Source organism: Rhodoferax sp. (genome assembly GCF_025354435.1).
Classification (GTDB): Bacteria; Pseudomonadota; Gammaproteobacteria; order Burkholderiales; family Burkholderiaceae_C; genus Rhodoferax_B.
Map to the genome: position 1 here is coordinate 1 of NZ_JANXMU010000019.1, position 112,414 is coordinate 112,414.

A 112,414-nucleotide genomic window follows, 5' to 3' on the forward strand; every position below is an offset into this window, starting at 1 on the left:
GGCGCAAAGTGGGCCCAAAGGCCCGCGAACCTAGCCCCAAGGGGTTAGAAAACGACTCGTTTTGGCCGGATTCGGCGCATTCTTGTTATCAGTACCCCGGAAGAGCCATTTTGAATGGCCTTGTTCAGCATTGCCTTAACCGCCGTTTACACAAAATTCGGGACACCCTCGAACGAGGTGTCGTCCAAGGCTTTGCGCAGCCCGTCGATCCAGCCCCACGTGATGGCGGCCACCACGCAGTCGTCCAACGTCACGCTGGGCTGGCCGGTGGCCTTTTTGAAGATGCGCACCCACAGCTCAGTCTCGCTGGCGTGGTTTACCCGCAGCCACGCGTGGAGCTGCTCAGGCGCCTCGAACGTGTGGTGTGCTGGTTGGCCCATGAATTGATGGCGGGTAGTGAACATTCCACGGGGGCTTCGGGCCCCAATCAGCCCAGGTGCTTGCCAAAGAACCGCAGCGCCCGGTCCCAAGCCTGCTGCGCCCACACGGGGTCGTATTGCGTGGCTGCAATGCGGCCGGGGCCGACGGCTTCTTCATTGGCGAAGGCGTGGTGGGCCAGGTAGCGGTGGAACTCGAAGCCCACGCCCGCGGCCTTCAGCTTTTCTTCCAGCGCGGCCACGGTGTCGATCTTGAAGAACTCGTCCTGCGTGGCCCAGTGGCCTTGCAGGGGGATCTTGATTTGGCTGGTGTCGATGTATTCCAGCGGCGGGCAGCCGTACCAGACGACGGCGGCATCCAGCTCAGGCGCCTGGGCGGCCAGCAGGGTGAGTGCGCCGCCCATGCAGAAGCCGGTGAGGCCCACCTTGGGTGCGCGGGCCTTCAGGAACTGCAGCGCACCGCGGATGTCCTGGCTGGCAGCATCGCCAAAGTCCAGGCCGGTCATGAGGTGGTGGGCTTCTTCCTGCGCTACGGTGGCTTTGCCGCGGTACAGGTCGGGCACCAGGGCCTGGAAACCGGCACTGGCCAGGCGGTCTGCCACGCCCTTGATCTGGTCGTTCAGGCCCCACCATTCCTGGATGACCACGATGGCCGGGGCATTGCTTGCGGCTGGCTCGGCCAGATAGCCCTGCACGCTTTTGCCATCGGGCCGTGCGAAATTCACCATGGTTCCCATCGTTGCTCCTTGTTGGTTAGGGGATGCGCAGTATTGTGGTCAGAACGCATGGCCGAGGGTGGTGTGGGGGATTGGGTGTGGGCTCGGTGGTAGGGCTTGCGCTCGCCGGGCGGCTGCCATGGCGGCGCATCGCACGGGTTTGCAAAGTGAGTTGCTATTTTTTTAATAGCTGCTAGCGTAAATATTGTCTGCGCTAGAGCCCGATTTTCTTTAAAACTGGTAGGCGGGTTGCTGAGCCGCCAATTTACAAATACGGCTCAAATTCTGAGCCGTATGGCCTGAGCACTAGGGCCGTGCACCCGCGCTCATCCAGTTAGCTTGGCCCATTCACCGCAGAGACAATACCGCCATGCCCCACGCCACGCCCCTTGCCCCACGCCACGCCCCTTGCCCCACCCCACGCGGTCGCCCGCCTGCGCACCGCCCGGCTCGCGCGCAGTGCCAAGCCTTTTTTGGCCCGGGGCGGCTCAAAGCTGGCGCGCTGCGCGGGTTGCCGCCTGGTGCCCAGTCACTGCATGTGCGCGCTGCGCCCGGTGCTGCCCCGGCATCCGGGCCAGGCCGGGGTGTGCCTGCTGATGGCCGATATCGAGCCGCTCAAACCCAGCAACACCGGTTGGCTGATTGCCGACGTGGTGGCCGATACCTGGGCCTTTGGCTGGGCCCGCACCGCGGTGGACCTGGGTTTGCTGGCCCTGCTGGCCGACCCGCAGTGGCAACCGTATGTGGTGTTCCCCGGTGAGTTTGTCGCCCCCGAGCGGGTGGTGACGGAGCTGCTGCCCGCCGATGCCGAAGCCAAGCGCCCGCTGTTTGTGCTGCTGGACGCCACCTGGCCCGAGGCGCGCAAGATGTTCCGCAAAAGCCCGTACCTTGACCGGCTGCCGGTGCTGAGCCTGCAGCCCGACCGCATCTCGCACTACAAGCTGCGCCGGTCGCGGCGCGACGACCACTTTTGCACCTCCGAGGTGGCCGCCCTGTGCCTGGAGCTGGCCAACGAGCCGCAGGCCGCGCAGGCGCTGGAGGCGTATCTGGATGTCTTCACCCACCGCTACCTGCAGGCCAAACAGCAGTTGTCTGCCGATGCGGACAACGCGGCGCACCAGCGCTTGCGCGGCCTGCGGCACGTGTGTGCCGACTAATTGCTTCGAAAATAATAGCGGATGACGTAGGTTCTGCCTATGCTAGAGGCTGTTTTTGTTTATATCGGGGGCATAGTGCCTGCAGGCATGGCTTGCAACTTGCGTAGGCGTTGTCCGGCACGATAGCGGTTACTCTCTGATACGGCTACGGGCCCCCGGCCGCTACTTTGGGGTAGCGCATCCCGGCACAGTGGGTGGTATGGCTTTGAATTTTTTGAGGCCGCAATCCATCTTCCCTCTGACTTCTGACCGGGCTCCCCATGTTCATCAAAATCGGTTTCGACATCGAGCTCGCCATCGCTTCCCCGATGGCGCTTATCCACCTGCTGCACGTGCACCCCTCGCGGCGCGGCGATCTGCTGGCACCGCAGTGTGTGGAGGTGCTGCCGGGCCTGGCGGTGGAAGAATACTTTGATGCTTTTGGCAACCTGTGCAGCCGGGTGAACGCGCCCGCAGGCGTGACGCAGGTGGGGTTCCGCAGCGAAGCCATCGTGCGCGACTCCGGCCTGCCCGATGAGGTGAACTGGGGTGCCTGGCAGCACGACCCCACGGTGCTGCCGTCGTCCACACTGATGTACCTGCTGCCCAGCCGCTACTGCGAGGTAGACAGCGAGCTGCTGCAATTCGCCTGGAACCAGTTTGGCACCACGCCGCTGGGCTGGGCGCGGGTGCAGGCGATTTGCGACTTTGTGCACAACCACATCCGCTTCGACTACATGGCCGCCCGCGCCACCCGCACCGCCGTGGAGGGCTGGCGCGAGGGCACGGGCGTGTGCCGCGACTACACCCACCTGGCCGTCACGCTGTGCCGCTGCATGAATATTCCGGCCCGCTACTGCACCGGCTACCTGGGCGACATTGGCATTCCGCCGGTGCGCTACCCGATGGATTTCAGCGCCTGGTTCGAGGTGTTTCTGGGCGACCGCTGGTACACCTTTGACGCGCGCCACAACACGCCGCGCATCGGCCGCGTGGTGATGGCCCGGGGCCGCGACGCGGGCGACGTGCCGATCACCATGGCTTTTGGGCAAAACACGCTGCAAAAGTTCAACGTGACAACCTACGAGGTGGATGCCTACGGCAATGCCATCTTCACGGTTTAAACCAAGCGCACAATGCGGCCCTCAACCGGGGGTAACGATGCAGCGCAGACTTTTTTTGAGTGCTACGGGCCGCTGGCTGCTTCTCGGCACATCCATGTTGGCACTAGCTGCCCAGGCCCAGCCCGGCTACACCATCTCTGCCGCGCAGTTGCAGCAGGCCGCGGCCCAGCGCTTCCCCTTGCGCTACCCGGTGCAGGGCTTGATGGACCTGGACGTGCAGGCTCCGCGCCTGCGCCTGCTGCCCGCACAAAACCGACTGGCCGCCGAGATGGCCGTCAAAGCCGCAGGCCCAGCCCTGCGGCGCAGCCACAGCGGCAATGTCACGGTGGACTTTGCCCTGCGTTACGAACCCAGCGACCGCACGGTGCGCGCTGTCCAGTTGCACTTCCAAAACCTGCAATTCCCCAGCCTGCAGCCCGCCGTGGTGGAGTTGCTGAATACCTACGGCCCGGCCCTGGCCGAACAGGCTTTGCAAGAAGTGGTGCTGCACCAACTCAGCCCCCAAGACCTGGCTCTGCCCGATACCATGGGCCTGCAGCCGGGTAGCATCACCGTGACGGACAAGGGGCTGGTGGTCGGGTTTGTGAATAAGCCGCTGTAAGCGGGCTACCCGTCCAAACCCCTAGGCCCTGCGCCCGAAGTCGCTGTTATCCAGCCGACCAAGGTGTTTGTTGGTTGAATTTAATGAATAGGGTGTGGTAATGATGGGTCTCAATAGATTTCAAAAGCTGTATATTTTTTTATTTGTAGTTTTAAGCAAGGCGCGGCACTTTATCTATCGGGTGTTCGATGCCGCTATTTTTTGGGTTTTGGCCCGTTATTTTCTTTTGGTATATAGCAACCAGATAAAGTTTTTCAGCTTTCGGTGGCTACGCTCGGACCAATCGGAACGTTGGAGTAAAAATAAAACGGCGGACCACCGACTGACGATTGTGGTCGTCACCTACAAATAGTCCAAACCCTTAGAGTGTTTGCTGGGCAGTTTGCGCTGCCAGACATTGCAGAATTTTGATGTCATCGTCATACACGACGGGGCGGACGAGGACACCCAGCGTGTCGTGGACAGATACAGTGCCGAGGAACCCGGAAAATACCGGTATATCGAAACCGAGACACGGTATAACGACTACGGTCATACCCTGCGCGATATGGGTATTGGGCAGGCTAAGGGGGAGTTTGTTCTTATCACCAATGGCGATAATTACTATGCCCCCCGGTGTGTTGAGTTTGTTTTTGAGGCTATTGACGCCCAAAAACTGGATTTGGTGATGTGGGACATCGTGCACAGCCATACGTGTCCAGGCGACGTGCGGCAGCCGTCTTATTGCAGTTTTCCTATTTACCCCCTACGGCAGTACATTGATATCGGGGCATTCTTGGTGAAAACCGCTATCGCCCAGCAGGTGGGATTTCGTGGCACCGAACTTGACGCAGATGCCCTGTATATGGAACACATCATTGCGCGGCCCGGTGCGGCATTGCGGATGGGCAAGATTTACAAAATATTGATGGTGCACAACTAGCAGTGGTGTATCTGCCGTGATGCGGCCACCACCAGCAGACTTGGTTAGGGTCTCTGGCCAAGATTGATGACGTGCATGCATCCAGTGCGCGCAGAGGCGCTCCAAGCGGTGGATAGCGGTTACTTCTTCATGGCATCGGCGGCCATGTCGTCCTTTTTCATCATCGCGTCGTCTTTCTTCATCATGGTGTCCTTCTTGACCATGGCGTGCTTTTTCATGGTGTGTTTTTTGACCATGGTGTCTTTAGCCATGCCGCTTTTTTTCATCATTTCGTCTTTCTTCATCATGCCGTCTTCGGCCATGGCACCGGCAGTGGCAGCCAGCATGCAGACGGTGATCAGGGTTGCGGTGAACTTATGCATGGTGTTTCCTAGAGGTTGTGGGTTGTATTCCAAGCGCTGCCACAGTGTGGCCACTGCTTGTAAGCTTTGGTCGGCTAGGCCGTAAAAACCTTACATGCGGGGCGATTTATTTTTGCAGCGCTCAGGTGCGCAGAACACTGCTGTAAGGTTTGGGGCCGTGGGCCGACCAATCTACCTCAGCCCACCCAAGGACACACACCATGACACGCACCCCTAGCTCTTCCACTCCCCGCTTCTCCATGAACAAAATGAACCTGCTGCTGATGGCGGGTGCCGTGGTGGTCGCGGCGCTGTACTGGAGCCCGAACGCGGTGGCCGAAAAGGCGGTGCCTATTCCGGCCCCGTCGGCACAGGCCCTGGCGGGTGTCGTGCCTGGCACGCAGGCCAGCGAGACCGTGGTGTTTGCCGGGGGCTGCTTCTGGGGCATCCAGGCCGTGTTCCAGCACACCAACGGTGTGCTGGAGGCGGTGTCGGGCTACGCCGGGGGCAAAAAGGGCGATGCCGATTACGAAACCGTCAGCGGTGGCGGCACCGGCCATGCCGAGGCAGTGCAGGTGCGCTTTGACCCGAAGGTCGTGAGCTACGCGCAACTGCTGCAAATCTACTTCTCGGTGGCCCACGACCCGACCCAGCTGAACCGCCAGTACCCCGACGTGGGCACGCAGTACCGGTCGGCCGTGTTCACCACCACGCCGGGCCAAAAGCAGGTAACTGAGCGCTACATCGCCGAGCTGAACGCGGCCAAGGTATTCCCGGCCAAGATCGTCACCCAGCTCGGTGCCCTCACGGCCTTTTACCCCGCCGAGAAGTACCACCAAAACTACGCCACCCTGCACCCTGACGCGCAGTACATAGCCCAGTTTGACCTGCCCAAGATCGCCAACCTCAAGGCCATGATGCCCAAGGTGTACCGCGAGCAGCCGGTGTTGGTGGCGAACTAAGTACGCCGACGGTCAGCCGGTTGTACGCCGGGCTTTGGCCGGTGCCAGCTCGTGCGGCTGCAACACAAACTGCGGATTGCCCACCAGCCGCTCCACCGCCAGATCAATAAACGCGCGCACCCGCGCCGGTTGGGCGCTGTGGCTGCCGTAGTACACGTGCAGACCCTGATGGTCGGCCACATGGGCGGTGAGCAAGGGCACCAGCCGCCCGGTGCGCACCAGCGGTGCGGCCGTGACGCCGACCAGCTGGCCAATCGCCTGGCCGGCCAGCACCGCGCGGGCTTCCAGCTCCACATCGTTGGTGAGTAGCGCCGACGCGATGTGGCGGGCCACGATCTCTTCCCCCACCTTGAACTCCCAGGGCATGGCTTTGCCAGTGCTGGCGTGTCTAAAGCCGCTGCAGCGGTGCTGGGCCAGCGCGTCTATCGTGGTCGGAGCGCCATGCTCGGCGATGTAGGCGGGCGCCGCGCAGACCACCAGCTGCAAGGGCATGAGCCGGCGCGAAATGATGCCGCCTTCGGGCGGCGGGCCGGCGCGGAAGCCCACATCGACCCGGTCTTCCACCCAGTTGCTGATGCGGTCGTCCATCTGCACATTGGGCTCGATCTGCGGATAGCGGCGGCAGTATTCCTCCAGCACCGGCCACAGCACCTCCAGCATGATGGAGCGCGGCGCCACGATGCGCAGCGGCCCGGCGATCTCTTCGCGGCCATGGCGTGCACCGTGCAGTGCGCGCTGCAGGGTCGACAGGCCGGGCTGGGCAGCCTGCAGAAATTGTGCGCCCTCTTCGGTCAGGCTGAGGCTGCGGGTGGTGCGGTGGAACAGGCGTATGCCCAGGTGCTGCTCCAGCTGCACCAGCGCCTGGCTGGCGGCCTGCGGGCTGATGCCTTGCGCCGTGGCGGCCTGGCGCAGGCTGCCCAGCTCGGCAGCTTTGACGAAGGTGGCAATAGCGCGCAATTCGTTGATGGCCATGGGTTTTATGGGGGCGGATTGTCAAGAATTTCGTGATTATGAAGCCAGTGATTGCTGGCTATTCGGATGCGGGTGCAAAAACTACATTGCCCTACCGCAACATTTTCAGGACTTCAACATGACCTCCACCTCTTCCTTCCCCCGCATCTGGATGATCACCGGCGCATCGCGCGGCCTTGGTGCGCGGATTGCCGAAGCCGCCCTGGCCCAGGGCGACGCTGTGGTCGCCACGGCCCGCGATGCCGCTGCCGTGCAGCAGCGCTTTGGCCACAGCGAAGCCCTGCTGGCCTTGGGCATGGATGTGACCGACGAGGCCCAGACCGCACGCGCCGTAGAGGCCGCGCTGGCCCGCTTTGGCCGTATCGACGTGCTGGTCAACAATGCCGGCTACGGCCTGCTCGGCGCGGTAGAGGAAGCCACGGCCGACGAGGTACGCCGCCTGTTTGAGACCAATGTGTTCGGCCTGCTGAACGTGGCACGTGCCGTGCTGCCGGTTATGCGCGAGCGCCGTGCCGGCCATGTGATCAACATCTCGTCGCTGGGCGGCTACCAGTCGGGCCCGGGCTTTGGCGTCTACTGCGCAAGCAAGTTCGCAGTGGAAGGTCTGACCGAAGCCCTGCATGGCGAGCTGGCGCCACTGGGCATCCACGCCACGGTGGTCGAGCCCGGCTACTTCCGCACCGAGTTCCTGGAAAGCGCTTCGCTGTCGGTCTCGCCGCGCATCCTGGACGACTACGCCACCACTGCCGGCGCAGTGCGCCAGGCCGCCAAGCAGATCAGCCTGAACCAGCCGGGCGACCCCGTGCGGCTGGCCCAGGCCGTGATGCAACTGGTGGCCAGCCCCACACCGCCGCTGCGCCTGCCGCTGGGCAGCGACACGCTGCAGGTGATTGCCGACAAACATGCGTTCGTCGAGCGCGAAACCATGCAGTGGCAGGCCTTGGCGGCCTCCACCGATTTCCCCTGGTAAAGCCAAGCAGCCGCCGGTTTGCTCTTAAATTAAGAGCATTTGGCGTATGCTCTGTATGCGCAAGAAGCCTTTTTGTGTGTGAAATGCAGGCAAGCCGGCTTGCGGTCAAAATGCCCCACGCACTCCGTCCACTCCCCAAGGAATCTCCATGACCGGTATCGCCAGCCACCCCATCGCCCAGAAATGGCCCGCCCAGCACCCCGAGCGCCTGCAGCTCTACTCCCTGCCCACGCCCAACGGCGTGAAGGTGTCCATCCTGCTGGAAGAAATTGGCCTGCCGTATGAGCCGCACCTGGTCAGCTTTGAGACCAACGACCAGCTATCGCCCGCGTTCCTGGCACTGAACCCCAACAACAAGATCCCGGCCATCCTGGACCCGAACGGCCCCGGCGGCCAGCCACTGGCGCTGTTTGAGTCCGGCGCGATCCTGCTCTATCTGGCGGAAAAAACCGGCCAGTGCATTCCGCAAGACGCGGCGGGTCGCTACGAGTGCATCCAGTGGGTAATGTTCCAGATGGGCGGCATCGGCCCGATGTTTGGGCAACTGGGCTTCTTCCATAAGTTTGCGGGCAAGGACATCGAAGACAAACGCCCGCGTGACCGCTATGTGGCCGAGTCCAAGCGCCTGCTGGGTGTGCTGAACCAGCGTCTGCAGGGGCGGGCTTGGGTGATGGGTGATGCCTACAGCATTGCCGACATCGCTATCTTCCCGTGGGTGCGCAACCTGATCGGCTTTTACGGCGCGGGGGATCTGGTGGGTTTTGCGGACTTCCCCGAGGTGGCGCGGGTGCTGGCGGCCTTTGTGGAGCGGCCTGCGGTAGTCAAGGGGCTGGCGATTCCGGCCCGCGGCTAATTTAAAACGCTCAGGGCCAGGCATAGGTCCGCCCAGGCTTTAGCTTTCTCCGGGCGGTTGCGCAGCAGGGTGGCGGGGTGGTAGCTGACCACCACTGGCACGCCGTGGTAGCGGTGCACGCGGCCGCGCATCTGGCCCAGCGGAGTGCTGTCTTGCAACAGCAATTGGGCCGCAAACGGGCCCAGCGCCAAGATCACCTTGGGCTGTAGCAGGGCCACGGCACGGCGCAGGTGCGGTGCGCTGTCGGCAATCGGATCGGCGCTGTCAGTCAAACGCAGTTTTTGCACGCTGGTGATGCAGGCAGAGGGTGCGCCGTCTTTGTGCGCCGGGGTGATGCCCACCGCGTGCAGCATATTGCCCAGCAACTGGGCTTCGGGCACGCCAAAGGGGCGGGCCGGGTCGTCGGCAATGCCCAGTGTCTCGCCTAGCACCAGCCAGTCGACCGGGCCACCGGCGGCGGCGTTCAGCCACACGCTGGCCTGGGCAGCGGGCCAGTCTAGCGTGGCGGTGTTTTCAGTATTTTTTAAGGCTCTGGCGCTTGGTGTGTCTGCACTAGTAGCTATCAATTCGGGAGTTTTTGCCAACACCTGGGCAATGCTTTGCGGGGCGGATTTTTGCGGCGCGGGCGCAGCCACGACCACCGCTTCAGGCTGCGCTTGAGGCCACCACACGGGGCTGTGCATTTCGGCCAGCATGGCGCGCTGGCGGGTATCCAGGTCCAGGCTCATAGGGGCATGCTCATAACGATGGCGTGTTCGCGCTGGCCGGGGCCGTTGGGGTAGTAGTCTTTGCGCATGCCGACGCGGTTGAAGCCGTAGCGGGTGTACACGTGCAGCGCCCGGGTGTTGCCCACGCGGGCTTCTAGCCACAGCCACTGGGCTTTTTGGCCGCGCGACCACAGGGCCAGCGCGTCCAGCATCAGGTGCGACCAGCCCTGGCCCTGGTAGGCGGGGTCGACGGTGATGTTGAGCAGGTGCACCTCGTCCACGCCCTGCATGGCCACAAAGTAGCCCAGCACGGTGTCGTCGGCCAGCAGAATCTGCGCCTGGTAGCCCGCGGCCAGTGCGTCAAGGAAGTTGGTGCGCGACCAGGGGTGGGCGTAGGCCGCCAGCTCGACCGGCATCATCGCATCCAGCCAGTCCGGGGTGAGCGTCTCGAAGCGCACCTCGGACGCATCGGGCGGGGCCAGCAGGGCGCTCATGGCCGCAGTGCGGCGGCCAGTGCCGCTTTTTCAGCCATGCGCTCGTCGGTGGTTTTGGCTACTTTGTCGCGGATGTAGCGCGGCAGGGCCTGGTCGGCGGGCACGGCCCCACCGGCGGCCAGCAAGGCCGGGGCCAGGCGCAGCATGGCTGTGGCGGTGGGCAGGGCGATGACGCGGATGCCGTCAGAGGCCGGAATGCGGTCCAAGTACACGGTGAATGGATTGCCCGCCTGCGCCCAGCCCGCCTTGTGTTGCAGATGCTCGGGCCGCAGCAGCTGGAAATCGTCGCGCTGCGCCCACTGGCCATTGTGGTAGCTATAAAAGCCGGTGTAGACCTCGTCCATGCGCGCGTCCAGCAGGGCTTGCACGCTTTGCACGCCGTGTTGGTGGCGGGCCTCTTCAGCCACGGCCATCAAGGTGTCGATGGGCAGCACCGGCAGGTTTGCCCCGAACGCCAGACCTTGCGCCACCGAACACGCGGTACGCAGCCCGGTGAAAGAGCCGGGGCCGCTGCCAAAGGCGATGGCTTCCAGCTGGTCCAGCCGCAGTCCGGCCTGCGCCAGCAGCGCCAGGATCGCCGGAATCAGCGTGCTGGATGCCTGCGCCCCGCCCGGCCCGGCGTGCTGCCACACCTGCGCGCCATCGGTGGCGGCGATGGACAGGGTGTCGGTGCTGGTGTCGAAGGCAAGAAGATTCATAGGGGCAATTTACACAAGAAAAGAGCAGTTAGCGCATGATTATCTTGCGCAATCAGCTATTATTTCTATAGCTGACAACCTATGACACATTCCACACACTCCCCCCGATTTTGGCGCAGCCTGGGCGCTGTTGCTTTGTGGGCCCTGTCCACCGTAGCCACCGTGGCCTTGGCCCAGCGCCTGCCGCCCGACATTGCCAACGCCCTGGCCCGGGCCAAGGTGCCACAAGATGCTGTGAGCCTGTATGTGGCGCGGGCCGACGGCCTGGGCCTGCCGCGCCTGAGCCACCGGGCCAGCGCGCTGGTAAACCCGGCCTCGGTCATGAAGCTGGTCACCACCTTTGCCGCGTTGGACACGCTGGGGGCCGACTACACCTGGAAAACCCGCTTCTACGCCGATGGCCCGCTCAAGGATGGCGTGCTGCTGGGTAACTTGTACATCCAGGGCGGCGGCGACCCCAAGCTGGTGCTGGAGCGCATTGCCGCCACCTTTGCCGCGCTGCAAACCCGGGGCGTGCAAAAAGTGCGTGGCGACATCGTGCTGGACCACCATATTTTTGACCCCGTAACCCGCGACCCGGCCGAATTCGACGGCCAGGCGCTCAGCCCCTACAACAGCGCACCCGACGGCCTGCTGGTCAACTTCAAGTCGCTGATCTTCACCTTCACCCCTGAACCCGACAGCGGCATCGTCCGCATCCGCAGTGAGCCACCGATTGCCGATGTGCAGATCGACGCGCAGGTGCCACTCAGCACCAAAAGCTGCAACGACTGGCGCGGCGAGCTACAGGCCGACTTTGCCGACCCGAACCGGGTGCAGTTTGGCGGCAGTTACCCGGTCAAATGCGGCGAACGCGTCTGGCCCGTGGCCTACACCGACCCCGCCAGTTACGCCCGCCGCGTGCTGCAGGCCATGTACCTGGGCCTGGGCGGCACGCTGACCGGCGTGATGCGCGACGGCCGCACGCCCAGCGATGCCACCTGGCTGATGGACGCACCCTCGCAGCCGCTGGGCGAGCTGATTGCCGATGTCAATAAGTTCAGCAACAACATGATGGCGCAGCAGATGTTTTTGACGCTGGGCCTGCAAGCCAGCCGCCCTGGCACATTTGCCGCCTCCCGCGCCGCCGTGGCCGCTTGGTGGCCCCAGGCCATTGGCCGCGACGTGCCCGTGCCCACGCTGGAAAACGGCTCTGGCCTGAGCCGCGACGAGCGTACCAGTGCCCGCGCCCTGGGCCAGTTGCTGCGCAGCGCCGCCGCCCACCCCCAAGCCGCAGTGTTTGCCAACTCGTTGTCCATCGCCGGGGTGGACGGCACCGGCCAGCGTATGCGCGAACGTGGCCTGGCGCCCGAATCCATGGGCAATGCCCAGCTCAAAACCGGCACGCTGCGCGATGTGGCCTCGGTGGCGGGCTATGCCACCGGGCGCAGCGGCCAGCGTTACGTGGTGGTGGGCATCGTCAACCACCCACTGGCACCGGCCGCCCGCCCGGCGCTGGATGCGCTGGTGGAATGGGCGGTAAAGGAGCAGTAAACCTAACTTTTAGCGGAGCCACCTAGTAGTTACCCTTTGTGAATTTTGGATGCTCCCGCGTAACATTTGGGTTACAAACGAACGACCGTTCTTTTTTATTACAGGAGTGAGCGATGTATTGGATTCCCACAAAAATGTCCCTGCTGGTGGCTTCGGTGTCAGCCACGTTGGTCTTGTCGGCCTGCGGTGGCGGCGGTAGCGACACCACGCCCAAAGTGACGTACACCTCAATGGTGTCGTTCGGCGACAGCCTGAGCGATGTGGGCACCTACAAGGTGGGCACCATTGCCGCTGTGGGTGGCGGCCGGTTTACCGTCAACGGCACCACCACCGGCCCGGTCAACTGGACCGAGCTGCTGGCGGGTCAGGTGAGTTTGCCTGCGCCTTGCCCGGCACAAACGGGTCTGTTGTCCAACATCCCCCAGATTCCCCTGGTGGCCGTATCGCCTAACGCCAACTGCACCAACTACGCCCAAGGCAGCTCGCGCGTGACCTCACCGGTAGGCCCCAATAGCTACGCCTTGCAAGTCGCCGCCGGCCAAACCAATATCGGGCTGATGGCGGTTCCGCTGGTGACCCAGTTCTCCACCCATTTGGCCGCGCACGGCAACTACACCGGCACCGAGCTGGTCACAGTGATGGCCGGTGCCAATGATGTGTTCATGCATATCAATGCCGTGTCGTCTGCTGCTGCGGGCGGGGCGGGAGCCGTTGGTGCCGCCAGGCTGGCGGGCTGGACGACTGCCGAACAAAACGCGGTCGCCGCTGGTGGAGCCGCAGCCGTGAACGCTGCAGCCACCGCCGCCGTGACCCACGCGGCCCAGGACGCATTGGAGCTGGCAGGCTACATCCAGGCATCGGTGATCGGCAAAGGCGCCAAACATGTGGTGGTGGTTAACGTTCCGAGCATCGAGAACACGCCTTTCGGCCAAGGCTCTGGCGCCCAGGCCCTGCTTAACCGCATGGTCACCACGTTCAACAGCACCCTGAAAACCGCGCTGTCGGGCACCTCGGGTCTGTTGCTGGTGGATGCCTACACCCAGAGTGTAGACCAGTACAACAACCCGGCACAGTACGGCATTACCAATGTCACCGTGCCCGCTTGCAGTACCGTCGCCGCCAGTGCCACCAACCCGGCGGGCAACATTCTGGGGGGCTCGTCGCTGGCCTGCACCGTCAACAACACCCTCAGCGGTGTGGATGTCAGCACCTATTTCTACGCCGATACCGTGCACCCCACACCGGCAGGCTACAAGCTGCTAGACCGCTACGTCGCCGAGCAAATGGCCAAAGTTGGCTGGCTCTAATTAGTGGTTTAAGCCCTTTAAGGACACACGATGAAACTCAACACCATTGGCATGGCCTGTGTATTTTTGCTGGCCGCAGGTACCGCACAAGCGCAAACCGCAGGCACCTGGATGCTGCGCGGCGGCGTGATGAACATCACGCCCAAGGTCGATAGCGGCAACCTCACGACCTCCAGCCTACCGGGCACGCAGATCGACTCCGACGGCGACACCCGGCTGGCGGGCGGCATCACTTACATGTTGACCAACAACTGGTCTCTGGATGTTCCTTTGGCCTTGCCGTTCAAGCACAACCTGACCGGGGCCGGCGCCATCCAGGGGGTCGGCAAAATTGGCGAAACCAAGTCGCTGCCCATGTCGCTGTTTGGCCAGTACCGTTTTGGCGAAGCCAATGCCCAGTTTCGCCCTTACCTGGGCGCGGGCCTGACCTATGCCAAGTTCTACAAAGAGCGCGGCACCGCCACCTTGACGGCCATCGCCGGCGGCACCTCCAGCGACCCAACCACGCTGAAGCTGGATTCCAAGCTGGCCATGTCCATCCAGGCGGGCGCGACAGTGGCCCTGAACGACCGTTGGTTCGTCGAAGGCACCGTGGTCAAGACCTTCCTCAAAACCCGAGGCACACTCTCCACCGGCCAGACCATCGACGTCACGCTCAACCCCCTGACCTTGGCAGTAAGTGTGGGCTACCGCTTCTAAGCCACCTACGCGCCCAACAAAAAACCGACCCAAGGGTCGGTTTTTTTATTCCAGAGATACCGTGGAGCTGGCTTTGCCAGGCCACTGGTATCGCCCCCTGCAGGGGGGCGGAAACATGCGTTCTCGGTCCTTTGGTCCGCTTCCGGGGCAGTGTGTAGCCCCTATTTCACCAGCGCAAATGCACCCGGCTGTAGGCATACAAACCAAACAGGCGCTGTGCAATCGGGGTGAAGTACAGATTGTCGGCAAACAGGTACTGGTCGTAGGTCACGCCGGCCGAATTGGCAGTGATGACCGGGTTGATGGTGCTGGGGGTGCAGCGCGAGGAGTTGACCTGCCCCGTGCCGGTGCCGATGCCCGCGCCGCTATCGACCGAGCTGCATGCCAGGCCGGTGACATTGGCAACACCGTAGTTGGCGTGGTCAGTGCCAGACACCAGGTTGAAATAGTAGGCAGCGTCAAGATAGAGCACGTTGGCACCCAGATCGACGATAGACACCAGCATGGCATCGTTGAGCTTGCCGGTGGCGCTTTGCAGCAGGCCAGACTGGTTCAGCGACGCAGCCCAGGGGCTGACACCCATGTTGTACGGGCCCACCACCACCACGTGCTTGCCACCGGCGGCGACCAGACGGCGTACCTGCGCGCCCAGGTCTTTGCCGTACTGTGTGGCGTTGGCCAGCATCGTGTCCGAAGTTTCGGTGCCTGCCGTGACGGCATTCATCTCCACCACCAGGTCGCTGATACCTGCATTAATGGTCACGATATCGTTGTCGCCCAGCACCACACCGCTGGCCAGAAACGCGTCGATCTGCTGCGTCACGGTCTTGGTGGTGGTGCTACCGGCTGCGTCGGTCGTGTTGCTGATGCGGGCGTTGCCCTGCGCGTACACATAGCCGCCACTGGCTACCGGGGTCGCGGTGATGCCGTAGCTGCTGGCAAACTGCCCCAGCCAGGTGGTGATGACACCGCTGGCGGTGTCGTTGACCGTGTAGCTGGCACCGGGTGTGACCACGCTGAAGGCATCGCCAAACGCAATGATGCGGGTTGGTGTCAGGGCTGACTCGGTGGTGCTGGAACCACAGGCGGCCAGCAAGACGGCCGAGGCGCAGGCTAGCCCTAAAACGGCGCGGCGCAAGCTAAAAACGGTCATAGGTAACTCCAAAATACGATGGGTGAGTTTAACGAGGCAATAAAGCCGTGCGGGGTAAAGAAGCGTAAGACCTCTTTACGCGACCGAAGCGCGCTGCAAACGGTCGCGCACGCCTTCCCATGCGGGCGTGTCGGGCGGGGTCTCGATCCAGATCAGGCGCACGCCCTGGGTGTCAAAGTCGCGCAGGGCCGCAAACAGCTCCTGGGCAGCGGTGGCGGCATCCTGGGGCATGGGTCTGCAAATCACCTGGGCCGAGCGGCTGCGCAGCGTTTGGCGGGCGTACACGGCAATCGTCACCGCCTGGCCGTCCAGGCCCGTGCCCAGCAGGTCCAGCGCGGTTTGCAGCGCGGCGGCGGTCATCAGCCGCACCTTGGCGGTGGGCGCGTAATGCGCCTCCAGCGTGCCCGAAGCGCGCGGGGCGTTGGCCACGTCGTCCTTGTCGCGCAGCGGCTGGCCGCAGGCGGCTTCGATCTGGTCGCGGCCAATGCTGCCGGGGCGCAGCAGCACCGGCTCGCCACGGGTGCAGTCCACGATGGTGGATTCAATGCCCATGGTGCAGGGTCCGCCATCCAATACCAGCAGGTCCTCACCAAATTCCGACTGCACGTGGGCCGCCGTGGTAGGGCTGACGCGGCCAAACTGGTTGGCGCTGGGCGCGGCTAGCCCGGCTACGCCCAAGGCGGCGCAGGCTTGCAAGACCGCTTGCGCCACGGGATGGGCCGGGCAGCGCAGGCCGATGCTGTCTTGCCCGCCTGCCGCTGCCGCCCCCACGCCGGGACGGCGCGGCAGGATCAGCGTCAAGGGGCCGGGCCAGAAGGCCGTCATCAGCGCCTGGGCAAAGGCGGGCACGTCGGACGCGAAATGGGGTACACCATTCCCGTTTGGTGCGATATGCACGATCAGCGGGTGGTCGCTGGGGCGGCCCTTGGCGGTAAATATCTTGGCGACCGCCGCATCGCTGGACGCATCGGCCGCCAGCCCGTACACCGTCTCGGTGGGCAGGCCCAGCAGCTCGCCTGCGGCCAGTGCCTGGGCGGCTTGCCGGATGGCAGCGGGATCCAATCCGTCGAGCAGCATCAGAACGCCTCGATGCCGAGCAGCGCAGCGGCTTGCAGGGCGGTGGCGCGCACGGCGGACGCGGTGGGGCCGGTAAGGGTCAGGTGGCCCATCTTGCGGCCCTTGCTGGCGCTGGCTTTGCCGTACAGGTGCAGGTGTGCGCCGGGCAGGGCCAGCACTTCGGCCCAAGGGGGCGTGGCCGCTTGCGCGGAGCGCAAAAACCACAGGTCGCCCAGCAGGTTCAGCATGATGGCCGGGCTGTGCTGGCGGGGCTGCACCAGCGGCAGGCCGGTGAGGGTGCGCACCTGCAGCTCAAATTGCGACACGTCGCAGCAGTCCATGCTGGCGTGGCCGCTGTTGTGCGGGCGCGGGGCGATCTCGTTGACCACCAGGCTGCCGTCTTGCAGCACAAAAAACTCCACGCACAGCACGCCCACGTACTGCAAACCGTTTGCTATGGATTTCGCAGCTTCTAGTGCAGATGCTACCTGGGCTGCAGGCATATTTTCTTCATAAAACTCGAGAACCTCGGTAACGGCCAGAATGCCGTCGCGGTGCAGGTTGCGCTGGATGGGCAGGTGCACCATCTGGCCGTCGGCGCCGCGCGCCACGATGACCGAGCATTCGGCTGCCAGGGGCAGCATTTTCTCCAGCACGCAGGGCACATTCTTCATGTCGGCCCAGGCCGCTGCCAGCGCGGCACGGTCGGCCACGCGGGCCTGGCCCTTGCCGTCGTAGCCCAGGCGGGTGGTCTTCAAGATGCCGGGCAGCAAGGCTTCGTCCACGGCGGCTAACTGTTCCGGCGTGTCGATCACCGCATAGGGCGCGCAGGGTACGCCGCAGCGCAAGAAGTGGGCTTTCTCGGCCGCGCGGTCCTGGGCGATGGCCACGGCCGACGCGGCAGGCGACACCGTGGTGTACACCGCCAGGCGGGCCAGGGCGGACGACGGCACGTTCTCGAACTCGGTGGTGATGGCGTCGCAGGTCTCGGCCAACTGGCCCAGGCCTGGCGCGTCCAGGTATTCGGCAACGATGTGGTGGTGGCTGACGCGCCCGGCCGGGCTGGCCGCGTCCGGGTCGAGTACGGCGGTGAAATAGCCCATGCGCTGGGCCGCGTGGATGAACATCCGGCCCAGTTGGCCGCCGCCCATCACGCCCAAGGTGGCTCCGGGAAGGATGGGGCCGCTCATAGCACGGGCGGTGCAGGCGGCACGGTCATGTTGCGGGCTACCTCGGTCTGCGCGGCGCGGAAGGCTTCCAACTGCGCGCGCAGGGCCGGGTTCTCATTCGCCAGCAGGGCCACGGCAAACAGGGCGGCGTTGGCCGCCCCCGCGTTGCCAATGGCAAACGTGGCTACTGGTATGCCCTTGGGCATTTGCACAATGCTGTGCAGCGAATCCACGCCGCTCAGGTGCTTGGTGCCCACCGGCACGCCCAGCACCGGCACCGTGGTTTTGGCGGCCAGCATGCCCGGCAGGTGGGCCGCGCCACCGGCTCCGGCGATGATGGCCTTGAGCCCGCGCCCGGCGGCGGCTTCGGCGTAGGCAAACATATCGTCGGGCATGCGGTGGGCCGATACGACCCGGGCTTCGTGGGCAATGCCAAACTGTTGGAGAATCTGCACCGCATGCTGCATGGTGTCCCAGTCGGAGCTGGAGCCCATCACCACACCAATTTGAATAGAGTTCATAGGACTTTGTTCTGATTAACCTTGAATTTTACTTTTTGCCTCTACGGCAACCCCAAAATGATCGACGTCACCTTTGCCAACTTTGAAACCGAGGTCATTGCCGCCTCCATGACCACCCCGGTGCTGGTCGATTTCTGGGCTCCGTGGTGCGAGCCCTGCAAGGTCATCGGCCCGCTGCTAGAGAAGGTCGAGGCGGATTACGCGGGCCGCTTCAAGCTGGTCAAGATCGACTCTGACCAAGAGCAGCAACTGGCCGAAGCCTTCGGCATCCGCAGCATCCCCACCTGCATTCTGGTGGTCAACGGCCAGCCGGTGGACGGCTTCCAGGGCGCGCTGCCCGAGGGCAAGGTCAAGGAATTTCTGGACAAGCATGTGCCCGCAGGTGAGCCGCTGCAAGCCGAGCCTAGCGAGGCCGAACAAGCCCTGGCCCTGGCCGCAGAGGGCAACACCGATGCCGCCCTGTACAAGCTGCACGAAGCCCTGGCGCTGGACCCGGCCAACGACGACACCCGCTTTGACTACGTGCGCCTGCTGACCCAGGCCGGCCACCTGGAAGAAGCCGAAGCCGCGCTGCAACCCACGCTGAAGTACATCCCCTCGCAGCTGCGCTTTGAAGCCCTGTCGCAGTGGATTGATGCTCTCAATTTCGCAGCTAACAGCCTAGAAGATACCAACGCTATTGCCGAATTAGACGTAAAAATTGCCGCTAACAAACGTGACTTCGACGCCCGCTTCGCCAAAGGCCGCATCCTGATGGCCCAGGGCGAATGGACCGCCGCCATGGACGAGCTGCTGGAAATCATCATGCGCGACAAAAAGTGGAACGACGAAGCCCCGCGCAAGGTCTTCATTGCCATCCTGGAGCTGCTCACCCCGCCCAAGCCCAAGGCCAGCGCCGACGCAGGCAACAAGACGGCAGGCGGCATCGAAATCTCCGGCAAGTCGGTGACCGAGCAAGACCCGCAGGCGCTGCTGGTGGCAACCTACCGTCGGCGCTTGAGCATGATGCTGAATTAATCGGCATTGTAGTAACATCACATCATTGTTATTTTGAGGTGTTGCCATGACTGTTACCACCCTCACCAGCCGCGAATTCAACCAGGATGCTAGCCGCGCCAAGAAATGCACCCGTACCGGCCCGGTGTTCATCACCGACCGGGGGCGGCCCGCGCATGTGCTGCTGAGCATGGAGGACTACCGCCGGTTGACGGGCGCGCAGGTCACCCTGGCCGAGGCGCTGGCCCAGCCACCGTCTACGGTGCCTGACTTCGACTTTGAGCCGCCCCGGGCCGGTGGCCTGTACCGCGCCGCGGACCTGTCCTGATGTTTGTGCTGGACACCAACGTCGTCTCGGAACTGCGCCGCCCCGACAAAGCCAACCCGCAGGTACTGGCATGGGCGGTGGCCACTCCGCTGGCACACTTTTATTTGTCTGCGATCACGGTGCTGGAATTGGAGCTGGGCGTTTTGTTGATGGAGCGCCGCGATGCCGCCCAGGGCGCGGTCTTGCGCGCTTGGCTAGTGGATGCGGTACTACCCCGGTTTGAAGGCCGTATCTTCACGGTAGACACCCCGGTGGCGTTACGCTGCGCCGGTCTGCACGTGCCCGATCCGCGCGCCGAGCGCGATGCATTGATCGCGGCCACGGCCCTGGTCCACGGTATGGCGGTGGCCACCCGCAATGTGGCCGACTTTGCGCCTACGGGGGTACGGGTTTTCAACCCCTGGAGCCATGCTTAGGCCCCCCGCTTACACCACGCGTAGTACCCCGCCCGCGTCACCTGGTAGTACTGGCACATCAGTTGCACAGAATGGGTGTCCCGGTTTGCTCCGATAAAGCGAAAGACTTCGGCTTTGGATCGAAAGCAAACCGGATGGCTTTTTTTAGCAGTTCGTGCTCCTGTTGCAGGCGCTTGAATTGCTGCTCCATGGCGCACAGGCGCTGCAGCTCCACCACCGCCTGCGTATCCACCGGCGCGGGCAGACCGACCAGCTCGCCGTCGCGCACCTGCTTGCGCCATTTGGACAGCATGAACGGGTGGATCGCCAGCGTGGCTGCCACGTCCTTGATGCGCACGCCGCTTTGTTGGCTCATCTGCACCGCCTGCAGCTTGAAGGCGCTGCCGTAACGGTGGATTTTTTGGGGGCCGGGGGTGGCCATTACACGGCTCCGGGGACGGGCCGGGTGACCTGGAAGCTGGCATCCACTGCCTGGCGCTGCAGGGCGGGCAGAATCTCGGCCCAGGCGGCCCACACGCTGGGATAAACCGGCGGGCACTGGGTCTTGATGGCCTCGTGCAGCTTCGGCAACTGGTGCCAGGGCACCATGGGCAGGCTGTGGTGCTCGATGTGGAAGTTCATATTGCAGTACAGCCACTGGAACACCGGGTTGGTCACAAAGGTGCGGGTGTTCAGGCGGTGGTCGTACACGTCTTCGGCCAGGCCGGTGTGCTGGGTGGCGTTGAAAAACTGGGCAAAGAAGCCACCGTAAAAGCGCGGCAGCACGATGTACATCGCGGGCAGGATGCTGTGGGTGGCAAAGCACGCGGCGATCACCGCGGCAAACACCAGTAGAAAGATGCGCGCCGAGCGGATGACCTTGCTGCGTTCGCTGGTGGGGATGAAATGCTCACCGTCGGGGCTGATACGGCCCACCGCCTGCAAGGCAATGTCACGCAGCAGCACCACGCCGGACTTCAAAAAGAAGAAATCCAGCAGCGCGTAGAGCCGGTTGGCCGGGCGCGGGAAGGCGATTTCCGGGTCTTTGCCGACGATGATGGTGTGCGTGTGGTGGCGCGTGTGGCTCCAGCGCCAGTAGTGGCCTTCGTGCAGGGTCATGAAGGCGTTCAGGTGGTACAGCGCCTCGTTCAGCCAGCGGGTTTTGAACGGTGTGCCGTGCGACAGCTCGTGCGCCCGGTGGTCGCTGGTGGAATACAGCACGCCATACACCAAGAAGCAGGGCACGGCCCACCACGTCCCCCAGGTGACGAAGCCGGTCACGCCGCTGGCCACCAGCAGGGCTATCCACAGGCCGTAGTTCCACACCGACTCTGTGTCAGAGCGTTTCATAAGCTGTTTCAAGAGCTTGCGGTCGATCTGCGGGGTGAACCAGCGGGCGCTGACTTCGGATTCGAATTCCTCCCGGCGCAAATCGCCGGTAGGCGCTTGGTCGTCTCGCAAGGCATAGCGCGAATAAGGTGTGGTGGGCATGTTTTTGTCTCCGTTTTGGCGTGGGTGGATGCTACGGGCGGCGGCCTTTTTTGGGTACTGCCAGCGCTGTTTCTGCCCCATAATGTGTCAAACTAAAACCTATTTTTGACACAAACATGTCAAGCAAAATCCCCTCTTCCCCGTCCCGCCGCCCCACCATGGACGATGTCGCCCGCCACTGCGGGCACAGCCGCTCCACTGTCGACCGGGTGCTGAATGGCCGCAGCAATGTGCGCGAAGACACGGCCCAGCGCATCCGCGCATCCGCCGAAGCCCTGGGCTTTTATGCGGCGGGGGTGATTACCGAGCGCCTGCGCGATGTGCGCCCGCGCCTGACGCTGGGGTTTTTGCTGCAACTGCCCAACGCGGTGTTCTACCGGGGCCTGGCCGCCGCGCTGGCCCAGGCCACGCAAGACTGCCCCACGCTGCGGGGCCGCGCCGTGGTGGAGTACCTGAAGGACCAAACCCCCGAATGCGTGGCCGAGCACCTGGCCGACCTGGGCCAGCGGGTGGATGCGATCGCGGTGGTCACGGCAGACCACGCGCTGGTCAACAACGCTATCGAGGCCCTGCACCAGCGCCAGGTGCCGGTGTTCGGGCTGATCTCGGACCTGAGTTCGCCCTTGCGCGCCGGTTATGCCGGGCTGGACAACCGCCGGGTCGGGCGCACGGCGGCCTGGCTGATTTCCGAGCTGGCCCACGCCCCCGGCCCGGTAGCGATTTTTGTCGGCAGCCACCGCTTCCAGTGCCAGGAGCTGAGCGAGATCAGCCTGCGCTCGTACATGCGCGAGCATGCGCCGGACTTCGATCTGCTGGAAACCATTTCCACGCTGGAAAGCGATGCCTACGGCGAAGAGCGCACCCACGAGCTGCTGGACAGCCACCCCGACCTGGTGGGTTTCTACATGGGTGGCAGCGGCATTGAAGGCGTGCTCAAGGCGCTGGAACAGCGCCGCCAGCGCAACCGGGGCGCCCAGCGCGTCGTGGGCATCGGCACCGAGCTCACGCCCGTGACCCGCGCGGGGCTGATCCACCGGCACTTTGCGGCGGTGTTATCGCACCCGCTGCCCCAGCTATGCCGCGAACTGGTAGCCCAGATGGCCGAGGCGGTGGTGCAACCCACGGCGGGCGTGCGGCAGGTGCTGGTGCCCATGGACATCCACCTGCCCGAGAGCGTGTGAGCCCAGGGCCTTGCTATCGTATTTAATGCAGCTTTTAATAGCTACTCGCGTAGGTAGTGATTACGCTAGAAGCCTATTTAATGCTCAAAAAATGGCCTGAAAACTCCGATTCAGGCCACTTCTTCCACCAGCCAGGCCACCACCGCTTCCAGCAGCTCCGAGCCGCGTGCGGGGTCGAAGTCGCGCGGGTCCGGGCCTACCACGCCCCACAGCGGGTGGCCTTGCACGTGGCGCTGCGGGCCCCAGCCGTCTTCTTCGATGTTGCCGGTGCGCACGGGTTTGGGCGGCAGCTGGGCTATGTCCACGCGCTCGGGCCACAGGGCGTGCAGCAGCGTGGTCTCGAACGGGCCGGCGTGGTCGGGGGCGATGGGCGGGTGGGGCAGCATGTTGATGGACAGCGCCTGCACCTGCAGCGCGTGGCCTTCGGTCTGCCAGTCCTGGGCGAGCTGGCGCACCATGGCAATTTGCTCGTCGGCAAAGTGGCCGGTGAACAGCACCGCCTGGGCCACGCCAAAGACTTCCAGCCGGGCCAGGGTTTTGCGCAGCTGGGCGACGATCTCCGAGCCGGTTTCCATCATCACCGTCCAGGGGTAGATGCCGTGGCCGCCGCCGGTGCCGTAGTGCAGCGTGGGGTAGACCACACCGCCGCTGCGCTGGGCGGCACGCAGGCACACGCCGTGGGCGGTGAGTGCGTCCAGCCCCACAGGCAAATGCTCGCAGTGCCATTCGATGGTGCCCAGCGGCAGGTAGACGCGGGAGGCGCGGGCCAGCTCGGCGCGGATTTCGTGCGGCCGCAAAAGCTCTAATTGGTGCATGCTCATTGGTAGTAGTTTCGAATCCACAGGTGCTCACGCAATTGGGCCAGCAGCTCCGGGGGGAAGGCCTGGCCGTCGGAATACACCAGGTTCATGTCCACCTCGGCGCGGGTTTGCATACCGGGGATCAGCGTGGACACCTGCTTGGAATCCAGCACGTAGCGCATCGCCGCCTCGGCCAGTGTGGGGTAGTAGGGCGCGCAGAGCTTTTTGAGCTGGTTGACCCGCGCCAGGGTCTCGGCAAACCGGCCCTCGCGGAACATGGTGTGCGGTACCGAGCCGGGGGCCCAGCCCGCGTAGGTGTCGGCGGCCCAGTGGCCCACCAGCGCGCCAGAGTCCAGCGGCACCCGGGCGATGAAGGCGGTGGCGGTCTGCTCGCCTGCCGCAAACAGGCCGTGGCGCGGGCGCTGCTCAAACAGGTTGTAGACCACCTGGATGGCATCCACCAGGCCGAAGCGGGCCAGGTCTATGCCCTCGTCGGGCCGGAAGTCGCGCAGGGACACGCCGATTTTGTCGATCTTGCCCTCGGCGCGCAGGCGGTTCAGGCTCTCCAGCCAGTCCAGCGCGTAGAGGCCGTCGCCCATCCAGCTGTGCAGTTGCAGCAGGTCCAGCCGCTCCACGCCCAGGCGCTTCAGCGACTTTTCTACGCTGTCGCGCAGATACCAGTCGGGGTAGCGGCCGCGCATGGCCGGGTGGTCGTCGTCCGGGCGCGGCCACTGGATGGGTTGCACCTTGGTGGCGACATAGATTTTGTTGCCCTGCCAGGCCAGCAGCGCCCGGCCAATGACTTCCTCGCTGTGGCCCTTGCCGTACAGCTCGGCGGTATCGACAAAGTTGATGCCTTTTTCAAAGGCGTACAGCAGGGTGTCGATGGAACGCATGTCGTCTACCGCGCCCCAGTCGCCACCGATCTGCCAAGCCCCAAAGGCCACCTCACTCACCTTCCAGCCGGTGCGGCCAAAGTCGCGGTAGCGCATCGTGGGTGTGCCTTACTTCGCGTATTTGGCCAGGTTGGCGGGCGTAACCAGCTCAAACGGGATGTTCACAAAGCGGTCCACTGGCTGCTTTTTGATCAGCTTGAGGGCTGCATCCAGCGAGCCCCGGCCCTGACCACCGGCGTTCTGGAACACGGAGACCTTCAGGTCGCCCGCTTTCATGGAGGCCAGGGCATCGGGCGTGGCATCGATACCGGCGACCATGTAATCGGGTGTCCAGCGCTTGCTGGATTTCAGGGCCTGGATCGCGCCAATGGCCATTTCGTCGTTGTTGGCGATGATGGCGTCAAACTTCAGCCCGGCGGTGATCCAGTTCGAGACGATGTCCGTGGCGTTGGTGCGCAGCCAGGTGGCTTCGCGCTTGTCCAGGATCTTGATACCCGAACACTCCTTGGTGGCCAGCACCTCCTCGATGTCCTTGGTGCGGGTGCGGGCGGCTTCGTTCGACAACTCGCCCATCAGCACCACGATATTGCCCTTGCCCTTCATCACACGGCAGACTTCCTGGGTTTGCAGGGTGCCCGAGACTTTTTCGTCCGACGCCACAAAGGCCACGTTCTTCGGCAGTTTGTCAAAGTCCACCGGCTTGCGGTTCACATAGACCAGGGGGATGCCGGCATCGGTCACCATCTTGGTCATTTTGGTGGTGGCATCGGTATCCACCGGATTGACGATGATGGCATCTACCTTTTGGGTGATGAAGTTCTGGATCTGGTTGAGCTGTTTGCTGATGTCGTTGTCGGCGGATTCCATTTGCACGCTGGCCCCGACGGTTTTGGCTTGGGCCAGTAGCGCATCGGACATGTAGGCCAGAAAGGTTTCCTGGTTGGCCATGGCCAGACCGATCTTTTGGGCCTGGGCGGCGAAGGGGGTCAGTACAGCGGCGGTAACGGCGGCGGCGAGGATGAGTTTTTTCATTTTAAAAATTTCCTGGTGGTGGCTGGGGGGTTTATCAACACGCCGCTACTTTAAACACCAAGTTGAATAAATTTTCTAAGTAGTTAATCTGAGAGAAATAAATTTCTTTTATTAATTTTGGGCGGAAAAAATCTGTGGGAGTTAGTTTTTTCAAGGCCTGCCGGATCGGCTTTTCCACTGGGCCGTTAGGCTTGCGGGGCGGGGCATTGGGGTAGGTCGGTCGTTATGCAAAGGGCATTATCCGGGCGAGGAAAATATAATCCTATTTATCGCACAGTTAGTTAGTTGACATATTCGCCTAACTGCCTGGGGTTAATCCATCTGGCGATTAACCCGCCGAATAGACATTCCCGCCTAGCGCATCAAGACCCAGCGCACGCCGCTGCTCAACCCGTCCACCAGCGCCACCAGCACCAGCATGGCCACCAGCACCGCGCTGGTCTCGGGCATCTGGAACAGGCCCATGTGGAAGGCCAGCATCTGGCCCAGGCCGCCCGCGCCCACCACGCCCAGCACGGCGGCGGCGCGGATATTGTTTTCCCAGCGGTACAGGGTGTAGCTGACCAACTGCGGCAGCACCTGGGGCAGGCTGGCGTAGAGCAGCACTGGTATTGCGCCCACGCCGCGTGCCCGCACGGCCTGGGCCGGGCCGTCGGGGGCGTTCTCCAGGCTTTCGGCAAACAAACGGCCCAGCACGCCGGTGGTGTGCAGCGCCAGCGCCAGCGTCCCGGCGAACGGCCCCAGCCCGGCGGAGACCAGTAGCAGCGTGGCCCAGACCAGCTCGGGGATGCTGCGCAGCGCGTTCAGCAGCGCCCGCGTGGGGCCGCGCCACAGGGCGTGGTCATCCGCATGGGTTTTGCTGGCGGGCAGGGCCAGCGCCAGACCGCAGACCACCGCCAGCAGCGTACCCAGGGCCGACATGGCCAGGGTCTCCAGCGTGGCAGTCAGTAGCTTGCGCAGAAAGGCGGGTGCGGTGTTGGGCACCAGCAGCTCGGCCACAAAGCGGCCCATGCGGCGCAGTGCGTCAGCAGACAAAAATTTCGCCCACTGCAAGTCCAGCGTGGCAAAGCTGGCCCCCACCAGCGCCACCACGGCGATGGCGAACCACAGGGCCTTGGAACGGGAGTGGAACAGCGCGGGCGGCAGCTTGTAGGTTTCGTTCGCCGCCGTCTTCATGCGAGCCCCTTCCGCAACCACGCACTGGTGCAATCCGCCAGCCACACCAGGCCCATGAACACCAGCAGCATGGTGCTGACCTCGGAGCCGTTGAACATCTTCATCGATGCGTCCATGTGCTGGCCCAGCCCGCCCGCGCCCACAAAGCCCAGCACGGCCGACGAGCGGATGGCGCATTCCCAGCGGTAGACGGTGTAGCTGGTCAGCTCGCCCGCGTTCTGCGGCAGCAGGCCGTAGAAAAAGGCCTGCAGCCGCCCAGTGCCATGGCGCAGCAGGGCCTGGGTGGCGGCGGGCTCACCGGATTCCAGAATCTCGGCGTAGACCTTGCCCAGCATGCCTGCGTAGGTGAGCGCAATCGCCAGTACGCCCGAGGTGGGGCCCAGGCCCACCACGCGCACAAACACCAGCGCCCAGACCAGTTCGGGCACGCTGCGTAGCAGCACCAGCAGCCAGCGCACCGCCAGCCGTACAGCCGCGCCCCATGGAGCCATGCGTCCGGTCAGCGCCGAAATCGAGAGCACCCGCACCGACAGCAGCGTCAGCGGCACGGCCAGCAGTAGCGCCAGGGTGATGCCCGCCGTCGCCATCGCCACGGTGCGCCAGGTTTCCAGGGCCACGGTCCACAGAAACGCGGGCTCCAGCTTGGGCGGAAAGAAGTCGCCCACGAAGCGCAGCGTGGGCCGCAGGCTGTCGGGCTGCAGCAGCACCCAGGGCTGGAACTCGGTGAGCACCAGCAGCGGCCAGAGCAGCACGGCGGCGGCCAGCAGCCAGCAGAGGCGGCTGTGCCAGGCCGGGTCGCGCAGGGTTGGATTCAGCGGCAATGCATCACCACCGGAGCAGTAACCAGCGGCAGCGATGGCTCCGGCGCAGGCCCGGTCAGCTCGTCCAGGTGCTGGGCGTACAGGCTGTGCAGGCGTTCGCGGCTGACCTGTGCGGCGGGCAGGTCGAACACGATGGCCCCCGCGCGCAGGCCCAGGATGCGCGGGAAATGCGCCAGCGCCATGTCCACGTGGTGCAGGCTGGCCACCAGCGTGGTGCCACGCGCCTGGGCGGCTTGCGTCAACGCCAGCATGGCTTGCTCGGCGCGGGCCGGGTCCAGGGCCGACAGGGGCTCGTCCACCAGCCAGAGCCGGGCATCGGCCACCAGCGCCCGCGCCAGGCCGACGCGCTGGCGTTCGCCGCCCGACAGGCGGTCCACCCGCTCAAACAGCTTGTCGGCCAGGTCGAACTGCGCCAGCGCCGCCTCGGCCGCCGGAATGTCCACCGGGTAGAACAGGCTGCGCACGCTGCGCCACAGCCCCATGGATGGCAGCTGCCCGGCCAGCACGGCAGTGACGACCCGCTGGCGTGGCGGCAGCGGTGGCACCTGCGGGGCGATGAACAGCTGGCGGCGCAGGCCTTGCAGCTGGGCGCGCGGCAGCGCCCAGGGGTCGCGCCCGTCCAGCAGCACCTGCCCTTGGCTGAGCCGCAGCGCGCAGCCCAGCAGGTGCAGCAGCGTGGTCTTGCCCGCGCCCGACGGCCCGATCACCGCCACCTGGTCCCCGGCGGCCAGCGCCAGCTTGACACCGCGCAGGGCGGCAGGGGCGTGCGCAGCAGCTGCAGGGTGGCGGGCCGAGGCAGCCAGAAGTTGAAGTTGCATATAAAAAGTGCCTCTAGCGTATATGCTACCTACGCAAGAAGCTATTTATTTGATAGTGCAGCTTATTTCAGCAAACCAGCGCTGCGGGCGGCCGCTTCGATGCCCTTGTAGTTGGCGGGCTGGGTGGGGAGGAAGCGGGTGGCGCGTTGCAGCTCCAGCACTTCTTTGCCTTCGGGGGTGTTGCTGTTCAGATCCAGAAAGGCCTTGGCCAGCTTTTCGCGCAGGGCGACCGGCATGTCGGCGTGCACGCTCCAGTTGTAGTCGAAGTACGGCGGGGTGGTGTAGAACACGTGGACCTTGGCGGTATCGACCTTTTTGTCGGCCACGAACTTGTCCCACACCGAGATGTTGAGCGCGCCCGCGTCCACCTTGCCCGCGGCCACTGCGGCGATGGTGGCATCGTGCGCACCCGAGAAGGCCACGCGTTTCAGGTCTTTGTCGGGGTCCACCTTGGCATCGAGCAAAAAGCTGCGCGGCATTAGATGGCCGGAGGTGCTGGACGGTGCGCCGAAGCTCAGCGTGTGGCCTTTCAGGTCGGCCAGAGATTTGATGGCGGGGTCGGCAGTGATGAAGACCGAGCGGAATTTCTCGTCTTCCTCGCGCTGTACCAGCGGGATGATCTTGCCACCCGAGCGCACATTCGCCTGCACAAAGGTAAAGCCGCCAAACCAGGCCACGTCCACCTGCTTGTTGACCAGCGCCTCGACCGCCGCCGCGTAGTCGCTCACCGGGGTGAACTCGACCTTCATGGCCAGCTTGCCTTCCAGGTACTTGACCAGCGGCGCGGCCTTGCGGGCCAGCTCGGTGGGGGCTTCGTCGGGAATGGCGGTCATGCGCAGCACCTGCTGGGCGCTGGACAGACCGGCAAAGCATAGAGCGGCAACGGTCAGGGCGGTCTTGAAGGAGAAGCGGATCATGGCAGATACGGGTTGGTGAAAACCCCGTATTAGACCGCAGCGCTCCCGCCGCCCGGGCTTCAGGCCGCGTGCGCCAACAGGCTGCGGTGCCCTTCGGTGGCCAGCACCTGTTGGGCATTCAGGCTGCGGATGGAGATGCTGGCATCTTGCGGAATGCCGCCAGACAGCTGCAAGGCCAGGTAGCGGCCGCAGCTGACGCGCAGAAAGGAGGCAAAGTTATCCACCTCGCCACGCTGCGCCACCAGCTCGTCGTACAGCTTGGCGCACAGTTGCGGCACGCCCATGCCGTCGCGCTGGGCGATCTCGGCCAGCACCTGCCAGAACAGGTTTTCCAGCTTGATGCTGGTGGCCACGCCGTGCAGCCGCACCGAGCGGGCGCGGCTGTCATAGAGGTGGGGGTCGGCGCTTATAAATACTTGGCACATGGCAATTCCCCTTGATGCAGCCCCACATCATCCGAGGCTGCACCGGCAACGTCAATGGCGGATTACAAGGTGATACGCGTGCCCAGCAGGGTCAGGAACTGCGCAATCCAGGCCGGGTGGGCGGGCCAGGCGGGGGCGCTGACCAGGTTGCCCTCGGTGATGGCTGCGTCGATGGCGATCTCGGCGTAGGTGCCACCCGCAATCTCCACTTCCATGCGGCAGGCCGGGTAGGCGGAGCAGGTGCGGCCCTTGAGGACACCGGCCCCGGCCAGCAGCTGGGCACCGTGGCAGACGGCGGCCACGGGCTTGTTGGTTTCAAAGAAATGCTTCACCGCCGACACCACCGCCGGGTAGGTGCGCAGGTACTCGGGGCCACGGCCACCGGGGATGACGAGAGCGTCGTAGCTGCTGACATCCAGGCTCGCGAAGGTGGCGTTCAGGGTGAAGTTGTGGCCGGGCTTTTCGCTGTAGGTCTGCGCGCCTTCGAAGTCGTGGATGGCAGTCTTGATATGGTCCCCGGCCTTTTTGTCGGGGCACACGGCGTGGACGGTGTGGCCCACGGCCAGCAGCGCCTGGAACGGCACCATGGTCTCGTAGTCTTCGCAGTAGTCGCCGCAAATCATCAGAATCTTTTTCGCTGCCATGCTGGTCTCCTCAAGGGTGGTTGGTAAACCATTGTGGGCAGCGAAAAGAGGCGGTGGGTGTTAGCCGGTTACTACATCCAAGGCGGTCAGCCCCCGATACGCGGGGTTGTCGGCCCACTGCGGTGACCCATCGGCCAGGCGCAGATGCGGCCAGCGCTGCAGCACCTGGCGGAAGGTGATTTCGGCCTCGATGCGGGTCAGCAGGGCCCCGATGCAGACGTGGGCACCGCTGCCGAAGGAGATGGACGCGCCGTCGCGCCCCGCCACATCCAGCCGGTCCGGGTCGGGGTGGCGGGCCGGGTCGCGGTTGGCGGCACCGATCAGCGGCACCACCAGGTCGCCCCGGCGCAGGGTCTGGCCGTGGAGTTGCAGTTCGGTGGCCACGCGGCGGCCGGTGTACTGCACCGGGCTGTCGAAGCGCAACAGCTCGCGCACGGCGCTGGGGACCAGGCGGGGGTCTTGTTGCAGGCGCTGCCACTGGTCGGGGTGGGCCAGCAGGGATTGCAGGCCGTTGCCAGCAGGTTGCGGGTGGTTTCGTGGCCCGCAAACAAGAGCATGGCGCACTGGGCCAGCAGCTCGGCGTGGTTGTGCAGCGCACCATCGACCTCGGCTTGCAGCAGGCGGCTGACCAAATCGTCACCGGGATTCTGGCGGCGTTCGGCGATTAATTTCTCGAAATACCGGCCCATCGCCAGCAAACTGGCCTGGGCGCGGCGGGCCTGCTGGTGGGTGGCCAGCGGCGCGCCGATAAACACCGCCAGGTCGTCGGACCAGACCGCGAAGTCGGCGTTGGCGGCCTCTTCGATGCCCATCATCTTGGCGATGACGCGGGTGGGTAACTGGCGGGCCACCGCCTGCATGAAGTCGAAACGGGGCGCATCGCCCACTGCGTCCAGCAGCTCGGCCACGGTCTGGGCTATGAACGGCTCCAGCGCCTGGATCTGTGCGGGTTTAAAGCCTGCGTTGAGCACCTTGCGGATGCGGGTGTGGTCGGGCGCATCGAGGAACAGCATGGCGCGGGCAAACAGCTGCTGGAAACCGGCCAGCTCGCCCTTGGTTTCCTCCCGGTTCGTAACCCACCCGCCCGTACGCTGGGCCGAGAAACGCGGGTCGCGCAACACCTGCTCCACGTCGGCATGGCGGGTCAGCAGCCAGGCACCGCCGAAGAATTCGGTGCTCCAGTGCAGCGGCCCCGCCTCGCGCAAGGCCTGGTAAGCCGGGTAGGGGTTGGCCAGAAAGGCGGCATCGACGAAAGGTGCGGTGGCATTCATGCGGAAAAAATCTCGTGCAGGGCCACAAAATCCAGATAGGCTGCGGCGGCCCTCGGGCTGGCATCGGCCAGGCGCGGCACCACGCCCAGGCAGGGTGCGTGGTGGCGGCGTTGGAACTCAACGCGCAGGGTGTCGATATTGGCTTGCAGATGGGCCATCTGCGGGTCGACCGTGTTGGCGATCCAGCCCAGCAGCGGCAGGCCGCGGGCGCGGATGGCCTCTGCGGTAAGCAGGGCGTGGCTGATGCAGCCCAGGCGCAGGCCGACCACCAGAATGACGGGGTAGCCCAACGCCACGGCCAGATCGGCGGTGTCCACGTCAGGCCCTAACGGGACGCAGAACCCGCCCACGCCTTCCACCACCAGCACATCGGCGCGCTCGGCCAGGGCTTGGGCTTGCTGCACCAACGTGGCCATGTCAATCACTTGCCCTTCGAGCGCCGCCGCAATATGCGGGGCGCAGGCGGCCTGGAATTGCAGCGGGCCGACTTCCGCGCTCGTGAGAGGCAGTGAACCGGCGGCGCGCAGCATCTGCACGTCTTCGTTCACGCCGTCTGCGTCCAGCCCGGCCGCTACCGGCTTGAAGCCCGCGCTGCGCCAGCCTTGTTGGGCGCACCAGTGCAGCAGGGCCGCGCTGCAGCGGGTTTTGCCGACTTCGGTGTCGGTGCCGGTGATGAACACGCTACGCATGCAATTCTTTCGCGGCCACAGCCAGTCCATCGACCAGCCGCTGCACGTCCTGCGCGCTGTGGGCGGCGCTGAGCGTGATGCGCAGCCGTGCCGTGCCCACGGGCACGGTGGGGGGGCGGATGGCGGGCACCCACAGGCCTTGCGCATCCAACGCGGCAGACAATGCCAGGGCGGCGGCGTTGCTGCCCACGATGAGCGGCTGGATGGCAGTGGCCGAATCGGCCAGGCTCCAGCCCAGATGGGCGTGGGCAGCTATCAATTTGGATAACTCGCCGCGCAACTGGTGGATCAGCGCTTGCAGGTGGGCGCGGCGCTGTTCGCCCTCGGGCCCGGCGATCAGTTGCAGGCTGGCGCTGAGCGCGTGGGCGATGGCGGGCGGGGCGGCGGTGGTGTAGATGTAGGGCCGGGCGGTTTGCACCAGCCATTCAATGATGGTGGGGTGCGCGGCCACAAAGGCCCCACCCACGCCCGCGGCCTTGCCCAGCGTGCCCATGTAAATCAGCCGTTCGCTGCGCAGGCCGAAGTGCGCCAGGCTGCCCCGGCCCTGGGTGCCGAGCACGCCGAAGCCGTGCGCGTCGTCCACCACCAGCCAGGCATCGAAGCGCTCGGCCAGCGCCAGCAGGGCGGGCAGGTCGGCCAGATCGCCGTCCATGCTGAAGACCGCGTCGGTGACGATGAACTTGAGGGGGGCATCGCTTTGCATGAGTTGCCGCTCCAGCACCGCCAGGTTGCGGTGGGCGTAGCGGTGCAGTTTGGCCTTGGACATCAGCGCGCCATCGACCAGCGAGGCGTGGTTCAGCTTGTCTGCAAAAATAATAGCGTCATGCGCATATAGCGCCTGCGCTATGGCTATGTTTGCCATATAACCCGTACAAAAGTACAGCGCCCGGGCATCCGGGATACAGGGGGCCATCCAGGTGGCCAGCTCTGCTTCCAGCGTGGCGTGCGCTAGCGAGTGGCCGCTGACCAGATGCGATGCGCCGCTGCCCGCGCCAAAGCGGCGTGCGCCCTCGGCCAGGGCCTCCACCAGCGCGGGGTGGTGGGCCAGGCCCAGGTAGTCGTTGCTGCAAAACGCCAGCAGGTCGCGGCTGGGCTGGTTGCCTATGGCGACGCGCTGCTGCGGCGCGCAGGGCGACTCGGCGGTGCGGCGCGTACGCGTCAGGGCCTGGTCGGCGCGCTCACGCAGTTGGCGGTTCAGGTGGTCGATCAGCATCGGTGGGGGTTTGGTTCAGGGTGTCGTCCAGTGTGGCCAGGACCTGGCGGGCCAGCCAGGGCGACAGATCGTCGTCCAGCAAGTACGGCGGCAGCAGGTAGACGGTGCGGCCAATCGGGCGGATCAGCAGTTCGCGCGAGCGGCCTGCGAGGTGGAAGCGCTCGGCAAAGCGCGGCCCGGCAACGGATTCCCGCACGTCAAAGGCCCAAATCATGCCGATGTGGCGGAAGTTCTCTACCCGTGGGTCTGTTTGCAGAGGTGCGAGTGCGGCACTGAGGGTGGCCGCTTGCAGGCGGTTGTGGGCCAGGACACCATCTTGGTCAAACCGGTCCAGCACCGCCAGCGCGGCGCGGCAGGCCAGCGCGTTGCCGGTGTAGGAGTGCGAATGCAAAAAGCCCCGCGCCACGTTGTCGTCCAGAAAGGCCTCATAGACACTGTCACGCGACAGCACCAGTGACAAAGGCAGGTAGCCGCCGCTGATGCCCTTGGACAGGCACAGCAGGTCCGGCCAGATGCCTGCCTGCTCGACCGCAAAGAAGGTGCCGGTACGGCCACATCCCACGGCGATCTCGTCGGCGATCAGCAGCACCTGGTACCGATCGCACAGCGCCCGCACGGCGCGCAGATAGGCCGGGTCGTGCATGGCCATGCCGCACGCGCCCTGCACCAGCGGCTCCAGGATGATGGCGGCGATCTGGCCGTGGCGAGCCTCTAGCAAAGCCTGTAGCTCGGCGGCGGCGCGCTGGGCCACGTCAGTGGCGGATTCGCCGGGCAGGGCCTGGCGCGCGTCGGGCGACATCACCTGGTGCGAGCGCATCAGTAGCGGATCGTAGGCATCGCGGAAGATTTGCACGTCGGTCACGGCCAGCGCGCCCAGGGTTTCGCCGTGGTAGCCCTGGCGCAGGCAGACGAATTCACGCTTGTCGGTGAAACCGCGGTTGCGCCAGTGGTGGAAGGCCATCTTCAGCGCAATCTCCACGGCCGAAGCGCCGTCGCTGGCAAAAAAGCAGTGGCCCAGCACCCCGCCCGTGCGGGCAGAGAGGCGCTCGGCCAGCTCCACCGCCGGGGCGTGGGTGCAGCCCGCCAGCATCACGTGCGGCAAGGTGTCGAGCTGGTCCTTGATGGCGGCGTTGATGCGCGCATCCGCATGGCCAAACAAATTGACCCACCAGGAGCTGATGGCATCGAAGTAGCGCTGGCCGTCCTCGTCATACAGCCACACCCCTTGGCCGCGCACGATGGGCAGCGGCGGCACCTCGGCGGCGCGCTGCATTTGGGTGCAGGGGTGCCAGATGTGGGCCAGGCTGCGGGTGACGAGAGAGGAAGTCATCGCTACAGGCTTACGCCGTCAACCGCTCCAGCGCTTCCTGGTATTTGGCGGCGGTCTTGGCGATCACGTCGGCTGGCACGCGGGGGGCGGGAGGGGTTTTGTTCCAGGGCTTGCCGTCGATCTGCACTTGCTCCAGCCAGTCGCGCACGAACTGTTTGTCGTAGCTGGGGGGATTGCTGCCTTCGACATAGCCTTCCACCGGCCAGAAGCGCGAGGAATCGGGGGTCAGCACCTCGTCCATCAGCACCAGGGTGCCATCGGTGTCCAGGCCGAACTCGAACTTGGTGTCGGCAATGATCACGCCCTTGGTCAGGGCGAAGGCGGCGGCCTCCGAATAGATCTGGATGCTCAAGTCGCGGATGCGCCCGGCCAGGTCGGCCCCGATGGCCGCCACGCTTTGTTCAAAAGTGATGTTTTCGTCGTGGTCGCCCACGGCCGCCTTGGCCGCCGGGGTGTAGATGGGGGCGGCCAATTTGGAGGCGTTGCGCAGGTCCGCAGGCAGCGGCACGCCGCAGACCGATTGGCTGTCCTGGTATTCCTTCCAGCCGCTTCCGGCCAGGTAGCCGCGCACCACGGCTTCGATGGGCAGGGGCTTGAGGCGCTTGACCAGCATGGAGCGGCCGGTGACCTGGGGCACTTCTTCGGCGGTAACGGCGCTCTCGGGGGCTTCGCCCGTCAGGTGGTTCGGGCAGATGTGGCCCAGCTTGGCAAACCAGAACAGCGCCATTTGCGTCAGCAAAATGCCTTTGCCGGGAATCGGCTCGCCCAGGATCACGTCGAAAGCGCTCAGGCGGTCGCTGGCCACCATCAGAATGCGGTCGGTCCCCACGGCATAGTTGTCGCGAACCTTGCCGCGCGCCAGCAGGGGCAGGCTGTGGATGGAGGAAGTGTGGACTGTGGTCATGGGGAAATTCTCAATAGGAAATTAGGCCGGGCAACCCCAAAGTGTAAAACGCCACGTCAAACCGCGTTCCAACCCTGCACCGCCGTCCATACGGCCCCCAGTACCAGCACCCCGCCCACGCCCCGGGCCATGGCGTTTGCCGTACGCGGGCGGGACTCCAACCAGGCCCGTGAACTGCCCGCCGCCAGCGCCCACAGGCCGTACACCGCAGTTTGCGTCAGCGCGATGATGCCGCCCAACACCACCGCCTGCACCCACACCGACCCGTACTCCACGCGCAAAAACTGCGGAAAGATCGCCAGCATGAACAAATACGCCTTGGGGTTCATCAGGCAGGTCAGCATGGCCCGGCGGAAAATCACCCCCGGCGGTGGTGTGCCGACGGCAGGCAAGGGCCCCATGGCCGACTGGCTGCGCAGTACCGCCACGCCAATCCAGGCGATGTAAGCTGCCCCGGCCAGCAACAAGATGTTCAGCAGGCCCGGCACCCAGCGCAGCACCAGTCCCAAGCCCAGGACCCCGGCCACCACATGGCATACCCCACCGGCCACGATGCCCGCCACCGCATACAGGCCGGAGCGCCGCCCACCGACGAGGGCGTTGGACAGTACAAAGGCCATGTCCATACCGGGCAGGGCAATGATGCCGAACACCATCAAGAAGAAGAGCCAAAGGTGGGCGTAGTGGGTCATGGTGCAGGGTCTCGGTGGGTGGTAATACCCCACTCTAAAACCGTATCCGGGCGGTATTGGCCCTGATTAAACTGCTGCCATGTATTCACCCACCACCCGCGTCTTGACCGTGCTGGAGTTCCTGCAGGCCCATGGCCGCCTGAGCGGCCCCGACCTGGCCCAGCGCCTGGCGGTGGACGGGCGCACGCTGCGGCGCTACATCCGCCGGCTGGAAGAACTGGGCATTCCCGTGCTGTCGGAGCGCGGGCGCTACGGCTGCTACAGCCTGATGCCCGGGTTCAAGCTGCCGCCGATGGTGTTTACCGACGACGAAGCGCTGGCCATCGCCTTGGGCCTGGTGGCAGCCCGTGGGCTGGCGGTAGCGGGCGCGGCGGTGGAAAGCGCGCAGGCCAAGCTGGAGCGGGTCATGCCCGGCCCGCTGAAGCAGCGCGTGCGGGCTTTGGGTGAAACCGTGGCACTGGACCGCCAGCCATCCGCTATGGCACAAGACAGCCAGACGCTGATGGCCTTCAGCCTGGCCTGCTACCAGTGCCAGCAAGTGCATGTGCGCTACGGCTCGGCGCACCTGGAGACCACGCAGCGCGACTTCGACCCCTACGGCCTGGCCTACCGGGGGCACCGGTGGTACGTGGTGGGTTACTGCCATCTGCGCGATGCGTTGCGCTCTTTGCGGCTGGACCGGGTGCTGGCCGTGGAGTCGCGTGCGCACCGCTTTGTGGCCCCGGCCAACTTTGACGCGGTGCGCCATCTGGCGCTAGGTGTGGCCAGCATCCCCCGGGCGGTCCAGATTGAGGTCTTGCTGTACACCGATATGGAGACGGCGCGCAAGGCGCTGTTTGACAGCATCGGCCTGCTCCACCCAGCCGACGGCGGCATCATGCTGCACAGCCAGGCCGACGACGTTGACTGGTTTGCCCGCGAACTGGCGCGCCTGCCGTTTAGCTTCGAGATCCGCCAGCCAGCGGGCTTGCGTGCGGCCTTGTCGGCGTTGGCGCAGCGCCTGCAGCAGCTGGCGGCGGTGGTTCCGTAAAGGGGGCAAGACTAGCGCTGTGCTATGATTTTTGGTATCAAAATAAATAGCTGTTTATGCATGTTCCATATGCACAAGTGGCAATTTTCATGTTGAAAAAATGCCCTTGCCGGGCCGAAGGCTCACCCGCGCTGGAACTTGAACACCGCCGTGCCCGCCATGGCGTTGGGCAAGAAACGCACTTCGCGGCCCTCTTGCAGGCCGAAGGCATCCAGGATGTGCAGGTCGTTCTTGCCGGCCAGCACCTCGAAGTCCTTGAAAGTGCCGACGCGGATGTTGGGCGTGTCGTACCACTGGTAGGGCAGGCGCTTGGTGACCGGCATGCGGCCGCGCAGGATGCTCAGGCGGTTGGGCCAGTGGGCGAAGTTGGGGAAGGCCAGCACGCCCATGCGGCCCACGCGGGCGGTCTCGCGCAGCATGACTTCGGCGTTACGCAGGTGCTGCAGGGTGTCGATTTGCAGCACTACGTCGAAGGACGCGTCTTCGAACAGGGCCAGGCCCTCGTCCAGGTTCAGCTGCACCACGTTCACGCCGCGCTGCACGCACTTGAGCAGCTTGGCGTCGTCGATTTCCACCCCGTAGCCGGTGCAGCCGCGGGTGGCCTGCAAATGGGCTAGCAGTGCGCCGTCGCCGCAGCCCAGGTCGAGCACACGCGAGCCCACGGGCACCAGACGGGCGATGGATTCCATGTTGCTTTGTGCGCTCATGCCATTACCTCCCCCGCAGTCTCCGCCGCAATCCGGTCAAAGTAGGCGCGTACAGCAGCCATGTAGCGGGCATCGTCCAGCAAAAATGCGTCGTGGCCGTGCGGTGCATCGATTTCGGCGTAGCTCACGGTGTGGTGGTGGTCGAGCAAGGCTTTAACAATTTCGCGGCTACGCTGGGGCGAGAAGCGCCAGTCGGTGGTGAAGCTGACCAGCAAAAACTTGGCTTTGACCTGGGCAAACGCGGCACTCAGGCTGCCGCCAAAATGCCGCGCCGGGTCAAAGTAGTCCAGCGCGCGGGTGATCAGCAGGTAGGTGTTGGCATCAAAGTATTCGCTGAACTTGTCGCCCTGGTAGCGCAGATAGCTCTCAATCTGGAACTCGGCATCCTGTGTGGTGTAGCGGTAACTCTCACCAATCAACTGGCGGCCGAACTTGGTGTTCATCACGTCGTCGCTCAGGTAGGTGATGTGGCCAATCATGCGGGCGATGCGCAGGCCGCGCTGGGGCACCACGCCGTGCCGGTAGAAGTGACCGCCGTGGAAGTCGGGGTCGGTGACGATGGCGCGGCGCGCGACTTCGTTGAAGGCGATGTTTTCGGCCGTGAGGTTGGGCGCGCTGGCAATCACCACCGCGTGCCGCACCCGGTCGGGGAACTGTAGCGTCCAACCCAGGGCCTGCATGCCGCCCAGGCTGCCGCCCATCACGGCGGCCAGGGTCTGGATGCCCAGGTGGTCAAGCAGGCGGGCCTGGGCGTTGACCCAGTCTTCCACGGTGACGACTGGAAAATCCGCGCCGTAAACCTGGCCGGTGTCGGGGTGGATGTGCATCGGCCCGGTGGAGCCAAAGCAGGAGCCCAGGTTGTTCACCCCGATCACAAAGAAGCGATTCGTGTCCAGCGGCTTGCCGGGGCCGACCATGTTGTCCCACCAGCCCGCCGACTTGGCCTGGCCTTCGTAGGTGCCTGCCACATGGTGCGAGGCATTCAGCGCGTGGCAGACCAGTACGGCGTTGGACTTGTCGGCATTCAGCCGGCCATAGGTCTCGTAGGCCAGGTCGTAGGCGCGGATGGAACCGCCGCCTTGCAGGGGCAGCGGGTCGGCGAAGTGCTGGAACTGTGGTGTGGCGATCAAGGGCTTACCCACGCCCTAAACTGGCTTTGTATCTATAAAGCTCTGGCGCTGCATGAGTTTGTCTTGCAGCTTGGCGAGGTTGGGGTGGCGGCTGCGCCAGGGCAGATCGGGGAAGCGGAAGTCCAGCCAGCCTAAAGCGCAGCCCACCGAAATGTCCGACAGGCTGAGGTGGATGCCGCTGCAATACGGCTTTTCGGCCAGGCCGCGGGCCATGGCTTTCAGGCTGGCATCGACCTTGCCCATCTGGCGGTCGATCCAGGCCTGGCTGCGTTGCTCAACAAAGCGTTCGACCCACACCGATTCCATGCGCGCCAGGATGCCTGCGTCGGACATACCGTCGGCCAGGGCTTCCCAGGTTTTGACCTCGACCCGCTCGCGGCTTTGCGACGGGATGAGCTTGCCCACCGGCGATAAGGTGTCCAGATACTCCACGATCACCCGCGAATCGAAGATGGCCTCGCCCGCTTCCATCACCAGGCAGGGCACTTTGCCCAGCGGGTTGGATTCGGCGATCACGGTGCCGGGAGCCCACACGTCGTCCAGCACAAACTGGTAGTCGAGCTTTTTTTCGGCCATCACGACGCGCACTTTACGTACGTAGGGGCTGGTGAGAGATCCGATAAGTTTCATGGGCACGGTGGTTCTGGGACAAGGATCTGGGGAGGCTTCCATTCTAGCGATTCACCTCTGCCAGGAAGCCCCGGTTTGCCAACGGTGGCGCGCATCCTACAATTCGCAACATGAATCTCTCTACGATCTCGGCCCTGTCGCCACTGGATGGCCGCTACGCCGCCAAACTCGCCTCCCTGCGCCCTTTGATGAGCGAACTGGGCTATATGCAACGCCGCGTCCAGGTCGAAGTGGCCTGGTTCATCGCTCTGAGCGATGCCGGGTTTGCCGAATTCAAGCCGCTCACGCCTGGCGCGCGCACCTATTTGCTCAACCTGGTCACCAAGTTCAGCGAAGCCGATGGCCGCGCCATCAAAGACATTGAAAAAGTCACCAACCACGACGTAAAAGCGGTCGAATACTGGATCAAATCCAAGTTCGAAGCCCGCCCCGAGCTGGAGCACGCCAGCGAATTCGTCCACTTTGCCTGCACCAGCGAAGATATCAACAACACCAGCCACGCGCTGCAGCTCAAGGGCGCACGCAACCAGGTCATCCTGCCCGGGCTGGACGCACTGATCACCAAGTTGCGCGAAATGGCCCACGCCTTTGCCGACGTGCCCATGCTCAGCCGCACCCACGGCCAGACCGCCAGCCCCACCACCGTGGGCAAGGAAGTCGCCAACGTGCTGGTGCGCGTGGTCGCCGCCCGCGACAAGATCGCCAACATCCCGCTGATGGCCAAGATGAACGGTGCCGTGGGTAACTACAACGCCCACCTGTCCGCCTGGCCCGACTTCGACTGGGAGGCCTTCAGCCGCAAGGTCATCGAAACCCCCGAGCACGGCCCGGATACCGGTATCAATCCCTGGGGCCTGGGTCTGACCTTCCAGCCCTACAGCATCCAAATCGAGCCGCACGACTACATGGCCGAGTTGTTTGATGCGATTGCCCGCACCAACACCATCCTGATCGACTGGTCGCGCGACGTGTGGGGCTATGTGAGCCTGGGCTACTTCAAGCAGCGCCTGAAAGACGGTGAAATCGGCTCCAGCACCATGCCGCACAAGGTCAACCCCATCGACTTTGAAAACGCCGAAGGCAACCTCGGCCTGGCCAACGCCGTGCTGCGCCACCTGAGCGAAAAGCTGCCCATCAGCCGCTGGCAGCGCGACCTGACCGACTCTACCGTGCTGCGCAACATGGGCGTGGCCGTGGGCTACGCCGCGCTGGCCTACCAGTCGCTGCTGACCGGGATGAACAAGCTGGAACTGAACGAAGAAGCCCTGGCCGCCGACCTGGACAGCTCGTGGGAAGTGCTGGCCGAGCCGATCCAGACGGTGATGCGCCGCTTTGGCGTGCAAGGTGCCTACGAGCAGCTGAAGGAAGTCACCCGCGGCAAGACCGTCACCGCTGAAGCCCTGCACGGCCTGATCAACTCGCTGGCGATTCCCGATGCCGAGAAACAGCGTCTGCTGGCCATGACACCGGGCAGCTACACCGGCATCGCCGCGGAACTGGCCCGTCGGGCCTAGCACCCCCCCAGGCTGCACACTTCGTGTTTTCGCCAACCCCCTTGCAGGGGGCAACACCAGCAGCCTGGCAAAGCCAGTTCTGCGGTGTTTCTGGAAAGTGCGTGCTTGCCTTAACCTGGGCAGGTGACTTTTAAACAAAATGAGCTGCCTGTGCTTATCTAATAAGCGTAAGCAGCTATAAAAACAATAGTAATTTGCATGGCTCTCAAATCCACCATTTTCAAAGCCAACCTGCAAATTGCAGACATTGACCACGGCTACTACGCCGACCACGCCCTGACCCTGGCGCGCCACCCCAGCGAGACCGACGAACGCATGATGGTGCGCCTGGTCGCTCTGGCGCTGAACGCCCACAAACTGCAGAGCGTGCTGGGTGGCGACGGCGTGCTGGCCTTCGGCGCAGGTTTGAGCAACCCCGACGATCCCGACCTCAGCCTGCGCGACTACACCGGTCGCACCCGGCTGTGGGTCGAAGTGGGCCAGCCCGAAGACAAACCGCTGATCAAAGCCTGCGGCAAGGCCGACCTGGTGGTGCTGTACGCGTTCAGCTCTTCGGCGGACGTGTGGTGGCGCACCATGGAGGCCAAGCTGGCCCGCCCGCAAAACCTGCAGGTCTGGCGCGTCCCCACCGACGCATCGCAGGCCCTGGCGGCCCTGGCCGAACGCAGCATGCAGCTGCAGGCCACGGTGCAAGAGGGTAATTTGACGTTGAGCAGCGAAAAAGGCAGCGTGGATGTCGAGTGCATCCGCTGGAAATAGGGCTCACCCCCAGGCTGCAGCGCAAGCGCTTTTCGCCAACCCCCTTGCAGGGGGCGATACCAGTGGCCCGGCAAAGCCGGTTCCACGGTATCTCTGGAAGGGGTGTCAATCTGTTGAATTAATGGCCTTTTAGGCCGTTAGCCCATATTCCACCTGCGCAAAAAGCTATCTAATCGATAGCATTCATCTTACCTTCGGCGGCGCGCTCGGCGTAGCGGTTGAAGCGCCAGGAATTGCCTTCCAGCGTGATGCGCCGCCAGGTGGCGCGCTTGTCGGCCGGGCCCATGGCGGGCCAGAGCTGGACTTCTTCGAATGTGCGGCCACAGCCTTTGCAGATCGCATCGCCCTGGAAGGTAGAGCAGATGGCGATGCACGGGGTGTCGGGAGTTGTCTCGTACCACACCAGCCAGGCCGCGCGGGCTTTGGGCGGCATGGAGACGTCGTCCACCGTGTCCTCATGGTGGTAGACCATCAGCGCGTACACCTCGGCCAGGGCGCGCAATTCGGCGCACAGGGTAAAGCCGTCGGGCGAGGGCTTTTGGGCGCGCCAGTAGTTGATGGCGGCTTCGATGTCGGTAATGTGGAGTCCGGCCATAAGGGGAGGTAAGCAAAGGAAGGGTGATTGTGCTCTAATCACAGCTTGAAGGGGAGTAGCTCCCGCCCGCCGTCCCAGCGGGCATCCACTGGTCGTCAATACGTTGCCCCGCGCGGGCTTCCGGACAGTGGGGCACTGTTGAACATGCTTCACCATGCCGAGCAAGACCTTCGATATCCACCTGCAGAGGTGGGTTTCGAAGCGTGCTTGCTGGCCTCCGCGCCTCCTGCATCTCGATTCCCACCTTTGCTTTTTTCAACTGCAATGGAGTGTTTCTATGGAATTTTTATCGGCCCCCTGGTGGTCTGCCCTGCTGGCGATCATTTTGATTGACCTGGTGCTGGCAGGCGACAACGCCATCGTCATCGCCCTGGCGGCGCGCAGCCTGCCGCCACACCTGCAAAAGAAAGCCATCCTGTGGGGCACCGTCGGCGCCATCGCCGTGCGCTCGGTCATGACCATTGGTGTGGTCTGGTTGTTGAAGATCCCCGGCCTGATGCTGGTCGGTGGCCTGGGTCTGCTCTGGATCGCTTACAAGCTGCTGGCCGACCAGGGCAACGACGGCGAACACGACGGCCCGGCCGTCACCACCTTCTGGGGTGCCATGAAAACTATTTTGGTGGCCGACGCGCTGATGGGCGTGGACAACGTGCTGGGCGTGGCCGGTGCCGCACACGGCGCGTTCGACCTGGTCGTTATTGGCCTGCTGGTGAGCGTGCCGATCGTGGTGGTGGGCAGTACGGTGGTGCTGAAGTTGGTGGAGCGCTTTCCGGCCATCATCCAGATCGGTGCAGCCGTGCTGGCTTTTACCGCCGCCAAGATGATCGTGGGTGAGCCGGTGCTGGCTTCGGTGTTTGGCCCGGATGCCCCCTGGAGCACCGCTGCCCACTGGGGTCTGTATGCCGTGGCCGTGGCTGGTGTGCTGGCGACCGGTAGCTGGGCAGCACGCCGCAGCCAGGCCGTCAAGAGCGCTTGAATATCTGCAAACCAGTGAAGTTGTCGTCACTGGGCAAATGCGCAAACCGCTGGGCCAGGGTCTGGGCTCCGGCGGTGATGGCGAAATAGTCGTAGTCCACCACCTGCTGGCTGGCCATCAGGTACTGGAAGTGGATGCGGAACTTGTCGCGGCGCAAGGGCGCGTACTGGGCCGCATCGAACATCTGGGCAAAGCGGGGTGACAGCAGTTTGGGCCGGTCGGGCAGGCGCGCAGCCTCTGTGGCGGCATCCCCGGGAAGGGACTGGAGCGGGTCCACCAACGCAAAGCAGCAGGCATCGGGCGGGGCTGAAAAGTCCAGCCAGTCCAGCCCGGTGGCGGTGCCCAGGGTCTGCAGCTCGGCCCGAAAGCTGATGGCCTGTGGCAGGCATGCCAGCATGGGAATGCAGTGGCCCAGCGTGAGCAAGCTGAGCACCGGACCGTGCTGGCACAGCTGCGGGTCTAGCCGCAGCGCCCGTGCCACGATGCTGGCGGCCATGATGGCACCGGAACTGTGGCCCACCACTAAAATTTCGTAGGACTTACGCGGCATCCTTTGTGTCGCCCTTTGGGCGCACAGAGGGTCTTGCGTAAGTCCTGTTTCTTCTTCTGCGGCTTGCGCCACCCGCGCCACCAGAGTGCGGGCGTGCTGCTCCAGGCGTTCCTCCAGCTCGGGGGTTTGGCCCTGGGCCTGGCGGGCGGTAAAGGCGTAGCTGCGCATCAGCCAGTACATGCCAAAACGCTGCTCCAGCCAGCGCGCCACCCAGCCCGCAGCGGCCAGCCCCAGTACGGCACCGATGCCTGTGCCCCACGGCACGCCCAGCGCATGCCCCAGCAGCGCGCTGCCCCACACCGCGAGTGGGATGCCCAGCAGCATCGAGCACAGCCACAAAAACGGCCCAAACAAGGCCACCACCGGCGGCCATGACATGGCCAGCATGCGCCACAGCCCGCCGTGGCGCAAATTGAACAGCGTGGTGGCGGCAATATCGCGCCAGAGCTGGAAGTGGCCTTTGGGCCAGTTGTTGCGCACGATGTCGTCCCAGCGCAGGAACTCCACGCCGGTGTGCACCGCCGTGCCGTGTTCTACCGAGTCCACCGCCCAAACCGGGTTGCCGCTGGGGTTGCGCCCGCGCTTGCCCACGGCGATGGGCTGGCCCGTCAGGGCGGATTGCCGTGCGGCCTGCTCCCGGTACAGCGCGTGGTAGTGCGAAGCCCCTTTGGGGTCAAAGCCGCTGACGTAGAACAGATCGCGGCGGCTGACGCAGGCTTTATCGGACGGTTTGTTTTTCAAGACCTTTTTCCAGGACAAGATCGACCACCGGCTGCTCGCGCTTGTTGGCGCGGCGGCAGTGGTCTTGCTGAAAATGGTTGGTGGCCCAGATGATGAAGCGCGCCCAGCGCCGGTCCCGGGCGCGCCAGGCGTGGGACGAAACCGATTCCCAGGCGTAGCCGTTGAACAGCGTGGCGTTGACAAAGTGGTCCAGCGCCCGCACCCCTGCGCGGCCCCGCTCGTTGCGGCCGCACAGGCCTACCCACAGCAGCAGCAGATAGCCCAGCACGGCCATGGGCACCACCACGGTCATCAGCGCAAAGCCTGCTAGCCGTTCTTTCATGGCGCGGCCTTAGCGGGCTGTTCTGATGGAATACGGCGGTGCAGGGTCAGCTCCACGCCGTTGGCCGAGCGGATGGTGAGCCGCCCCACCGGCTGCGGCACGTGGCCGGGCACGGGCTCCAGGCGGTACTCGCGCACCAGGCTGGACAAAATCAGGGCCGCCTCTTGCAGGGCGAATGCCGCCCCCATGCAAACGCGGGGCCCCATGCCAAACGGCAGGTAGGCATTGCGCAGCGACTCGCGGGACTGGTCGTTGGCGTAGCGGTCGGGGTCGAACGCGTCGGGGTTGTCCCAAAGTTCGCGGTGGCGCTGGATGAGCCAGGGCGACACCACTACCGAAGCCCCGGCCTTCACAGTTTTATCGCGCATCGGGCAAGCCTGGGCAGATTCGCGGGCCATGAAGCCCACCGGGGGAAACAGCCGCAGGGTTTCGCGGAACACGTTCCAGGTCAACTCCATGGCTTTCATGTCCGAGGCTTCGGGCACCCGGTCGCCCAGCACGGTGACCACTTCCTGGTGCATACGTTCCTGGATGTCAGGGGCTTTGGCCAGCAGGTACAGCGCCCAGGTGAGGGCACTGGCCGAGGTTTCGTGGCCTGCCAAAAACAGCATCGCCACCTGGTCCACCAGCTCGTCGAAGCGGAACGGGGCGGGTGGGGTGCTGGTATCGGTGGCACTGAGAAACGAGGCCAGGATGTCGGTGGGGCCTGCGCCTTGCCCGGCCCGGTGGGCATCGAAGCGGGGGCGGATCAGCTTCTCCAATAAGCCGCGGATTTCGGTGGCGGCGCGGCGGCTGCGCCAGCGGTCCCAGGGCAGTACCAGCCAGCGCACGCCAAACAGGGCGGGCAGCATCAGGCGCGGTGCCAGGGCCTGGAAACGCGCAAAAGCGGCAAAAATCTGGTGCGCATCCGGCCCCTCCATGGGTACCGAGAAGATGCTGCGAAAGATGATGTCGGCGGTGACGTGGGTCATCTCCACCTCGACATCGTGCCCGGCGCCCGCGGGCAATTGTTGCAAACGCTCCAGCATGGCTGCCACCGCATCGCGCATCACCGGGAACGCCACCGTGGTGCGGGTCTGGGCAAAAGCCGGAGCCATCATGTCGCGCTGGCGCTGCCATTGCGCGCCATTGGTGGTGAAGATGCTGTCGCCCAGCAAGGGCCGCAGGGCATCGCCCAGCAGCTCGCTTTTAGGAAAGTCGGTGGCTTGGCCGACCAGCACCTGTTTGACCAGGTTGGGCTGGTTGACCATGTACAGGTCCAGCCCCGGCAGGTGCACTTCGCCCATCTGCATGCGGTAACTGCGTTCGTACAGGCCGTCCAGCCAAGAGCGGCGGGCGCTGAAGAACAGCAGCATGCGCGATGCCTTGCTTTGGCGCGGTGGAGGGTAGGCGGGGCAAAAATGGCTCATGGGGCAGCATAGCGGGCCGCAAGGGTCTGCGGGCCGGCGGTAATGGCAAAAAAATCGTACTCAGCTGGCCGCTCGCCCGCCATCAGGTATTGCATGTGCATGCGGCGTTTGTCCTGACGCAGTTCGGCGTACACCTCGGGGGCAAACTGGGTGTGAAAGCGGGGGGACAGCATCATCGGCTGGCCATTGGCCGGGGCAGGCAGCACCACGCCACAGGCGGTGATGGGGTTGATCAGGGCAAAGCTTCCCCAGTCACTGGGCGAAGAAAAATCCCGCCAGGTCAGCCGCACATCGGTGGCCAACTGGCCCAGTTCGGCCTGGTAGCGCCGGGTCTGGGGCAGCAAACCCAGCAGCGGGATGCAGTGGCCCAGCGTGAGCAGCGACACCGTGGGCGTAGGCTGACCGGGAGGTACCTGAGCCAGAGCACGCGCCATGGCACTCACCGATAAGATACTGCCTACGCTGAAGCCCACCACCAGCACCTCATCGACATCGTTGGCCTGGAGCTTGTGGGCGATAGCCTGGGCGATGGTGTCCAGCCGCGCCTCTAGCGTGGGCAAGCGCCCCAGCCCCAGCTTGCCCACAAAACCGAAAATACGGGCCAGCCAGGTGGTGTTGAGCCGGTCTTCCAGCTTGCGCATGCCCCACAGCCCCGCCCCAAAGACCAGTGCGCCTGCCACCCACCCGGCATGCCCTGGCACGGCCCAGGCTACTCCGGCTGCGAGCAGGCTGCTGACCAGCAGGCCCGCCAGCAAAAATGCCAGCGGGTAAAAAAACGACACCAACGTCTTGGGCACCATCGCCCACACCTTGGCGATGCCCACATGGCGCAGGTACAGCGGGTAGGCGGGCAGCACATCGGCCAGCAAGCGCCAGACGGTACGCGGCCAGTACTGGCGCACGATGTCGTCCCATTGGCTGTATGCGTACACCGTGTCGCAGCGGCCATCCACCGACAACTGCCACTGGTTTTGCCCGCCCGCCCCCCTGTGGCGCGGGCCGACATGGACGGTTTGGCCGGTCACCTGCGCCTGTTTGGCCGCCTCAGCCTGGTACAGCGCGTGGTAGTACGAGGCCCCCTTGGGGTCAAAGCCGCTGAGGTAGAACACATGGCGGCGGCGCACGGTGGTCATTGCGCAGCCTCGATAACTTGGTATACGGTAGCCATCGCACCGTTCTGTGCCATCCGCGCTGCAGCGCTGCGACAAGCTTGGGCCACTGCGGGTTTTCCCAGCAGCGCGACCAGCGGCGCAGCCATGCAGGTCGGGTTTTGGTGGGGGGGCTGCACCGTAGCGGCTACACCCAGCAATTCCAGCCGCAAGGCGTTGTCAAACTGGTCGTAGCCCACCGGCAGCACCAGTTGCGGAATGCCTGCGCGCAAGGCCTGGGCAGAACTGCCCACACCGCCGTGGTGCACCAGCGCAGCAGCTTGCGGCAACAGCTGACCAAACGGGGCGTAGCGCGCCTGTATGACCCCTGCGGGCAGCTCGGCGGGCATTTGGGCGGAGTCGTCGCTCAGCAATATGCCGCGCCGACCTAGCCGCACACAGGCATCCACCGCCGCCTGAAAAAACACCTGCCCGTGGCGCATGGCCGAACCGGGCATGAAAACAATGGGCGCAGCGCCAGCCGCCAAAAATCGGGCTATAGCCGGGTCTAGCTCCGCACCTGCATCGCCATCAAACAGCGGAAACCCTGCCTGTTGCACCTGCGGCGGCCAGTCCGGGGCCGCAGGGGCAAACCAAGAGGGAAACAACGTCACCCCGGCCACTGGTGAATGCATCCAGCCACCAAAAATGCTGCCCTGCATGGCAGGCAGACCCAGCCGGGTACGCCAACTGTCCAGGCTAGCCCGGCCCATCGGCTCCAGCTGGTAGCGGTCTAGCAAGCGCCAGGCCATACGGCGCAGCGCCAAAGGCAGCCAGCGGGGCACACGCCACTGCGCCATCGTCAAAGGGTTGTACACGCTGCGCAGCATGGTGGCAGCGGTATAGACGCTGACCAGTGGCACGCCCAGCTGCTCTTGCGCCAAACGGGCACCAAAGGCCGCCGGGGTGGCCACCACCACACACGGCCCTGCCGCATGCACAGCGGCAATGCGTTCCAGCACCGGGGCAATCGCCGGGCGCAGGATGCCGCGCCACATAACTCCAAGCCCTTTGATGGGATGCCACAGGCGGGGATTGCGCAGGGTGCTATTAAATTCGACTTCTGTGCCTACCGGGTAGAAGTCCAGGCCGTTGGCCCGCACCAGGGATTCAAACCGGGGATTGGTCAGCACCTCGACCCCATGGCCACGTTGGCGCAAGGCCGTGCCGATGGCTAACATGGGGTGCACATCGCCCGCGCTGCCCAAGGCCACCACCAGGATCTGCCGGCTCATGCCGCACGGGAGCGCTTGCGCGTTTTCGGCACAAAGTTGATGAGATTGCGCTGCGCACGCTCATCCCGGTCGGTCCAGGCCACCCCGGTGAAATGGGCCACTTCGGGCAACCGTTTATAAAAACTACCGTTGTGCTGGGTGCGGGCCACCAGGTAGTTTTTAAAGGCCTGGTAGAGCTTGGGGTTTGGTACTGCCAGGCGGGCCTGCCGCCAAAACTCGTCCAGTGGTCCCTGAAAGGTGAGTCCGCGCATGTGGTAGATCGCCTCGCCGCAGACTTTGACCGGCACGCCTTCTCCCACCGCGCTCAGGCCCACGGTGCTATTGACCACCACCACGCCGCGTGCATGCTTGAACAGGGTGGGCAGATGCTGGTCGTGAATGTAGTGGCAGCGGTAGCCAATGCGCTGCTCTGCCACGCAGCGGGCAATCAACGCGGTGTAATCGGTATAGCCCCGGTCCAGCGGGTGGTGCTTGATGACCAGATGCATGTTGGCGGGCGCATGCTGGCCAAACGAGGCGATGGTTTCCTCAATGAACTGCCCCACCGACTCGAACTTGGAGTGGATTTTGATCTGGGCATCGGCATTGGTTTGCAAGGCCACCAAGAAGAACTTGCCCGAATGCGCCCCGGTCAGCAGCGGCATGGCATGCTGTTCGGTCACGGCGTAGTGTTTTTTGCGGATGTACGAGCGTATCCAGTACAGGCCATCCAGCCAGCTTAACGAACGGTGGTGCCGGTAATGCCAGAACCAGGGTTTGAAGACGCTGCCTGCCGCGTTATGTACCATGCCCCACAGGGCCGCCATGCCAAACGTGCTGCCCACAGGGCGGGTGGGCGGCGCGGCATCGAACGGAGAATTCAAATAATAGGAAGGGTCGGTGGACAGCGACGAGTGGTTGTTGACACCATCGCGCTCCAGGGTGATGTAGTCGGGGCGCAAATAGCCCTCTTCAAACACCCCGACCTCCAGTTTTTGCGCATGCGCAATTTGGACCACTTGTGCATGGATAGGGCGGCAGTCGCCAAACAGCAGTACCGTGTCGATGTTCAGCCGGACCAGCAAATCTGCATAAAAATCAGGCCATTCGGCCATGCTGCCCCGGTAGTTGATCACCCCGGCGTATTCGCGAAACACCGAAAAAATCCAGTCACCGCCGTTGAAATTGACCTTGAAAACCAACGCACCCGCCCACGCCAGATCACTGGCCAGGCGCGCAAAAAATGGACCCACAGGCCCTTGCAACATCAGGATGCGCTTACCCCGGAATTCCTTGAGTCCTCTACTGATCACATCGCGTCCTGCTTGTTTTTGTTAGGTCTAGGCATTTATCCGGCCCCATTCTAAGAATGTCTAATCAAGGGGCGCAACCACCGGCGCCACCACGGCAGTGCGGGCTTGCTGCGGGCGCGCCACACCAACAGCTCCGCCATGGCCTGTTCTACAGTGCAGGGCTTGCCGGTGGCCAGACTGGCATAGCGGGGATACAGCACCAAGGCTCCGGCCACCAGCGCGTCCAGATCCAGGTGGCGGCCTCGGCGCGGCGTGGGTAAGGCGTCCGTGGTCAGGCCCCAGCCCGCGTAAAAAGGCAGGCCATGGCAGGTTACCGGCTTGCCACGCAACAAGGCTTCAAAGCCCGCCAGGGAGGTCATCACATGGACCTGGTCCACGGCTTCCAGCATGGGGCCCATGGGGGCATCCAGCACCACCTCGTCGCACCACTGTTCTGCTGCAGCTTCTCCGATGCCCTGGCCGCGCAGCCCGGCCACCACGTCCGGGTGCGGCTTGTAGACCAGCCACGCATCTGGATGGGCGGCACGGGCGGCTTGCAGCAGGCCCATGTTGGTGTGGATGCCCGGCGCGCCTTTGCGCAAGGACGCATCGGTCTCTACCTGCCCCGGCACCAGCACCACGGCCTGGCCGCGCTGGGCCACCGCATCGGGGCGCCGCCAGGGTTGCTGGCCCACGTTGTACTTGGTCAAACCGCTGCGCACTAGAGCCTGGCGCAAAGCATTCGCCCGGGCCTGTATCGGCACATCGAAGTCGGTGGTTTGCAGCAGATGCTCCAGGTCGCTCGGTCGTGTGGCATCGTAGTACATGCCACGGGTGTCTACCACCCAGGACAGAGGGCGTACCAAGTCAGCGCCGAGGCCGACCGAGCGCAAAAAACCGTCCTCCAGCCACAGCGGCGTGGCCTGCCACGCTGCCCAGTCCACATCGCGGTGCGGCCCGCTGGCCCACAACGCAACGGTGACCCCAATGGGTATCTGCTTGAGGCTGCGCACAAACAGCACCTGGCAGCCGGGCAAAAAGTTTCGCACCAAGGCACGCTTGCGCCATGAAAACCCTAGCCCGTACACCACACTCGGCACGGGTTCACGCATGGAGGCTGGCGGGCTGGGTCGCACTTAATTCAACCAAGAAATCATCCACCTGCCGGAAATGCTGCGTCCACGTGGGGGACTCGAAGCCTTGCAACCGTGCCAGCTGGGCCTGCCGATGGGGGCTGTTGTCTGCGGCATAGGCCTCGATGATGGCCGCCCAACCCATGGCATCCAGGGGGTCCAGGTAGTCGGGTATGCCATGGGCAAACTCGCGGTACACCGGTAAATCGGCGGCAATGACCGGCACGCCATCGGCCAGGGCTTCAATCACCGGCATGCCGTAGCCCTCGGCAAACGACGGAAACAGCATGGCCTGGGTGTGCCGCAAGTAGGTGGCCATTTCGGCATCGGGGCAGCGGCCCAGCTCCACCACGTAGCCCTTGAGCTCGTCCGAGCGCTCCAGCAGCGCCACGATATGGTCGTTATCCCAGCCACGTTGGCCGATCAGCACCAGCCGGGGGGCCTGTGGCCCCAGCTTTTGCACCAGGCGTTGCCACACTTGCAGCAGCATGTAATGGTTTTTGCGCGGCTCAATCGTGCTGACATACACAAAGTACGGCCCGGGCAGGGGCCGTGGACCCACCGCAGCCCCTGGCAGGTTGGGGGCCAAAAGCGCTGCCACGGTGGGGGGCATGCGCCAATCCAGGCGTTCGCACAGCGATGCCAGTGCTTCCTGGGTGTCTTGCGAGTTGCACACAATGCCACTGGCCAGCTCAATCGCATTGCGCATGCGCACCAGGTGGCGGGCTTGCTCGTCGGCCCGACAAAATTCCGGGTGCGTCAAGGGAATCAGGTCGTGCAGCACAAAAATCGGACGCACCCCTTGGGAGCGCAGCATGGCCGGGTAATGGGCTTGGTCGAGTCCGCTGTGGCCGGTGTTGAACAAGAAGTGCCCTGCCACCTGCTGCCGACCCACCCCGCTGAGCAGCCCCTTGAGAATCGTCGCCAGGGGGCTGCCTCCGCGGCCCAAATCCAGCAGCCAGCCAAACAGCCACGTCGATTCGGCCTCGCGGTAGACAAATTTGCCCCCTGCGTAGCGCAACACCGCCCGTGCACCGCGGCCATAGTGGGCGATGTAGGCCAGGCTGACCCGGTCTACCCCCGTGGGTAAGCGCTGTTTCAGAAAGCGGTCCACCAGCCGGGTGATATCGATCAGGATGGGGCGCATACCGGCCTGCGGGCTGTGGTTCAAATTAGCGCGTAGCGGCTCTCACGCCAATCACCGGGCCGAGAACGGAGCCCACGATGTTCAAGAACTTCTGCAGCTCCGCCGCTGGTGCGTTGGACACGTACAGCACGTCCTTGTTGTTCACGCTGAAACTCTGCGCCACAAAGAAACTGGCCGGGTCGTTCAAGTCCAGTTGGTAAATCACCGGCACTTTGCCATCGGGGGTGGTGGCGACAGGCTGCGGCCAATCCAGCGCGGTCGGCTCTTCCAGGCGGAAAATAAATACGCCACGCGCATCGGCCCGCTCGTCCTTCAGGCCACCGGCACGGGCCAGCGCTTGCGACAGCGAAATGCCCTGGGCTTCGAAGTTGATCTCTTCGTTTTTACCGGTGGCACCCAGCACCACATAGCTCAGCGGCTGGAACAGCGCCGTCACCACATCCCCCGGCTGCAACACAATATTTTGCTTGGGGTCGCGAATGATCGTTTCCAGAGGCAAGGCCTGCACCACATTGCCACGGGTCATTTGCAGGGTCATCTTGTTGACCGGCTGGCGGGTGCCACCGGCGGCGGCCAGCGCATCCAGCAAACGCTCGCCTTTGGCGGTAATCGGCATGCGCAGGCTGTTGGTGACCTCGCCCACCACCGTCACATTGGAGGTGGCGTTGCGAATCACCCGCACCAGTACCTGTGCCTGGTTGGCCTTGCCTTTGAGCAAGCGCGCAATGTCGGCTTCAATTTGCTGCGGGTTGCGCCCAGCCGCCCGTACCTGCCCCACAAACGGCATATTGACCATGCCATCGCTGTTGACCATTTGCTCAGGGAAGCTGGTGACCCGTGTGGTGGACGGGCCGACCCGCGCATCGGTAGCACCCGCGCCAAACAAGGTGGCAGGCGGTGCCTCCCAGACCGATATTTCGACCACATCGCCCGCACCCACCACATAACCCGGCTGGACCGCAGAGGCAAATACGCCCGAGAACAGGTTTTGCTTATGCGATTCGAGCAGCTTGCGCGCCACTGCGTCGTTCACCACTACCAACTGCATGCCATTGAGCTTGGCCGGTGCCGTGGCGGCTTGCACCTCTTTGACATTGGGGCCAGACCGCGACAACCAGTCGCTTTGGCTGGCGCATCCGCTCAGTACCAAGACACTGCAAACACCTACCGACAAACACCGTGTGACGACACGGGCCGTCTTACGCAAAGAAATCATCACTCAAACTCCAATTCATTTCGGCCCGGGGCAATGCTTGCATGCATTGCGGATCTTGACCGTTAGGGGCGGATTGTAGGTGGGCTTCACCGCTGGCCCTAGCCATCCAAGGACAGCAGCCAACCCGCATTATTTTTATAAAAAATAGGTCTTTAGCGCATATATAGTCTACGCTAGTAGCTATATAAATAGGAGTAAATTACACCAGCTTGCGATAAACATTAACCGTTTGCTGGGCACAGGTTTGCCAGCTGTAGCCCGCTGCCACTTGCAACCCACGGGCTACGGCAGCTTCGCGCCAAGCATTGTCGGTCAAGCTTTTGTCCAGCGCCTGGCACAGGGCATCGGTGTCGTCCGGGTGGACCAGGCACGCTGCACCATCGGCCACCTCGGGCAGGCACGACAGGCTGGATGTCAGCACCGGCACACCCGAAGCCATGGCCTCGGCTACCGGCAGGCCGAATCCTTCGTAAATGGAAGGGTAGGCAAACAAACGGGCTCCGGCATACAGCAGGGGCAAGTCTTCTTCGGGCACAAAACCCAGATAGCGCAACCATCCCGCCCGCTCTGCGGCATCCATTTGTGCATGCACCAGCGCGCTGTTCCAGCCTTTGCCGCCTACCAACACCAGCGGATACGCTGTGCGCAAGGCCATCGGGAGCAGGCCATACGCCGTAAGCAAAGCACCAATGCGTTTGCGCGGCTCGATAGTGGACACACACAGGCAGTATTGGCCCGGCACCAGGCCATGGCGCAGCAAGCCGGGCACCAGTTCTGTGGCCGTGCGGGGCCGGAAACCCGGCGACACTCCCAAATGCACTGCCGTCACCCGCTCGGGCTGCCAGCCAAAGAAGGCAATGACTTCTTGCCGCACCGCCTCGGTGTCGGTGATCAAGTGCGCTGCCAAGTCCAGGCTCTGGCGAAACGACTTGTCAAACTGGGCCAGTCGCTCGGCAGGGTGGGTTTCGGGAAACTTGAAGATCGACAGGTCGTGCACGGTGATCACACCGCGCTCAGCGTAGGGAGGTAAAAAATAATTGGGCCCGTGAAAAACTTGGCCCCTACACATATGCTGCCAATAGCCGTTTTTGACAAATTGCGGCCATTTGAAAGTGCGGGCCTTGGGCTTAAACAACGAACGGGTACCACCGTCAGGCGCCGGTACCAACAAACTGCCAGGCTCAGGAATCCAGCGCTGGTTGCGGTAAAAGCGCAGTTGCTCCACACCATTTACCGCGCCCAGCCTGCACGCTAGCTCCCAGGTGTAGCGACCGATACCCGTAAGCGCTGGCGCCAAGGCATCGACCGACAAAATAACCTTCAAACCGTCGCCTCCCATGTGCAGCGCAACTTCCAGTCCAACGTAATGCTTGATTCGAGCTTAGTTACATCCAAATCAATATTTCTAATTATTGTCAACATATAAAAATCTAACATGAAAATAAGTATCCCAAATCACGCGATTCCGATTGTAAATTCACCTAACTAAATTTCAAAACGAGGAACCAGCTGTATTACGCCGAATATCTGCATCCACCATCATCTGGCAGAGTTGCTCAAGCGTAGTTTTAGCTTCCCAGCCGAGCTCGCGCTTTGCCTTTTCAGCACTTCCGATTAAAAGTTCAACTTCTGCAGGACGATAAAATTTAGGGTTAACGCGCATTACAGTCTTTCCAGTGACCGCATCAACCGCCGTCTCATTTTCAGCCTCACCCCGGAATTCAACCGTAACACCCACTCCTTTAAATGCCATACTAACGAAATCACGCACAGTCTCCGTACGATTGGTTGCAAGTACAAAAGTGTCAGGTTGATCTGCTTGCAACATCCGCCACATACCCTCCACATATTCCTTTGCATATCCCCAATCGCGCTTGGCATCTATATTGCCAAGCTCCAATACATCTAGCATACCAAGCTTTATTTTGGCTACAGAGTCCGTGATTTTCCGTGTAACAAACTCACGCCCGCGAAAAGGGCTTTCGTGGTTAAATAAAATACCGCTAGTGCCAAAAATTCCATAGCTTTCGCGATAATTTACGGTCATCCAATGGGCATATAGTTTTGCAACACCATAGGGACTACGTGGATAGAAAGGAGTACTTTCAATTTGTGGAATAGCTTGGACTTTACCAAACATTTCAGACGTGCTAGCCTGATAAAAGCGAATCTTTTTATTCACTATGCGTATCGCTTCCAGCATATTCAAAGCACCAATACCCGTTATTTTTGCTGTAGTCGTGGGTTGATCAAATGAAACACCAACAAAACTTTGTGCAGCAAGATTATAAACTTCAGTCGCCTCGGTAGATTGCAATAGGCGAATGCATGTAGACAAATCGGTTAAATCGAATTCAACTAAATTCAAATTTGGATTAGTCAAAATACCAAGCTCTTCAATTCTCCATACATTTACCGAGCTAGTCCGGCGATAGGTACCGTATACGGTATATCCTTTAGATAGTAAAAGTTCTGCAAGATAAGCACCATCTTGCCCAGTAATTCCAGTAATAATAGCTACGGTCATATTTTCTTTTGGTTAAATAATTTACAAAAACGGCGATAAATTAAACTGCAAAATTCAAATGCGTTGGAATTTTAGGCAGTAGAGATGACTTTAGGTGCCAGCTTGAATCTTGACCTAGGATAAAGTTAGCCTTCTGATACAGGTCGCGGCAAGGGAAATTAGCATCTGTATGGGTTAAGAATGCATTAACGTCGCTACCGTTGCCGCTGATATTTAAAATATCAGTACATACTTTACAAAGTACGCCCAACTCCACATCCATGCCAAGCACCCTGCAACTCATGACAAACTGGATAATTCTACTTCCACTTATCAAAATAACACCGACAAGGCCATAGTTGGTGAAGCGATCGTCCACATGAAAAACGGCCATCTTAATGCCAGAATTGAAACTGTACGCCATCTCCTCCTCTGTCCAACGTTTTCCAGTCGTATTAAATTGATTAGTTTTATTAATGAGTTCGAATGCACGAGGGTACTTTTTATCATTTTTTGATAAAACGTAATCAAATTTAATTTTTATATTTTGCGAGAGTAAGAAATCAGGGCGCGACATCGCCACTTTTTGAATCTCTCTTTGTTCCTGCGCCTTCATCATCTCGCCACGACGACCAGACTCATCAGTCACGTAACGAACCTGAGTTTCCGACGCCCATAATAACGCTGTACGCGTTAGATACGGGTCATCACCAAGCACGCGTATACCTGGTATAGCAGCCATAACCGACTCACGCTCAACAGGATTATCATCGACAAAAACTACACTACTTGGCAAAATATTAGCTATTTTAATTAGCTCTAGAATATTTTCATATTTTGGCTTCCAGTTAATTCTGATAAATGAAAATTTGTCTAGATCTAATCGATTTTGATAGGCACCCAACCATAAATTTCGCACAACGCTTTCTTCATTCTTGCTAACAATAGCAAGAATAATTCCTCTCCGCTTAAGGTAAGTTAGCGCCTCTGCGACACCCAACGGCCAACCTTCAATTTGCATCATTGGATCAATTGATCCGCTTTCGCCTGCTATACCTCGCCACAACGTATCATCCAAATCCATCACTACCATTTTTACCGAATCAATATTCATTATTGTTCTATACATTGAGATCAGTTCATCCCAAACTGCACATACAAATCCATAATTATCAGCATTAAATTTACTAGTAATAGATTGACTTGGTTTCTCGATCCTCTGCTCATCAATATTCACGGCGTGGTCCACCAACGGTGATCCATGCACAATAATAGAAACAGAGTCGTCTTGGACATATCTCTTTCCAATGGTGGAAGAAATTTGATTTGTATCCAAAAGATGAATATTTGAAAAGCCTCCTAAAAATTTAGAGAGATGAACATTTAGCTGCTCAACAAAAAATATTGGATTTCTTAAATCATACCGAGGCAATAATTGACCCATCGGATTTTTTATTGGAGTAAAAAAATTACTCACAAAAGTAAGAATATTATTCTCAATATTATACTTCAACATTGATCTGACAATAAACTCCAGCCTATTACAAGATTCTTCAAAAATAGACTCGTATTTATCTAAATCAACATATTTCAAAGGCATATATTGCGATTCCGGCATTATTGAACGCAAAGGGGGAGCAATAACCTGAAAATCATATGATGCGGCACTCGTCAATTCGGGGAGCGCAACACCATTATTAAAAAGAATTCTCTCAATGTGATGATCCGAACTATATTCATTAATGTATGCAGGCCAATAATCCAAAAGGCATTGACCAATAATCATTACCCGGCAAGGCTTAGTTACATTTTTAACTAAAAATTTGGGAGAAAGAAAGTCGCCTGATCGTATCATTTTAATACTACTTAATTAAATTATCATTGAAGAAATTGAATTTCTAATATCTGGCAACACAGCCGGATTTCCAGTAATACTAACTAATTTTTCTACATCACCAACAAGCCGCCAAACTTCATTTTTTCGTATAAAGTCAGGTGATGATATTACATTCAATTGATGACCTGTTATTGATGTCAGCACCTCGATTAAACTTCGAACAGATGTGCCGTGGCCAGAGCAAAGATTTATTACCTCACCAAACGACGATTTGTTGGAAATAATTTTCTCTATTATATCGACAGCCGTTAAAACTGATATGTAATCACGCTCCGGCTCTATATTCCCCAGTTCGATTTGGGGTAATTTTTCCTTAAAATGACGAATTAGTTTTGGCAAAATGAAAGATTCATTTTGACCATTGCCAATTAAATTAAATAAACGTAATATTGTAAAATTTATTTTGTCTGCCTGCAACAAAACTAGATGTTCAGCCACCATTTTGCTAAAGCCGTAGTGATGAACAGGACTTGGTGTTAGTTTCTCGTGAAGAACATTAATTTTCTGGTTACCGTAGACACCTGCGGTGCTTAAAAATATTAATCGTTTTTTTTCCCTGAAACTAACTAGCGTCTTTAGAATATTATCTGTACCTATCACGTTTATTTTATAGTAATCAATAGGCAGGCCATTTGTGACAGATGCCAAGCCCGCCGAGTGAATTACTATATCTGGATTTATCTGATCAAAGACTTGCTTTACCTGCCCCTCTTCAGTAATATCGCATTTTATAAAATTGTTACTAGCGCTTGTCGTAAGTCCATGAACTTCATAGCCGCGATTTGTGCAAACATCATAAATATGCTTACCTACAAACCCAGATGCGCCAGTAATCAATAGTTTTTTCATAATTTAAGCTATTTGGAGTTTATTAAGTTTAAATTAGAATAATAGAAGTTAAGCAGCGCCTTTAGTAAGTCACCTGAAGACTCTAGCCAAGTTTTTGCCTGCCATTCGTTTTTTATGAAATCTTCTTTTTGCCTAACAATATCAGGGTTTTTATAATAATGAAGTATCCTGTCCCCCCATTCTTTAGTATCATAAGGATTTATATATTCAACTAAGTTACGGCCAACCTCTACTAATGGAGGGGTATCTGCAGTTAAACAAAACTTCCCGTACGACAAGCTTTCTGGCAAGGTAAGACTCCACCCCTCATACATAGAGGCCAAGACAGTAAATTTACATCGACGATATAAAACATCAAGGAATGTATCGTCAGGACTAATTATTTTAATATATTTCTGGATTCGACTGTCGGAGTTAAAAGTAGTTAAAAAATCATCAACTAACCAGCCCGGCTTTCCGACAAAAATAAATTGTGGTAAATCTGTTATGCCAGATTCGATTAAATATAAATATGCCTTGTAAAGCATTTCATGGTTTTTTCTTGGCTCTATAGTTCCCACAGTTAATATAAAATCTTCTTGGATATCATTTTCATTTAATATTTTATTTTCTTCTTCGAGTGATAGCTTGTATTTCCCATTCTGTATATCTGAACCAAACTCTACAAAGCTACACTTTGGTGAACTCCAACCTAATTTCTTCTGAATTACTTCTGAGTCCAACATTGCAGTTCTGCCACCATAAATAATATAATCAAATTCGTTTGATATATACTTAATAAAACCTTCATATCCAGCACAGGTTTCAACTTTATGGCATTGCGGTATAATAAACGGGGTAAAATCATAAACCAAATGCGAGAGAGTTATATTTTCTCCATTTTTTGATGCCTCTCGCGCTGCCAAGCAGCGCCTTGGTTCTCCCTCGGCATTTAAATCAAAATCTATTCCAGTGAAAATAATAATAGAATTATCTGGAAATTGTTCAATTGTCTGCTCGTGTGTACTTCTATTTGAGCCAGGGTAACGATAAGGGCTTCTAAAACCAGTATTGTTAGATTCATGTGAATCCCAATACTGTCTAAATGATTGATATGCTGTTGACAAATCACCCTCCTCAAATAACCACAGCAAATTAGCTGCAGGAATTTCAAATATTGAATTAGCATCCTGCGCAAAGAATTTTATTTGCTTATATATCTTTTTAAGATGTCGCGCGTAAGTCAGCTCTGCCCGAATTACACCGCTTATGCCTCCGCTCCATAATAAATAAGATAGCGACATATCGTACCAAATTGTTGGTGGTGATGGAACATATGGAAGTTTTTTTATCTCTTTATTTATAACTTCATTGATCCTATTTGCAGTATCTTTCCAGGATGTTTGAGGCCATTTTTCTCTAATATTTTTTTCGTAAGTCTTTAGTAATTCTTTATCGCGAGAGAGCCGTAATATACTTGTAGCCCAACTTTTCACATCATAAGGTTTTACATACTCAATCATGTTACGACCAATCTCCACAAGTGGCGGTGTATCGCATGCAAGACAAAATTTACCCTGCCCTAAGCTTTCAGGCAGAGTAAGGCTCCAGCCTTCATATAAGCTAGGTAATAAAGTAAAAGCACAATGGCGATAAAGTACGGAGAGCTCCTTATCAGTAGGCCGCAACAGAAGTATTTTTCCCTTTAGTTTGGGATTCCTTGTTAGATGATTCATTAGATCATCAACTCTTCCTGCGGGGTTTCCAACTATAACAAGCATAGGTGTGCTGAGGGCATCGATTTCTAGTGCCATAAGCATTGCTTTGTACAATGTCTCGTGATTTTTTCTCGGTTCAATAGAACCCACAGTCATTATAAATTCATAAGACTTAAGATTAAGTTTACTTAATATTTGAAAATCATCGCTGTCATCATAGTTTTTGACTATGTCGCTGCCAAAATGTACCGGTACACCTAAGGGACTTGCCCAGCCAAGTTTTTTTTGAAAGCTCTCTGTATCTTGTTTCGCGGTTTCTCCGCCATAAAATATTAAACTACAGCTATTAGAGATCCATTCTAAATAGTTACTAAATTTTACTGCATGAATTCTGTCGTAAAACTGGGTCGTATTTTCATTTATTAAAATCGTGTCATATACGAGATAGCTGATGTAAAGCTGCGGCAGCTCAAATTTTATTTTGTCGAAGAAAACTTCTTTTTGACTATCCATCCATCCCATACAGAAAACTATGTCATCTGGTTCATATGGGTGAAATAACTCAGAATTATTTTTAGCATCGATATTTAAATATTCATAAGTTCTTCTTGCTGGTTCATTTTGAGGCCCAATTCTCTTGAATTTTTCAATATATGCATCGGCGATGTTTTCTGCGTCAAAAAGCCAACCTAGTTTTTGATTATCAATTTCGATAAATCCATTCCCGAGTTGCATAGAAAAGCGAATCCCTGGGCGAATTTTTTTGAGGGCAGACGCAACTTCAAGTTCGGCTCGGATAATTCCAACCACACCACCCGTCCACTCCATGGTAGTAGTCAAATCCATCCATAAACATGCACCATTTATTCTTTTTTTATATTCACGTTTTTTGATTTTTCTTGCGGGTTTCTTCTGTTCAGGCAGCAGCACTTGCTCCATTATGTTGGAGGTATATTTATTCTTATTTAGCTTTTCAAGCTCAAGCCTTTTATGTTTTAGCGACTGCTTTGCATCCAACACGAATTTATTCTCAATATAGATCCCAATAACGGGGAGCTTTACTACTTTATAAAGAGACACAATTGTTTGAGTTAAATCTTTATCTCTCCCTGTAGCTATTGCTTCCGGTGAGTAAATCATTTTATAAAGATACTTTAGCTTGCTACCACCTTCGTTAAGATACAAGAGGGCGCTCTGCAACCCTGTTGGATCAGGCTTCCTATGTAAGACGAGTTCATAAGCATTATTAATGAACTCGACTGGCTCAAGACCTAATATTTCCTTGATATGCTTTTTATTTAACTGTTCTTTGTTATTTAGCGTAGTCATATTTATGATTCAATTCTTGTGTAAATATTTTCTTAACAACTTGGATTATATTTTTAAATAATTTGCTTGGTGTGAAACGTTGCTCTCATGTCATATATTAATATCTCTATTAATATTTTAAATTATTCCATCTTGGCCCCAACGCATACCAAATATATTATTCAAAGATCTAGGTGGATTTGATACTAATTGCGGTGCACTTGCTTTTCCTATGGCAAACTGCCAAAAATCTAAGTGCGCAATTTCGGGACCCGTATTAATCCAAGGCCTACACTTATAGCTATCGGGTGCTATTATTTTCGCCGAGGTTTTCATGAAGAAATAAGCTTTATCAATAACACTTGACGATATAGCAAGAAATTTCTTTGCAATGTCCGAACACAACAAGCGATATGTTTTTCACTCGTAAGTTTAATTGAAGAAATATCTTGAGATATTTTAAAAAATACCTCGCCTGATGTGTCATAAGGGTGTGGAGAGAAAAGAACTTCATCAACATCAGAAAAATAATCTTCAATCATATCTTTATGATCATTTATGGAGCAAATAGATCCATCTGCAACCAACGACAAATCGATAGGCATTTGACCAATAAAAATACTATATGTCTTTTGAGGTTCGCCAACTGTGCGAATACCACGCCAAGCCAATGCGGCGCTTAAACTGGCCGCCTCATTCCAAAAAAACTCGTCAAATATTTCAATAGATTCCAGTGCTTGGCGAATGCCGCGATGATTCGTCCTGGCGCTCCAAAATAAGTTCGTACCAAACCGAAGTGGGGAAACTTCAAAATCTAAAGAAGGGATGGCTTTTCTCTCGAGCAAGCTAATCATTGCAGGAGTGAGGCCAAATCCAAGCACCAGGTTTGCGGAGTTTATTTTCTCAAAATACTTGTCTAACTCTTGGGGTATCGCTGTAGATGTTGCCTTTGCCCATCCGTTAATACCATTCTGTATATCCAGCACTGCTATCAAACCTGCAGTATCGATATCTCCACCGTCCACATTTGTAAAACTTTCAATACATTGCCAGCCTAATCTTGAAAGAGTGGGCCGTAGCAAGTGCAGCATTAGCTTGCGATTACTTGTTGATGACCCCATCCCATTCAGAGCACAGCGATAAAAATCAGTTACAAATACTGCTTATCCACATACTAAAGGGATGTCAATAAGTGGATATTCACTAGTTTTAATAGTTTTTGCAGTTTGATATGTCACTTTTGTGCCTCAATATTTTATTATTTTATCATCTTGCTAGACAGGCCTAATTCTGTTAACAGTTGACTAGCCGCCCTCTCCCAAGTGGGTATTACATATTTTTTGTAAGATATTCCTTTTGGACTAGAGAGCCATTTCTCTATACTTAATGCCAATGCTTCAGCATTATCATTGACAAAGAAGCTGATGCCGGGCAAACCTATTTCGCGGAACACCGGTAGATTGCGTGCAAGAACGGGCTTGTGGTGTAACGCAGCCTCAATTAGGGGGAGTCCAAAGCCTTCACCCTTCGACGCCATTATCAGACCATTGCATCGCTTATATAGTCCTAATAAACCAATTTCACTAGGACTATCGACCCAATACATACGCCTATTTAACTCTGGATGGTTTTGAATACGGTCTATAAAACCATCGATTTTCCAACCTTTCTTACCAGCAATAACTAGTTGGGTAGAGTTGCCTTTGGCCCACAAGATTTCAAATGCATTGAGGACATCCTCATGACCTTTTCTTGGTTCGAGGGTGCCAACCATTAATACTACTTTGCCCGAGCCAAGTGATAATTTATTGAGACTCTCTTCTATACCTTGGGTTTCATTTTTAGAAGGTTCTACCGCATCAGCACCCAGTTTGATTATGTGACTAGCCATCGATGTTTTGCCAACACAGGAAACTCCCCATTTTTGGGTTGTCCAAGTATTTAAGTCCATTTGAACTGTCCGTGATATACAAACAACGTCATCTGCCAGCACAGCTATGGTCCGCAACCAACGGGCTAAATAGTAGGTATTACGCGGGTTAAACCAGTCCGGATGCAGTACAGGTAAAAGGTCATACACCATAAAAACGAGGCGCACTCCTTGTCGCTTCCAAGCTAGCAAGTCGGCTATGCGGCTATGCACTATGCGCGCAGCTAGGTCGAGACCAAAAAATATATCACCTTCTTTTACCTGTACGGTCGAAGCTAATGATTTTGCTTCAGTAAGTACAGTGTAGTTTTCTAAAAAATCAGACTGGATATATTGATAGCCTTGACTTTTGCTAGCTGCTATAGGTAATACTTGGTAGCCATTTGGGGGATTTAATAAAAGCTGCTTGTAAATATTGCGAACTACGCGCTGAATACCTGTACGCGCATCACTTAACACAATTACTGACACATCGACCAACAGCTGATGTGGGGAAGTTTTATCAAGTTTTGGTTGTAACTTTAAACCTGAAAACTGATTACGCCAATAATTTGGCGGTAATAGCTGGAGTGCTATACGCTGTAAAACCTGCGTCATGGTAGAAATGAGTTATTCTGCAGCATGCTCAGTATAGAAGGCAAAAGCTTCATCTACGTTTGTAAACGTTGTTAAGCTGCCTTTTACGAGTACTGCCGCATGCTGGCAGTGTTCTCGTACGTAGCCGGGATCGTGCGATACAAGAATCAGTGCACGGTCTTTGCGTTTTTCAAATAGCTCAATGCGACATTTTTCGTGAAACCGGGCATCACCTACTGCCACGATTTCATCAATTAAAAAACAATCAAACTCAATAACCATAGAGATGGCAAAAGCTAACCTGGCACGCATACCGGATGAATACGACTTCACTGGTTCGCGCAGGTAGCGGCCTAACTCTGAAAATTCTTCTACATAAGGAATTTTGTCTTCGGTGCTAGTATCGTAGACTCGGCATATAAACCGCAGATTATCTAGTCCGGTCAATGTGCCTTGAAATGCACCGCCAAACGCAATAGGCCAAGAGACACTCATTGTCCGGCTAACATGGCCAGAAGTCGGCCGCTCAGCACCACTGACCATACGAATTAACGTTGATTTTCCAGAACCATTGCGTCCTAAGATACCTACCTTCTCTCCACGAGCGACTTGTAAATTAATACCATTAAGTACTGTGGCCGGACCATGCCGCGTAGGATAACATTTAACTACGTTAGTAAGTTCAATCATTCAGGTGCTACCCGGCGGCTGATATAGCGCTCTTGTGCAAAACCAAAAAGTGTAAGAACCAGACAAATACTTGCCATGTAAGCTATGTCGTAATGGGCATGCACAGTAGAGCCAAAGTATCCTTCACGCAGCAACTCAACCCCATGTACCATTGGAAGAAGTAAAACCACTTCCTGCGCAATTGGCGGCAGCCAGTCCACCATAAATGCAGCTCCAGACAGAGGGAACAGAAGATACATAGCAGGATGCCAAAGTTTTTCGACTATTTCGGAGCGCTCACTTAATGACCCAACCAATATAGCGATCGAGCTGCCAAACCAAGCCAACATCAACCAGGCAAATAAAACCTGTAATATATTTTCTGGTGGTTTTATCCAGCCAATAGTGGTAAATACCAATCCTAGTACAACAAAAGAAATGCCTGCGCCCATCGCCTCAAGTACAAGACGCGATAGAAAAACATCAATAACTTTCACATTGCGGTGGTACATCAACGCCAAGTTGGGTGTAATTGCCCCAACTGTACGGCTCGGCATATTACGCCAGAGTAAAACTGAAGAGTAACCCGTTAATGCAAATGCCACGATTGGAATATTAGATCCGTGGGTTGCTTTTGCTGCTGTCCATAGTGCGGTAACACCTAACGTGAACATCATGGGTTCAACGAAGAGCCACAAAAAACCGATGTTGTGCCGACCATAGCGCGTTAAGACTTCGCGCATCAAGAGTGCGCCGATTACCCGAATTTGGATTGCGAATGAACGCCGTAAAGAAGTGCTAGTTGTCACTGTGCTTACCTTTAGTCTTGATGCTCACGCACACCTGCCAGCAGCATTGTCAGGATGGACCATGTAATCAGCCCTATTAGTAGAGTCGCCAAAATGCTGCGCACGCGGCGGGGTTCGGTGGCTACATCGGGCAGACTAGCTTGCACGATGCGCTCCAGGTAGAATTGTTTACGTTGGGCATCATTGCGGGCTTGTTCTAGCGAGGCCATGGCGGCACCTAGTTGCTTGTCGGCAAACAGGCGCTCCAGTGACAGGCGTTCGTAGTCCGCCGAGGTATTGGATAGAGACTGACCGCCGTCGCCCGCTACCTTGGCGGTCTCGCTATTGATTTCAGACTGCAGGGTGTCCACGCGTTTTTGCAGGCTGGGAATTTGGGGGTTGTCGGGAGTGAGCGCCCGGATCTGCACGAGTTGGGTTTTGGTGGAAATCAGCTCGTCTTGCAGTTTGGAAACCAATTGCAACTGCAGGGCCGATTGGCGTTCTGGGTCAAATACGCCTTTTTGGCCCCGAAACTTGGACACTGCCAGTGTGGCCGCTTTAGCTTTGGCCTCGGCAATGTCCACTTCCGCCGTAGCGAACTTGATCATGTCTTGCCGACCCCGTTCGTTGAGCTGGTTGACCAGCCTTTCGCTCAATTCAAGCAGCTTTTCGTTGATGCGGTGCGCATCTGCTGCGGTGTAGGCATAGGCCTTCAAGGTGGAGATGGAAGACGACGCATCGACTTCGACATTTATGTGCTTTTGGTAATAGTGGTGCAGGGCTTCGAAGTTTTCATCCGTGCCCAAGGGGGCAAAGCGGCTAAAAATATCGACGCTAGGGCTGCCGTAGATGTTGGTCAGGCCGAAGGATGCGTTGAGCTGCTTGAGCGCGTCACGCGATGTGATGTAGTCATGTACGGAATAGGTGTCGTCTGCAGAGCGGCTAAACCCAGCCCCTTGCAGTAGGGCACCAATGCCCGCCGAGGCTTGTTTTTGCGGGCTGCGCACCACAAAACGTGATTCAGAGATGTAGACGTCTGACGCAATAAGCCCAAAGTACAGCACGGCTAATGCGGTCGGGAGTAGTACGGTGGCCGCAAATAACTTGTTAATGCCTTTGATGCGTGCGACCAGGCTACGGGATGGTTGCTTGCCGGAGAGTGTGGGGGTGGATTCAGTCACTGAGGGGATTTGTTAGCTATAAGTAGATGCATAGTCTGCGCCGGGCACCATTTGGGCACTCATATTAACTTAGCTAGGTATATGCGCGTAGTTGTGTTTCCGCCCTGCGAAGGGTCTTTACCCTCTTTACCCAGGTGGCTGCCGCGGTGCAACCTTATCAAAACCCTGGCGAAGTAAAGTTCATTTTATTCGGTAGAAACATCTATACAAGTCCCGCATCTTAAGCGCACAAGTTGCTTGCGCAGCCCAATACGGTGCACTATCACAACGCCAGAAGTTGAAACTTCCTTCCTTTGTAGTAAGGACGCTAAACCTTGTGGGATGCAGGCCACTAAGCCTGCTAGCGAACAGACGGGCTGCTATTCTTCACTCCATGAAACTTATCTTTAAATGGCTGCTCAGCGCGGCCGCATTGCTTCTGGTGGCCCATCTCTACAGCGGGGTGCAGGTGCATAACTTCACTGCCGCACTGATCGCCTCGCTGGTGATTGGTCTGCTTAACACGGTGCTACGGCCGGTGCTGGTGGTGTTGACGCTACCGGTCACCATCCTCACGCTGGGGCTGTTCTTGTTTGTGGTGAACGCGCTGATGTTCTGGTCTGCCTCGGGCCTGCTGGCGGGCTTTCATGTGACCGGGTTTGCTGCGGCTTTGATTGGCTCGCTGCTGTATTCGGCCCTGGGCATCGTCATCGACTCAGTTGTTTGATTTGTCCAGTGCTTGCTCTATGAGCAGGGCCTGGATTTGCCGCGTGCGGGTGTCGATGATGGAGGCTTCGATGTCATCCATCGGCCCGCTGCCGGTTGGCGGCTTGCGCACATAGTCTTGCGCGGCGCGAAAGCGGTCCATCGCCCCGGCGTAGTCCAGCCGGGCTACCTGGGCTTCGGCTTCGGCGCGGATCGCCCGCAATGCCTGGCCTTGGGCTGTGTAGGCGGTGGCGAGTAGTTGCCAGGCCGTGCCATCGCGTGGGTGCAGTGCCACCCAAGGCTGCAAGCGGGCAATCGCGTCGGGTGCCTGGCCCATGCGGGTGCGCACTTGCGAGCCCAGCACCAGCTCAGGCCGACCCGGCGCTTGCAGGTTCAGCAAGGCGGCGGTTGCGGCCACATCGCCTGCGCCCCATTCAATCTCGGCGGCCAGCAGGCTGCTGATGCGCGCCAACGCGGGGTCGGTGGTGGTCAAGGCCTGCAGCCGGGCAACCAGGTTGCGGGCCATGGCAAAGTCGCGCTGGTGCAGGGCCGACAAGGCCCCGGCGTACAGCACGCCGACACTGCGCACGTCCACGGCCGGGCCGGTGGGGTGCACGGCCTTGGCTTCGGCCACCCAGGCGCGCAGCATGTCTACGCCGGGGTTGGCCAGCACGCGGGCGCGGGCGGCCATCATGGCGTGCAGGGCGCTGGGCGGGGCGTGCACGGGGCGTGCATCCAGGGCCTGGCGCGACTGCATGTCGGCAATCCGCTCGGTGGTCAGCGGGTGGGTGCGCAGGTAGGGCAGCGAGCCGTTGTCGCCGATGCGCGAAGCCTGCTGCAGCTTTTCGAACATGCTGACGAAACCGATGGGATCAAAACCTGCCTGGGTCATCACGCCGTAGCCGATGCGGTCAGCCTCGCGCTCCATGTCGCGCGAGAAGTTGAGCTGGTTTTGCATTGCCGCGGCCTGCCCGCCTATGACCACGGCATTGGCTGCATCCGGGCTTTTGCTGGCGGCCAGCACACCCAGAATCATGGCCCCGATCATCCACGGCATGGCTTTGCTTTGCGACTCCATCATCCGCGAAATATGCCGCTGGGTGACGTGGCTGAGCTCGTGCCCCAGCACCGAGGCCAGCTCGTCCGGGCTGGTGACCACGCCCACCAGGCCCAGGTGCAGACCTAGGTAGCCGCCGGGCAGGGCGAAGGCGTTGATGGTGCGGTCGGCACCCATCAGCACCTCCCAGGCGAAGCGCTGGTCGAGTTCTTCGGTGAGTTCGCCGCGCTGGCGGGCGGCTGTGAGCAGGGGTTGCCAGATGCTTTGCACGTATTCAACCAGCACCGGGTCGTCCACGTAGTCGGGGTCGCGGTAGATCTCGCGGGCGATGCGCTCACCCAGGCGGCGTTCGGCGCTGGTGGTCATGCTGCTGCCGTCGCCCAAGCTGGGCAGCTGGGCGGCGGGGGTAGCCCGCGCCTGTGCCATAGCCGTCTGCGGGCCCAGGGCCATGCTTGCTATTAATATAAGAGCTATAGGCGTATGAGTTACCTGCGCCAGAGCCTTATTTCTTATAAATTTAAATGTCAAGATGAGTTCCATGGGCGAGTGCTGCGGCCAACGGTCCATCCGTATGATGCAGCTCTGCCATAAACGTTCAGTAAATCCAGATTGTGATCCGCATGCCTACCCTGACCCATTTTGACGCACACGGCCAAGCCCACATGGTCGATGTGGCCGCCAAAGCCCACACCCACCGCACGGCAGTCGCCACCGGCCGCATCGAGATGCTGTCCGCCACGCTGGCCCTGATAGAGAGCGGCACGGCCAAAAAAGGCGATGTGCTGGGCATTGCACGCATTGCCGGCATCCAGGCGGCCAAGAAGACCAGTGATCTGGTGCCCTTGTGCCATCCTTTGGCGTTAACCCGGGTGGCGCTGGACTTTGCGTTGGTGCCGGAGCCCGCCGCCGTGGTGTGCACCGCCACCGTGGAAACCGTAGGCCCCACCGGCGTGGAGATGGAGGCCCTGTGCGCTGTACAAATCGCCCTGCTGACCATCTACGATATGTGCAAGGCGGTAGACCGCGGCATGGTCGTGCAGGGCGTGCGGGTGGTGGAAAAGCACGGCGGCAAGTCGGGTAGTTTTGTGGCGCAGTCGGCATCTACATAGCCGCTGCTGCTGGCGACACGGCCACCAAAGTGTCTGGTATTCTGTTACAAATTTCTACCGCCAGAGGCTCCCTGTGAAGCACGTCAACCGGCAAGAACTCATCGCGCGGCTCATGGCTATCTGTGAGCCCGCCAACCCCTTGGCCCTCTTGGGCGCCGAAGCTCGCCATCAGGCGATTGCCGAAGCCATTGACGACGCAACCCAGCACGCCACCGACAGCGAAACCCGCCGGGTGACGATTCTGTTGTCCGACCTGCGCGGTTTCACCGCGATTGCCGAAAAGTTTTCGGCCATGGACATGGTGGCCGCGCTAAACCGCTACCTGTCGCGCATGACTGAAATCATCCTGCGCCACGGCGGCAGCATCGACAAGTTTATGGGCGACGCGATCATGGTGCTGTTTGGTGCGCCCCATGCCCTGCCCAACGACATCGAGGCCGCGCTGGCCTGCGCCATTGAAATGCAAATGGCCATGGACGAGATCAACGCCGAAAACAAGCTGCACGACATGGCTGCGCTGTACATGGGCATCGGCATCAACACCGGCGACGTGGTGGTCGGCCATCTGGGCTCCCGGTTGCACAGCGAATACACGGTGATTGGCGACCAAGTGAACCTGGCCTCGCGCGTTGAGGCGCACAGCCTGCGCGGGCAGATTTTGCTCAGCGAAAGCACCTACCAGCAGGCCCGGGACTTCATCGACATTGGTGACATCAACGATGTCCAGGTCAAAGGCAAAAAAGGCAACGTGCGCATGGTCGAGCTGCTGGCCTTGCGTGGCCTGCACCCTCTCATCGCACCCAAACGCGAGGTGCGCAACAGCCCGCGTGTCGAGGTGGACATGCCGCTGGCCTACCAGATTTTGAAAGGCAAATCCGTCCTGCCCGAGGAGCACATCGGCCGGATTGCCGACTTGAGCTATGGGGGCATGTTCGTCATCAGCCCGGTGGCCCTGGCCCCGTTTGACGACATCAAGATCACCCTGTCGCTGTCCCTGATGGGCCGGGAGCTGACCGAAATTTACGCCAAGGTGCTACGGGTGACCGAGCTCCACGGCGAGTACAAATGCCCGGTGGAATTCACCTCGATCGAAACCAAGGCGGCGCAGACGATCAAAGAGTTTGTGGACAGCATTGTGGAATTCAACAAGCTCTAAAGCGCCTGGCCTGGCCTACAGTTTCGGCCTGCGGTCTGCCAGCCAGGCGGCATAGGCCTCGGGAAATGCCGCTTTGAAACGCTGCATGTGGAACACGGCAACATCGTCCAGCCCCAGCAGCATCGCGCTGTCGATCACCCGCTCAATCACCCGGTGCTCGGGTGAAAAATGCAGCAGCTTCAATGCCTGCTGGTACTGCACCCGCGCGTTGGCCTGGGTCAGGGGCGTGATGCTGAGCTCGGCAAACTGCACCTGGTTTTGGAACAGCCAGGTGTTGCGCGCTTGCGCCAGCGGGTCTTCTCGGTAGGCCGGCTCGCGGGATGCGGGCGGCAGGTAGATCTGGCTGGCACGGCGGTAGTCCCAGGCTGTGTACATGCATATTGCTATTAAAAATATAGCTAATAGTGCAGGCAGAATATGCGCTAGAGCCCTATTTTTTATAAAAATAACATTCTGCCTGCGCCACAGCAAAATCACGCACATGCCCACTGCGATCTGGAACGGGCCGTACCACAGCGGGTACTCCAGCAAACTGTGCAAGCCCACCACCGCCAGCACCGTCCAGGCCATGCGTCGGGAGGCATCTGTTTCGGCCCAGGGTTTTGCGCGCATCACCCACCACAGCAGCAGGCCGCAGACCAGCACAGCCACCGGCACACCCAGCTCTACGGCCAGATGCAGCGGCAGGTTGTGCGCGTTGTCCAAAATATCGCAAAACCGCGGGCTGTCGTACAGATGGATGTAGTGTGCGTAGTCCAACTCGCCCCAGCCCCAGCCCAGCCAGGGATGCTGGGCAATCAGCGTCAGCACGTTGTGCCACAGCGTCAGGCGGCTGGAGCACAGCGCATCGCCTTCCCGCAGCCGCGCCCAGGCACCCGTATCCAGCCCCACCAGCGTCGGCAGCACCAGCAGGCCCAGCCCGTAGGCCAGCACAAACGCTAGCAGCACCCGGCGTACTGCGGGTTGGTGCAAACCGCCCCAGCCCACTGCCATCGCCACGACCAGCACAGTCTGCAGCAAGCCGGTGCGGGAGGACGACACAGCATTGCCTATCCCCAGCAGGATAGCCAACGCCAACGCCAGATTCCGTGCTGCGGGCTGGACCGCCTTGGGCCGCACTTGCACTACCCACCACAGCAAGGCGGCCAACGCGATATGGGTCAGACTGGCAAATTGGTTGCGCTGGCGTAAATTGCCAAACGCCTCGCCCAGCAGCGTAGTGTTGACCCACGGTGCCAGCGGCGCGCTCAGGCCAAAGTATTGGACCGTGCCGATGGCACCGCTCAACGCCCCCGCCCACAGCCAGCCAAGGGCGGCGGCATCGGCCCAGCCGGAGGTCCCCGCCGGTAGCCGGGCAGGCCGCCAAACCGCCTGCACCCCCATAAGCCCCGCCACCGAACCCAGCGCCACCAGCCACGGCACCATAGATGCCATCGGTCCAGGGCCGAAAGGGTTGAGCCAGGGGAGGGCTAGGAGGAGGGTGGCGAGGAATGCCCAGGGACGGGGGGTGATAGTTGGAGGCATTAAAGGAGTGCGGAGGGCCTAAACGTCAATAATGATTTATTTGTTTATTTTTGACCGGGTTTGGATGCTGCTTCGACACTAGGGAGGGGCGCTTCTTTTTCTAATGGCGGCCATTTCACCGCAGCCATGGCTGGTTGCGTGCGGGCTTGCGATTCCCAGGCGGCCCGGAGGTCACGGTCAAACTCTTGAGGCTGGACCTTTTGGGTTTTTTCTATCCATACTGTGGCTTCTTCCGGCTTGTGAAGATAGGCCAGTGCTTTGGCAAAATTAAACAAATTGGACGGTGTAGGAAAACTCAAGGCAACGTCATGCAGTTTTTCCGCGTCAGCAACGCTAATGTCCGGCTCTACGCCTTTGCGCGCATAGAGGATAAATTCACGCATATCGTTTAACAACCATACATTGGGCGGTTTGCCTGGAGGTAATCGACCGATTCGTGCAGCTTCCATGCGAAAGGTTCTAAAGCTTTCGTCCACGTGCAGATAGTCTCTCATGATGGCTAACAGTAAAAGCGTAGTCCCTAGCAGCAGTGTCAGCACAGTCCATCGACTGGATGCATACACGACAGGGTTGCGCTGGCGTTCATTCAACATACCCATCACCAACCCTGTTGGTAAAAGTAAATAGGCGTGGTGCAAAGGCAGCTCCACCATAGCGTGCAATCCGACTGCCACTAAAAACAGCATCAATATGGCATCTTCGGCGTTGGCTACACGCCGGAGTCCACGCAGCAACCATCCTAAAAGTGCCAGCGAGGCCAGGCCTCCAATAGGAATTCCACACCACAGCACCAAGTCCAGAAACAAATTGTGCGAATGTATAAAGAAGGACGTTAAGGTGGGATGGTTTTGTGCCACCGAAAGCTGCGCTACCGCCAATTGATTCCAGCCATAACCCCACCAAGGGTGCTGCCACGCGGCATCTAAAAACAAGCTGTAGGCTTTGAGCCTTAGTTGCGTTGAAGCACCACCTAACGAAACTGAGCGAATCTGCAAATCCAGACCCAGTAAGTCACTCAAGCTCTGCAAAGATAGAGTGCAAACTGCAAAATATAACAACAGTAAGGTGACGACCAACGGGCTGCGGGCAGGCAGAAAGCGACGCCAAATCCACGCGGCTAGGCATATCGCGAGTAGCGCTATGAAGGCTATGCGTGACTGGGTCAGCACAATGCCAAACAAGATGAACATCGCCATCAACACGGCACTGAAGGGCTTTATTTTTCCTCTTACTAAACCCCAGGCGCTGGCCAGCAAACCCCAAAGCAATAAAGTGGCTAATTGATTTGGTTGCCCCAAATTAGCGGAAGGGCGGCCAGGTGAGAACTCAGCCATCCAAACCTGCATTGAATCGACCTCGAATTCGAGACCCAGCCACTGTCGTAATTGCAGTCCGACCGATACCAACGATGCGATCCCCACTGCGAGAAACAAGCCATCAGCTGCTCGTCCAGGGGTTGCGGCTTCCCACCGTGCTCCCATCAGCATCGTTAACAGCAATCCTAAAATGTAGGCTGTACACACCCATGCTTGGCCGCTAAAAGGCAGCATGCCCAGCCCGAACTGTATAAACGGTACCGTTGCCAATAAGGCAATCACAATGGGTAAGCTGTGCCATTGCACCTTGTTAGAGCACCATCCGATTACGGGGATCGCGGCAATGGCAAACATCACGGCTAACCACGCGTCGCTGTGAAATGTCGCCCAAGGGTAGTAGTGGTTAGGGAGTAGCCACGCCATTGCCAGGAGCAGCACCCATAAACCTAACCAGAGGGGAGGGAGCGGTTCTCTAGAAGTCAAAGTGATTCAGAGCTAAAGTTTGATGGGAGCGCGTTGCGCGTAAAGCGAATGCTCATAAAAAAAGCCCCCCGAGGGAGGCTCTGATGTACCGAGTCTTATTAGCCTTGGCAGCTAGCAGGACGGTATTTTGATGCAATCGAACCAGAGCATGTCCAAATAATTTGATTGGTCGTTGGCTCGATATTACCCGTCAAAATAATGTTGGAGCCAGTGATCTTGGCTTCGCCTTGGGCAGATGCAATGACGATACCAGAGGTAGAAACTGTCGAGATGTAAGAGACCGAACTCACATATTTAGAGGATTGGGTCGCTACTGCGACGCTTGCTGTCAAAGGCATCCCGCCGTTCACTTGCGTGGCTTCCGAAATCACAGTTTTTGCGGATGATGCAGCCAAAATCACTTCCGTTACCTTGGCGCGCACGGTGTAGTCTTGGTACGCTGGCAGAGCCACTGCAGCCAAAATACCGATGATCGCCACGACGATCATCAGTTCGATCAAGGTAAAACCTTGTTGCATAGAACGCTTCATGAATGCTCCTAGAGTAAATGTTGATACGTAGTAGTTAAGCATATACCGTGCCAATCTATTTTGTGTTCCTAGCTGCCCTGATTGGCTAAAATTCTCAGCTATTGCCCATGGTTTCTGGGTTTTTTTGTAGGGCACCAAAGACATTTTTGTCACCCGGGTGGTGGTTCTATAAACATAGGAGACATTTTTGGCACGTGAGTTCGGCTCACACCTCAAACGCCTGTCCCGCCTTCAACCACCGAATGTCATGCGGTACATGCCGCCCCGCAGGCAGTGCGCCGTCAAACTCGGCGATCTCGTCCATGATCAGTTCTGTCTCAAAGGGTTTGGTATGGGTGATGAAGATGGGGAATTGTTTGTGCGGATTAATGCCTTCTAGCTCTTCGGCCAGCGCAACGGGCGACAGGTGCAGGCTGCGGCGGGCCAGGTCTTTTTCGCGGTTGCTGAAAGCGGTTTCTATTACCAGCATGGCTACGTCGAGCTGCTCCAGTCGCTGCCAGAACGCAGGGTTGCGCTCGGTATCGCCGGTAAACACCCAGCATGGCCCGCCCGCTGAAACGGCGTAGCCCACGGCGGGCACGGTGTGCACGGCGGGCAGGGCTTCGACGGTTTTGCCCGTAATCAAGGTGGTTTCACCGACGGTGATTTCATGGAAGCTGATGAACGGCGCGGCAACGGTGGGGATCACGCTGAAGTCGGGCCAGATCACGTTGTTGAAAATATGCGCTTTCAGCGCAGCGATGGTGCCGGCCAGTGCGTAGATCTTGAGGGGAGCGGTGCGTTGGGAGGCGACGGCATCGACCATCAACGGCAGCGCAGCGACATGGTCGAGGTGGGAGTGGGTCAGAAAGACGTGGTTGATGGCGCACATCTCGGTCAGAGTGAGATCACCAACACCCGTGCCTGCATCGATGAGTACATCGGCATCCACCAGGAACGACGTGGTTTTGCAGTCTTTAGCGATGGCACCAGAGCATCCCAGCACGCGGACTTTCATGACGACACCCTTTATTTGGTTTCAAAATTTGTAGCGCCATCCCATGCGGGATCTGGCGGCAACACGCGCATGGAGGCAACCCGTTCAGCATAAAGGCGATAAAGGTATTTTGTCGCATCCATGCCCTGTAATTTCATTATTTGCAGCTCGAAAATGGCCCAATTTTGTATGCGGTAGTAGCCCAGGAAGCTATTCCACAGGTGGAGTTCGTCCGCCAGCGAGGGTGCGATGGGATCCATTACAGCCAACGGGGTGTAGATGGCGACGGCCTGCTCTTTGCCTTTGACGCGGACTTTATCCAGTTCTTGCCAAACACATTTGGGCGCTTGTGCCCGGGTGGATGCGCTGACGACGATGGCGACTCCGTAGATTTTGCTTAAACCTTCCAGCCGGGCACCTAGGTTGACGGCATCACCGATCACGGTGTAACTGCGCCGGATGTTGGAGCCCATGTCGCCGACACACATGCTGCCGGTGTTCAGGCCAATGCCGATACTGATTTCTGGGATGTCGCGGCTGCGGTGCTCGCTGTTCAATTGCTGCACGGCCTGCGCCATATCCAGTGCCGCCTGGACCGACAGGTGGGCATGGTCAGCGGTGGCAACCGGTGCCCCCCAGAAGGCCATGACACAGTCGCCCATGTATTTGTCGATGGTGCCGCGGTGGGTGCGGATCTGCGTGGTGAGGCGACTGAATACGCCGTTGAGCACCGCCTGCAACTGCAGCGGCTCCATGTTCTTGGACATCTGTGTAAAGCCCCGGATGTCGCAAAACATCACCGTCAGCTCCTGGTTGCTGGCGCGCATGGTGTAGCTATCGGGGTGTTTGAGCATTTCGTCCACCAGCTCTGGCGGTACGTACGTGCCAAACAAGTGGGCGAGTTCGCGTTTGGAGCGGCTTTCGACAAAGTAGCCATACGCCATGTTCAGCACCGATGCGGTTACCACCATCCATAACGCGGCGGCCAGCGGCAGCACCAGGCCGTGGCCGAGGTACAGCGCCCCATTCAGGCCAACCACCAGTACCAGTACGCCCATACTGAGAGCGACGGCTCTGAGAGCGGACAGACGCGGCAGCGCCCAGGCCAGGGTTAGTCCGGCCAGCAGGAGCACCAGGATGTCGTAGCCTACGGCGTAGTCGGGCTTGACGGCGATATTGCCGTCCATCAGGCCAGACAAGACATTTGCGTGGATTTCTACGCCGGGGTAGGTTTCGCCCACGGGGGTTACTCGCAAATCCAGCAGACCGGGTACCGTGGTGCCTACCAGCACAATTTTGTCTCGCAAACTGCCGTCGGGTAAGCGGTGGGCCAGGACATCGGCGGCCGATACGTAGCGGTACGAGCCGCCACGCGTCCGGTCCGGGCCACCGGTACCTCGAAAAGGCACCAATACCGCACCGCGTGCATCCATGGGAATGGCCTGCTGCTGGCTGCCGTGTTGGAGAAGGAGGTTTTCTAGCTGGGCTACCCCCAAACTGTCGTGGGAAAAACCAGGTGTCACGCTGGGCAGACCCGTCAACAGGCGAAACATACCCAATGACAAGGACTCGTAGTAGCGCCCTTGGTGCTCAGCCAACAGAGGCAGGGAGCGGACCACGCCATCTGCATCGGTAATGGCGTTGAAGAATCCGGCGTTGGGGGCCGCTGCTGCAATGGTGTCGATATTGGCGTTGTAGCCGCTCCAGAACGTCAGCCCCATGTGCCGGCCCTGCAGCGCCGCCGCATCTACCACCGGGGCCGGCAAGACACCCGAGGTCCGCCCATCGCGGTCGCTGCTGAAGTAGTAGCCCAGCACTACAGGGCGATTGCGCAGCGATCGGGCAAAAGCGGCATCAAAGTCCAGTGTGCCGCGCAGTTGCTGTACGGCCTCGGCAAAACCGGGTTGGTCGCGCAACTGGTGGCGTGCCAGTTGTTGTAACTGTGCCAGGCCCGAACTTTCGTCTGTTTCGGCAAACACTACGTCAAAACCCAGGAGGCGAATTTTTTGGCGTTCAAACAGGGCGTTGACTAGTGCGGCCAGCTTGTTGCGGCTCCAGGGCCAGCCCAGTTCGGTCAGGCTTTTTTCATCCAGGTCCACGATGACAATGCGCTCGTCCAGGGTGCGGGGCATGGTGGCCCGCAGGCGCGCATCAAAAATGATGTTGTCCAGGTGCTGCAGAACCCCTAGCTGCAAGGTTCCCACTGCATGCAACAAGGCGAATATCACGGGAATCAGGGTCACGAGAACCCGGGGCCAGTGTTGCAGCAGCGCGCGCATTAGCCGCCCCATCCGCTGCGGCGCAGCCCGGTCACGGCTGGATAAATTGCATCTGTGTGCCCGCCAGTTGCAAAACGTCACCATGCTTGAGGGCCACAGGCGTTGCTCCGATCGGGGTGGCATTCAGGGTGGGCAGTTCTGCGCCTTCCACATGCCCCACCACATACCCGTGGGGGCGGCGGGTGATGGCGGCGACTGCCACGCCTGGTTTGCCCAGTGTGGTGACCACCTTGGTCAGCGTAACTTCGCGTCCGGCAGCGGCACCGGTCAGTACCTTGATGGCGGCGTGGCTCAGTGTGATGGTTTCTGTGCCTGCCAAAGGCATGGCGGCCGAGTGGTCGGTGGCACGCCGGTTCAGGTTGCCCGAGCCGGATGGCACGTGTGGCGTGCCCAGCATGCCAGGCCGTGCCATGGTGGTTTTCTCAAAGCCGGTTTCGGTGGCCTCGTTGATGAACTTAAGCTTGTACTTGCCCACTTCCACCAGGTCGTTGTTTTGCAAAATCTGTTTGCGTGCAGCTTTGCCGTTGATGTAGGTGCCGTTGGTGCTATTGAGGTCTTCAAGGTGCACTTCATGCCCGACCATCAACACCACTGCATGCTCGCCGCTGACCGCTAAATTGTCGATAACGATGTCGTTATAAGGCCGCCGACCCAAAGTCGTTCTGTCTTTGGTCAACTGCACTTCTTTGATGACCACACCGTCGATCGACACGATCAGTTTCGGCATGCTCGGCTCCTGTGGCGGTTCATAGACTTGGCAATCGTAATAAGAGGGGCTAATTGCCCAACAGCCGGGACATTAAACCCCGTTTGGGAATTCCTGCAACGGCATGGGCCAACAACACTGTAATGTTATCCCGTCCGCCGTGCGCATTGGCAATACTGATGAGCTGGCGGGCTTTTTGTTCCAGCGGCGCGTCGGTTTCCATAATACGGGCGATCGGCACATCGTCCACCATGTCGGACAGTCCGTCCGAGCACATTAAATAGACATCGCCTTCTTCGACCGTGTGCTCGTGCACTTCAAGCATCACTGCATCTTCGATGCCCAGCGCGCGGGTCACCAAATTTTTGTTCGTTGATACCGCCGCCTGTGCAGGGGTGATCAGGCCGGCGTCTAACTGCTCCTGCAGCAAAGAATGGTCTTTGGTGATTTGCACCAGGGTGTTGTCCCGGAAGCGATAGCAGCGCGAATCGCCAATATGGCCTACCAGCAAGCGGGAATCCTGGAACACCCCAACCACCAGCGTGGTTCCCATACCCACGTATTCTTCATGCGTGTTGGCCGCAGTAAACACGGCTAGGTTGGCGTTGTGCACACAAATATCCATGGCGCGCCGCACTTCTTTGCCATTGGCTTGCAGGCCTGCGTCCAGCAACCAGCGGCCTAGCTCAGTCTGGATAAAGGCGGTAGCCATGCTGCTGGCTACTTCGCCTGCGTTGTAACCGCCCATGCCATCGGCCAAAACAGCCACTCCACTGGCCACATCAAAAGCCACGGCATCTTCATTATTTTCACGCAATAAACCGGCGTGGGTTTGCGTGCAGAACTCGTACATCATCTTTGAGCGGGTTAACTTTGTTGAAAAAAGTGGCGGTAGGGGCGGGATTTCATCTTCGTCAGGCGTGTTTGCCTGAGGTATTTGCGTGGCTGAATAGCGCCACTACGAAGTTTCTAACCGTAACAGAGGGGTATACCCGTAGCAAGAGACTTTCGCACACTTGTGATGTATTTTGTTACAACTTGGCCGAAAAAATAGCCTCATAGAGGCCATTTTTAAATGTAAATAAATGCGAACTGTATCAAACAGCTTTGCGGGCCGATGTGCGCTGCATCCATTTTCCCAATGCCAACACCAGCAGTGCCCCGGTGATGCCAAAGGCATAAGCTGCATTATTATCCTGTGGCAGGTAAGCCGCCAGCGCTGGATCCGAGTACGCCATGGTGCCTGCAATCCACCCCAATAGCATGCCGCCCAGGGTGATGGTCAGCGGGAAGCGGTCCATCAGCTTGAGAACAAGCTGGCTGCCACCGATGATGATAGGAATACTCACCAGCAAGCCAAAGATCACCAGCGGCAACTGGTGCGTCTCTCCGGCGCCCTGCGCTGCACCGGCGATGGCAATCACATTGTCGACGCTCATCACCAGATCCGCCACGATCACCGTCTTGACTGCACTCCACAGCTTGTCACTGGCCTGGATGTTGTCGTGTCCGCCATCCTCTTCGGGCACCAAGAGCTTGATGCCGATCCACAGCAGCAAAATGGCCCCCACCAGCTTGAGATAAGGCACTTGCAACAGCGACAACGCGAATGCAATCAGCACCACGCGCAAGACTATCGCCCCTACAGTGCCCCACAAAATGCCTTTGGTGCGCTGTTGTGCAGGGAGCCCACGGCAGGCCAGGGCGATAACCACTGCGTTGTCGCTCCCCAGCAGGATGTCGATCATGATGATCTGGCCTACGGCCAGCCAAAAATGGGCGGTGAGAAATTCTTCCATGGATTTCTTTAGACATTAGACAGACGGGGTCGCTTCAGTGCGCCGCGTCTACACACAAGGGGAGGGGCCCCAAAACAACAACGGCCTGGTGCTGCGAATTACCGCAGGACCAAGCCTGAGGGGTGGTCTGGCACACCCGAAGGCGCTACCAAACCATAGCGCAAAACTGCTTTACTTCAGCAAAGCCTTCAACAGCTTGGCCATTTCGGACGGATTACGCGTGACGGTAAAACCACACTCTTCCATCACTGCCAGCTTGGCATCGGCTGTATCCGCACCGCCAGAGATCAGCGCACCGGCGTGGCCCATGCGTTTGCCGGGGGGCGCGGTTACGCCTGCGATGAAGCCGACGATAGGCTTCTTCATGTTCAGCTTGCACCAGCGTGCCGCTTCGGCTTCGTCCGGACCACCGATTTCGCCAATCATGATGACCGCGTCGGTATCAGGATCGTCGTTGAAAGCCTTCATCACGTCGATGTGCTTCAAACCGTTGATCGGGTCGCCACCGATGCCGACGGCGCTGGACTGGCCCAGGCCGATTTCGGTCAGTTGTGACACCGCTTCGTAGGTCAGCGTGCCGGAGCGCGAAACCACGCCAATCCGACCCTTGCGGTGGATGTGGCCGGGCATGATGCCGATCTTGATTTCTTCTGGCGTGATCAAACCGGGGCAGTTAGGGCCCAGCAGCAGGGTCTTCTTGCCGCCAGCGGCTTCCTTGGCCTTCATGCGGTTGCGAAGTTCCAGCATGTCCTTGACCGGGATGCCTTCGGTGATGCAGATCGCCAGATCCAGGTCGGCCTCAACGGCTTCCCAGATGGCGGCAGCGGCGCCGGCGGGTGGCACGTAGATCACCGACACGGTGGCACCGGTATCGGTGGCGGCTTCCTGGACGGAGGCGAAGATGGGGATGCCGAAAATCGACTCGCCCGCCTTCTTGGGGTTCACGCCTGCGACGAAGCAGTTTTTACCGTTGGCGTATTCCTGGCACTTTTCGGTGTGGAACTGGCCGGTCTTGCCGGTAATACCTTGGGTGATGACCTTGGTGTCTTTGTTGATGTAGATAGACATAAAGGTTCCTTACGCAGCAGCTTTAACAGCAGCCACCACTTTTTGGGCCGCATCGGCCATGGTGTCTGCACTGATGATGGGCAAACCGGACTCGGCCAGCATCTTCTTGCCCAGGTCTTCGTTGGTACCCTTCATGCGCACCACCAGTGGCACGGACAGGTTCACGGCCTTGCAGGCGGTGATCACGCCGGTGGCGATGGTGTCGCACTTCATGATGCCGCCGAAGATGTTGACCATGATGGCCTCGACCTTGGGGTTCTTCAGCATGATCTTGAAGGCTTCGGTGACCTTCTCGGGGGTGGCACCGCCGCCCACGTCCAGGAAGTTGGCTGGCTCAGCGCCGTACAGCTTGATGGTGTCCATGGTGGCCATAGCCAGGCCCGCGCCATTCACCAGGCAGCCGATGTTGCCGTCCAGGCTGATGTAGGCCAGGTCGAACTTCGAAGCTTCGACTTCGGCTGCGTCTTCTTCGTCCAGATCGCGGTAGGCCACGATTTCGGGGTGGCGGAACAGTGCGTTCGGGTCAAAGTTGAACTTCGCGTCCAGTGCCTTGATGTTGCCGTTGCCTTCGAGGATCAGTGGGTTGATCTCGACCAGGGACGCATCGGTGTCCATGTAGATCTTGTACAGTTTTTGCAGCACGTCCACGGCCTGGGCGGTGGAACCGGCGGGCACGCCAATCGCGTCAGCCAACTTCTTGCCCAGTTCTTCCGTCATGCCCACAGCGGGATCGACGAAATCGGTGGTGATTTTCTCGGGGCTGGAATGGGCCACTTCTTCAATGTCCATGCCGCCTTCGCTGGACACGATGAAGGCGACCTTTTGGGTCGCACGGTCGGTCACGGCGGAAACGTAATATTCTTTTTTGATGTCAGCGCCGTCTTCGATCAGCAGGCGACGGACCTTTTGGCCTTCGGGGCCGGTCTGGTGCGTGATCAGCTGCATGCCGAGGATTTCGGTAGCAAGTTGCTTGACTTCTTCGATCGAGCGGGCCAGCTTCACGCCGCCACCCTTGCCGCGTCCACCGGCGTGGATTTGGGCCTTGACCACCCACACAGGGCCGCCGAGTTTCTGGGCGGCTTCCACCGCTTCTTGCACGGTGAATGCCGGAATGCCCCTGGGCACCGGGACACCAAAATTGCGCAAGATTTCCTTGCCTTGGTATTCGTGAATCTTCATGAGGGCTCTCTCAGGAATGGATGGATTTTTGCCCGTCTGTACAGGTAAAACTGCACAAAAGGGCACCGTTCTGTCAGCCTAGGAATGTATCATGTTGCAGTGCAACGAACTGACCCGCCGCTGACGGCGCAGGCCTGCCTCTCCACCTACCTACTGCCTTTTTATGCCTAAAGTCTTTATCGACGGTGAAGCCGGAACCACCGGTTTGCAAATCCGTGAACGCCTGCAAACCATGCCGCAGATCGAGGTGGTCAGCATCGCCCCCGCGTTGCGCAAAGACCCCGAAGCCAAGCGCGCGCTGATGGCCGAGGTCGATCTGGTCATCCTCTGCCTGCACGACGATGCGGCCATCGCATCGGTGGCCATGATCGACAGTCTGCCGGGCAAAAAGCCCAAGATCATCGACGCATCCACCGCCCACCGCACCGCACCAGGCTGGGTCTATGGCTTCCCTGAACTGGCCGCGGGCCAGCAAGAAGCCGTGGCCAAAGCCGACCGCGTGGGCAATCCCGGCTGCTACGCCACCGGTGCCATTGCGCTGATCCGCCCTCTGGTGGATGCCGGTTTCATTGCCCCAGACAGCGCCTTGGCACTGCCTTCGGTCAGCGGCTATTCTGGCGGCGGGCGCAGCATGATGGAGGCCTATGAAAAGGGCGAAGCACCGCTGTTCGAAACCTACGCGCTGGGCCTATCGCACAAGCATTTGCCCGAAATCATGCGTTACACCGGCCTGACCCGGCGGCCGATTTTTGTGCCCTCGGTGGGCAACTTCGCGCAGGGCATGCTGGTGCAATTGCCCCTGCACCTGGACCTGCTGCCCGGCCAGCCCAGCGCGCAAGATCTGCACGATGCCCTGGCGAAACACTACGCCGGTAGCACCTGGGTCACGGTGGAGGCCCCGGGCGACAGCGGCAAGCTCGATGCCACGGCTTTGGTCAACACCAACAAGATGGAGTTGCGCGTGTTCGGCAACGCCGCCCACCACCACGCCGTGCTGATCGCCCGGCTGGACAATCTGGGCAAAGGTGCCAGCGGTGCGGCGGTGCAGAACCTGGAATTGATGCTGGGTCTGTAAAAATAGAATGCTATTTATTTTATAGCTAATAGCGTAGGTGGAATATACGTTAAAAGCCTAAAAGACTACATAACTGCGCCTACCTGCCATGGCACGAACTCGTTCTGCCCGTAGCCGTGCTGCTCGCTCTTGCTGTGCGTGCCGGAGGCGGTGGCCAAAATCAGCGCAAAAATCTGCTCGCCCATGGCCTGCACCGTGCTGCTGCCGTCGATGATCTCGCCGCAGTTGATGTCCATGTCTTCCTCCTGCTTCTTCCACAGCGCGGTGTTGGTCGCCAGCTTCAGCGACGGCGTGGGCGCGCAGCCGTAGGCGCTGCCGCGGCCGGTGGTGAAGCAGATCAGATTCGCCCCCCCCGCCACCTGGCCGGTGGCGCTGACCGGGTCGTAGCCGGGGGTGTCCATGAACACAAAGCCGTGCGCTGTCACCGGCTCGGCGTACTCGAACACGCCTTCCAGGTTGGTGGTGCCGCCCTTGGCCACCGCGCCCAGCGATTTCTCCAGGATGGTGGTCAGCCCACCGGCCTTGTTGCCGGGGGAGGGGTTGTTGTTCATCTCGCCGCCGTTGATCTTGGTGTAGTGCTCCCACCAGCGGATGCGCGCAATCAGCTTTTCGGCAATGGCCGGGGCCACGGCGCGGCGCGTCAGCAGGTGCTCGGCTCCGTAGACCTCGGGGGTTTCGCTGAGGATGGCGGTGCCGCCATGGGCCACCAGCAAATCTACCGCTGCGCCCAGGGCTGGGTTGGCGCTGATGCCCGAGTAGCCGTCAGACCCGCCGCACTGCAGGCCGATGGTGATGTGCGAGGCGCTGCAGGGCTCGCGGGTGACGGCGTTGGCGCTGGCCAGCATGCCGGTGACCAGGGCAATACCTTTGTCCACCGACTGCCGGGTGCCGCCGGTGTCCTGGATGTTGAAGGTGCGCAGGGTATCGCCCTCGCGCAGGCTGCTGTGGGCCAGCCAGGCGCTGATCTGGTTGGCCTCGCAGCCCAGGCCCACGACTACCACCGCGCCGAAGTTGGCGTGGCGGGCGTAGCCCGCCAGTGTGCGCTCCAGCAGCTGCAGGCCCAGGCCTTCGCCGTCCATGCCGCAGCCGGTGCCGTGGGTCAGGGCGACCACGCCGTCGATGTGGGGAAAGTCGGCCAGCGCCGCCGGATTCGTCTGGCGCGAAAAGTGTGCGGCAATGGCGCGGGCCACGGTGGCCGAGCAGTTGACGCTGCTCAAAATGCCGATGTAGTTGCGCGTGGCGACCCGGCCATCGGCCCGGCGTATGCCCATGAACGAGGCTTCTTGCCGGGGCGCGGCGGGTTTCACATCGGCGCCAAAGGCGTAGTCGCGCGCAAAGTCACCCTTGTCGGGCCCCATGTCCAGGTTGTGGGTGTGCACATGCTCGCCGGGGCCAATGGCGCGGCTGGCAAAGCCGATCACCTGGTTGTAGCGCCGCACTGGCGCGCCCGGGGCGATGGCGTGGGTGGCAATTTTGTGGCCGGGCGGCACCATGCCTCTGACGGCGATGCCCTCCACGGTGGCCCCGCTGAGCAACTGGCTGCGGGCGATGAGCACGTCGTCGGCGGGGTGGAGGCGGATGAAGGGGGCAGTGGTCATGGTGGGGTGTTTTTATCAGCTGGGGTTGGCTCGCTGCCAACTGGCGTTGAGGCGGTGGTGGGATTTGTCCATGTGGGCGTGCATGGCGGCACGGGCAGCGGCGGGGTCCTGGGCGCGGATGGCGGCCAGGATGGTCTGGTGTTCTTTCAGCGCGGTGCGCCAGGAGCGTGGGGTTTCAAAGTAGCCGCCCAATCGCGTGAACAGTGGGCCGCGCCGCGCATCCCAGAAGCTGTGCACCGTCTCCACCAGCACCGCGTTGCCGCAGGCCTGCACGATGGCCGAGTGGAAGGCCCGGTCGCCCTCCAGCGGGGGCTGGCCCAGGGCGGCCTCTTCGCGCATGGTCTGCAGGGACTGCTCCATCGCGGCTAGATGCTCGGGCTGCGCCAGCGTGGCGGCCAGGGCCGCCGTTTCGCCCTCCACCACGCGGCGTGCGCGGATCAGCTCCAGCGGGCCCCATTCGGCGGCGGCCACGGGCGTGCCTTTGCTGTCCTGGCCACTCTGGTTGCGCGCCAGTACGTAGATGCCCGAGCCGGTGCGTACCTCGACCCAGCCCTCGACCTCCAGCGCAATCAGCGCTTCGCGCACCGACGGGCGGCTCACGCCCAACTGCACCGCCAGCTCGCGCTCGGCGGGCAGTCGGCTGCCCACGGCATATTCGCCCGACAGCATGCCGGCGCGCAGTTGGTCGGCAATCTGGCGGTACAGGCGCTGGGGTTCCAGGGGTTGCAGTGGCATGGAGGCTCAAAAGATTAAGGGTTAGCCTTAATTGGTAAAGTGGTAAGGCCAATTCATAATCCCACATATTGCCACACCGCCCATCGGGCAAAACCCCAACTCTTTGGAGCTACACATGCGACTTTCAGGAAAAACCGCGCTGGTCACCGCCGCCGGGCAAGGCATCGGCCGGGCGGCCGTGCTGGCCATGGTGGCCGAGGGTGCCCAGGTGTGGGCCACCGACGTGAACCCGGCGCTGCTGGCCAGCTACGAGGGCGTGGCCAACGTGACCGCGCTGACACTGGACGTGCGCGACCAGGCCGCCATCCAGGCCCTGGTCGCCAGCATGCCGCGCATCGACGTGCTGTTCAACTGCGCAGGCGTGGTGCACACCGGCACCGTGCTGGAGGTGCAAAACAGCGAGTTGGAATTTGCCTTTTTGCTCAATGTGCAGGCGCAGATGTGGGCCATCCAGGCCGCTTTGCCGCGCATGCTGGCGCAAGGCGCGGGCAGCATCATCAATATGGCCAGCGTGTGCAGCAGCATCAAGGGCCTGGTGAGCCGCTGCGTCTACGGCACCACCAAGGCAGCGGTGATCGGCCTGACCAAGAGCGTGGCCGCCGATTACGTGGCCAAAGGCATTCGCTGCAACGCCATTGCGCCCGGCACCGTGGACACCCCGTCGCTGACCCAGCGCATCAACGCCTTCCCCGACCCCGTGGCCGCCCGCCAGTCGTTTGTAGACCGCCAGCCCATGGGGCGACTGGCGCAAGCGCATGAGATCGTGCCCATCGTGGTATTTTTGGCCAGCGATGAATCCGTTTTCTCTACCGGGCAGACGTATTCTGTCGACGGTGGCATGACCATTTGATTTGGCACACCCCCAGGCTGCAGTGCTTCGCATCTTTCGCCAACCCCCTTGCAGGGGGCAACACCAGCAGCCTGGCAAAGCCAGTTCTGCGGTGTTTCTGGTGGGCGTGCGTTCTTGCTGAAGCAGGGGCGGTGATTTTTCTCATTTTTCAACGGAAATAAAGTATGAAACTCGTTCGTTACGGCAAACCCGGCAAAGAAAAGCCCGGCCTCATCGATGCCGAAGGCAAGCTGCGCGACCTGAGCAAAGAGCTCAAAGACATCGGCCCGGCCCAACTCGGCGATGCCGCGTTGGCCAAGATCGCCAAGCTGAATCCGGCCAAGCTGCCGCTGGTTAAAGGCAAGCCGCGCATGGGCAGCCCGGTGGCCAACGTGCGCAAGTTCATCGCCATTGGCCTGAACTACGCCGACCACGCCGCCGAATCCGGCCTGCCGATTCCCCCCGAGCCGGTGGTGTTCATGAAGGCCACCAGCTGCATCCAGGGCCCCAACGATCCGATCATGCTGCCCAAGGGCTCCAAAAAGACCGACTGGGAGGTCGAGCTGGGCGTGGTCATCGGCACCCAGGCACGCTACGTGTCGCAAAAAGATGCGCTCAACTATGTGGCGGGCTACTGCACCATCAACGACATCAGCGAGCGCGAATACCAACTGGAGCGCGCCGGCACCTGGGACAAGGGCAAAGGCTGCGACACCTTCGGCCCGCTCGGCCCCTGGCTGGTGACGCGCGACGAAGTGCCCAATCCGCAAAAACTCGGCATGTGGCTGGACGTGAACGGCCAGCGCGTGCAGACCGGCAACACCAAAACCATGGTCTTCACTGTGGCCAAGATCGTCAGCTACGTCAGCCAGTTCATGACCCTGATGCCCGGCGACGTGATCACCACCGGCACCCCGCCGGGCGTGGGTATGGGTATGAAGCCGCCGAAGTTCCTGAAGAAGGGCGACACCATTGCTTTGGGAATCGACGGTCTGGGCGAGCAGCACCAGGAAGTGGTGGCCTTCAAGCTATAGCAGCCGAGCGTTAGTTTTATGCTTTTTAGGTCTCTAGCGCATGTATAACCTACGCTAGTAGCTATTAAATATGTAGCATTTGAATTTTTGCCTTAGAAAAGACCGCTGCTTTGCCGCGGTCTTTTTCGTTGTGGGGCCATGGGTTTACCCTGTCGCTCAGGCGCAAAAAATGCGGTCCCATCGGTAGACTTTTGGAATTAAGTCTGGTTAAATTCAGAAAAATAGCACGACCGTTCGTATTTTTCAATTTAAACCCATGGCCCTCACCGAACACCCCGCAAAAGTCGCCCGCGATGCCCCTCAGGATGGCCGCGCTTTGCTCAAGGGCCGCCAGACCAAGGCCTCGATCATCGAGGCCGCTTTGGGCTTGGCCAGCCACATTGGGCTCGAAGGCTTGAGCATCGGCGCACTGGCCGAAGTCACTCAAATGAGCAAGTCTGGCGTGTTTGCCCATTTCGGCTCGCGCGAAGAGCTGCAGATCTCCGTCATCCGCGAGTATTTCCGCCAGTTTGAGGCCGAGGTGTTCTACCCCGCCATGCAGGCCCGGCGCGGCTTGCCGCGGCTGCAAGCACTGTTTGCCAACTGGATGCAACGCGTGGCCATCGAACTGCAATCGGGCTGCATCTTCATCAGCGGCGCGGTCGAATTCGACGACCGGCCCGGCCCGGTGCGCGATGCGCTGGCCAACTCGGTACAAGCCTGGCTGGCCGCCTTTTGCCGCGCCGTGGTGCAGGCCAAAGAGGTCGGCGACCTGCGCGCCGATGCCGACGAGCGCCAAGTCGCCTTCGAGATACACGGATTGATTTTGTCGTTGCACTATGAGCACCGATTTTTGAAAAATCCCGGCGCGGTAGACCGCGCCAATACCGGTTTTGCCAACCTCCTGGCGCGCTACGGACAGCCTCCTGCGCCATAAAGCCCTCTGAAAACAGCCTCTTAAAAATCCAAGGAGTCACCATGCCCACTTACACCCCCCCATTGCGCGACATGCAATTTGTGATGCACGAAGTGCTCAAGGTCACCGACGACCTGAAGCTGATGCCCCAGCACGTGGATACCGATGCCGACACCATCAGTGCCATCCTGGAAGAGGGTGGCAAGTTCGCCTCCGAGGTGGCTTTTCCGCTGAACATCAGCGGCGATGCCGAGGGTTGCACGCTGGACAAGACGACCCACGAAGTCACCGCCCCCAAGGGCTTCAAGGAGGCCTACGCCCAGTACGTGCAAGGCGGCTGGGCGGCACTGAGCTGCGACCCGGCCTACGGCGGCCAGGGCCTGCCCTTTGTGGTCAACCAGTGCTTCTACGAAATGCTGAACTCGGCCAACCAGGCCTGGACCATGTACCCCGGCCTGTCGCACGGTGCCTACGAGGCCCTGCACGCCCACGGCACCGACGCGCAAAAAGCCCTGTACCTGCCCAAACTGACCAGTGGCGAGTGGACTGGCAGCATGTGCCTGACCGAGCCGCATTGCGGCACCGACCTGGGCCTGCTGCGCACCAAGGCCGAGCCTCTGGCGGACGGCAGCTACGCCATCACCGGCAACAAGATATTCATCAGCGCCGGTGAGCACGACCTGGCCGCCAACATCGTCCACCTGGTGCTGGCCCGCCTGCCGGACGCGCCCGTGGGCAGCAAGGGCATCAGCCTGTTCGCCGTGCCCAAGTTCCATGCGGCTGCCGATGGCACGCTGGGCAAGCGCAACGGTATCTACTGCGGTGGTATCGAGCACAAGATGGGCATCCACGGCAACTCCACCTGCCAGATGGTGCTGGAAGGTGCCATCGGCACCCTGGTGGGCCAGCTCAACAAGGGCTTGGCGGCCATGTTCGTGATGATGAACGCCGCCCGCCTGGGTGTGGGTAACCAGTCGCTGGGTCTGACCGAGGTGGCCTACCAAAACGCCCTGGCCTACGCCAAAGACCGCATCCAGATGCGTTCGCTGTCGGGCACCAAGGCCAAAGACAAACCGGCCGACCCCATCATCGTGCACCCCGACGTGCGCAAGATGTTGCTCACCGCCAAAGCCTACGCAGAAGGGGGCCGTGCCCTGGGCATCTTCTGCGGAGTGCTGCTGGACAAAGAGCACAGCCACCCGGATGAGAAAGTGCGTACCGATGCCGGTGAAATGCTGGCCCTGCTGACCCCCATCGTCAAAGCCTTCATCACCGACAACGGCCATATCGCCACCAACGCCTGCATGCAGGTCTTCGGCGGTCACGGCTTCATCAAGGAATGGGGCATGGAGCAGTACGTGCGCGACAACCGCATCAACATGATCTACGAAGGCACCAACACCATCCAGAGCCTGGATTTGCTGGGCCGCAAGGTGCTGGGTAACAACGGTGCCACGTTGAAGAAGTTTGGCCGCATGGTCGCCGCGCTGGTGGAGGAAGAAGGCGTGAACGAGAAGATGGGCGAGTTCATCACCCCCATCGCCATCCTGGGCGACCAGGTCACCAAGCTCACCACCGAGCTGGGCTTCAAGGGCTTCCAGAACGCCGACGAAGTGGGCGCTGCAGCGGTGGACTACCTGCGCGTGGTGGGTCACCTGGTGTTTGGCTACTTCTGGGCCCGCATGGCCCAAGTGGCTCTGCGCGAGATCGCCGCCGGTAACACCGATGCCTTCTACCTGGCCAAAGTGCAGACCGCACGCTTCTACTTTGCCAAGCTGTTCCCGGAAACCGCCACGCTGATGCGCACTATCCGCACCGGCAGCAAAGCCTTGATGGATACCGACGCCGCCCTGGCCTGATTTCCCATTCTGGAGACAAGTATGAAAAAAATAATAGCGCTCACTGCAGGACTGATATGCGCTAGCTGCGTATTTTCCCAAATGACCCCCGAGGGCCTGTGGCGCAGCATTGACGACAAGTCCGGCCAGCCCAAGGCGGAAATCCGCATCACCGTCAATGGTGGCGTGCTGTCCGGCGTGGTCGAAAAAGCATTGATGCCCAGCCCCGAGCCGCTGTGCGTGCAGTGCAGCGACGACCGCAAGGACAAGCCCAAGCTGGGCATGGAAATCATCCGTGGTGCCAAGAAGGCCGAGGGCAAGGACGTGTGGGAAGACGGCAAGATTCTCGACCCCGATAACGGCAAAAACTACACCCTGCGGATGGAGCCGCTGGAAGACGGCAAGAAGCTCCAGGTGCGCGGCTATATCGGCCCCTTCTACCGCACCCAAATCTGGCTGCGCGTGCAATAAACCCGAAAGAATGTATGTCCCGATTTCCGATTAAAAAAGTCGCCGTCCTCGGCGCAGGCGTGATGGGCGCGCAGATTGCTGCGCACTTGGTCAACGTCAAGGTGCAGGTCGTGCTGTTCGACCTGAAGGCCAAAGAGGGCCCGGCCAACGGTATCACCGCCAAGGCCATCGCTAACCTGAAGAAGCTCAAGCCCGCGCCGCTGGGCGTGGCCGAAGATGCGGACCTGATCCAGCAGGCGAACTACGACGACCACCTGGACCAGCTCAAAGACTGCGACTTGATCATCGAGGCCATCGCCGAGCGCATGGACTGGAAGCTCGATCTGTACAAAAAGATCGCGCCCTTTGTGGCCCCGCATGCGCTGGTGGCCTCCAACACCTCGGGCCTGTCGATCACCAAATTGAGCGAAGCTCTGCCCGAGGAGATCAAACCGCGTTTCTGCGGCATCCATTTCTTCAACCCACCGCGCTACATGTACCTGGTGGAGCTGATCAATACGCCCACCACCCAGCCCGAAGCGCTGGACCAGCTCGAAGCCTTCGTCACCACCAGCCTGGGCAAGGGTGTGGTACGCGCCAAGGACACGCCCAACTTCATCGCCAACCGCGTCGGCATTGCCGGCATGCTGGGCATCATCGGCGAGACCGCCAAGTTTGGCCTGACCTATGACGTAGTCGATGACCTGACCGGCAAGCGCCTGGGCCGCGCCAGCTCGGGCACCTTCCGTACCGCCGACGTGGTGGGTCTGGACACGATGGCCCACGTGGTCAAGACGCTGCAGGACAACCTCAGCCTGGAAACCGACCCGTTCTACGGCAGCTATGGCACGCCGCCGGTGCTGGCCCAACTGCTGGAAATGAAGAACCTGGGCCAAAAGACCAAGGCCGGTTTCTTCAAGAAAGTGGGCCGCGACGTGCTGCGTTTCGACGCGGCCAGCGCCAGCTACGTGCCCGGTGGCGAAAAGGCCGACGAGGTCTATGGGCGCATGCTCAAGAAGCCTGCCGCCGAGCGTCTGGCCCTGCTGCGCAGCAGCGAAGGCCCGCAAGGCCAGTTTCTGTGGGCGATTTTGCGCAACAGCTTCCACTACGCTGCCGTGCACCTGCAAACCATAGCTGATACCGCCCGCGACGTGGATCTGGCCATGCGCTGGGGCTTCGGCATGCAACAAGGCCCGTTCGAGCTATGGCAAGAAGCCGGTTGGCTGACGGTGGCCAACTGGATCAAGGAGGACATAGAGGCTGGCAAAGCCCTGTGCAACGCGCCCCTGCCCGAATGGGTGTTCAAGGGACCGGTGGCGGAGTCGCAAGGCGTGCACACGGCCGAAGGTTCGTGGAACCCGTCTACTTCAAAATTCGTAGCGCGTCACGCCCTTCCTGTCTACACAAGGCAGCTATTTCCTGAAAAAATATCCGGCCATACCCAAGGCCTGGGCCTGGGTGGCGGTTTCGAGACGGCGGGCACGACCTTGTTCGAAGATAAGGCCATCCGCCTGTGGACGCTCGATGACCAGGTCGTCATCGCCAGCATCAAAACCAAGATGCACGCCATCAGCCCCGAAGTCTCTGAGGGCCTGGCCCGCGCGGTCGAGCTGGCCGAGAGGGATTACGCCGCCGTGGTGGTCTGGTCGGGCGACGAGCCTTTCAGCGCCGGTGCCGACCTGCAGGCCATGCTGCCCGGCTTCATGATGGGCGGCGCGGCAGCGATCAATATTGCAGAGAAGGCCCTGCAAAGCGTGATGCTCAAAATCCGTTACGCCAACGTGCCGGTGGTGTCCGCCATCCGGGGGCTGGCGCTGGGTGGCGGCTGCGAGCTGGCGGTGCACTCCGCCCGCCGCGTGGTGGCGATGGAGAGCTATATCGGCCTGGTCGAAGTCGGTGTCGGCCTGGTGCCCGGCGCGGGCGGCCTGACCTACATCGCCCGCCGGGCGGCTGAGAACGCCGCCCTGTCGGTGCACAAAGACCTTCTGCCCTTCCTCACCGAAGGCTTTACCGCCGCGGCCATGGCCAAGGTAGGCACCAGCGCGCTGGAGTCGCGCAAGCTGGGTTACCTGCTGGACAGTGACGTCATCGTGCCGAACAAGGACGAGCTGCTGTTTGTCGCCCTGAACGAAGCCAAGGCCATGGCCGCCAGCGGTTACCGCGCCCCGCACAAACGCCTGTTTCCCGTGGCAGGCCGCAACGGAAAAGCCACCATCCAGGGCCAACTGGTCAACATGCGCGACGGCGGCTTCATCAGCCAGCACGACTTCCACATCGCCAGCCTGATCGCCGGTGTGGTGACGGGCGGCGACGTGGACAACGGCACCCTGGTCACCGAGGAATACCTGATGACCCTGGAGCGCAAAGCCTTCTGCAGCCTGCTGGAAAACGCCAAAACACAGGAGCGCATCATGGGCATGCTGTCCACCGGCAAGCCCGTGCGCAACTAAGGAACGAATATGAGCAAGCAAATCCAAGATGCCTACATCGTCGCCGCCACCCGCACGCCCATCGGCCGTTCGCACAAGGGTTATCTGCGCAACACCCGGCCTGATGAGCTGCTGGCCACCACCCTGCGTGCCGCCCTGGCCCAGGTGCCGGGCCTCGACCCGGCAACCATCGAAGACGTGATCTGCGGCTGCGCGATCCCGGAAGCCCAGCAGGGCCTGAACGTGGCGCGCATCGGCGCGGTGCTGGCGGGACTGCCGAATTCGGTAGGCGGCATCACCGTCAACCGCTTCTGCGCCTCCGGCATCAGCGCAGTGCAGATGGCCGCCGACCGCATCCGCGTGGGCGAGGCCGACGTGATGTTTGCCGCTGGCGTGGAAAGCATGAGCATGGTGCCGATGATGGGCAACGGGCCCAGCCTGTCGCCCAACATCTTCAGCAACACCGATGACGTGGACAACTACGGCATCGCCTACGGCATGGGCCTGACGGCCGAGAAGGTGGCGCAGCAGTGGAAGATCAGCCGCAATGCGCAAGATGAGTTTGCCTACGCCTCGCACATGAAGGCGTTGGCGGCCATGAAGGCGGGTTATTTCAGCGACGAGATCACCCCGATCACGGTGGACGACCGCAGCGTCGATCTGGCCACTGGCAAGGTCAGTATCGACCAGCGCACCATCAGCCTGGACGAAGGCGTACGCCCAGAAACCACGGTGGAAGGACTCGGCAAGTTGAAGACGGTTTTCTCGGCGCGTGGCTCAGTCACGGCAGGCAACAGCTCGCAAACCTCGGACGGCGCTGGCGCGCTGATCCTGGCCAGCGAATCGGCAGTGAAGCGCTTCGGCCTGACCCCGCTGGCCCGCTTTGTCAGCTTCGCCAGCAAGGGCGTGCCGCCGCACATCATGGGCATCGGCCCTATCGAGGCGATTCCCGCTGCGCTACGCTACGCCGGTTTGAAACACCAGGATATCGACTGGTTCGAGCTGAACGAAGCCTTCGCCGCCCAGTCGCTGGCCGTGATGAATACGCTAGGCCTGGACCCGTCCAAGGTCAATCCCATGGGCGGCGCAATCGCCCTGGGCCACCCGTTGGGTGCCACCGGTGCCATACGCGCCGCCACCGTGATCCACGCGCTGCGCCGCAACAACCTGAAGTACGGCATGGTGACCATGTGCGTAGGTATGGGCCAAGGGGCCGCAGGCATTTTTGAACGGGTTTAACACCATGAGCGACATCCTTACCCACACCGAAGACGGCATTCTGACCATCACGCTGAACCGCGTGCCCAAGAAGAATTCCCTTACTGCCGCCATGTACACCGCGATCTCCAACGCGCTGGAGGCGGCGCAGGCCGACCCGGCGGTGCGGGTGGCGGTGATCCAGGGGCATGAGACGATTTTTTCGGCGGGCAACGACATTGGCGACTTTTTGAAAGTACCGCCCAGCGCCGACTCGCCGGTGGTCCGCTTTCTGCGCGTCATCAGCAGCTTCCCCAAGCCGCTGATCGGCGCAGTGTGCGGAGTGGCGGTAGGCGTGGGCACCACGCTGCTGTTGCACTGCGACCTGGTCTATGCGGGCGACAACGCGGCGTTCTCGCTGCCGTTCGTCAACCTGGGCCTGTGCCCCGAAGCCGGTTCCAGCTACTTGCTGCCGCGCCTGATGGGCCACCAGCGCGCGGCAGAAGCGTTGCTGCTGGGCGACCCTTTCACCGCAGAAACGGCGCTGGAAGTGGGCCTGATCAACCGCATCGTGCCGCCCGCCGAAGTGCACGCCCTGGCGCACCGCCAGGCCCAGCGCCTAGCGGCCAAACCGCTGGCCTCGCTGGTGGCCAGCAAGCGGCTGATGAAGCAGGAGCAGGCCGCCCCGGTGGCCGCGCGCATCGAAGAAGAAATCGCCATCTTCGGCCGCATGCTGCGCGAGCCCGCTGCCAAAGAGGCGCTGACCGCTTTCATGGAAAACCGCCGCCCGGATTTTTCGGCCTTGTGACCTGCGTGGTTAAACCGTATTTGCTGCGTTAATAGTAGCTGTATGTGTAGGTTATATATGCGCTAGAGGCTGTTTTTATGCCTAACTTTTCGCAATAGAAAAACTGCGGTTATGCCTCGGCGGACGACGGCAGGGTGGCCATGGAGGCCAGCAGGTCACCAAAGCGTTCGCCTTGCACCAAGACATGTTTGCGCAAGGCTTCGGTAGCGGCTTCCGCATCGCCCGCCGTGATACAGCGCACGATGGCTTCGTGCTCCTCGAACGAGGTGTCCATGCGGTTTCGAACGCGCAATTGCAGGCGCCGGTAAGGCCGTAAACGGCGCTGCAACTGGGCCGCCTGGTCGTTCAAAAACCGGTTGTGGCTGCCGGTATAAATTGCGGTGTGGAAGCGTTCATTGCAATAAAAGTAGGCATCTGTATCGCGTTCGGAGAGCGCTTTTTTGCAGCCTTCGTGGGCGGCTACCAGTTCCAGGCGTTCGCTGTCTGTCATGCGGCGGGCCGCCAGCCGCCCGCAAAGGGCCTCCAGCTCACCCATCACCTCGAACATCTCCAGCAGCCGGGTCGGGCTAATGCTGGTGACGACCGCGCCGTGCCGGGGGCGCATTTCGATAAGACCCTCTGCGGCCAACTGGATCAGCGCTTCGCGCACAGGGGTGCGTGAAACACCATACAGTTGCGCCAGGCTGGCTTCGTCCAGCGCGCTGCCGGGCAGCAGCGCGCCTGTGGCGATCCTCTCCTCAATTTTTTCGCGCAATTGGTCCGAGATTTTCATGCCGAGATTCTGCACCCGCGCCTTCGGAAAAAATACATAACTGCACTCAGGGTATTCACTAAAAAACTTTACAAATACGTGGATTACATTCATGTGTGCATAAATGTGGATGGCCCCCAAAGCTGCTTTGGCCAGAGCCCCACTGGATGTGAAAACGCCTAGAAGCCCCCAGCCAGGGCGAACTGAAAAATTGCGTTGAGACTTGCGTTGCTTTGATTAAAAACAGGAGAGACACCATGCGTTTTCGTTTTGCCAAATTAGCCACCCACGTGGTATTTGCCTCCGCCATCGCGGGCCTTGCTGGCGCTGCCACGGCCGCCGAACCCATCAAGATCGGTGTGACCGGTCCGTTCACCGGGGGCTCGTCTTCCATGGGTGTGAGCATGCGCGACGGCGTGAAACTGGCGGTGGAAGAAATCAACAAGGCCGGTGGCGTGTTGGGTCGGCCACTGCAAACCGTGGAGCGTGATGACGAGGCCAAGAATGAGCGCGGTGTGCAGATCGCCCAGGAATTGATCAACAAGGAAAAGGTCACGGCCACGGTGGGTTTTATCAACACCGGCGTGGCGCTGGCTTCGCAACGCTTCTACCAGGAAGCCAAGATTCCGGTGATGAACAACGTGGCCACCGGCTCGGTGATCACGCACCAGTTTGACGACCAGCCCGCCAACTACATCTTCCGCAATGCGGCGCACGACAGCATCCAGGCGCCCATGATCGTGGAAGAAGCGATTGCGCATCGCGGCTACAAGAAGATCGCCATCCTGGCCGACTCCACCAATTACGGACAGTTGGGCCGCGAAGATCTGGAAAAAGCGCTGGCACTGAAAAACATCAAAGCCGTGGCGGTGGAAAAGTTCAACATCAAGGATGTGGACATGACGGCGCAGTTGCTTAAGGCCAAAGAGGCCGGTGCCGAAGCCGTGCTGACCTACGGCATTGGCCCCGAGCTGGCCCAGATCGCCAACGGCATGACCAAGCTGGGCTGGAAGGTGCCGATTATCGGCAGCTGGACCCTGTCGATGGCCAACTTCATTGACAACGCAGGCCCGGGCGGTGACGGCGCGCGCATGCCGCAAACCTTCATCCAGGAGCCGACCACGCCCAAGCGCCAGTCCTTCATCATCAGCTACCTGAAAACCTTCAACCCGAAGAACGCCCGCATCGACTCGCCGGTGTCCGCCGCCCAGGGCTATGACTCGATCTACCTGCTGGCCGCGGCCATCACCCAGGCTAACTCCACCGAAGGCCCCAAGATCAAGGCCGCGCTGGAAGATTTGAAAACCCCGGTGTCCGGCGTGGTTACCACCTACAACAAGCCCTTTACCGCTAAGGACCACGAGGCCATCACGGCCAATATCCCGGTGTTTGGCGAGGTCAAGGGCCAGCGCGTGATTTACGCCTATCCCGACGACTTCAAGAAAGCCTCGGAAGTGCGCGTCAAGGAAGCCAAGAAGTAAGCGAATTCTGATTCGCACAGGGTCATCACACCGCTCTGGCCGTCTCGGCTGGTGCGGTATTTTTTTGCACATTGCACGGAGCTCACACTATGGCCATCCTGCTTCAACTCATTTACAGCGGTATCGCGCTGGGCATGATCTATGCCGTCATTGCGTTCGGCTACCAGCTGACGTTTCAGACCTCGGATACGCTCAATTTCGGGCAAGGGGATGCGCTCATGCTGGGGGCCATGGTGGGCCTCACCCTGGTCACCATGGGCGTGAATTTTTGGCTCATGTTGCCCTTGGTCATGGTGTTTGGCCTGTTCCAGGGGGCGTTGGTAGAGCGCATCGGGGTGCGCCCGGCGATCAAGATCAAGAGCGAATTTGGCTGGATCATGTCCACCATCGCGCTGGGCATCATTTTCAAAAATGTGGCGGAAAACGTGTGGGGCCGTGACGACATGAAGTTTCCGTCGCCCTTGCCCGAATCACCGCTCAAGTTTCTCGGTGCCAATGTGCTGCCCATGGAGATTTTGGTGGTGGTCGGGGCGGTGCTGATGATGCTGGCGGTCGAGTTTTTCAACCGCAAAACCATTTACGGCAAGGCCGTGGTAGCCACCTTCAACGACCGGGATGCGGCCAAGCTGATGGGCATCAATACCGGTTTGGTGATTACGTTTTCGTACGCACTGTCTTCGGCTACGGCGGCGTTTGCCGGGGCGCTGATTGCACCGCTGACGCTCACCGGGGCCACCATGGGCTCGGTGCTGGGGCTGAAGGCGTTTGCGGTGGCCATCATTGGCGGGCTGACCAGCGGCATGGGCATTATTGTGGGCGGCATCATCCTGGGTGTGGCCGAAACCACCACCGGCTTCTACCTCTCCACCGGCTACAAGGATGTGCCCGGTCTGGTGCTGCTGCTGCTGGTGCTGGCGCTCAAGCCCGCGGGTTTGTTCGGTAAAACTGCCATCAAGAAAGTCTGACGATGAACCGCAAGTCTTTGATCGCGGCCGTGCTCGGGCTGGCTCTGCTGGCGGCGGCACCGCTGTTTACCAGTAATCCGTACTACATCCACATGGTCGGCACGATCATGATTTACGCGATTTTGCTGTTTGGCCTGGATATCGTGGTGGGCTACACCGGCCAGGTGTCGCTGGGCCATGCCGGGCTTTTTGGCGTGGGTTCCTACACCGCCGGGGTGTTCTTTCTGAAGCTGGGTGCGCCTCTGTGGCTGGTCATTCCGGCCAGTATTGGCGTGACCGCCGGGTTTGGTGCCTTGCTGGCCTTGCCTGCCTTGCGGGTCACCGGGCCTTACCTGGCCATGGTGACGCTGGCGTTTGGCACCATCATCCAGATACTGATCAACGAGATGACCTTTCTGACCGAAGGCCCGATGGGCATCAAGCTGACCAAGCCCTCCATTGCCGGTTACCAGCTCAATGAAAACGGGTTTTATTGGCTGGTGTTTGTGCTCATGGTGGTGTCGCTGGTGGTGGTGGACCGCATCCTCAAATCCCAGTTGGGCCGTGCGTTCGAGGCCTTGCGAGGCAGCCCGGTGGCATCGGACTGCATGGGCGTGTCGGTCTACCGCTACAAGGTCTATGCGTTTGTGATCAGCGCGGGTTTTGCGGGCCTGGCTGGGTGCTTGTATGCGTACTCAGAGCAGTACATTTCGCCCAACACCTACAACTTCGAGCTGACGGTGTTGTTCTTGCTGGCGGTGATCATGGGCGGCCGCAAGTCCCGCGTGGGCGCACTGCTGGGGGCCGCCATTATTGTGATTCTGCCCAAGCTGCTGGACGACCTGGAGCTGTTCCGTATCGTCGCCTCGGCGCTGGCGGTGTTGATCACGGTCGGTGCCATCGTGGGCCTCATCAAGAAAGTCACCAGCCCCAAAGCGGTGGCCATTCCGGTCCTGGGGTCGATCGCGCTGGTGGTCTTTTCGTTCTGGCTGCAATCCATCACCGACTGGCGGTTGAGCATCTTTGGTCTGATGATTTTGTTTGTGGTGTATTACCTGCAAGACGGCATTGTGGGCTTTGTCCACGCCCTGTTTTTCCGCAAACCCAAGGCGGCCGCGGGTGTGCTGGAAGGCACTGGCAACGCGGGGCCGGATGCGGTCATGGTGGCCGCCAATGGGGAGCACAGTGCCGTGGGGTCGGACCTGCTGGTGGCCCAGGGGGTGCTGATGCAGTTTGGCGGCTTAAAGGCCATCAACAACGTCGACCTGCGGGTCAAGCGCGGCACCATCCACGGGCTGATTGGCCCGAACGGTTCTGGCAAAAGCACCATGATGAATGTGCTTACCGGCATCTACGTGCCCACAGCGGGCAGCATTGAGTTTGCGGGCCGGGCGGTGGTGGGGCGCACCTCGGCCGACATCGCCTTGTCGGGCATTGCGCGTACCTTCCAGAACGTGCAGCTGTTTGGCGAAATGACCGCCTTGCAAAATGTGCAAGTGGGTTTGCACCACACCTTCAGAAGCAATATTGCGGATGTGGCCTTGCACACCGGGCGCTACCGGCGCGAAGAAAAGGCTGCCCATGCGCGGGGCATGGGGCTGTTGCATTTTGTGGGTCTGGGCGCGCTGGCCACCGAGGAGGCGCGCAACCTGCCGTATGGCAAGCAGCGCTTGCTGGAGATTGCCCGGGCGCTGGCGCTGGACCCGCAACTGCTGCTGCTCGACGAACCCGCTGCAGGCCTGACCGCTCCCGACATCAAGGAGCTAGTGGCGATCGTGCGCAAAATCCGCGACCACGGCATCACCGTGATCCTGATTGAGCACCACATGGATGTGGTGATGGGCATGTGCGACGCGGTGTCGGTGCTGGACTTCGGCCAGAAGATTGCCGAAGGCAAGCCTGCGGACGTGCAGGCCGACGAAAAAGTCATCACAGCCTATCTCGGCGGTACGGCGGCATAAGCACAAGGATTCCCTATGTTGAGTATCAAAAATCTGGAAGCCGGTTACGGCAAAGTGCAGGTCTTGCATGGCATTTCCATGGAAGTCCCGAAGGGCAAGGTGGTCACCCTGATTGGCTCCAACGGGGCGGGCAAAACCACCACCATGCGGGCGGTGTCGGGCATGATCAAACCCACTGCGGGCCAGATCAGCCTGCACGGCAAGCGTATTGATGGCTTGGAGTCGTACACCATCGCCAAACAAGGTCTGGCCCACTCGCCGGAGGGGCGGCGGGTATTCGCCACGATGTCGGTCAGCGACAACTTGACGCTGGGGGCTTTTCCCCGGCTGACCGGCAGCCGCCCCAAGGGCGATGTGGCGGGCGACCTGGAGCGCGCCATGGAGCTGTTTCCCCGCCTCAAGGAGCGCCGCAACCAGCTGGCGGGCACTTTGTCGGGGGGCGAACAGCAAATGCTGGCCATGGCCCGCGCGGTGATGCTCAACCCCGAGATCATCTTGCTGGACGAACCCTCCATGGGCCTCGCCCCGATTTTGGTGGAAGAGGTGTTTCGCATCATTGCCGACCTGAAGTCACGCGGCGTCACCATGCTGCTGGTAGAGCAGTTTGCCGCTGCCGCGTTGAAAGTGGCCGACTACGGCTACGTGCTGGAAAACGGCCGCATCTCGGTGCATGGCGATGCCGCCAAGCTGCGCGACGACCCGGCGGTCAAAGCGGCTTACCTGGGCGGCGTGCATTGACCCCGCCATGGCAGCTTCCTCTCCCACCGCGCATCCTGGCCAGGCCGCGTTTGTACTGACGCTGCTGGCGGCCACGTTTTTGATGGGGTCGAGCTTTATTGCCGGGAAGATACTGCTGCAAGGAGGCTTTTCACCGATGGTGCTGGTGGGCTGGCGTTTTTTGGTGGCGGCGGCGGCCACGCTGCCGCTGGTCCTGCTGGATGCAGGCCCCTTGGGCCAGGCTTTGTTGCCCAGTGCCATGACGCTGCGCGATGCCCTGGTGGTGGTACTCATCGGGTTACTGCAAACCGCGGCCGTCATGGGTTTGCTGTTTGTGGCGATGCGCACCATTGCGGCCTCTACCGCCGCTATCTTGCTGTTTACCAACCCGATCTGGGTGGCCGTGCTGGGCCGGATATTCCTGGGTGAATCGTTGCACCGCACCCGGCTACTGGGCCTGCTGCTGGGCATTGTGGGGGTGTCGCTGGCCATAGGCGCGGGCTTGGGTAGCCTGCCGGGTACCGACGCGCTAACCGGGCAAGTCATCGGCCTGGGCTCCGCCTGGTGCTGGGCTGCCGCCACCATCATCAACAAGCGCGCCAAACTGCCCATGGGCAGCTGGGCCCTGAGCTTTTGGCAAATGCTGGTAGGCGCATTGGCGGTGTTGGCCATAGCCTACGGTTCGGGCGAGCACTGGCCGCAGGTGACGACGCATGCGCAATGGGGCTGGTTTATTTGGCTGGCCATTCCGGCCTCGACCGGGTCGTTTGGTCTGTGGTTTGTGGCGCTGAAAAAAGGTGGTGCCACCCGCACCAGCGGCTACCTGTTTTTGGCCCCTTTGTTCACCGTGCTGCTGTCGTTCCTGGTGTTGGGTAACACCCTGGTGTGGGCGCAGGGGCTGGGCGGCGTGCTGATCGGGCTGTCGTTGTGGCTGGTCAACCGGCAGCCTGCTGCGTACCGGTCCTGAGCACCTTCTAAATCCCGGCCAACGAATCCAGCAGCCCGTCGGCATCCACGCCTGAGACGGGTTCACCGTGGTTGTAGCCGTAGGTCACCAGCAGCACCGGGCAGCCCGCGGCCCGTGCGGCCTGGGCATCGTTGCTGGAGTCGCCCACCACCAAGGTGTGGGCGGGCAGGGTGCCCAGGGCTTCGCAGGCTTTGAACAGCGGCAGCGGGTCGGGCTTTTTGCGTTCAAACGAATCGCCACCAAACACCTGGCTGAAGAAGCCGCCCAGGCCCTTGGCCTGCAGCAGCGGCAGGGCCAGGGCGATGGGCTTGTTGGTCACACAGGCCAGTTTCCAGCCGCGCTGCTGCATCGCCAGCAAGCCCTCCACCACGCCGGGGTACACCGCGGAGAATTGGCCGTTGATGGCCCCGTAGTGGTGCTGGTAGCGGTCCATCGCGCGGTCAAATAATGCTGCGCTATTGATAGCTACTTGCGTAGGTGGAATATGCGCTAGAGCATGTTTTAGTACTAAATTTATGAGATTCTCAGACCCCTTGCCCACCATGGGCCGGATGGCGCTGGGCGCAATGGCCTGCAGCGCCAAATCGGCCAGCATGCCGTTCAAGGCGGCAGCAAAGTCGCCCAGGGTATCGACCATGGTGCCATCGAGGTCGACGATGGCGGCCTGGATCGCGGCGGGATTAATACAGCACCCGTCGAAACATCCCGATCGCCATCTGGTAGCCGAGCAACGCCAGTTCCGCGTCATACCGCTCGCCCTCGTCGCGCATGAAGGCGTGGACACCATTGAACTCGTGCCAGGTGAAGTTCACGCCCTCATCGCTTAGCTTTTTGTAAACCAAAGCCCGGCCCTCTGCGGGGATGTGCGGATCTTGCTTGCCCCAGACCATTTGCAGTTCGCCTTTGATTTCGCCGGTGCGTGCCAGGCTATCGTTGCCGGGCTGGGACGGGACCATGCCGGAATGGATGTCGGTGGCGTAAAAGCAGGAGGTGGCGGCAATCGCCGGGTTCAGGGCGGCACGGTAGGCCAGTCCACCGCCCAGGCAGAAGCCCATGGCCCCGACTTTCGCGGAGTAGAAGTCCAGCGTGCCTAGGTAATCGATGATGGCTTGCGCATCGCTATCGTGGGCTTCCAGTGTCTTGGCCACCTTGTCAGCGTTGCCCTTGTCGCGGCCCGCATCGTCGTAGCCGAGCACGGTGCCAATAGGGTTGAGCTCATGGAACACTTCTGGCACCACGACGATAAAGCCATGGCCCGCCATGGTTTGCGCGCTGCGGCGGATGGGTGAAGTCTGCTGAAAAATCTCGGAGTACAGAATCAGCGCCGGATACTTTTTAGGGGCAGCCCCCGGCTCGGTTTTCGGTCGGTACACATAGCAGCGCATAGTGCCAGTGGGGGTGGGTAGATCGACTTCGCTGGCTTGGATTTGCATGGTGTTTCCTGTTTCTAAGGAGTGTAGCCACCCAAAATCGGCCGATACCGCTTCAGCGCCGGGCACCATTCAGGGCTACACCCTGCGCCCGATGCCCGCGGCCGAGGGCTACCGCAACCGTGCCGCCGAGGTGCTGCAAGCGCTGCGCGGCCACCCAATGTGTTTGGCCTGCACACCACCAATGGCCGCTGGGACATGGTGGCCGAGTTGCGGGCCGATACGCTGGAAGCGTTTGACAAAGTGCTCAACGCCATCCGCCGCACCAGCGGCATTGCGACTACCGAGACCAGTATCCTGCTATCCACCCACAAGCTGTGATGCAGGCCTAATTCCTGGCGATAACGGCACAGGCCAGCCGCGCGCCAGAATTGCCGGTGGGCTGGGTGGTGAAGTCGTCTGCGTCCTTGTGCACGATCAGGCCACGGCCCACCACGTCGTGCGGGCCGCTGCCCACGGCCAGGTCGGCGGTTTCAAAATTGATTTTCGCGCTGCCCGATGCATCGGCCTGCAGGCTGGGCAAGTCGCCCGCGTGGTGCATGGTTTCGGTGGCGGCCCCGTGGGCGTGGCCATCGGGGTTGAAATGGCCACCGGCAGACATGCCGTCGCCACTGGAGCAGTCGCCCTTTTCATGGATGTGGAAGCCGTGCACGGTGTTGGGCAGCAGGCCATGCACTTCGCCGCGTACCAGCACTTTGCCGGGGAGTTGGATGAACTGGATGCTGCCGGTGGCGGTGTTGCCCGTGGTGGCAGCCAGCGGGGCGGTGGCCATGGGCCCCGTGGGCGGCGTGGCGCAGGCAGTGAGCAGGGTGGACAAGACCAGAGGCGTAAGGACGTGGAGGGCGCGCATGGGATTCCTTCAGTTGATACAGCGTTGCCACCCACAACGGGTGCAGCATGGCTGCCAAGATACCCCAATTACCGGTTGCGCCGCCACCATTCCAGCATGCGTTCACGGTTGTTGTTGTCGTCCTGGTGGGTTTGCAATGGTTTGAGCAGGTCGCTGCGGCTGACGATGCCCACCAGTTGGTGCGAACCGTCAGCGGCCAGTACGGGCAAGCGTTCGAGCTGGTGGGCCGCCATGCGTTGGGCCACGGCCCGGCAGGTTTCGCCCGGCAAGGCCGAGACGGTGCTGGTACCCGTGAACAGGTCGCCAGCAACCTGGGCACCGTGCGCAGGCTGGTGCAGCCGCTGCACATCCAGCATACCGACGTAGGTGCCATCTTCTTCGACCACCGCAAACGCCCGGTGCTGCTGGCCCACGCCAAACCAGTGTGCGTGCACCTGGGCCAGCGGCGTGTGGGCAGGAATGGTCTGCACAGTGCGGGTCATGGCTTCGTCGACGCGGGTGTGTTCCAGCGGGTCCACGCTGTATTCGCGCTGTACATGCCGCCCCCGGCGGTCCAGGCGCTCGGTCATGATCGAGCGCCGCATCATCAGCACACTCAGGCCGTGCGCCACCGTGCAGGTCAGCAGCAGGGGCAGCAAGGCGTTGTTGTCACCCGTCAGGCCCACGGCAAACACCGTGGCCGTCAAAGGCGCACCGAGCGCGCTAGCCAGCATGGCGGCCATGCCCACCAAGGGCCATAGCGCGGCATCCCCACCGGGCAGCAGCGGGGCCAGCACGGCGCCCAGGCCTGCGCCGATCATCAGCAAGGGTGCAAGCACACCGCCCGAGGTGCCGGAGCCCAGCGCGATCACCCACATGGTGGCCTTCACCGCCAGCAGGGCCAGCGTGGCACCCAGCAGCAAACGTTGGTTCAGCAGGTCCCCGATCACGTCGTAGCCCACCCCCAAGGCCCGCGGCTGCAACCAGCCACCGATGCCCACCGCTACACCGCCGAGGGCCGGCCACCACATCCAGTGCAAGGGCAAGCGGTGGAACAGATCTTCCACCGCATACAGCGCGCTGGAAAGCGCTGCGGCCAGCAGCGCAGCCAGCACACCCACGGCGATGCAGGAGAAAAATGCCAGCCCATGGGCCATCTCGGTGTGCAGGGGAAACAGCGGCCCCGCGTCCAGCAGCAGCGGCCGGGCAAACCCCGCCACCGCACAGGCCATGGCGACTGCCAGCAGGCTGCGGGCGCGCAATTCAAACAGCAGCAGTTCCACCCCCAGCAGCACGGCGGCCACGGGCGTGCCAAACACAGCCGTCATGCCCGCGGTGGCACCAGCCACCAGCAGGGTTTTGCGCTCCGATGCCGACAGGTGGAAGTGCTGGGCCAGCAACGAGCCCAGGGCCCCGCCGGTCATGATGATGGGGCCCTCTGCACCGAAAGGACCGCCCGAGCCGATCACCAATCCGGACGACAGCGGCTTGAGCACCGCTACTTTGGCCGACATACGGCTCTGGGCAAACAAGATCACCTCGATGGCCTCCGGGATGCCGTGGCCGCGGATCTTCTCGGAGCCGAAGCGCGCCATCAAGCCCACCAGCAGCCCACCGACCACCGGCACCAGAATGCTCCACAGCCCCAGGTGGTTCAAGGCGGGCGATTGGTCGGCGGTCGAGAAGGTCTGGAAGAAAAACAGGTTGGTGCACAGGTGGATCAGTGTCAGCAGCAGCCAGGCGGCCAGAGTGCCCAGGATGCCGACCGGGATGGCCAGGCCTGCGATGAGCAGCATGCGCCTGTCAACGGCGTAGTCGCGGTTGGGGTGTGCGGGGATATGCATGGGTGTATCAGGTGGAGGGCGTTGTGGGGGCTGGGCCCAAATGGGCCAGGCTGGTTTCATACAGGGTGGCCATCAGGTCGGTCTGCGTGACCATGCCGACCAGCCGCCGCTCGGCATCGACCACGGGCACATGGTGCATACCCGCATCGACCATCCAGGGCACCAGCTCCACCAGCGGGGTGGTTTCAAAAGCCGTTTTGACGGGCGAGGCCATGATTTGGCCGACCACTTCGGCTTTGCTGGAGTGGCTGTGCGGTGTGCGGTGCAACAGAGCGCGCAGCCGTGCGCCCAGCGTGCCCAACGAGCGATGGCCGTCGGCATCCACCTGGTTCAAAAAGTGCGAGCGCGTGACGATGCCAATCACCCGCCGTGCCCGGTCGATGACGGGCAATGCCTGTACGCGGTGCGTGTGCATCAGCTGCCAGGCCTCGTCCAGTTCGGTGGCGAATTCGACCGCCCGCACGTCGCGAGACATGGTGTCGCCGCACTGTGTGGCACCAAAGCGGCGGCGAAAGGCCTGGGTTTCCGTGCGGCGGAACAGCAGTTCCAGGTCGTCAAAGCTGATGTCCAGCACCTGGTTATAGTCCTTCAGCACCGCCTGCAGGTCCTCGGTGGTGAAGCCTAGCCGTGTCGTAGGTGTTGGGTCGTTGGTCAGGTGCGGATGCGGCGTTTCAGCCCGCTGGGCGTGCGGGTAGCGGCGGCCGGTGGCGTTGTTGTACAGCAGCGCGGCCAACAGCAGCACGGCGGTATTCAAGGCCACCGGTGTGGCCATAAAACCATAGCCCGCCGCGTGGATCTGCGGACCTCCCAGCACGGCGGTCAGGGCCACCGCACCGCTGGGCGGATGCAGGCAACGCAACCAGAACATGGCCCCGATAGAGAAAAAGATGGCTGCGGCCGCTGCGGGCACCGGTGCCGCCAGCAGCTTGGCGCAGCTGACACCGATGAAAGCCGCCACCAGGTTGCCGCCCACAATCGACCAGGGCTGGGCCAGTGGACTGGCGGGCTGCGCGAACAACAGCACCGCCGATGCGCCCATGGGAGCCATCAACCACACGGTCGCCAGCGTCAGGCCCATCACCTGTGCGCTGAGCCAGCCGGTCACTGCAATGCCCAGCAACGCCCCCAGGCAGGACCGCAGCCGTTCCGCGCGGTTGACCGAGGTGCTCGGCGGGTACAGGTTCAGCAGCCAGAATGGAGGGGATAGTTTCATGCGATTGATAGAGCACACACAGACCCTAATTACATCATATTGTGATGTAATTAAATGAAGACGACCTTTCCCCCATGCCCACCAGCCCCACCACACTCGCCAAAGCCGACTATGAGGCCTTGTCGGAATTCCGTTACCAGCTGCGCCGGTTCCTGCGCTTCAGCGAAGATGCCGCCCAATCCGAAGGCCTGACCCCGCTGCAGTACCAGTTGCTGCTGCACATCAAGGGCTACCCCGGCCGGGACTGGGCCACGGTGGGCGAATTGGCGCAGCGCCTGCAGACGCAGCAGCACGGCGTGGTGGCGCTGGTGTCGCGCTGCGAAGCCGCCGGGTTGGTAACCCGCGCGGCCAGTGCCGTGGACCGGCGCCAGGTGGAGGTGCGGTTGACCGCGGCGGGCGACACCTGCCTGCAGCGCTTGGCCGGGCTGCACCACACCGAGCTGCGTTCGCTCACCGGGGGCTTCCAGGTGGCGAACATTTCGGCCTTCAACGACCGGGCGGGTTGACCTCGGAAAGTGCTCAGTCCGCCAGCAACTGCCGCAGCACAAACGGCAAGATACCGCCGTGCTGGTAGTAATCCACCTCGATCGGCGTGTCGATGCGCAGGCGCACCGTTACCTCTTGCTGGCGGCCGTCGGTGCGGTGAATGACCAGTGCTACGTCCATCTGCGGCTGCAGGGCCGCGCGGACCACCACATCGATGGTTTCATCGCCGCGCAAGCCTAAAGTTTGCCAGCTATCCGTGCCCAGGAACTGCAGCGGCAGCACGCCCATGCCCACCAGATTGGCCCGGTGGATGCGCTCGAAGCTGCGCGCCACCACCGCCTTGATGCCCAGCAGCTGCGTGCCCTTGGCCGCCCAGTCGCGCGACGAGCCGGTGCCGTACTCCTCGCCGCCAAACACCACCGTAGGCACACCGGCCGCCAGGTACTTTTGTGCGGCCTCAAAAATAGACATCTTCTCGGGCACGCCCTGTGCCGGGTGGTACAGCGTCACGCCGCCTTCTTCCTGCGAGCCGTGGGCATCTAGCGGCAGCATCAAATTCTTGATGCGCACATTGGCGAAGGTGCCGCGCACCATCACGTCGTGGTTGCCGCGGCGCGAGCCATAGCTGTTGAAGTCGGCGCGGGGCACGCCGTGGGCCAGCAGCCATTGCCCAGCGGGGGATTTTTCGGCGATGGAGCCTGCGGGCGAGATGTGGTCGGTGGTGATGGAGTCGCCAAACAGCGCCATGGTCCGCGCGCCGGTAAAGCCAGCCGCCGACAGGTGGGGGACCAGGCTGAAGCCGCCAAAAAACGGCGGCTCGGCAATGTAGGTGGACTGCGGCCAGTCGTAGATCTGGCCGGTGGTGCCCTTGATGCTGCTCCACAGCGCGCCGGGGTCGGACTTGATCTTGTCGTAGTTGGCGCGATAGGCCTGTGCGTCGGTGGCAAAGCGCAGGTTCGCGTCGATCTCGTCCATGCTGGGCCAGATGTCGGCCAGAAACACCGGCTTGCCGCCCGTGCCCAGGCCCACCGGCTGGGTAGCCAGGTCGGTCATGACATTGCCTGCAATCGCATAGGCCACCACCAGCGGCGGCGAGGCCAAAAAGTTGGCCTTCAGGTTGGGGTGGATGCGCGCCTCAAAGTTGCGGTTGCCCGACAGCACCGCCGCGCAGACCAACTCGTGGGTGCCGATGGCCGCATTGATTTCGGGCGACAAATCCCCTGCATTGCCGATGCAGGTGGTGCAGCCATAGCCCGCCAGGTAAAAACCCAGCTTTTCCAGGTAGGGCAGCAGCCCGGCTTTTTGCAAATACTCGGTGACGATGCGCGAGCCGGGGGCCAGCGAGGTTTTGATGTGCGGCAGCACCGTCAGGCCCGCCTCCACCGCCCTCTTGGCCAGCAGGCCCGCCGCCAGCATCACGCTGGGGTTGGAGGTGTTGGTGCAAGAGGTGATGGCCGCGATCAGCACGTCGCCATTGCCGATGGTGGTGTCGTTGGACGGCAGCGGATAGCGCAGCGCTAACGTATTGGCGGGGCGGTTGAAGCCGTTGGCTTCGTTGGGCTGGTTGTATAGCGTGGCGAAAGTGCTGGCTAGTTGGTCCAGGGCGATGCGGTCTTGCGGGCGCTTGGGGCCGGCCACGCTGGGCACCACGGTGCCCAGGTCTAGGCGCACGATCTTGGTGTAGTCGATGTCGCCAGGGTTGGGCATGCCGAACAGCCCTTGGGCTTTGTAGTAGGCCTCGAAACGCTCGATCTCGTCGGCGGTGCGGCCGGTGTTTTGGAAGTAGGCAATCGTCTTGTCATCCACCGGGAAGAAGCCCATGGTCGCGCCGTATTCGGGGGCCATGTTGCCGATGGTGGCGCGGTCGGGCACGGGGATGGACGCGGCACCGGGGCCAAAGAACTCCACAAACTTGCCCACCACCTTCTCGGCGCGCAGGATGTTGGTCACAAACAGCACCAGGTCGGTGGCGGTGACACCCTCGCGCAGCGTGCCCGACAGCTCGAAGCCCACCACGTCCGGGGTCAGCATGTACACCGGCTGGCCCAGCATGGCCGCCTCGGCCTCGATGCCGCCCACACCCCAGCCGACCACACCAATGCCGTTGACCATGGTGGTGTGGCTGTCGGTGCCGACCAGCGAATCCGGGTAGTACACCGGCACGGGCCCCGTGTCTTGCGGGCTCTTGTACACGCCGCGGGCAAAGTACTCCAGATTGACCTGGTGCACGATGCCAAAGCCCGGTGGCACCACGCGGAAGGTGTCAAACGCCTGCATGCCCCACTGCATGAACTGGTAGCGTTCGTGGTTGCGCTGGAATTCCAGCTGCATGTTCAGGTCCAGCGCCTGGGGCGTGCCGTAGTAATCGACCATCACCGAGTGGTCCACCACCAGGTCCACCGGCACCAGCGGCTCGATGGTCTTGGGGCTTTTGCCCAGGGACGCAGCCACCGTGCGCATCGCCGCCAGGTCAGCCAGCAGCGGGATGCCGGTGAAGTCCTGTAGCACCACGCGGGTCACAATGAAGGGGATTTCCTCGGTGCGCTCGGCGTTTGGCAGCCAGTGTGCCAGTTGTTCCACATGCTGGGGCGCAACCTTTTTGCCATCGCAGTTGCGCAGCACCGACTCCAGCACGATGCGGATGGATACCGGCAGACGGGCCATGCTGGGGTACTGCTGGGCCAGTTGGGGCAGGGACCAGTACTGGCCCGTGCTGCCGCTGGCCGTGGTGAAGGTTTGCAGGGTGGCGGCAAACGCGTGGGGCGTGTTGGTAGACATGGGGGCTCCTTGTGGGTTGCCATCCAAGATAGCAGGCTTGGATGAACCTGGCTGTCAGTGGGGATGCCGTTCCCGTGAAACGGGGGCGCGGCACAGTCTTTACAACTTGGCGATAGCCGCCCGCAAGTCGTCCACGTTCAACACCTCTGACAAAACCTGTGGCGCGCTGCCCGCCTTGTACAGCACGTACACCGGCACGCCGTTGCGGCCCAGCTGGCCGAGGGCAGCGGTGATGTCGGGGTCGCGCCGCGTCCAGTCAGCCCGCAGCAACTGCACGTTTTTGGCCTCCAGATCGGCCAGCACGGCGGGGTGGGACAGAGTGGTTTTTTTGTTGTACTGGCAGGTGACGCACCAGGCGGCGGTGAAGTCCACCATCACCGGCTGGCCGGTGGCCAGGGTTTGCTCGACGCGGCCCGGCTCCCAGGGTTGCCAGCGTTCGGTGGCGGCTACCACGTTGGACACCGGCGTATTTTTTATAACATTCGGGCCTACAGCGTAGACGATACCTACACCTAATGCTATTAAAAATGTAGCAATCACGGTACGTGTGCGCCCGGCCAGCCCCAGCGCCCACAATACCGCCGCCACGGCCACCAGCAGCACCAGCAGGCTGCCCGCGCCGTCGATGCCGCTTTGCTGGCCCAGCACCCACACCAGCCAGGCCACGGTGGCAAACATCGGGAACGCCATGAGCTGGCGGAATGTGGCCATCCACGCGCCGGGCCGGGGCAGCAGCCGGGCCAGGGCCGGGCTCAGGCTGGCCAGCAGATAGGGCAGGGCCATGCCGAAGCCCATCACTGCAAAGATCGGCAGCGCCTGCGCCACCGGCAGGCCCACCGCCAGCCCCAGCGATGCACCCATGAAGGGCGCGGTGCAAGGCGAGGCCACGGCCACGGCCAGCACGCCGGACAAAAACGCGTTCAGCGCCGGGTTGCGCGCCTGCAGCGTGGCCAGGCGGCTGGGCAGAAACTGGCCGAACTCGAATAGTCCCGCCAGGTTCAGCCCCACCACGGTG

Annotated in this window: 109 protein-coding genes and 1 pseudogene (1 of these 110 cut by a window edge); 37 read left to right on the forward strand and 73 right to left on the reverse strand. The window is 60.5% G+C overall.

What is annotated here, in order from left to right; all coding sequences use genetic code 11:
- Positions 1–146: 146 nt before the first annotated feature.
- Together Q0T48_RS04510 and Q0T48_RS04515 are read right to left on the reverse strand one after the other, a co-directional pair.
- Entirely contained in the window at positions 147–404 is a 258-nt protein-coding gene (locus Q0T48_RS04510; protein WP_295953027.1) for a hypothetical protein, read from the reverse strand.
- 23 nt (positions 405–427) lie between these two features.
- Positions 428–1,105: a dienelactone hydrolase family protein gene (locus Q0T48_RS04515; RefSeq protein WP_295953318.1), complete on the reverse strand. Its 678-nt coding sequence runs from the start codon at positions 1,103–1,105 to the stop codon at positions 428–430.
- Positions 1,106–1,482: 377 nt separating this feature from the next.
- Between Q0T48_RS04515 and Q0T48_RS04520 the strand changes: the two genes are divergently transcribed.
- The 4 genes from Q0T48_RS04520 to Q0T48_RS04535 all read left to right on the forward strand — a co-directional run bounded on the left by Q0T48_RS04520 (position 1,483) and on the right by Q0T48_RS04535 (position 4,876).
- The gene (locus Q0T48_RS04520; protein WP_295953030.1) at positions 1,483–2,250 is read left to right on the forward strand and encodes a tRNA-uridine aminocarboxypropyltransferase; all 768 of its coding nucleotides are present in this window, start codon (positions 1,483–1,485) and stop codon (positions 2,248–2,250) included.
- A 260-nt stretch (positions 2,251–2,510) separates the two neighbouring features.
- A complete protein-coding gene (locus Q0T48_RS04525; RefSeq protein WP_295953032.1) occupies positions 2,511–3,353 on the forward strand; it encodes a transglutaminase family protein in 843 nt (280 codons plus the stop codon).
- Positions 3,354–3,447: 94 nt separating this feature from the next.
- Positions 3,448–3,954, forward strand: a complete 507-nt coding sequence (locus tag Q0T48_RS04530; RefSeq protein ID WP_295953034.1) for a DUF1439 domain-containing protein — start codon at positions 3,448–3,450, stop codon at positions 3,952–3,954.
- 370 nt (positions 3,955–4,324) lie between these two features.
- Positions 4,325–4,876 carry a glycosyltransferase family A protein gene (locus Q0T48_RS04535; protein ID WP_295953035.1) on the forward strand — a complete coding sequence of 184 codons (552 nt, stop codon included), beginning with the start codon at positions 4,325–4,327 and terminating at the stop codon, positions 4,874–4,876.
- 119 nt (positions 4,877–4,995) lie between these two features.
- Here Q0T48_RS04535 and Q0T48_RS04540 read toward each other — a convergent pair whose 3' ends face one another.
- Positions 4,996–5,238: a hypothetical protein gene (locus Q0T48_RS04540; RefSeq protein ID WP_295953037.1), complete on the reverse strand. Its 243-nt coding sequence runs from the start codon at positions 5,236–5,238 to the stop codon at positions 4,996–4,998.
- Between the two features lie 263 nt (positions 5,239–5,501).
- Between Q0T48_RS04540 and msrA the strand changes: the two genes are divergently transcribed.
- Positions 5,502–6,179 (forward strand): peptide-methionine (S)-S-oxide reductase MsrA, encoded by a 678-nt coding sequence (gene msrA / locus Q0T48_RS04545; protein WP_295953320.1) that lies wholly within the window; start codon positions 5,502–5,504, stop codon positions 6,177–6,179.
- Positions 6,180–6,191: 12 nt separating this feature from the next.
- On the opposite strand, the gene Q0T48_RS04550 is transcribed toward msrA, so the two are convergent.
- A complete protein-coding gene (locus Q0T48_RS04550; protein ID WP_295953039.1) occupies positions 6,192–7,151 on the reverse strand; it encodes a LysR family transcriptional regulator in 960 nt (319 codons plus the stop codon).
- Positions 7,152–7,269: 118 nt separating this feature from the next.
- Between Q0T48_RS04550 and Q0T48_RS04555 the strand changes: the two genes are divergently transcribed.
- Both Q0T48_RS04555 and Q0T48_RS04560 read left to right on the forward strand, forming a co-directional pair.
- A complete protein-coding gene (locus tag Q0T48_RS04555) occupies positions 7,270–8,121 on the forward strand; it encodes an oxidoreductase (RefSeq protein ID WP_295953041.1) in 852 nt (283 codons plus the stop codon).
- Positions 8,122–8,269: 148 nt separating this feature from the next.
- Complete coding sequence (locus tag Q0T48_RS04560; protein WP_295953043.1) at positions 8,270–8,974, forward strand: glutathione S-transferase N-terminal domain-containing protein; 705 nt, start codon at positions 8,270–8,272, stop codon at positions 8,972–8,974.
- Here Q0T48_RS04560 and Q0T48_RS04565 read toward each other — a convergent pair.
- The 3 genes from Q0T48_RS04565 to tsaB are packed head-to-tail and all read right to left on the reverse strand — an operon-like array spanning position 8,971 to position 10,873.
- On the reverse strand, positions 8,971–9,702 hold the full coding sequence (locus Q0T48_RS04565) for a uracil-DNA glycosylase (protein WP_366887929.1): 732 nt from the start codon (positions 9,700–9,702) through the stop codon (positions 8,971–8,973). The two genes, Q0T48_RS04560 and Q0T48_RS04565, sit on opposite strands and share 4 nt — an antisense overlap.
- Positions 9,699–10,175, reverse strand: coding sequence for a ribosomal protein S18-alanine N-acetyltransferase (rimI, locus tag Q0T48_RS04570; protein WP_295953044.1), 477 nt, complete (start codon positions 10,173–10,175; stop codon positions 9,699–9,701). The genes Q0T48_RS04565 and rimI overlap by 4 nt, the downstream gene beginning before the upstream one ends.
- On the reverse strand, positions 10,172–10,873 hold the full coding sequence (gene tsaB / locus Q0T48_RS04575) for a tRNA (adenosine(37)-N6)-threonylcarbamoyltransferase complex dimerization subunit type 1 TsaB (RefSeq protein WP_295953048.1): 702 nt from the start codon (positions 10,871–10,873) through the stop codon (positions 10,172–10,174). The genes rimI and tsaB overlap by 4 nt, the downstream gene beginning before the upstream one ends.
- An 81-nt stretch (positions 10,874–10,954) precedes the next feature.
- On the opposite strand from tsaB, the gene dacB reads away from it, so the two are divergent.
- The 3 genes from dacB to Q0T48_RS04590 all read left to right on the forward strand — a co-directional run bounded on the left by dacB (position 10,955) and on the right by Q0T48_RS04590 (position 14,412).
- On the forward strand, positions 10,955–12,406 hold the full coding sequence (gene dacB / locus Q0T48_RS04580) for a D-alanyl-D-alanine carboxypeptidase/D-alanyl-D-alanine-endopeptidase (RefSeq protein WP_295953051.1): 1,452 nt from the start codon (positions 10,955–10,957) through the stop codon (positions 12,404–12,406).
- A gap of 113 nt (positions 12,407–12,519) precedes the next feature.
- Positions 12,520–13,713, forward strand: a complete 1,194-nt coding sequence (locus Q0T48_RS04585) for an SGNH/GDSL hydrolase family protein (protein ID WP_295953053.1) — start codon at positions 12,520–12,522, stop codon at positions 13,711–13,713.
- Positions 13,714–13,743: 30 nt separating this feature from the next.
- Positions 13,744–14,412 (forward strand): OmpW family outer membrane protein, encoded by a 669-nt coding sequence (locus Q0T48_RS04590; protein WP_295953056.1) that lies wholly within the window; start codon positions 13,744–13,746, stop codon positions 14,410–14,412.
- A 166-nt stretch (positions 14,413–14,578) separates the two neighbouring features.
- On the opposite strand, the gene Q0T48_RS04595 is transcribed toward Q0T48_RS04590, so the two are convergent.
- The 4 genes from Q0T48_RS04595 to purE all read right to left on the reverse strand — a co-directional run bounded on the left by Q0T48_RS04595 (position 14,579) and on the right by purE (position 18,311).
- A complete protein-coding gene (locus Q0T48_RS04595; RefSeq protein WP_295953059.1) occupies positions 14,579–15,565 on the reverse strand; it encodes an SGNH/GDSL hydrolase family protein in 987 nt (328 codons plus the stop codon).
- Between the two features lie 75 nt (positions 15,566–15,640).
- Positions 15,641–16,642, reverse strand: a complete 1,002-nt coding sequence (locus tag Q0T48_RS04600; RefSeq protein ID WP_295953061.1) for an L-threonylcarbamoyladenylate synthase — start codon at positions 16,640–16,642, stop codon at positions 15,641–15,643.
- On the reverse strand, positions 16,642–17,811 hold the full coding sequence (locus Q0T48_RS04605; protein WP_295953064.1) for a 5-(carboxyamino)imidazole ribonucleotide synthase: 1,170 nt from the start codon (positions 17,809–17,811) through the stop codon (positions 16,642–16,644). The genes Q0T48_RS04600 and Q0T48_RS04605 overlap by 1 nt, the downstream gene beginning before the upstream one ends.
- Positions 17,808–18,311 carry a 5-(carboxyamino)imidazole ribonucleotide mutase gene (purE, locus tag Q0T48_RS04610; protein WP_295953066.1) on the reverse strand — a complete coding sequence of 168 codons (504 nt, stop codon included), beginning with the start codon at positions 18,309–18,311 and terminating at the stop codon, positions 17,808–17,810. The genes Q0T48_RS04605 and purE overlap by 4 nt, the downstream gene beginning before the upstream one ends.
- 57 nt (positions 18,312–18,368) lie before the next feature.
- Between purE and trxA the strand changes: the two genes are divergently transcribed.
- The 3 genes from trxA to Q0T48_RS04625 are packed head-to-tail and all read left to right on the forward strand — an operon-like array spanning position 18,369 to position 20,051.
- Positions 18,369–19,328 carry a thioredoxin gene (trxA, locus tag Q0T48_RS04615; RefSeq protein ID WP_295953068.1) on the forward strand — a complete coding sequence of 320 codons (960 nt, stop codon included), beginning with the start codon at positions 18,369–18,371 and terminating at the stop codon, positions 19,326–19,328.
- A gap of 46 nt (positions 19,329–19,374) precedes the next feature.
- Positions 19,375–19,635 carry a type II toxin-antitoxin system Phd/YefM family antitoxin gene (locus tag Q0T48_RS04620; RefSeq protein ID WP_295953070.1) on the forward strand — a complete coding sequence of 87 codons (261 nt, stop codon included), beginning with the start codon at positions 19,375–19,377 and terminating at the stop codon, positions 19,633–19,635.
- Entirely contained in the window at positions 19,632–20,051 is a 420-nt protein-coding gene (locus tag Q0T48_RS04625) for a type II toxin-antitoxin system VapC family toxin (RefSeq protein WP_295953324.1), read from the forward strand. The genes Q0T48_RS04620 and Q0T48_RS04625 overlap by 4 nt, the downstream gene beginning before the upstream one ends.
- Positions 20,052–20,109: 58 nt before the next feature.
- Here Q0T48_RS04625 and Q0T48_RS04630 read toward each other — a convergent pair whose 3' ends face one another.
- Complete coding sequence (locus Q0T48_RS04630; protein ID WP_295953073.1) at positions 20,110–20,472, reverse strand: transposase; 363 nt, start codon at positions 20,470–20,472, stop codon at positions 20,110–20,112.
- Positions 20,472–21,521, reverse strand: a complete 1,050-nt coding sequence (locus Q0T48_RS04635; RefSeq protein ID WP_295953076.1) for a fatty acid desaturase — start codon at positions 21,519–21,521, stop codon at positions 20,472–20,474. Before Q0T48_RS04635 ends, Q0T48_RS04630 begins: the two co-directional genes overlap by 1 nt.
- A gap of 116 nt (positions 21,522–21,637) precedes the next feature.
- On the opposite strand from Q0T48_RS04635, the gene Q0T48_RS04640 reads away from it, so the two are divergent.
- Complete coding sequence (locus tag Q0T48_RS04640) at positions 21,638–22,702, forward strand: LacI family DNA-binding transcriptional regulator (protein WP_295953078.1); 1,065 nt, start codon at positions 21,638–21,640, stop codon at positions 22,700–22,702.
- A gap of 110 nt (positions 22,703–22,812) precedes the next feature.
- Here the strand turns inward: Q0T48_RS04640 and Q0T48_RS04645 are convergent, their stop codons facing one another.
- The 16 genes from Q0T48_RS04645 to Q0T48_RS04720 all read right to left on the reverse strand — a co-directional run bounded on the left by Q0T48_RS04645 (position 22,813) and on the right by Q0T48_RS04720 (position 36,330).
- A complete protein-coding gene (locus tag Q0T48_RS04645; protein WP_295953080.1) occupies positions 22,813–23,517 on the reverse strand; it encodes a creatininase family protein in 705 nt (234 codons plus the stop codon).
- A gap of 2 nt (positions 23,518–23,519) precedes the next feature.
- Positions 23,520–24,494, reverse strand: coding sequence for an aldo/keto reductase (locus Q0T48_RS04650; protein WP_295953084.1), 975 nt, complete (start codon positions 24,492–24,494; stop codon positions 23,520–23,522).
- Between the two features lie 12 nt (positions 24,495–24,506).
- Positions 24,507–25,430, reverse strand: a complete 924-nt coding sequence (locus Q0T48_RS04655; RefSeq protein ID WP_295953086.1) for a sugar ABC transporter substrate-binding protein — start codon at positions 25,428–25,430, stop codon at positions 24,507–24,509.
- Between the two features lie 354 nt (positions 25,431–25,784).
- Entirely contained in the window at positions 25,785–26,606 is an 822-nt protein-coding gene (phnE, locus tag Q0T48_RS04660; protein ID WP_295953089.1) for a phosphonate ABC transporter, permease protein PhnE, read from the reverse strand.
- Positions 26,603–27,427 carry an ABC transporter permease gene (locus tag Q0T48_RS04665; protein WP_295953091.1) on the reverse strand — a complete coding sequence of 275 codons (825 nt, stop codon included), beginning with the start codon at positions 27,425–27,427 and terminating at the stop codon, positions 26,603–26,605. The genes phnE and Q0T48_RS04665 overlap by 4 nt, the downstream gene beginning before the upstream one ends.
- Positions 27,418–28,245 (reverse strand): ATP-binding cassette domain-containing protein, encoded by an 828-nt coding sequence (locus Q0T48_RS04670; RefSeq protein WP_295953095.1) that lies wholly within the window; start codon positions 28,243–28,245, stop codon positions 27,418–27,420. The genes Q0T48_RS04665 and Q0T48_RS04670 overlap by 10 nt, the downstream gene beginning before the upstream one ends.
- A gap of 62 nt (positions 28,246–28,307) precedes the next feature.
- The gene (locus tag Q0T48_RS04675) at positions 28,308–29,162 is read right to left on the reverse strand and encodes a putative selenate ABC transporter substrate-binding protein (RefSeq protein WP_295953099.1); all 855 of its coding nucleotides are present in this window, start codon (positions 29,160–29,162) and stop codon (positions 28,308–28,310) included.
- A gap of 59 nt (positions 29,163–29,221) precedes the next feature.
- Positions 29,222–29,587: a ribbon-helix-helix domain-containing protein gene (locus Q0T48_RS04680; RefSeq protein ID WP_295953102.1), complete on the reverse strand. Its 366-nt coding sequence runs from the start codon at positions 29,585–29,587 to the stop codon at positions 29,222–29,224.
- A gap of 62 nt (positions 29,588–29,649) precedes the next feature.
- Complete coding sequence (locus tag Q0T48_RS04685) at positions 29,650–30,231, reverse strand: DJ-1/PfpI family protein (protein WP_295953104.1); 582 nt, start codon at positions 30,229–30,231, stop codon at positions 29,650–29,652.
- A 60-nt stretch (positions 30,232–30,291) separates the two neighbouring features.
- Complete coding sequence (locus Q0T48_RS04690) at positions 30,292–30,666, reverse strand: cytochrome P450 (RefSeq protein WP_366887930.1); 375 nt, start codon at positions 30,664–30,666, stop codon at positions 30,292–30,294.
- Positions 30,552–31,502: a hypothetical protein gene (locus Q0T48_RS04695; RefSeq protein WP_295953106.1), complete on the reverse strand. Its 951-nt coding sequence runs from the start codon at positions 31,500–31,502 to the stop codon at positions 30,552–30,554. The genes Q0T48_RS04690 and Q0T48_RS04695 overlap by 115 nt, the downstream gene beginning before the upstream one ends.
- Positions 31,499–32,191: a dethiobiotin synthase gene (gene bioD, locus Q0T48_RS04700; RefSeq protein WP_295953108.1), complete on the reverse strand. Its 693-nt coding sequence runs from the start codon at positions 32,189–32,191 to the stop codon at positions 31,499–31,501. Before bioD ends, Q0T48_RS04695 begins: the two co-directional genes overlap by 4 nt.
- Complete coding sequence (gene bioF / locus Q0T48_RS04705) at positions 32,184–33,404, reverse strand: 8-amino-7-oxononanoate synthase (RefSeq protein WP_295953110.1); 1,221 nt, start codon at positions 33,402–33,404, stop codon at positions 32,184–32,186. The genes bioD and bioF overlap by 8 nt, the downstream gene beginning before the upstream one ends.
- Complete coding sequence (gene bioA / locus Q0T48_RS04710) at positions 33,370–34,734, reverse strand: adenosylmethionine--8-amino-7-oxononanoate transaminase (RefSeq protein ID WP_295953112.1); 1,365 nt, start codon at positions 34,732–34,734, stop codon at positions 33,370–33,372. Before bioA ends, bioF begins: the two co-directional genes overlap by 35 nt.
- A 10-nt stretch (positions 34,735–34,744) precedes the next feature.
- The gene (locus Q0T48_RS04715) at positions 34,745–35,638 is read right to left on the reverse strand and encodes a phosphoribosylaminoimidazolesuccinocarboxamide synthase (protein ID WP_295953115.1); all 894 of its coding nucleotides are present in this window, start codon (positions 35,636–35,638) and stop codon (positions 34,745–34,747) included.
- A 56-nt stretch (positions 35,639–35,694) separates the two neighbouring features.
- Positions 35,695–36,330 carry a LysE family translocator gene (locus Q0T48_RS04720; protein WP_295953116.1) on the reverse strand — a complete coding sequence of 212 codons (636 nt, stop codon included), beginning with the start codon at positions 36,328–36,330 and terminating at the stop codon, positions 35,695–35,697.
- Between the two features lie 79 nt (positions 36,331–36,409).
- Between Q0T48_RS04720 and Q0T48_RS04725 the strand changes: the two genes are divergently transcribed.
- Positions 36,410–37,360, forward strand: a complete 951-nt coding sequence (locus Q0T48_RS04725) for a YafY family protein (protein ID WP_295953119.1) — start codon at positions 36,410–36,412, stop codon at positions 37,358–37,360.
- 122 nt (positions 37,361–37,482) lie between these two features.
- Here Q0T48_RS04725 and metW read toward each other — a convergent pair whose 3' ends face one another.
- The 3 genes from metW to Q0T48_RS04740 are packed head-to-tail and all read right to left on the reverse strand — an operon-like array spanning position 37,483 to position 39,827.
- Entirely contained in the window at positions 37,483–38,067 is a 585-nt protein-coding gene (gene metW / locus Q0T48_RS04730; protein ID WP_295953122.1) for a methionine biosynthesis protein MetW, read from the reverse strand.
- Positions 38,064–39,197, reverse strand: coding sequence for a homoserine O-acetyltransferase (locus tag Q0T48_RS04735; RefSeq protein WP_295953125.1), 1,134 nt, complete (start codon positions 39,195–39,197; stop codon positions 38,064–38,066). The genes metW and Q0T48_RS04735 overlap by 4 nt, the downstream gene beginning before the upstream one ends.
- Positions 39,198–39,212: 15 nt before the next feature.
- Positions 39,213–39,827, reverse strand: coding sequence for a glutathione S-transferase N-terminal domain-containing protein (locus tag Q0T48_RS04740; protein ID WP_295953127.1), 615 nt, complete (start codon positions 39,825–39,827; stop codon positions 39,213–39,215).
- 110 nt (positions 39,828–39,937) lie between these two features.
- On the opposite strand from Q0T48_RS04740, the gene purB reads away from it, so the two are divergent.
- Together purB and Q0T48_RS04750 are read left to right on the forward strand one after the other, a co-directional pair.
- Positions 39,938–41,341, forward strand: coding sequence for an adenylosuccinate lyase (gene purB / locus Q0T48_RS04745; RefSeq protein WP_295953130.1), 1,404 nt, complete (start codon positions 39,938–39,940; stop codon positions 41,339–41,341).
- A 198-nt stretch (positions 41,342–41,539) separates the two neighbouring features.
- Entirely contained in the window at positions 41,540–42,100 is a 561-nt protein-coding gene (locus Q0T48_RS04750; RefSeq protein WP_295953133.1) for a YaeQ family protein, read from the forward strand.
- 169 nt (positions 42,101–42,269) lie between these two features.
- On the opposite strand, the gene Q0T48_RS04755 is transcribed toward Q0T48_RS04750, so the two are convergent.
- Positions 42,270–42,695 carry a DUF3717 domain-containing protein gene (locus Q0T48_RS04755; RefSeq protein ID WP_295953135.1) on the reverse strand — a complete coding sequence of 142 codons (426 nt, stop codon included), beginning with the start codon at positions 42,693–42,695 and terminating at the stop codon, positions 42,270–42,272.
- Between the two features lie 277 nt (positions 42,696–42,972).
- On the opposite strand from Q0T48_RS04755, the gene Q0T48_RS04760 reads away from it, so the two are divergent.
- Complete coding sequence (locus tag Q0T48_RS04760) at positions 42,973–43,671, forward strand: TerC family protein (protein WP_295953136.1); 699 nt, start codon at positions 42,973–42,975, stop codon at positions 43,669–43,671.
- Here Q0T48_RS04760 and Q0T48_RS04765 read toward each other — a convergent pair.
- The 19 genes from Q0T48_RS04765 to Q0T48_RS04855 all read right to left on the reverse strand — a co-directional run bounded on the left by Q0T48_RS04765 (position 43,658) and on the right by Q0T48_RS04855 (position 67,244).
- Complete coding sequence (locus tag Q0T48_RS04765) at positions 43,658–44,962, reverse strand: hypothetical protein (protein ID WP_295953139.1); 1,305 nt, start codon at positions 44,960–44,962, stop codon at positions 43,658–43,660. The two genes, Q0T48_RS04760 and Q0T48_RS04765, sit on opposite strands and share 14 nt — an antisense overlap.
- The gene (locus tag Q0T48_RS04770) at positions 44,940–45,284 is read right to left on the reverse strand and encodes a hypothetical protein (RefSeq protein ID WP_295953142.1); all 345 of its coding nucleotides are present in this window, start codon (positions 45,282–45,284) and stop codon (positions 44,940–44,942) included. Before Q0T48_RS04770 ends, Q0T48_RS04765 begins: the two co-directional genes overlap by 23 nt.
- Positions 45,281–46,693, reverse strand: a complete 1,413-nt coding sequence (locus Q0T48_RS04775; RefSeq protein WP_295953146.1) for a cytochrome P450 — start codon at positions 46,691–46,693, stop codon at positions 45,281–45,283. Before Q0T48_RS04775 ends, Q0T48_RS04770 begins: the two co-directional genes overlap by 4 nt.
- The gene (locus Q0T48_RS04780; protein WP_295953149.1) at positions 46,690–47,826 is read right to left on the reverse strand and encodes a hypothetical protein; all 1,137 of its coding nucleotides are present in this window, start codon (positions 47,824–47,826) and stop codon (positions 46,690–46,692) included. Before Q0T48_RS04780 ends, Q0T48_RS04775 begins: the two co-directional genes overlap by 4 nt.
- A complete protein-coding gene (locus tag Q0T48_RS04785) occupies positions 47,823–49,076 on the reverse strand; it encodes a glycosyltransferase (protein ID WP_295953152.1) in 1,254 nt (417 codons plus the stop codon). Before Q0T48_RS04785 ends, Q0T48_RS04780 begins: the two co-directional genes overlap by 4 nt.
- Entirely contained in the window at positions 49,073–50,368 is a 1,296-nt protein-coding gene (locus Q0T48_RS04790; RefSeq protein WP_295953155.1) for a capsular biosynthesis protein, read from the reverse strand. Before Q0T48_RS04790 ends, Q0T48_RS04785 begins: the two co-directional genes overlap by 4 nt.
- A gap of 50 nt (positions 50,369–50,418) precedes the next feature.
- Complete coding sequence (locus Q0T48_RS04795; RefSeq protein WP_295953158.1) at positions 50,419–51,459, reverse strand: beta-3-deoxy-D-manno-oct-2-ulosonic acid transferase; 1,041 nt, start codon at positions 51,457–51,459, stop codon at positions 50,419–50,421.
- Complete coding sequence (locus Q0T48_RS04800; RefSeq protein WP_295953162.1) at positions 51,452–52,627, reverse strand: glycosyltransferase family 1 protein; 1,176 nt, start codon at positions 52,625–52,627, stop codon at positions 51,452–51,454. The genes Q0T48_RS04795 and Q0T48_RS04800 overlap by 8 nt, the downstream gene beginning before the upstream one ends.
- Before the next feature lie 25 nt (positions 52,628–52,652).
- Positions 52,653–53,843, reverse strand: a complete 1,191-nt coding sequence (locus Q0T48_RS04805; RefSeq protein ID WP_295953164.1) for a polysaccharide biosynthesis/export family protein — start codon at positions 53,841–53,843, stop codon at positions 52,653–52,655.
- 199 nt (positions 53,844–54,042) lie between these two features.
- Complete coding sequence (locus Q0T48_RS04810) at positions 54,043–54,849, reverse strand: glycosyltransferase family 1 protein (RefSeq protein WP_366887931.1); 807 nt, start codon at positions 54,847–54,849, stop codon at positions 54,043–54,045.
- Between the two features lie 486 nt (positions 54,850–55,335).
- Entirely contained in the window at positions 55,336–56,370 is a 1,035-nt protein-coding gene (gene gmd / locus Q0T48_RS04815) for a GDP-mannose 4,6-dehydratase (RefSeq protein WP_295953170.1), read from the reverse strand.
- Between the two features lie 40 nt (positions 56,371–56,410).
- A complete protein-coding gene (locus tag Q0T48_RS04820; protein ID WP_295953172.1) occupies positions 56,411–58,135 on the reverse strand; it encodes an HAD-IIIC family phosphatase in 1,725 nt (574 codons plus the stop codon).
- An 84-nt stretch (positions 58,136–58,219) separates the two neighbouring features.
- Positions 58,220–59,095, reverse strand: coding sequence for an NAD(P)-dependent oxidoreductase (locus tag Q0T48_RS04825; protein ID WP_295953175.1), 876 nt, complete (start codon positions 59,093–59,095; stop codon positions 58,220–58,222).
- An 8-nt stretch (positions 59,096–59,103) separates the two neighbouring features.
- Positions 59,104–62,121: a glycosyltransferase gene (locus tag Q0T48_RS04830; RefSeq protein ID WP_295953178.1), complete on the reverse strand. Its 3,018-nt coding sequence runs from the start codon at positions 62,119–62,121 to the stop codon at positions 59,104–59,106.
- A 311-nt stretch (positions 62,122–62,432) separates the two neighbouring features.
- The gene (locus Q0T48_RS04835) at positions 62,433–63,191 is read right to left on the reverse strand and encodes a hypothetical protein (protein ID WP_295953181.1); all 759 of its coding nucleotides are present in this window, start codon (positions 63,189–63,191) and stop codon (positions 62,433–62,435) included.
- A gap of 167 nt (positions 63,192–63,358) precedes the next feature.
- Positions 63,359–64,627, reverse strand: coding sequence for a glycosyltransferase family 1 protein (locus Q0T48_RS04840; protein ID WP_295953183.1), 1,269 nt, complete (start codon positions 64,625–64,627; stop codon positions 63,359–63,361).
- Between the two features lie 12 nt (positions 64,628–64,639).
- Positions 64,640–65,296, reverse strand: coding sequence for an ABC transporter ATP-binding protein (locus tag Q0T48_RS04845; RefSeq protein ID WP_295953185.1), 657 nt, complete (start codon positions 65,294–65,296; stop codon positions 64,640–64,642).
- On the reverse strand, positions 65,293–66,084 hold the full coding sequence (locus tag Q0T48_RS04850; protein WP_295953188.1) for an ABC transporter permease: 792 nt from the start codon (positions 66,082–66,084) through the stop codon (positions 65,293–65,295). The genes Q0T48_RS04845 and Q0T48_RS04850 overlap by 4 nt, the downstream gene beginning before the upstream one ends.
- 11 nt (positions 66,085–66,095) lie before the next feature.
- Complete coding sequence (locus Q0T48_RS04855) at positions 66,096–67,244, reverse strand: hypothetical protein (protein WP_295953191.1); 1,149 nt, start codon at positions 67,242–67,244, stop codon at positions 66,096–66,098.
- A 373-nt stretch (positions 67,245–67,617) separates the two neighbouring features.
- Between Q0T48_RS04855 and Q0T48_RS04860 the strand changes: the two genes are divergently transcribed.
- Entirely contained in the window at positions 67,618–67,950 is a 333-nt protein-coding gene (locus tag Q0T48_RS04860) for a phage holin family protein (RefSeq protein WP_295953194.1), read from the forward strand.
- On the opposite strand, the gene Q0T48_RS04865 is transcribed toward Q0T48_RS04860, so the two are convergent.
- The gene (locus Q0T48_RS04865; protein WP_295953197.1) at positions 67,939–69,435 is read right to left on the reverse strand and encodes a M48 family metalloprotease; all 1,497 of its coding nucleotides are present in this window, start codon (positions 69,433–69,435) and stop codon (positions 67,939–67,941) included. The two genes, Q0T48_RS04860 and Q0T48_RS04865, sit on opposite strands and share 12 nt — an antisense overlap.
- A 170-nt stretch (positions 69,436–69,605) precedes the next feature.
- Between Q0T48_RS04865 and moaC the strand changes: the two genes are divergently transcribed.
- A complete protein-coding gene (moaC, locus tag Q0T48_RS04870) occupies positions 69,606–70,094 on the forward strand; it encodes a cyclic pyranopterin monophosphate synthase MoaC (protein WP_295953199.1) in 489 nt (162 codons plus the stop codon).
- A gap of 73 nt (positions 70,095–70,167) precedes the next feature.
- Entirely contained in the window at positions 70,168–71,250 is a 1,083-nt protein-coding gene (locus tag Q0T48_RS04875) for an adenylate/guanylate cyclase domain-containing protein (RefSeq protein ID WP_295953202.1), read from the forward strand.
- A gap of 15 nt (positions 71,251–71,265) precedes the next feature.
- Here the strand turns inward: Q0T48_RS04875 and Q0T48_RS04880 are convergent, their stop codons facing one another.
- From Q0T48_RS04880 to sucC, 10 genes are all read right to left on the reverse strand, one after another.
- Positions 71,266–72,684 carry a Wzy polymerase domain-containing protein gene (locus Q0T48_RS04880; protein WP_295953205.1) on the reverse strand — a complete coding sequence of 473 codons (1,419 nt, stop codon included), beginning with the start codon at positions 72,682–72,684 and terminating at the stop codon, positions 71,266–71,268.
- Between the two features lie 134 nt (positions 72,685–72,818).
- Entirely contained in the window at positions 72,819–74,444 is a 1,626-nt protein-coding gene (locus Q0T48_RS04885) for an O-antigen ligase family protein (RefSeq protein ID WP_295953208.1), read from the reverse strand.
- 227 nt (positions 74,445–74,671) lie between these two features.
- Entirely contained in the window at positions 74,672–75,103 is a 432-nt protein-coding gene (locus Q0T48_RS04890) for a pilin (RefSeq protein ID WP_295953329.1), read from the reverse strand.
- A gap of 205 nt (positions 75,104–75,308) precedes the next feature.
- Positions 75,309–76,100 (reverse strand): 3',5'-cyclic-nucleotide phosphodiesterase, encoded by a 792-nt coding sequence (locus Q0T48_RS04895; RefSeq protein ID WP_295953210.1) that lies wholly within the window; start codon positions 76,098–76,100, stop codon positions 75,309–75,311.
- An 11-nt stretch (positions 76,101–76,111) separates the two neighbouring features.
- Positions 76,112–78,322, reverse strand: a complete 2,211-nt coding sequence (locus Q0T48_RS04900; RefSeq protein ID WP_366887932.1) for an adenylate/guanylate cyclase domain-containing protein — start codon at positions 78,320–78,322, stop codon at positions 76,112–76,114.
- A gap of 67 nt (positions 78,323–78,389) precedes the next feature.
- Positions 78,390–79,085 carry an FHA domain-containing protein gene (locus Q0T48_RS04905; RefSeq protein WP_295953215.1) on the reverse strand — a complete coding sequence of 232 codons (696 nt, stop codon included), beginning with the start codon at positions 79,083–79,085 and terminating at the stop codon, positions 78,390–78,392.
- Between the two features lie 49 nt (positions 79,086–79,134).
- Positions 79,135–79,920 (reverse strand): Stp1/IreP family PP2C-type Ser/Thr phosphatase, encoded by a 786-nt coding sequence (locus Q0T48_RS04910; RefSeq protein ID WP_295953218.1) that lies wholly within the window; start codon positions 79,918–79,920, stop codon positions 79,135–79,137.
- A 241-nt stretch (positions 79,921–80,161) separates the two neighbouring features.
- Positions 80,162–80,863, reverse strand: coding sequence for a TerC family protein (locus Q0T48_RS04915; protein WP_295953219.1), 702 nt, complete (start codon positions 80,861–80,863; stop codon positions 80,162–80,164).
- A gap of 171 nt (positions 80,864–81,034) precedes the next feature.
- Positions 81,035–81,931, reverse strand: a complete 897-nt coding sequence (sucD, locus tag Q0T48_RS04920; RefSeq protein WP_295953220.1) for a succinate--CoA ligase subunit alpha — start codon at positions 81,929–81,931, stop codon at positions 81,035–81,037.
- 9 nt (positions 81,932–81,940) lie between these two features.
- The gene (sucC, locus tag Q0T48_RS04925) at positions 81,941–83,110 is read right to left on the reverse strand and encodes an ADP-forming succinate--CoA ligase subunit beta (protein WP_295953222.1); all 1,170 of its coding nucleotides are present in this window, start codon (positions 83,108–83,110) and stop codon (positions 81,941–81,943) included.
- A gap of 163 nt (positions 83,111–83,273) precedes the next feature.
- Here sucC and argC point away from each other — a divergent pair, with 163 nt between their 5' ends.
- Positions 83,274–84,185 (forward strand): N-acetyl-gamma-glutamyl-phosphate reductase, encoded by a 912-nt coding sequence (gene argC, locus Q0T48_RS04930; protein WP_295953225.1) that lies wholly within the window; start codon positions 83,274–83,276, stop codon positions 84,183–84,185.
- A gap of 65 nt (positions 84,186–84,250) precedes the next feature.
- Here argC and Q0T48_RS04935 read toward each other — a convergent pair whose 3' ends face one another.
- Together Q0T48_RS04935 and Q0T48_RS04940 are read right to left on the reverse strand one after the other, a co-directional pair.
- Positions 84,251–85,783 carry a UxaA family hydrolase gene (locus Q0T48_RS04935; protein WP_295953228.1) on the reverse strand — a complete coding sequence of 511 codons (1,533 nt, stop codon included), beginning with the start codon at positions 85,781–85,783 and terminating at the stop codon, positions 84,251–84,253.
- Between the two features lie 15 nt (positions 85,784–85,798).
- Entirely contained in the window at positions 85,799–86,518 is a 720-nt protein-coding gene (locus tag Q0T48_RS04940) for a FadR/GntR family transcriptional regulator (RefSeq protein ID WP_295953231.1), read from the reverse strand.
- Between the two features lie 115 nt (positions 86,519–86,633).
- Between Q0T48_RS04940 and Q0T48_RS04945 the strand changes: the two genes are divergently transcribed.
- The 8 genes from Q0T48_RS04945 to Q0T48_RS04980 all read left to right on the forward strand — a co-directional run bounded on the left by Q0T48_RS04945 (position 86,634) and on the right by Q0T48_RS04980 (position 95,998).
- On the forward strand, positions 86,634–87,368 hold the full coding sequence (locus tag Q0T48_RS04945) for an SDR family oxidoreductase (RefSeq protein WP_295953234.1): 735 nt from the start codon (positions 86,634–86,636) through the stop codon (positions 87,366–87,368).
- Between the two features lie 164 nt (positions 87,369–87,532).
- Entirely contained in the window at positions 87,533–88,381 is an 849-nt protein-coding gene (locus Q0T48_RS04950) for a fumarylacetoacetate hydrolase family protein (protein ID WP_295953235.1), read from the forward strand.
- Between the two features lie 256 nt (positions 88,382–88,637).
- Positions 88,638–89,297 (forward strand): TetR/AcrR family transcriptional regulator, encoded by a 660-nt coding sequence (locus Q0T48_RS04955; protein ID WP_295953238.1) that lies wholly within the window; start codon positions 88,638–88,640, stop codon positions 89,295–89,297.
- 41 nt (positions 89,298–89,338) lie between these two features.
- Positions 89,339–91,135, forward strand: a complete 1,797-nt coding sequence (locus Q0T48_RS04960; protein ID WP_295953241.1) for an acyl-CoA dehydrogenase C-terminal domain-containing protein — start codon at positions 89,339–89,341, stop codon at positions 91,133–91,135.
- Positions 91,136–91,156: 21 nt separating this feature from the next.
- Positions 91,157–91,585: a DUF2147 domain-containing protein gene (locus tag Q0T48_RS04965; RefSeq protein WP_295953247.1), complete on the forward strand. Its 429-nt coding sequence runs from the start codon at positions 91,157–91,159 to the stop codon at positions 91,583–91,585.
- A 14-nt stretch (positions 91,586–91,599) separates the two neighbouring features.
- Positions 91,600–94,014 (forward strand): 3-hydroxyacyl-CoA dehydrogenase/enoyl-CoA hydratase family protein, encoded by a 2,415-nt coding sequence (locus Q0T48_RS04970; RefSeq protein ID WP_295953249.1) that lies wholly within the window; start codon positions 91,600–91,602, stop codon positions 94,012–94,014.
- Positions 94,015–94,023: 9 nt separating this feature from the next.
- Positions 94,024–95,232: an acetyl-CoA C-acyltransferase gene (locus tag Q0T48_RS04975; protein WP_295953252.1), complete on the forward strand. Its 1,209-nt coding sequence runs from the start codon at positions 94,024–94,026 to the stop codon at positions 95,230–95,232.
- A gap of 4 nt (positions 95,233–95,236) precedes the next feature.
- Positions 95,237–95,998 (forward strand): enoyl-CoA hydratase, encoded by a 762-nt coding sequence (locus tag Q0T48_RS04980; protein WP_295953254.1) that lies wholly within the window; start codon positions 95,237–95,239, stop codon positions 95,996–95,998.
- A gap of 109 nt (positions 95,999–96,107) precedes the next feature.
- Here the strand turns inward: Q0T48_RS04980 and Q0T48_RS04985 are convergent, their stop codons facing one another.
- The gene (locus Q0T48_RS04985) at positions 96,108–96,770 is read right to left on the reverse strand and encodes a GntR family transcriptional regulator (RefSeq protein WP_295953257.1); all 663 of its coding nucleotides are present in this window, start codon (positions 96,768–96,770) and stop codon (positions 96,108–96,110) included.
- A gap of 236 nt (positions 96,771–97,006) precedes the next feature.
- Here Q0T48_RS04985 and Q0T48_RS04990 point away from each other — a divergent pair, with 236 nt between their 5' ends.
- From Q0T48_RS04990 to Q0T48_RS05010, 5 genes are all read left to right on the forward strand, one after another.
- Positions 97,007–98,230: an ABC transporter substrate-binding protein gene (locus Q0T48_RS04990; RefSeq protein WP_295953260.1), complete on the forward strand. Its 1,224-nt coding sequence runs from the start codon at positions 97,007–97,009 to the stop codon at positions 98,228–98,230.
- 89 nt (positions 98,231–98,319) lie between these two features.
- Entirely contained in the window at positions 98,320–99,195 is an 876-nt protein-coding gene (locus Q0T48_RS04995) for a branched-chain amino acid ABC transporter permease (protein WP_295953261.1), read from the forward strand.
- A 2-nt stretch (positions 99,196–99,197) separates the two neighbouring features.
- Positions 99,198–101,135, forward strand: coding sequence for a branched-chain amino acid ABC transporter ATP-binding protein/permease (locus tag Q0T48_RS05000; RefSeq protein WP_295953264.1), 1,938 nt, complete (start codon positions 99,198–99,200; stop codon positions 101,133–101,135).
- A 15-nt stretch (positions 101,136–101,150) separates the two neighbouring features.
- Entirely contained in the window at positions 101,151–101,873 is a 723-nt protein-coding gene (locus tag Q0T48_RS05005; RefSeq protein WP_295953267.1) for an ABC transporter ATP-binding protein, read from the forward strand.
- 7 nt (positions 101,874–101,880) lie between these two features.
- Entirely contained in the window at positions 101,881–102,819 is a 939-nt protein-coding gene (locus Q0T48_RS05010) for a DMT family transporter (protein WP_295953269.1), read from the forward strand.
- A gap of 7 nt (positions 102,820–102,826) precedes the next feature.
- On the opposite strand, the gene gph is transcribed toward Q0T48_RS05010, so the two are convergent.
- Positions 102,827–103,504 (reverse strand): phosphoglycolate phosphatase, encoded by a 678-nt coding sequence (gene gph, locus Q0T48_RS05015; protein WP_295953332.1) that lies wholly within the window; start codon positions 103,502–103,504, stop codon positions 102,827–102,829.
- Positions 103,500–104,252, reverse strand: a complete 753-nt coding sequence (locus tag Q0T48_RS05020) for a dienelactone hydrolase family protein (RefSeq protein ID WP_295953272.1) — start codon at positions 104,250–104,252, stop codon at positions 103,500–103,502. The genes gph and Q0T48_RS05020 overlap by 5 nt, the downstream gene beginning before the upstream one ends.
- Positions 104,253–104,313: 61 nt before the next feature.
- Here Q0T48_RS05020 and Q0T48_RS05025 point away from each other — a divergent pair.
- Positions 104,314–104,570 (forward strand): annotated as a pseudogene (locus Q0T48_RS05025) (Lrp/AsnC ligand binding domain-containing protein); the annotation flags it as partial.
- 7 nt (positions 104,571–104,577) lie between these two features.
- Here Q0T48_RS05025 and Q0T48_RS05030 read toward each other — a convergent pair.
- From Q0T48_RS05030 to Q0T48_RS05040, 3 genes are all read right to left on the reverse strand, one after another.
- Positions 104,578–105,099, reverse strand: a complete 522-nt coding sequence (locus tag Q0T48_RS05030) for a superoxide dismutase family protein (protein ID WP_295953275.1) — start codon at positions 105,097–105,099, stop codon at positions 104,578–104,580.
- A gap of 68 nt (positions 105,100–105,167) precedes the next feature.
- Positions 105,168–106,874, reverse strand: a complete 1,707-nt coding sequence (locus Q0T48_RS05035; RefSeq protein ID WP_295953334.1) for a chloride channel protein — start codon at positions 106,872–106,874, stop codon at positions 105,168–105,170.
- A 55-nt stretch (positions 106,875–106,929) separates the two neighbouring features.
- Positions 106,930–108,135, reverse strand: a complete 1,206-nt coding sequence (locus Q0T48_RS05040) for an HPP family protein (protein ID WP_295953278.1) — start codon at positions 108,133–108,135, stop codon at positions 106,930–106,932.
- 74 nt (positions 108,136–108,209) lie between these two features.
- Between Q0T48_RS05040 and Q0T48_RS05045 the strand changes: the two genes are divergently transcribed.
- Positions 108,210–108,641 (forward strand): MarR family winged helix-turn-helix transcriptional regulator, encoded by a 432-nt coding sequence (locus Q0T48_RS05045; protein ID WP_295953281.1) that lies wholly within the window; start codon positions 108,210–108,212, stop codon positions 108,639–108,641.
- Positions 108,642–108,654: 13 nt separating this feature from the next.
- On the opposite strand, the gene acnA is transcribed toward Q0T48_RS05045, so the two are convergent.
- Together acnA and Q0T48_RS05055 are read right to left on the reverse strand one after the other, a co-directional pair.
- Positions 108,655–111,399, reverse strand: coding sequence for an aconitate hydratase AcnA (acnA, locus tag Q0T48_RS05050; protein WP_295953283.1), 2,745 nt, complete (start codon positions 111,397–111,399; stop codon positions 108,655–108,657).
- A gap of 99 nt (positions 111,400–111,498) precedes the next feature.
- Positions 111,499–112,414, reverse strand: the final stretch of a protein-coding gene (locus Q0T48_RS05055; protein ID WP_295953337.1) for a thioredoxin family protein. The gene runs 1,220 nt beyond the window's last position; only the last 916 of its 2,136 coding nucleotides appear in the window; its start codon lies off the right edge, out of view; the stop codon is at positions 111,499–111,501.

Excerpts from the sequence above, each read along its gene's own strand:
- Q0T48_RS04680 (WP_295953102.1), bottom strand. The coding sequence starts at position 29,587 with ATGTGCCAAGTATTTATAAGCGCCGACCCCCACCTCTATGACAGCCGC.
- Q0T48_RS04865 (WP_295953197.1), bottom strand. The coding sequence starts at position 69,435 with ATGGCCCTGGGCCCGCAGACGGCTATGGCACAGGCGCGGGCTACCCCC.
- Q0T48_RS04960 (WP_295953241.1), top strand. The coding sequence starts at position 89,339 with ATGCCCACTTACACCCCCCCATTGCGCGACATGCAATTTGTGATGCAC.
- Q0T48_RS04890 (WP_295953329.1), bottom strand. The coding sequence starts at position 75,103 with ATGAAGCGTTCTATGCAACAAGGTTTTACCTTGATCGAACTGATGATC.
- Q0T48_RS04525 (WP_295953032.1), top strand. The coding sequence starts at position 2,511 with ATGTTCATCAAAATCGGTTTCGACATCGAGCTCGCCATCGCTTCCCCG.
- Q0T48_RS04715 (WP_295953115.1), bottom strand. The coding sequence starts at position 35,638 with ATGACCACAGTCCACACTTCCTCCATCCACAGCCTGCCCCTGCTGGCG.
- Q0T48_RS04915 (WP_295953219.1), bottom strand. The coding sequence starts at position 80,863 with ATGGAAGAATTTCTCACCGCCCATTTTTGGCTGGCCGTAGGCCAGATC.
- Q0T48_RS04630 (WP_295953073.1), bottom strand. The coding sequence starts at position 20,472 with ATGGCCACCCCCGGCCCCCAAAAAATCCACCGTTACGGCAGCGCCTTC.
- Q0T48_RS04590 (WP_295953056.1), top strand. The coding sequence starts at position 13,744 with ATGAAACTCAACACCATTGGCATGGCCTGTGTATTTTTGCTGGCCGCA.
- Q0T48_RS04975 (WP_295953252.1), top strand. The coding sequence starts at position 94,024 with ATGAGCAAGCAAATCCAAGATGCCTACATCGTCGCCGCCACCCGCACG.
- bioF (WP_295953110.1), bottom strand. The coding sequence starts at position 33,404 with ATGCTGATCGACCACCTGAACCGCCAACTGCGTGAGCGCGCCGACCAG.
- Q0T48_RS04750 (WP_295953133.1), top strand. The coding sequence starts at position 41,540 with ATGGCTCTCAAATCCACCATTTTCAAAGCCAACCTGCAAATTGCAGAC.
- Q0T48_RS04670 (WP_295953095.1), bottom strand. The coding sequence starts at position 28,245 with ATGCAACTTCAACTTCTGGCTGCCTCGGCCCGCCACCCTGCAGCTGCT.
- Q0T48_RS04540 (WP_295953037.1), bottom strand. The coding sequence starts at position 5,238 with ATGCATAAGTTCACCGCAACCCTGATCACCGTCTGCATGCTGGCTGCC.
- Q0T48_RS04775 (WP_295953146.1), bottom strand. The coding sequence starts at position 46,693 with ATGAGCCATTTTTGCCCCGCCTACCCTCCACCGCGCCAAAGCAAGGCA.
- tsaB (WP_295953048.1), bottom strand. The coding sequence starts at position 10,873 with ATGAATCTTCTTGCCTTCGACACCAGCACCGACACCCTGTCCATCGCC.
- Q0T48_RS04595 (WP_295953059.1), bottom strand. The coding sequence starts at position 15,565 with ATGACCGTTTTTAGCTTGCGCCGCGCCGTTTTAGGGCTAGCCTGCGCC.
- Q0T48_RS04650 (WP_295953084.1), bottom strand. The coding sequence starts at position 24,494 with ATGCGCTACCGCGACTTTGGCCGCACCGGCTGGAAGGTGAGTGAGGTG.
- Q0T48_RS04655 (WP_295953086.1), bottom strand. The coding sequence starts at position 25,430 with ATGAAAAAACTCATCCTCGCCGCCGCCGTTACCGCCGCTGTACTGACC.
- bioD (WP_295953108.1), bottom strand. The coding sequence starts at position 32,191 with ATGCGTAGCGTGTTCATCACCGGCACCGACACCGAAGTCGGCAAAACC.
- acnA (WP_295953283.1), bottom strand. The coding sequence starts at position 111,399 with ATGTCTACCAACACGCCCCACGCGTTTGCCGCCACCCTGCAAACCTTC.
- Q0T48_RS05030 (WP_295953275.1), bottom strand. The coding sequence starts at position 105,099 with ATGCGCGCCCTCCACGTCCTTACGCCTCTGGTCTTGTCCACCCTGCTC.
- purE (WP_295953066.1), bottom strand. The coding sequence starts at position 18,311 with ATGAACTCTATTCAAATTGGTGTGGTGATGGGCTCCAGCTCCGACTGG.
- Q0T48_RS04905 (WP_295953215.1), bottom strand. The coding sequence starts at position 79,085 with ATGCCGAAACTGATCGTGTCGATCGACGGTGTGGTCATCAAAGAAGTG.
- Q0T48_RS04725 (WP_295953119.1), top strand. The coding sequence starts at position 36,410 with ATGTATTCACCCACCACCCGCGTCTTGACCGTGCTGGAGTTCCTGCAG.
- Q0T48_RS04760 (WP_295953136.1), top strand. The coding sequence starts at position 42,973 with ATGGAATTTTTATCGGCCCCCTGGTGGTCTGCCCTGCTGGCGATCATT.
- Q0T48_RS04880 (WP_295953205.1), bottom strand. The coding sequence starts at position 72,684 with ATGGCATCTATGGTGCCGTGGCTGGTGGCGCTGGGTTCGGTGGCGGGG.
- Q0T48_RS05035 (WP_295953334.1), bottom strand. The coding sequence starts at position 106,874 with ATGCTGCTCATCGCAGGCCTGGCCATCCCGGTCGGCATCCTGGGCACT.
- Q0T48_RS04955 (WP_295953238.1), top strand. The coding sequence starts at position 88,638 with ATGGCCCTCACCGAACACCCCGCAAAAGTCGCCCGCGATGCCCCTCAG.
- Q0T48_RS04605 (WP_295953064.1), bottom strand. The coding sequence starts at position 17,811 with ATGAGCGGCCCCATCCTTCCCGGAGCCACCTTGGGCGTGATGGGCGGC.
- Q0T48_RS04885 (WP_295953208.1), bottom strand. The coding sequence starts at position 74,444 with ATGTTTGCCATTGCCGCGATCCCCGTAATCGGATGGTGCTCTAACAAG.
- Q0T48_RS04860 (WP_295953194.1), top strand. The coding sequence starts at position 67,618 with ATGAAACTTATCTTTAAATGGCTGCTCAGCGCGGCCGCATTGCTTCTG.
- Q0T48_RS04945 (WP_295953234.1), top strand. The coding sequence starts at position 86,634 with ATGCGACTTTCAGGAAAAACCGCGCTGGTCACCGCCGCCGGGCAAGGC.
- phnE (WP_295953089.1), bottom strand. The coding sequence starts at position 26,606 with ATGAAGACGGCGGCGAACGAAACCTACAAGCTGCCGCCCGCGCTGTTC.
- Q0T48_RS04840 (WP_295953183.1), bottom strand. The coding sequence starts at position 64,627 with ATGACGCAGGTTTTACAGCGTATAGCACTCCAGCTATTACCGCCAAAT.
- Q0T48_RS04620 (WP_295953070.1), top strand. The coding sequence starts at position 19,375 with ATGACTGTTACCACCCTCACCAGCCGCGAATTCAACCAGGATGCTAGC.
- Q0T48_RS04640 (WP_295953078.1), top strand. The coding sequence starts at position 21,638 with ATGTCAAGCAAAATCCCCTCTTCCCCGTCCCGCCGCCCCACCATGGAC.
- trxA (WP_295953068.1), top strand. The coding sequence starts at position 18,369 with ATGATCGACGTCACCTTTGCCAACTTTGAAACCGAGGTCATTGCCGCC.
- Q0T48_RS04585 (WP_295953053.1), top strand. The coding sequence starts at position 12,520 with ATGTATTGGATTCCCACAAAAATGTCCCTGCTGGTGGCTTCGGTGTCA.
- Q0T48_RS05010 (WP_295953269.1), top strand. The coding sequence starts at position 101,881 with ATGGCAGCTTCCTCTCCCACCGCGCATCCTGGCCAGGCCGCGTTTGTA.
- Q0T48_RS04970 (WP_295953249.1), top strand. The coding sequence starts at position 91,600 with ATGTCCCGATTTCCGATTAAAAAAGTCGCCGTCCTCGGCGCAGGCGTG.
- Q0T48_RS04965 (WP_295953247.1), top strand. The coding sequence starts at position 91,157 with ATGAAAAAAATAATAGCGCTCACTGCAGGACTGATATGCGCTAGCTGC.
- Q0T48_RS04695 (WP_295953106.1), bottom strand. The coding sequence starts at position 31,502 with ATGAATGCCACCGCACCTTTCGTCGATGCCGCCTTTCTGGCCAACCCC.
- Q0T48_RS04565 (WP_366887929.1), bottom strand. The coding sequence starts at position 9,702 with ATGAGCCTGGACCTGGATACCCGCCAGCGCGCCATGCTGGCCGAAATG.
- rimI (WP_295953044.1), bottom strand. The coding sequence starts at position 10,175 with ATGAGCGCCCTGCTGGCCCCGCCCGATGCGTCCGAGGTGCGCTTCGAG.
- Q0T48_RS05005 (WP_295953267.1), top strand. The coding sequence starts at position 101,151 with ATGTTGAGTATCAAAAATCTGGAAGCCGGTTACGGCAAAGTGCAGGTC.
- Q0T48_RS04635 (WP_295953076.1), bottom strand. The coding sequence starts at position 21,521 with ATGCCCACCACACCTTATTCGCGCTATGCCTTGCGAGACGACCAAGCG.
- Q0T48_RS04845 (WP_295953185.1), bottom strand. The coding sequence starts at position 65,296 with ATGATTGAACTTACTAACGTAGTTAAATGTTATCCTACGCGGCATGGT.
- Q0T48_RS04895 (WP_295953210.1), bottom strand. The coding sequence starts at position 76,100 with ATGAAAGTCCGCGTGCTGGGATGCTCTGGTGCCATCGCTAAAGACTGC.
- sucC (WP_295953222.1), bottom strand. The coding sequence starts at position 83,110 with ATGAAGATTCACGAATACCAAGGCAAGGAAATCTTGCGCAATTTTGGT.
- Q0T48_RS04530 (WP_295953034.1), top strand. The coding sequence starts at position 3,448 with ATGTTGGCACTAGCTGCCCAGGCCCAGCCCGGCTACACCATCTCTGCC.
- moaC (WP_295953199.1), top strand. The coding sequence starts at position 69,606 with ATGCCTACCCTGACCCATTTTGACGCACACGGCCAAGCCCACATGGTC.
- Q0T48_RS04555 (WP_295953041.1), top strand. The coding sequence starts at position 7,270 with ATGACCTCCACCTCTTCCTTCCCCCGCATCTGGATGATCACCGGCGCA.
- metW (WP_295953122.1), bottom strand. The coding sequence starts at position 38,067 with ATGAGCGCACAAAGCAACATGGAATCCATCGCCCGTCTGGTGCCCGTG.
- Q0T48_RS05045 (WP_295953281.1), top strand. The coding sequence starts at position 108,210 with ATGCCCACCAGCCCCACCACACTCGCCAAAGCCGACTATGAGGCCTTG.
- Q0T48_RS04770 (WP_295953142.1), bottom strand. The coding sequence starts at position 45,284 with ATGAAAGAACGGCTAGCAGGCTTTGCGCTGATGACCGTGGTGGTGCCC.
- Q0T48_RS04825 (WP_295953175.1), bottom strand. The coding sequence starts at position 59,095 with ATGAAAAAACTATTGATTACTGGCGCATCTGGGTTTGTAGGTAAGCAT.
- Q0T48_RS04820 (WP_295953172.1), bottom strand. The coding sequence starts at position 58,135 with ATGATTATTGGTCAATGCCTTTTGGATTATTGGCCTGCATACATTAAT.
- Q0T48_RS04985 (WP_295953257.1), bottom strand. The coding sequence starts at position 96,770 with ATGAAAATCTCGGACCAATTGCGCGAAAAAATTGAGGAGAGGATCGCC.
- sucD (WP_295953220.1), bottom strand. The coding sequence starts at position 81,931 with ATGTCTATCTACATCAACAAAGACACCAAGGTCATCACCCAAGGTATT.
- Q0T48_RS04830 (WP_295953178.1), bottom strand. The coding sequence starts at position 62,121 with ATGACTACGCTAAATAACAAAGAACAGTTAAATAAAAAGCATATCAAG.
- Q0T48_RS04935 (WP_295953228.1), bottom strand. The coding sequence starts at position 85,783 with ATGACCACTGCCCCCTTCATCCGCCTCCACCCCGCCGACGACGTGCTC.
- Q0T48_RS04950 (WP_295953235.1), top strand. The coding sequence starts at position 87,533 with ATGAAACTCGTTCGTTACGGCAAACCCGGCAAAGAAAAGCCCGGCCTC.
- Q0T48_RS04675 (WP_295953099.1), bottom strand. The coding sequence starts at position 29,162 with ATGATCCGCTTCTCCTTCAAGACCGCCCTGACCGTTGCCGCTCTATGC.
- Q0T48_RS04835 (WP_295953181.1), bottom strand. The coding sequence starts at position 63,191 with ATGCTGCACTTGCTACGGCCCACTCTTTCAAGATTAGGCTGGCAATGT.
- Q0T48_RS04550 (WP_295953039.1), bottom strand. The coding sequence starts at position 7,151 with ATGGCCATCAACGAATTGCGCGCTATTGCCACCTTCGTCAAAGCTGCC.
- Q0T48_RS04940 (WP_295953231.1), bottom strand. The coding sequence starts at position 86,518 with ATGCCACTGCAACCCCTGGAACCCCAGCGCCTGTACCGCCAGATTGCC.
- Q0T48_RS04795 (WP_295953158.1), bottom strand. The coding sequence starts at position 51,459 with ATGCGTGAACCCGTGCCGAGTGTGGTGTACGGGCTAGGGTTTTCATGG.
- msrA (WP_295953320.1), top strand. The coding sequence starts at position 5,502 with ATGGCGGGTGCCGTGGTGGTCGCGGCGCTGTACTGGAGCCCGAACGCG.
- Q0T48_RS04805 (WP_295953164.1), bottom strand. The coding sequence starts at position 53,843 with ATGATTTCTTTGCGTAAGACGGCCCGTGTCGTCACACGGTGTTTGTCG.
- Q0T48_RS04780 (WP_295953149.1), bottom strand. The coding sequence starts at position 47,826 with ATGACCACCGTGCGCCGCCGCCATGTGTTCTACCTCAGCGGCTTTGAC.
- Q0T48_RS04685 (WP_295953104.1), bottom strand. The coding sequence starts at position 30,231 with ATGGCAGCGAAAAAGATTCTGATGATTTGCGGCGACTACTGCGAAGAC.
- Q0T48_RS04560 (WP_295953043.1), top strand. The coding sequence starts at position 8,270 with ATGACCGGTATCGCCAGCCACCCCATCGCCCAGAAATGGCCCGCCCAG.
- purB (WP_295953130.1), top strand. The coding sequence starts at position 39,938 with ATGAATCTCTCTACGATCTCGGCCCTGTCGCCACTGGATGGCCGCTAC.
- Q0T48_RS04645 (WP_295953080.1), bottom strand. The coding sequence starts at position 23,517 with ATGCACCAATTAGAGCTTTTGCGGCCGCACGAAATCCGCGCCGAGCTG.
- Q0T48_RS04910 (WP_295953218.1), bottom strand. The coding sequence starts at position 79,920 with ATGATGTACGAGTTCTGCACGCAAACCCACGCCGGTTTATTGCGTGAA.
- Q0T48_RS04510 (WP_295953027.1), bottom strand. The coding sequence starts at position 404 with ATGTTCACTACCCGCCATCAATTCATGGGCCAACCAGCACACCACACG.
- gmd (WP_295953170.1), bottom strand. The coding sequence starts at position 56,370 with ATGACCGTAGCTATTATTACTGGAATTACTGGGCAAGATGGTGCTTAT.
- Q0T48_RS05040 (WP_295953278.1), bottom strand. The coding sequence starts at position 108,135 with ATGAAACTATCCCCTCCATTCTGGCTGCTGAACCTGTACCCGCCGAGC.
- Q0T48_RS04720 (WP_295953116.1), bottom strand. The coding sequence starts at position 36,330 with ATGACCCACTACGCCCACCTTTGGCTCTTCTTCTTGATGGTGTTCGGC.
- Q0T48_RS04800 (WP_295953162.1), bottom strand. The coding sequence starts at position 52,627 with ATGCGCCCCATCCTGATCGATATCACCCGGCTGGTGGACCGCTTTCTG.
- Q0T48_RS04785 (WP_295953152.1), bottom strand. The coding sequence starts at position 49,076 with ATGAGCCGGCAGATCCTGGTGGTGGCCTTGGGCAGCGCGGGCGATGTG.
- Q0T48_RS04990 (WP_295953260.1), top strand. The coding sequence starts at position 97,007 with ATGCGTTTTCGTTTTGCCAAATTAGCCACCCACGTGGTATTTGCCTCC.
- Q0T48_RS04740 (WP_295953127.1), bottom strand. The coding sequence starts at position 39,827 with ATGAAACTTATCGGATCTCTCACCAGCCCCTACGTACGTAAAGTGCGC.
- bioA (WP_295953112.1), bottom strand. The coding sequence starts at position 34,734 with ATGACTTCCTCTCTCGTCACCCGCAGCCTGGCCCACATCTGGCACCCC.
- Q0T48_RS04755 (WP_295953135.1), bottom strand. The coding sequence starts at position 42,695 with ATGGCCGGACTCCACATTACCGACATCGAAGCCGCCATCAACTACTGG.
- Q0T48_RS04600 (WP_295953061.1), bottom strand. The coding sequence starts at position 16,642 with ATGCTGCTCGACGGATTGGATCCCGCTGCCATCCGGCAAGCCGCCCAG.
- Q0T48_RS05000 (WP_295953264.1), top strand. The coding sequence starts at position 99,198 with ATGAACCGCAAGTCTTTGATCGCGGCCGTGCTCGGGCTGGCTCTGCTG.
- Q0T48_RS05020 (WP_295953272.1), bottom strand. The coding sequence starts at position 104,252 with ATGCAAATCCAAGCCAGCGAAGTCGATCTACCCACCCCCACTGGCACT.
- Q0T48_RS04980 (WP_295953254.1), top strand. The coding sequence starts at position 95,237 with ATGAGCGACATCCTTACCCACACCGAAGACGGCATTCTGACCATCACG.
- dacB (WP_295953051.1), top strand. The coding sequence starts at position 10,955 with ATGACACATTCCACACACTCCCCCCGATTTTGGCGCAGCCTGGGCGCT.
- Q0T48_RS04995 (WP_295953261.1), top strand. The coding sequence starts at position 98,320 with ATGGCCATCCTGCTTCAACTCATTTACAGCGGTATCGCGCTGGGCATG.
- Q0T48_RS04515 (WP_295953318.1), bottom strand. The coding sequence starts at position 1,105 with ATGGTGAATTTCGCACGGCCCGATGGCAAAAGCGTGCAGGGCTATCTG.
- argC (WP_295953225.1), top strand. The coding sequence starts at position 83,274 with ATGCCTAAAGTCTTTATCGACGGTGAAGCCGGAACCACCGGTTTGCAA.